The organism is Burkholderia sp. BCC1972 (genome assembly GCF_905339605.1).
Lineage (GTDB): Bacteria > Pseudomonadota > Gammaproteobacteria > Burkholderiales > Burkholderiaceae > Burkholderia.
Genome location: NZ_CAJPGH010000025.1, coordinates 1 through 115343 on the forward strand (window position 1 = coordinate 1; position 115343 = coordinate 115343).

Annotated in this window: 99 protein-coding genes, 2 pseudogenes and 4 riboswitches (1 of these 105 running past the window's edge); of the genes and pseudogenes, 45 read left to right on the plus strand and 56 right to left on the minus strand. The window is 65.6% G+C overall.

Annotated features, from left to right (window positions below; translation table 11 throughout):
• Positions 1-187 precede the first annotated feature (187 nt).
• Both U5798_RS28335 and U5798_RS28340 read right to left on the minus strand, forming a co-directional pair.
• Complete coding sequence (locus tag U5798_RS28335) at positions 188-784, minus strand: plasmid pRiA4b ORF-3 family protein (RefSeq protein ID WP_322083868.1); 597 nt, start codon at positions 782-784, stop codon at positions 188-190.
• Between the two features lie 336 nt (positions 785-1120).
• A complete protein-coding gene (locus U5798_RS28340; RefSeq protein WP_124447483.1) occupies positions 1121-2167 on the minus strand; it encodes a GlxA family transcriptional regulator in 1047 nt (348 codons plus the stop codon).
• Positions 2168-2289: 122 nt separating this feature from the next.
• Between U5798_RS28340 and U5798_RS28345 the strand changes: the two genes are divergently transcribed.
• From U5798_RS28345 to U5798_RS28355, 3 genes are read left to right on the plus strand one after another with little or no spacing between them, the layout of a single operon-like run.
• A complete protein-coding gene (locus U5798_RS28345; protein WP_322083869.1) occupies positions 2290-3120 on the plus strand; it encodes an alpha/beta hydrolase in 831 nt (276 codons plus the stop codon).
• 51 nt (positions 3121-3171) lie between these two features.
• Positions 3172-3816 carry an FMN-dependent NADH-azoreductase gene (locus tag U5798_RS28350; protein WP_124447479.1) on the plus strand — a complete coding sequence of 215 codons (645 nt, stop codon included), beginning with the start codon at positions 3172-3174 and terminating at the stop codon, positions 3814-3816.
• 12 nt (positions 3817-3828) lie between these two features.
• Positions 3829-4137, plus strand: coding sequence for a YciI family protein (locus tag U5798_RS28355; protein WP_124447477.1), 309 nt, complete (start codon positions 3829-3831; stop codon positions 4135-4137).
• A 419-nt stretch (positions 4138-4556) separates the two neighbouring features.
• Here U5798_RS28355 and U5798_RS28360 read toward each other — a convergent pair whose 3' ends face one another.
• From U5798_RS28360 to U5798_RS28390, 8 genes and pseudogenes are all read right to left on the minus strand, one after another.
• Positions 4557-5555: a transketolase family protein gene (locus U5798_RS28360; protein ID WP_322083870.1), complete on the minus strand. Its 999-nt coding sequence runs from the start codon at positions 5553-5555 to the stop codon at positions 4557-4559.
• Positions 5552-6397 (minus strand): transketolase, encoded by an 846-nt coding sequence (locus U5798_RS28365; RefSeq protein ID WP_124447473.1) that lies wholly within the window; start codon positions 6395-6397, stop codon positions 5552-5554. Before U5798_RS28365 ends, U5798_RS28360 begins: the two co-directional genes overlap by 4 nt.
• A 46-nt stretch (positions 6398-6443) precedes the next feature.
• Positions 6444-7769 (minus strand): MFS transporter, encoded by a 1326-nt coding sequence (locus U5798_RS28370; protein WP_322083871.1) that lies wholly within the window; start codon positions 7767-7769, stop codon positions 6444-6446.
• Positions 7770-7843: 74 nt separating this feature from the next.
• The gene (locus tag U5798_RS28375; protein ID WP_124447469.1) at positions 7844-8593 is read right to left on the minus strand and encodes an SDR family NAD(P)-dependent oxidoreductase; all 750 of its coding nucleotides are present in this window, start codon (positions 8591-8593) and stop codon (positions 7844-7846) included.
• Positions 8594-8757: 164 nt separating this feature from the next.
• Complete coding sequence (locus U5798_RS28380) at positions 8758-9657, minus strand: LysR substrate-binding domain-containing protein (protein ID WP_124447467.1); 900 nt, start codon at positions 9655-9657, stop codon at positions 8758-8760.
• Positions 9658-9872: 215 nt separating this feature from the next.
• Positions 9873-9968 (minus strand): annotated as a pseudogene (locus U5798_RS37160) (IS6 family transposase); the annotation flags it as partial.
• Positions 9969-9991: 23 nt separating this feature from the next.
• The gene (locus U5798_RS28385; RefSeq protein ID WP_322083872.1) at positions 9992-10861 is read right to left on the minus strand and encodes an LD-carboxypeptidase; all 870 of its coding nucleotides are present in this window, start codon (positions 10859-10861) and stop codon (positions 9992-9994) included.
• Positions 10862-11163: 302 nt separating this feature from the next.
• Complete coding sequence (locus U5798_RS28390; RefSeq protein WP_124447463.1) at positions 11164-12033, minus strand: LysR family transcriptional regulator; 870 nt, start codon at positions 12031-12033, stop codon at positions 11164-11166.
• Between the two features lie 207 nt (positions 12034-12240).
• Between U5798_RS28390 and U5798_RS28395 the strand changes: the two genes are divergently transcribed.
• Positions 12241-13071, plus strand: coding sequence for an oxidoreductase (locus tag U5798_RS28395; protein WP_322083873.1), 831 nt, complete (start codon positions 12241-12243; stop codon positions 13069-13071).
• A 135-nt stretch (positions 13072-13206) separates the two neighbouring features.
• Here U5798_RS28395 and U5798_RS28400 read toward each other — a convergent pair whose 3' ends face one another.
• The 7 genes from U5798_RS28400 to U5798_RS28430 form a co-directional block, all read right to left on the minus strand.
• Positions 13207-13821 (minus strand): hypothetical protein, encoded by a 615-nt coding sequence (locus U5798_RS28400; protein ID WP_322083940.1) that lies wholly within the window; start codon positions 13819-13821, stop codon positions 13207-13209.
• A 62-nt stretch (positions 13822-13883) separates the two neighbouring features.
• Positions 13884-14675 (minus strand): molybdopterin-dependent oxidoreductase, encoded by a 792-nt coding sequence (locus tag U5798_RS28405; protein ID WP_322083874.1) that lies wholly within the window; start codon positions 14673-14675, stop codon positions 13884-13886.
• Between the two features lie 2 nt (positions 14676-14677).
• A complete protein-coding gene (locus U5798_RS28410) occupies positions 14678-15271 on the minus strand; it encodes a cytochrome b/b6 domain-containing protein (RefSeq protein ID WP_322083875.1) in 594 nt (197 codons plus the stop codon).
• A 243-nt stretch (positions 15272-15514) separates the two neighbouring features.
• A complete protein-coding gene (locus tag U5798_RS28415; protein ID WP_322083876.1) occupies positions 15515-16111 on the minus strand; it encodes a helix-turn-helix domain-containing protein in 597 nt (198 codons plus the stop codon).
• Between the two features lie 49 nt (positions 16112-16160).
• Positions 16161-16739: a hypothetical protein gene (locus tag U5798_RS28420; RefSeq protein WP_322083877.1), complete on the minus strand. Its 579-nt coding sequence runs from the start codon at positions 16737-16739 to the stop codon at positions 16161-16163.
• Between the two features lie 15 nt (positions 16740-16754).
• Positions 16755-20840, minus strand: coding sequence for a CheR family methyltransferase (locus U5798_RS28425; protein WP_322083878.1), 4086 nt, complete (start codon positions 20838-20840; stop codon positions 16755-16757).
• Positions 20841-21237: 397 nt separating this feature from the next.
• The gene (locus tag U5798_RS28430) at positions 21238-21900 is read right to left on the minus strand and encodes a chemotaxis protein CheB (protein WP_322083879.1); all 663 of its coding nucleotides are present in this window, start codon (positions 21898-21900) and stop codon (positions 21238-21240) included.
• A 300-nt stretch (positions 21901-22200) separates the two neighbouring features.
• On the opposite strand from U5798_RS28430, the gene U5798_RS28435 reads away from it, so the two are divergent.
• The 3 genes from U5798_RS28435 (at position 22201) to U5798_RS28445 (ending at position 23527) form a co-directional block, all read left to right on the plus strand.
• Complete coding sequence (locus tag U5798_RS28435) at positions 22201-22590, plus strand: hypothetical protein (protein ID WP_322083880.1); 390 nt, start codon at positions 22201-22203, stop codon at positions 22588-22590.
• 100 nt (positions 22591-22690) lie between these two features.
• Positions 22691-22888, plus strand: coding sequence for a hypothetical protein (locus tag U5798_RS28440; RefSeq protein WP_124447448.1), 198 nt, complete (start codon positions 22691-22693; stop codon positions 22886-22888).
• A gap of 84 nt (positions 22889-22972) precedes the next feature.
• Positions 22973-23527, plus strand: coding sequence for a phasin family protein (locus tag U5798_RS28445; RefSeq protein ID WP_322083881.1), 555 nt, complete (start codon positions 22973-22975; stop codon positions 23525-23527).
• Between the two features lie 52 nt (positions 23528-23579).
• On the opposite strand, the gene U5798_RS28450 is transcribed toward U5798_RS28445, so the two are convergent.
• Positions 23580-26057: an AsmA family protein gene (locus tag U5798_RS28450; RefSeq protein ID WP_322083882.1), complete on the minus strand. Its 2478-nt coding sequence runs from the start codon at positions 26055-26057 to the stop codon at positions 23580-23582.
• Positions 26058-26305: 248 nt separating this feature from the next.
• Between U5798_RS28450 and U5798_RS28455 the strand changes: the two genes are divergently transcribed.
• Positions 26306-28108: an alkaline phosphatase D family protein gene (locus U5798_RS28455; protein WP_322083883.1), complete on the plus strand. Its 1803-nt coding sequence runs from the start codon at positions 26306-26308 to the stop codon at positions 28106-28108.
• Between the two features lie 33 nt (positions 28109-28141).
• Here the strand turns inward: U5798_RS28455 and U5798_RS28460 are convergent, their stop codons facing one another.
• The gene (locus U5798_RS28460; RefSeq protein WP_124448121.1) at positions 28142-28288 is read right to left on the minus strand and encodes a DUF3096 domain-containing protein; all 147 of its coding nucleotides are present in this window, start codon (positions 28286-28288) and stop codon (positions 28142-28144) included.
• 194 nt (positions 28289-28482) lie between these two features.
• Here U5798_RS28460 and U5798_RS28465 point away from each other — a divergent pair, with 194 nt between their 5' ends.
• The gene (locus U5798_RS28465; protein WP_322083884.1) at positions 28483-29775 is read left to right on the plus strand and encodes a divalent metal cation transporter; all 1293 of its coding nucleotides are present in this window, start codon (positions 28483-28485) and stop codon (positions 29773-29775) included.
• A 111-nt stretch (positions 29776-29886) separates the two neighbouring features.
• Positions 29887-30468 carry a hypothetical protein gene (locus U5798_RS28470; RefSeq protein ID WP_322083885.1) on the plus strand — a complete coding sequence of 194 codons (582 nt, stop codon included), beginning with the start codon at positions 29887-29889 and terminating at the stop codon, positions 30466-30468.
• A 33-nt stretch (positions 30469-30501) separates the two neighbouring features.
• Here the strand turns inward: U5798_RS28470 and U5798_RS28475 are convergent, their stop codons facing one another.
• The 6 genes from U5798_RS28475 to U5798_RS28500 form a co-directional block, all read right to left on the minus strand.
• Complete coding sequence (locus U5798_RS28475) at positions 30502-31413, minus strand: ABC transporter ATP-binding protein (protein ID WP_124447437.1); 912 nt, start codon at positions 31411-31413, stop codon at positions 30502-30504.
• A 45-nt stretch (positions 31414-31458) separates the two neighbouring features.
• Positions 31459-32433 (minus strand): ABC transporter permease, encoded by a 975-nt coding sequence (locus U5798_RS28480; protein WP_322083886.1) that lies wholly within the window; start codon positions 32431-32433, stop codon positions 31459-31461.
• Between the two features lie 64 nt (positions 32434-32497).
• A complete protein-coding gene (gene atzF, locus U5798_RS28485) occupies positions 32498-34366 on the minus strand; it encodes an allophanate hydrolase (protein ID WP_322083887.1) in 1869 nt (622 codons plus the stop codon).
• Positions 34363-37935, minus strand: a complete 3573-nt coding sequence (uca, locus tag U5798_RS28490; protein WP_322083888.1) for an urea carboxylase — start codon at positions 37933-37935, stop codon at positions 34363-34365. The genes atzF and uca overlap by 4 nt, the downstream gene beginning before the upstream one ends.
• 82 nt (positions 37936-38017) lie before the next feature.
• Positions 38018-38674 (minus strand): urea amidolyase associated protein UAAP2, encoded by a 657-nt coding sequence (locus U5798_RS28495; RefSeq protein ID WP_322083889.1) that lies wholly within the window; start codon positions 38672-38674, stop codon positions 38018-38020.
• 11 nt (positions 38675-38685) lie between these two features.
• Positions 38686-39441 (minus strand): urea amidolyase associated protein UAAP1, encoded by a 756-nt coding sequence (locus tag U5798_RS28500; RefSeq protein ID WP_322083890.1) that lies wholly within the window; start codon positions 39439-39441, stop codon positions 38686-38688.
• A 57-nt stretch (positions 39442-39498) separates the two neighbouring features.
• Positions 39499-39632: riboswitch (guanidine-I (ykkC/yxkD leader) on the minus strand.
• Positions 39633-40066: 434 nt separating this feature from the next.
• Positions 40067-40188, plus strand: a riboswitch (guanidine-I (ykkC/yxkD leader).
• 138 nt (positions 40189-40326) lie between these two features.
• On the opposite strand from U5798_RS28500, the gene U5798_RS28505 reads away from it, so the two are divergent.
• The 3 genes from U5798_RS28505 to pal all read left to right on the plus strand — a co-directional run bounded on the left by U5798_RS28505 (position 40327) and on the right by pal (position 43661).
• Positions 40327-41349 carry an ABC transporter substrate-binding protein gene (locus U5798_RS28505; RefSeq protein ID WP_322083891.1) on the plus strand — a complete coding sequence of 341 codons (1023 nt, stop codon included), beginning with the start codon at positions 40327-40329 and terminating at the stop codon, positions 41347-41349.
• Positions 41350-41601: 252 nt separating this feature from the next.
• Complete coding sequence (locus U5798_RS28510) at positions 41602-42813, plus strand: porin (protein ID WP_322083892.1); 1212 nt, start codon at positions 41602-41604, stop codon at positions 42811-42813.
• Positions 42814-43169: 356 nt separating this feature from the next.
• Positions 43170-43661, plus strand: coding sequence for a peptidoglycan-associated lipoprotein Pal (pal, locus tag U5798_RS28515; RefSeq protein ID WP_322083893.1), 492 nt, complete (start codon positions 43170-43172; stop codon positions 43659-43661).
• Positions 43662-43802: 141 nt separating this feature from the next.
• On the opposite strand, the gene U5798_RS28520 is transcribed toward pal, so the two are convergent.
• Positions 43803-44276: a hypothetical protein gene (locus tag U5798_RS28520; protein WP_322083894.1), complete on the minus strand. Its 474-nt coding sequence runs from the start codon at positions 44274-44276 to the stop codon at positions 43803-43805.
• 202 nt (positions 44277-44478) lie between these two features.
• Between U5798_RS28520 and U5798_RS28525 the strand changes: the two genes are divergently transcribed.
• Complete coding sequence (locus U5798_RS28525) at positions 44479-44646, plus strand: hypothetical protein (protein ID WP_322083895.1); 168 nt, start codon at positions 44479-44481, stop codon at positions 44644-44646.
• Between the two features lie 88 nt (positions 44647-44734).
• Here the strand turns inward: U5798_RS28525 and U5798_RS28530 are convergent, their stop codons facing one another.
• The 3 genes from U5798_RS28530 to U5798_RS28540 are packed head-to-tail and all read right to left on the minus strand — an operon-like array spanning position 44735 to position 49565.
• A complete protein-coding gene (locus U5798_RS28530; RefSeq protein WP_322083896.1) occupies positions 44735-45994 on the minus strand; it encodes a cytochrome c in 1260 nt (419 codons plus the stop codon).
• A complete protein-coding gene (locus U5798_RS28535) occupies positions 45991-46689 on the minus strand; it encodes a (2Fe-2S)-binding protein (protein WP_322083897.1) in 699 nt (232 codons plus the stop codon). Before U5798_RS28535 ends, U5798_RS28530 begins: the two co-directional genes overlap by 4 nt.
• Entirely contained in the window at positions 46686-49565 is a 2880-nt protein-coding gene (locus tag U5798_RS28540; RefSeq protein WP_322083898.1) for a xanthine dehydrogenase family protein molybdopterin-binding subunit, read from the minus strand. The genes U5798_RS28535 and U5798_RS28540 overlap by 4 nt, the downstream gene beginning before the upstream one ends.
• A 500-nt stretch (positions 49566-50065) precedes the next feature.
• Between U5798_RS28540 and U5798_RS28545 the strand changes: the two genes are divergently transcribed.
• Positions 50066-51613 carry a diguanylate cyclase domain-containing protein gene (locus U5798_RS28545; RefSeq protein WP_322083899.1) on the plus strand — a complete coding sequence of 516 codons (1548 nt, stop codon included), beginning with the start codon at positions 50066-50068 and terminating at the stop codon, positions 51611-51613.
• 253 nt (positions 51614-51866) lie between these two features.
• Positions 51867-52142, plus strand: coding sequence for a hypothetical protein (locus U5798_RS28550; RefSeq protein ID WP_322083900.1), 276 nt, complete (start codon positions 51867-51869; stop codon positions 52140-52142).
• A 165-nt stretch (positions 52143-52307) separates the two neighbouring features.
• On the opposite strand, the gene U5798_RS28555 is transcribed toward U5798_RS28550, so the two are convergent.
• Positions 52308-52691: a nuclear transport factor 2 family protein gene (locus U5798_RS28555; protein WP_322083901.1), complete on the minus strand. Its 384-nt coding sequence runs from the start codon at positions 52689-52691 to the stop codon at positions 52308-52310.
• A 406-nt stretch (positions 52692-53097) separates the two neighbouring features.
• On the opposite strand from U5798_RS28555, the gene U5798_RS28560 reads away from it, so the two are divergent.
• From U5798_RS28560 to U5798_RS28570, 3 genes are all read left to right on the plus strand, one after another.
• Complete coding sequence (locus U5798_RS28560; RefSeq protein WP_322083902.1) at positions 53098-54543, plus strand: serine protease; 1446 nt, start codon at positions 53098-53100, stop codon at positions 54541-54543.
• 743 nt (positions 54544-55286) lie between these two features.
• Positions 55287-55925: a hypothetical protein gene (locus U5798_RS28565; RefSeq protein WP_322083903.1), complete on the plus strand. Its 639-nt coding sequence runs from the start codon at positions 55287-55289 to the stop codon at positions 55923-55925.
• 121 nt (positions 55926-56046) lie between these two features.
• A complete protein-coding gene (locus U5798_RS28570) occupies positions 56047-56793 on the plus strand; it encodes a hypothetical protein (RefSeq protein WP_322083904.1) in 747 nt (248 codons plus the stop codon).
• On the opposite strand, the gene U5798_RS28575 is transcribed toward U5798_RS28570, so the two are convergent.
• From U5798_RS28575 to U5798_RS28585, 3 genes are all read right to left on the minus strand, one after another.
• Positions 56790-57221 carry a hypothetical protein gene (locus U5798_RS28575; RefSeq protein ID WP_322083905.1) on the minus strand — a complete coding sequence of 144 codons (432 nt, stop codon included), beginning with the start codon at positions 57219-57221 and terminating at the stop codon, positions 56790-56792. The two genes, U5798_RS28570 and U5798_RS28575, sit on opposite strands and share 4 nt — an antisense overlap.
• Positions 57222-57469: 248 nt before the next feature.
• A complete protein-coding gene (locus U5798_RS28580; protein ID WP_322083906.1) occupies positions 57470-58525 on the minus strand; it encodes an aldo/keto reductase in 1056 nt (351 codons plus the stop codon).
• Between the two features lie 83 nt (positions 58526-58608).
• Positions 58609-59190: a flavodoxin family protein gene (locus U5798_RS28585; protein WP_322083907.1), complete on the minus strand. Its 582-nt coding sequence runs from the start codon at positions 59188-59190 to the stop codon at positions 58609-58611.
• A 118-nt stretch (positions 59191-59308) separates the two neighbouring features.
• Here U5798_RS28585 and U5798_RS28590 point away from each other — a divergent pair, with 118 nt between their 5' ends.
• Entirely contained in the window at positions 59309-60214 is a 906-nt protein-coding gene (locus U5798_RS28590) for a LysR family transcriptional regulator (protein ID WP_322083908.1), read from the plus strand.
• Between the two features lie 96 nt (positions 60215-60310).
• The gene (locus U5798_RS28595) at positions 60311-61345 is read left to right on the plus strand and encodes a succinylglutamate desuccinylase/aspartoacylase family protein (protein ID WP_322083909.1); all 1035 of its coding nucleotides are present in this window, start codon (positions 60311-60313) and stop codon (positions 61343-61345) included.
• On the opposite strand, the pseudogene U5798_RS28600 reads toward U5798_RS28595, so the two are convergent.
• The 7 genes and pseudogenes from U5798_RS28600 to U5798_RS28630 all read right to left on the minus strand — a co-directional run.
• Positions 61343-61478, minus strand: a pseudogene (locus U5798_RS28600) (IS5/IS1182 family transposase); the annotation flags it as partial. The gene U5798_RS28595 and the pseudogene U5798_RS28600 sit on opposite strands and share 3 nt — an antisense overlap.
• A gap of 125 nt (positions 61479-61603) precedes the next feature.
• Entirely contained in the window at positions 61604-63628 is a 2025-nt protein-coding gene (locus U5798_RS28605) for an SMI1/KNR4 family protein (RefSeq protein WP_322083910.1), read from the minus strand.
• A gap of 78 nt (positions 63629-63706) precedes the next feature.
• Positions 63707-64810 (minus strand): NucA/NucB deoxyribonuclease domain-containing protein, encoded by a 1104-nt coding sequence (locus U5798_RS28610; protein ID WP_322083911.1) that lies wholly within the window; start codon positions 64808-64810, stop codon positions 63707-63709.
• A gap of 669 nt (positions 64811-65479) precedes the next feature.
• On the minus strand, positions 65480-66556 hold the full coding sequence (locus tag U5798_RS28615; protein ID WP_415859517.1) for a hypothetical protein: 1077 nt from the start codon (positions 66554-66556) through the stop codon (positions 65480-65482).
• A gap of 130 nt (positions 66557-66686) precedes the next feature.
• A complete protein-coding gene (locus tag U5798_RS28620; RefSeq protein ID WP_322083913.1) occupies positions 66687-67652 on the minus strand; it encodes an alpha/beta hydrolase in 966 nt (321 codons plus the stop codon).
• A gap of 63 nt (positions 67653-67715) precedes the next feature.
• A complete protein-coding gene (locus U5798_RS28625) occupies positions 67716-68153 on the minus strand; it encodes a hypothetical protein (protein WP_124447391.1) in 438 nt (145 codons plus the stop codon).
• 13 nt (positions 68154-68166) lie between these two features.
• The gene (locus U5798_RS28630; RefSeq protein ID WP_322083914.1) at positions 68167-68703 is read right to left on the minus strand and encodes a Tautomerase enzyme; all 537 of its coding nucleotides are present in this window, start codon (positions 68701-68703) and stop codon (positions 68167-68169) included.
• Between the two features lie 106 nt (positions 68704-68809).
• On the opposite strand from U5798_RS28630, the gene U5798_RS28635 reads away from it, so the two are divergent.
• From U5798_RS28635 to U5798_RS28670, 8 genes are all read left to right on the plus strand, one after another.
• Positions 68810-69847, plus strand: coding sequence for a GlxA family transcriptional regulator (locus U5798_RS28635; protein ID WP_322083915.1), 1038 nt, complete (start codon positions 68810-68812; stop codon positions 69845-69847).
• A gap of 215 nt (positions 69848-70062) precedes the next feature.
• On the plus strand, positions 70063-70986 hold the full coding sequence (locus U5798_RS28640) for a recombination-associated protein RdgC (RefSeq protein ID WP_124448119.1): 924 nt from the start codon (positions 70063-70065) through the stop codon (positions 70984-70986).
• Between the two features lie 420 nt (positions 70987-71406).
• Complete coding sequence (locus tag U5798_RS28645) at positions 71407-71967, plus strand: GNAT family N-acetyltransferase (RefSeq protein ID WP_124447385.1); 561 nt, start codon at positions 71407-71409, stop codon at positions 71965-71967.
• Positions 71968-72025: 58 nt separating this feature from the next.
• Complete coding sequence (locus U5798_RS28650; RefSeq protein WP_322083916.1) at positions 72026-72973, plus strand: ABC transporter substrate-binding protein; 948 nt, start codon at positions 72026-72028, stop codon at positions 72971-72973.
• Between the two features lie 52 nt (positions 72974-73025).
• A complete protein-coding gene (locus tag U5798_RS28655) occupies positions 73026-74075 on the plus strand; it encodes an LLM class flavin-dependent oxidoreductase (protein ID WP_322083917.1) in 1050 nt (349 codons plus the stop codon).
• 10 nt (positions 74076-74085) lie between these two features.
• Entirely contained in the window at positions 74086-75438 is a 1353-nt protein-coding gene (locus U5798_RS28660; RefSeq protein ID WP_322083918.1) for an LLM class flavin-dependent oxidoreductase, read from the plus strand.
• Between the two features lie 60 nt (positions 75439-75498).
• Complete coding sequence (locus U5798_RS28665) at positions 75499-77295, plus strand: amino acid ABC transporter permease/ATP-binding protein (protein ID WP_322083919.1); 1797 nt, start codon at positions 75499-75501, stop codon at positions 77293-77295.
• A 34-nt stretch (positions 77296-77329) separates the two neighbouring features.
• The gene (locus U5798_RS28670; RefSeq protein ID WP_124447375.1) at positions 77330-78262 is read left to right on the plus strand and encodes an ABC transporter substrate-binding protein; all 933 of its coding nucleotides are present in this window, start codon (positions 77330-77332) and stop codon (positions 78260-78262) included.
• Positions 78263-78332: 70 nt separating this feature from the next.
• Here the strand turns inward: U5798_RS28670 and U5798_RS28675 are convergent, their stop codons facing one another.
• The gene (locus U5798_RS28675; RefSeq protein ID WP_322083920.1) at positions 78333-79427 is read right to left on the minus strand and encodes an LLM class flavin-dependent oxidoreductase; all 1095 of its coding nucleotides are present in this window, start codon (positions 79425-79427) and stop codon (positions 78333-78335) included.
• Between the two features lie 61 nt (positions 79428-79488).
• Complete coding sequence (locus U5798_RS28680) at positions 79489-80457, minus strand: ABC transporter substrate-binding protein (RefSeq protein ID WP_124447371.1); 969 nt, start codon at positions 80455-80457, stop codon at positions 79489-79491.
• Positions 80458-80754: 297 nt separating this feature from the next.
• On the opposite strand from U5798_RS28680, the gene U5798_RS28685 reads away from it, so the two are divergent.
• The 3 genes from U5798_RS28685 (at position 80755) to U5798_RS28695 (ending at position 84000) form a co-directional block, all read left to right on the plus strand.
• Positions 80755-81672, plus strand: coding sequence for a serine aminopeptidase domain-containing protein (locus U5798_RS28685; protein ID WP_322083921.1), 918 nt, complete (start codon positions 80755-80757; stop codon positions 81670-81672).
• Positions 81669-82100 (plus strand): MarR family winged helix-turn-helix transcriptional regulator, encoded by a 432-nt coding sequence (locus U5798_RS28690; RefSeq protein WP_322083922.1) that lies wholly within the window; start codon positions 81669-81671, stop codon positions 82098-82100. The genes U5798_RS28685 and U5798_RS28690 overlap by 4 nt, the downstream gene beginning before the upstream one ends.
• Positions 82101-82554: 454 nt before the next feature.
• Complete coding sequence (locus U5798_RS28695; protein ID WP_322083923.1) at positions 82555-84000, plus strand: sialidase family protein; 1446 nt, start codon at positions 82555-82557, stop codon at positions 83998-84000.
• A 68-nt stretch (positions 84001-84068) separates the two neighbouring features.
• Here U5798_RS28695 and U5798_RS28700 read toward each other — a convergent pair whose 3' ends face one another.
• On the minus strand, positions 84069-84575 hold the full coding sequence (locus U5798_RS28700; RefSeq protein WP_124447361.1) for a 6,7-dimethyl-8-ribityllumazine synthase: 507 nt from the start codon (positions 84573-84575) through the stop codon (positions 84069-84071).
• Between the two features lie 66 nt (positions 84576-84641).
• Positions 84642-84798, minus strand: a riboswitch (FMN riboswitch).
• Positions 84799-85162: 364 nt separating this feature from the next.
• Here U5798_RS28700 and U5798_RS28705 point away from each other — a divergent pair.
• The 3 genes from U5798_RS28705 (at position 85163) to otsA (ending at position 91218) form a co-directional block, all read left to right on the plus strand.
• The gene (locus U5798_RS28705; RefSeq protein WP_322083924.1) at positions 85163-87244 is read left to right on the plus strand and encodes a TonB-dependent receptor; all 2082 of its coding nucleotides are present in this window, start codon (positions 85163-85165) and stop codon (positions 87242-87244) included.
• A 466-nt stretch (positions 87245-87710) separates the two neighbouring features.
• A complete protein-coding gene (locus U5798_RS28710) occupies positions 87711-89324 on the plus strand; it encodes a methyl-accepting chemotaxis protein (protein WP_322083925.1) in 1614 nt (537 codons plus the stop codon).
• A 487-nt stretch (positions 89325-89811) separates the two neighbouring features.
• Entirely contained in the window at positions 89812-91218 is a 1407-nt protein-coding gene (gene otsA / locus U5798_RS28715) for an alpha,alpha-trehalose-phosphate synthase (UDP-forming) (RefSeq protein ID WP_124447357.1), read from the plus strand.
• Positions 91219-91257: 39 nt separating this feature from the next.
• On the opposite strand, the gene ftsH is transcribed toward otsA, so the two are convergent.
• Entirely contained in the window at positions 91258-93234 is a 1977-nt protein-coding gene (gene ftsH / locus U5798_RS28720; protein WP_322083926.1) for an ATP-dependent zinc metalloprotease FtsH, read from the minus strand.
• Between the two features lie 472 nt (positions 93235-93706).
• Between ftsH and U5798_RS28725 the strand changes: the two genes are divergently transcribed.
• Positions 93707-95371: an acid phosphatase gene (locus U5798_RS28725; protein WP_322083927.1), complete on the plus strand. Its 1665-nt coding sequence runs from the start codon at positions 93707-93709 to the stop codon at positions 95369-95371.
• A gap of 27 nt (positions 95372-95398) precedes the next feature.
• Here U5798_RS28725 and U5798_RS28730 read toward each other — a convergent pair whose 3' ends face one another.
• Positions 95399-96895, minus strand: coding sequence for an FAD-dependent oxidoreductase (locus tag U5798_RS28730; RefSeq protein ID WP_322083928.1), 1497 nt, complete (start codon positions 96893-96895; stop codon positions 95399-95401).
• Between the two features lie 228 nt (positions 96896-97123).
• Positions 97124-97333: a hypothetical protein gene (locus U5798_RS28735; RefSeq protein WP_322083929.1), complete on the minus strand. Its 210-nt coding sequence runs from the start codon at positions 97331-97333 to the stop codon at positions 97124-97126.
• 353 nt (positions 97334-97686) lie between these two features.
• On the opposite strand from U5798_RS28735, the gene U5798_RS28740 reads away from it, so the two are divergent.
• Positions 97687-97893: a hypothetical protein gene (locus tag U5798_RS28740; protein WP_322083930.1), complete on the plus strand. Its 207-nt coding sequence runs from the start codon at positions 97687-97689 to the stop codon at positions 97891-97893.
• Positions 97894-97975: 82 nt separating this feature from the next.
• On the opposite strand, the gene U5798_RS28745 is transcribed toward U5798_RS28740, so the two are convergent.
• From U5798_RS28745 to U5798_RS28765, 5 genes are all read right to left on the minus strand, one after another.
• The gene (locus U5798_RS28745) at positions 97976-99841 is read right to left on the minus strand and encodes a phosphoenolpyruvate carboxykinase (GTP) (protein WP_322083931.1); all 1866 of its coding nucleotides are present in this window, start codon (positions 99839-99841) and stop codon (positions 97976-97978) included.
• Positions 99842-100366: 525 nt separating this feature from the next.
• Positions 100367-101143, minus strand: coding sequence for a glucose 1-dehydrogenase (locus tag U5798_RS28750; RefSeq protein ID WP_322083932.1), 777 nt, complete (start codon positions 101141-101143; stop codon positions 100367-100369).
• Between the two features lie 94 nt (positions 101144-101237).
• Complete coding sequence (locus U5798_RS28755; protein ID WP_322083933.1) at positions 101238-101993, minus strand: SDR family oxidoreductase; 756 nt, start codon at positions 101991-101993, stop codon at positions 101238-101240.
• A gap of 9 nt (positions 101994-102002) precedes the next feature.
• A complete protein-coding gene (locus U5798_RS28760; protein WP_124447340.1) occupies positions 102003-102869 on the minus strand; it encodes an SDR family NAD(P)-dependent oxidoreductase in 867 nt (288 codons plus the stop codon).
• Between the two features lie 50 nt (positions 102870-102919).
• Positions 102920-103420: a nuclear transport factor 2 family protein gene (locus U5798_RS28765; RefSeq protein WP_124447338.1), complete on the minus strand. Its 501-nt coding sequence runs from the start codon at positions 103418-103420 to the stop codon at positions 102920-102922.
• A gap of 189 nt (positions 103421-103609) precedes the next feature.
• Between U5798_RS28765 and U5798_RS28770 the strand changes: the two genes are divergently transcribed.
• Together U5798_RS28770 and U5798_RS28775 are read left to right on the plus strand one after the other, a co-directional pair.
• Positions 103610-104122 carry a nuclear transport factor 2 family protein gene (locus U5798_RS28770; protein ID WP_124447336.1) on the plus strand — a complete coding sequence of 171 codons (513 nt, stop codon included), beginning with the start codon at positions 103610-103612 and terminating at the stop codon, positions 104120-104122.
• A 50-nt stretch (positions 104123-104172) separates the two neighbouring features.
• Positions 104173-104889 carry an EthD domain-containing protein gene (locus U5798_RS28775; protein ID WP_124447334.1) on the plus strand — a complete coding sequence of 239 codons (717 nt, stop codon included), beginning with the start codon at positions 104173-104175 and terminating at the stop codon, positions 104887-104889.
• Positions 104890-104961: 72 nt separating this feature from the next.
• On the opposite strand, the gene U5798_RS28780 is transcribed toward U5798_RS28775, so the two are convergent.
• A complete protein-coding gene (locus U5798_RS28780) occupies positions 104962-106545 on the minus strand; it encodes an isocitrate lyase (RefSeq protein WP_124447331.1) in 1584 nt (527 codons plus the stop codon).
• 403 nt (positions 106546-106948) lie between these two features.
• On the opposite strand from U5798_RS28780, the gene U5798_RS28785 reads away from it, so the two are divergent.
• From U5798_RS28785 to U5798_RS28800, 4 genes are all read left to right on the plus strand, one after another.
• A complete protein-coding gene (locus tag U5798_RS28785; RefSeq protein WP_124447329.1) occupies positions 106949-107470 on the plus strand; it encodes a YbaK/prolyl-tRNA synthetase associated domain-containing protein in 522 nt (173 codons plus the stop codon).
• On the plus strand, positions 107467-108105 hold the full coding sequence (locus U5798_RS28790) for a transcriptional regulator (RefSeq protein WP_124447327.1): 639 nt from the start codon (positions 107467-107469) through the stop codon (positions 108103-108105). The genes U5798_RS28785 and U5798_RS28790 overlap by 4 nt, the downstream gene beginning before the upstream one ends.
• Before the next feature lie 58 nt (positions 108106-108163).
• The gene (locus U5798_RS28795) at positions 108164-109138 is read left to right on the plus strand and encodes a threo-3-hydroxy-L-aspartate ammonia-lyase (RefSeq protein ID WP_124447325.1); all 975 of its coding nucleotides are present in this window, start codon (positions 108164-108166) and stop codon (positions 109136-109138) included.
• A 117-nt stretch (positions 109139-109255) separates the two neighbouring features.
• Complete coding sequence (locus U5798_RS28800) at positions 109256-109504, plus strand: hypothetical protein (protein ID WP_124447323.1); 249 nt, start codon at positions 109256-109258, stop codon at positions 109502-109504.
• 44 nt (positions 109505-109548) lie between these two features.
• On the opposite strand, the gene U5798_RS28805 is transcribed toward U5798_RS28800, so the two are convergent.
• Both U5798_RS28805 and U5798_RS28810 read right to left on the minus strand, forming a co-directional pair.
• A complete protein-coding gene (locus tag U5798_RS28805) occupies positions 109549-110373 on the minus strand; it encodes an SDR family NAD(P)-dependent oxidoreductase (protein WP_124447321.1) in 825 nt (274 codons plus the stop codon).
• Positions 110374-110378: 5 nt separating this feature from the next.
• Positions 110379-110591 carry a hypothetical protein gene (locus tag U5798_RS28810; RefSeq protein ID WP_409364408.1) on the minus strand — a complete coding sequence of 71 codons (213 nt, stop codon included), beginning with the start codon at positions 110589-110591 and terminating at the stop codon, positions 110379-110381.
• A 310-nt stretch (positions 110592-110901) separates the two neighbouring features.
• A riboswitch (cobalamin riboswitch) is annotated at positions 110902-111095 on the plus strand.
• A gap of 215 nt (positions 111096-111310) precedes the next feature.
• Between U5798_RS28810 and U5798_RS28815 the strand changes: the two genes are divergently transcribed.
• Positions 111311-113239 (plus strand): TonB-dependent receptor domain-containing protein, encoded by a 1929-nt coding sequence (locus U5798_RS28815; protein ID WP_322083934.1) that lies wholly within the window; start codon positions 111311-111313, stop codon positions 113237-113239.
• A 32-nt stretch (positions 113240-113271) separates the two neighbouring features.
• On the opposite strand, the gene U5798_RS28820 is transcribed toward U5798_RS28815, so the two are convergent.
• Positions 113272-113904 carry a LysE family translocator gene (locus U5798_RS28820; protein WP_322083941.1) on the minus strand — a complete coding sequence of 211 codons (633 nt, stop codon included), beginning with the start codon at positions 113902-113904 and terminating at the stop codon, positions 113272-113274.
• Positions 113905-114020: 116 nt separating this feature from the next.
• On the opposite strand from U5798_RS28820, the gene U5798_RS28825 reads away from it, so the two are divergent.
• On the plus strand, positions 114021-114482 hold the full coding sequence (locus U5798_RS28825) for an Lrp/AsnC family transcriptional regulator (RefSeq protein ID WP_124447317.1): 462 nt from the start codon (positions 114021-114023) through the stop codon (positions 114480-114482).
• Positions 114483-114600: 118 nt separating this feature from the next.
• On the opposite strand, the gene U5798_RS28830 is transcribed toward U5798_RS28825, so the two are convergent.
• A protein-coding gene (locus U5798_RS28830; RefSeq protein ID WP_322083935.1) for a collagen-like triple helix repeat-containing protein crosses the window boundary here: on the minus strand, positions 114601-115343 show its 3' portion. It continues 445 nt past the right edge of the window; the window shows 743 of its 1188 coding nt (coding positions 446-1188); its start codon lies off the right edge, out of view; it ends in the stop codon at positions 114601-114603.

A 115343-nucleotide genomic window follows, 5' to 3' on the forward strand; every position in this document is an offset into this window, starting at 1 on the left:
ACAACTGGTACATTTTGAGGTGTTGCGTTCCGCGCCGCAGATCAGCCGCTTCAGCGCAACACTGAGCTCAGTAGATGGTACTTATCGGCGTTGCGCTAAGGTTCTATAGACATACGGCAGTCTCATTAGAGTCATGAAGTCCAGCCGCACCATCTTCATTCCGCCCAGAGTCTTGACGCAGTCTGAGTTACCGATTGCCCCAACGGTTGGAAGCCATGCGCAACAGCGCTGCATTGGCAGCACGCAAATCGAATAATTCCGCGTCGAAGCCGGACCCGATCCAGTTTCGATAACGCTCTGCCTTTTCACTGTCCGGATCGTTGGAAAGCGTATTCAGGAACCTCTCATAGCCCGATGGACCACCAACGTCCTCCGGCGGACAAGCACGGGCGCCGCCAATGACTTGGGCTTCTCCCCACGGTTGGCCCTCGATCGTTTCCGTCTTCTCGACGACGACGGTGTGATTCCAGCCGTCCCCGAAGTCGTATCGGTAGACGAAGCGCGAACCTGGCTTCAGGACCGCCTGCAGACGAATCTTCCGGTCATCTGCAGTCGTGCCCGGGTCAGCGAAGTCCGCCACGTCATCGATCTCGAACATGGCGTAGGTCATGCCATCGATCAGGAAGTCGTGGAGATGGGCGTCTTCCCACCCGAAAGCTGCTTGCAGAATGTGATGCAGCTTGCGCAGCGATTCAGTTCCTTCGACTTCGATCCGACGCCAGATGGGTGGATCGATGTGCTGAAGCGTCACTTTGAGGGTGAAGCGCTGGAACGATTTCGGCATTTGATCTCCGGAGAGCGGGAATCCGCACTATTATCGCCCTAGGATGATTCGCCAGGATCTACTTGGGAGCGAGAATCCGACATCGTTCGCCGATGCAGTGAGTGAAGCCTTGCAGACCTCCGCCAGTTTTTCAATCGCGCCCAAGCCATCGGAGTACTTACCGGCCTCCTTCACGAAAAGCGACGATGGCATTAGCAGACCAGCGGCAAAGTGATCCGCCTGAAGTTCTATCGGATCGCCAGAGGCGAAGTCAGTCGACCGTCGAAGTGCTTCAAATCGATGTGTAACGTCCCTAGCTGCAGCGAAATGCCGCGACCAGGCCCCTCGGCGGTAGCGTCATTCCCGGCCCAGGTCGCTATCGTGGGATGGGCGCAAACGTCTTGGGTTTCGCCCACTCGCCCAGCGCCTGTAATCGGCCGGCGTCATACTGGTGAGTTGACCGAAGGCCCGTCGGAATGATGTTTCGTCGCTGTAGCCGCATTGCGATGCGACTTGCTTAATGCTCGCTCCCGGCCGCTCGAGCAACACACAGGCCATTTCGATCCGCACGCGGGTAATGAACCCTTTGGGTGACTCGTTGGTCAAGCCCTTCAGCCGCCGATGCAGTGTCCGTTCGCTGAGACTTAGCGCGCTCGCCAGCGCTTCAGCGGACAATCCGGGGCTAGCATGGCGAACGATCTGCTCTGCTTGCAGAAGCAGCGGGTCGGTGGCATTGACGAACCCGCGGGGCGCATAAACCAGTTGCGGCAGCGGCAAGCTGTCGGCCACGGAGATATCTGCCGCGAGACGGGCCACATCGGGCCCTGCCTCGCGTCTGATCACGTGCAAGGCCAGATCCACCCAGGACAGCGGACCGCCTGTCGTCACGATCCGATCCTGCTCTTCCACTGCAGTGCCCCAAACCGCGCATGCCTTGGGAAACCGCTGCCTGAACGCATGGTGGAGCCACCACGTGGTCGTACAACGCCTTCCGTCCAGCAACCCGGCCTCTCCCAGTACGAAGGTACCTGCACACGCAGCGCCCACCAGTGCACCGGCCTGATGAAGCTCTCGCAGCCATGTTGCCGCGTGGCTGATCGATGCGGATACAGGGGGAAGCCGGTCCGGCCCCAGCGCCATGCCTGTGACAAGCGCCACGTCGCAATGCGTCAATTCCCGAAACGAAGCGTCGACCGGAATCAACCGGCCCTGCGGGTCGCACCGGGCCTTCCCATCCGCGCTTGCGACGATGGTCTCGAAGGTTGGGTGGACTTGGCCAGAAAGGTCATATGACGCATCGGCGGGTGGTGCACGTAACGCCTGCTCCGTCATCCAGAACAGGTCAACAAGGCCGCTAATGGCAGAGAGCAGGCTGCCCTCGACTGCAACGATTCCTATGCGCACGGCGCGCTCCGTGTCTCGGGGAGTGTTGGCGAATTTTGCATGAATGTTGGCGAGTTTGCCACCTTCAACGGTTCGTTAAAGCCAGATAAATTTGGCACGTCTTCTCAACGATTCGCTTTCACATGAAACCCCCATTGCTTCACGACTGCCCGGACTCGCTCCTTCAGAGAAGAGCGCGCCGTCGATCCGTATGGTTCAGCCGACTGGTTGCTGCCGTGGCCTTCACGGCGACGCTGACGACGGCTCATGCGGCAGCGACTACAGCGCCGGCTGTGCGCAACATCGTCCTCGTGCATGGCGCCTTTGCGGATGGATCGAGCTGGAGCCCGGTGATCGTCAGGCTGCAGCGCATGGGTTACCGCGTCACTGCCGTGCCAAACCCGCTCACTTCGCTGGCAGACGACGTTGCCGCCACCGAGAGCGTCCTGCATCGGCAAACCGGCGACGTCCTGCTGGTGGGCCATTCCTGGGCCGGCGCGGTCATCACGCAAGCAGGCAATGCTGCCAATGTGAAAGGCCTGGTCTATCTGTCCGCGCTGGTACCGGACAACGGTGAGTCCGTCGCCGACCTTCTGCAACGCCTCAACGCGCCGATGACCGGTCTCACACCGGACGCCCAGGGGCTGATCTGGCTCGACGATGCACGAGCGTTTCAGCACGTCATGGCAGCAGACATTCCGCTTGAACAGGCTCGAGTCCTGGCATCGGTCCAGCAGCCTGTCGCGGCGGCCTGCTTCACCGCGAAGATCCAGCACGCGGCATGGCACGACAAGCCTGTCTGGTATCTGCGAACCACCAACGACAATGCGCTGAAGCCCGCCGTCCAGCAAGCCATTGCGCAGCACATCGGCGCAACCGTCACATCGATTCGCTCCAGCCACATGTCGATGCTGTCTCACCCGGACGAAGTCGCGAGGCTGATCGATCTAGCCGCCCGGAAGGCATCGCAATGAATTCCAGCACGTTTCGACGCGCTTCCCTCCTCCCCTGTCAGCGAGGCTTCAATGAACATCCTTCATCTCGATTCGAGCATACTCGGCAGCAGCTCCATCACGCGAGAACTGTCCGCGGTCGTGGTAGCTGGTCTCCGGGCGCAGCATCCATCGGCGCAGGTGACGTACCGTGATCTCGTCGGCGACGAAATCCGGCATCTCACCGGTCCGATCGCAGCCGGATTTCGCCAGATCGACGTCGGTGCTTTCGACGACACCACCGCACACGAACATCAGCTATCCGAAGTACTCGTCACAGAGTTTCTGGCGAGCGACGTCATTGTCATCGGTGCGCCGATGTACAACTTTTCGGTACCTAGCCAGTTGAAAGCATGGCTCGATCGCGTGGCCCAGGCCGGGCGTACGTTCCGGTATACCGAAAACGGCCCGGTCGGCCTGGCGGGCGGCAAGCAGGTTATCGTGGCCTCTGCGCGCGGCGGGTTTTACGCGGAAGCACCGCTCGCGCACATGGACTTCCAGGAAAGCTACCTGAAAGCGTTCCTCGGTTTCCTGGGCATCACCGACGTCCGGTTCGTACGGGCGGAGGGGGTATCGAAAGGTCAAGCCGCTCGGGACCAGGGCATCGCACTCGCCAGGGCGTCCCTGACCGAGGTACTCGTCAATGTACGCACGTCCGGTGCGCAAACCATCCAGTAACAGAGGTCGCTTATGCTGTTCGCCATCAAGCTCGGCTACGTCCGTCCGATTGAAGAGATCCAGGCGCATCTCGATGCTCACAAGGCATGGCTCGTCAGATACGCCCAGGCGGGAAATATCCTTGCCGCGGGTCCGCTGCATGAAGAGAACGGCGGCTTCGTGCTCGCGTATGCGGGCCAACCACGGGATATCGAGAAAATGATTGCCGAAGACCCATTCCATATTCACGGGTTGGCCACGTTCGACGCTCATTGCTGCGAACCTGCCCTATGTGCGGCAGGTTTTCCTGCACGCTGGGCAGCAGGCGCAAGGTCGATATGATGGGCTTCATTTGCGGGACGTGCTCACGCTTACACGCGGCGGAATTCCGTGACCAATCGTACCGTGAGCCGACATCCGGGCGATAGCCGAAGTGCCGCAACTCTTTCGCGGCCCACATCAGCCTCTCGCCCAGACTTCGATCCTTCCACGGGCGCGACGGACACGCCGTTCCAGCGTGGTCCGGCACGCGCGGCAATGCATCCCGCCAGCCATCGATCGGGCGCTTCTTCACGTCTGACGGAGTCGCCACGCTGACCGGCTCTTTGCTGAGACATCCATGCCGTCGATGTCCATTCGCATCGACGCTCCCGAGCGAACCGCCGGCTTGCTTGAGCGCATACGGCAGGATCCGGAAGACAGCCACAACCACGTCGCCGCGCGAGATGCCATTCACCCGGCATGCCCGCGCTTCCGATTCGTCATCCGAGCCAGGTCCTGATATTCACCCGCATCGCGCCGGCCGAGATCCCGTAGCGGTCGTGCAACGTCGGCAACGCACCCGCGGCGAGATACGCATCCGGCAGCGCGATCTGGCGGAACGGTACGACGACACCGGCCCCGAGCAACGCCGTTGCGACCGCTTCGCCAAGCCCGCCGATCACCGTATGGTTCTCCGCGACGACGACCATGCGCCCTTTTCGCGCGGCCTCGCGGACGATGGTCGCCGTGTCGAGCGGCTTGATCGTCGGCACGTGCAGCACGGCGACATCGACGCGATCGGCTTCGAGCGCCTTCGCCACCTCGAGCGCACGCATCGTCATGATCCCGGACGAGATCAGCAGCACGTCGTTGCCGTCGCGCAGCAGCTTGGCCTTGCCGAGTTCGAAACGGTAATCGTATTCGTCGAGCACGGCCGGCACGTTGCCGCGCAGCAGGCGCGCGTACACCGGCCCCTTGTGCGCCGCAATCGCCGGCACCATCTGCTCGATGTCCAGCGCGTCGCACGGGTCGATCACGGTCATGTTCGGCATCGCGCGCATCAGCGCCAGATCCTCGGCGGCCTGATGGCTCGGCCCGTAGCCGGTCGTGAGCCCCGGCAACGCGCACACCAGCTTCACATCGAGATTGTCCTCGGCAATCGCTTGGTGAATGAAGTCGTACGCCCGGCGCGTTGCAAACACCGCGTAGGTCGTGACGAACGGCTGCGCACCTTCGTGCGCGAATCCGGCAGCGGCCCCCATCAGCAGCTGCTCGGCCATCCCCATCTGGTAGTAACGCTCGGGAAATTCCTTCGCGAAGATGTGCAGATCGGTGTACTTGCCAAGATCGGCGGTCATGCCGATCACGTTGCCGTTCGTGCGCGCGAGTTTCGCGAGCGCATGGCCGAACGGCGCGGCGCGGGTCGCTTGCCCGTCGGCTGCGATGGACGCGATCATCGCGGAAGTCTTCAGGCGCGGCTTGTTGTCGACGGTGCTCATGCGTGTCTCCCTGCTTCGAGTGCGTCGAGCGCGAGCTTCCACTCGTGCGCATCGACGCGAATGAAATGGCTCTTCTCGCGTGCTTCGAGGAACGGCACGCCGCACCCCATCTTCGTGTCGCAAACGATGATGCGAGGCTTCGGCGCGTCATGCAGGCGTGCGTTGTCGAACGCGCGTTTCACCGCATCGATGTCGTTGCCGTCCACGCGTTGCACATACCAGCCGAACGCTTCGAGCTTGTCGACCAGCGGCTCGAACGCCATGACCTGCGTCGACGGACCGTCGGCCTGCTGGTTGTTCACGTCGACAATCGCGATCAGGTTGTCGAGCTTCCAGTGAGCGGCCGACATCAACCCTTCCCAGATCGCGCCTTCGTCGAGTTCGCCGTCCGAGAACAGCGTATAGACGAATGCATCCGAGCCCTTGCGCTTCAGGCCGAGACACCGGCCGACCGCGATCGTCAGGCCCTGCCCGAGCGAGCCGCCGGACATCTCCATGCCGGGCGTATAACTCGCCATCCCGGACATGGGCAAACGACTGTCGTCGCTGCCGTAGGTTTCGAGTTCGTCCGCCGGCAGGATGCCGGCTTCGAACAGTGCCGCGTACAGCGCGATCGCGTAGTGGCCGTTCGACAGCAGGAAGCGGTCGCGCCCTTCCCACTCGGGATCGTCGGGGCGATAGCGCATCGCGCCGAAGTACGCGACGGCCAGCACGTCGGCGATGTCGAGTGCCTGGCCGACATAGCCCTGTCCCTGCACTTCACCCATCAGCACGGCGTTTCTGCGGATGCGGTACGCGCGCTCGGCGAGCGTGACCGCTTCATGGATGGTTTCGGTATCCATCGATTACTCCAGTATCGGGTCGGAAGGAATGGGAAGGAAAAACGAATCAGCGATTGACGGATCGGGGCACGAAGAACACCAGCAGTGCGCCGACCGTGATCGCGACGGAGATGAAGAGCAGCCCCGCGGTGGACTTGCCGGTCAGATCGTTCAGCCAGCCGACGATCGCCGGAGAGAAGAAGCCCGCCAGGTTCGCGAAGCAGTTGACGGCGGCGATTCCCGCTGCCGCCGACATTCCACCCAGCAGCGCCGTCGGCAGCGACCAGAACTGCGACGACGACGCGAGGATGCCGGCCGACGCAATGCTCAGGCACACGATCGACGCGCCGACGCTGCCGAGCAGCGGCAATGTCGCGAAGCCGGCCGCCGCGACCAGCATCGGCATCGCGAGATGGAAGCGGCGCTCGCGACGGCGATCGGCGCTCATGCCGATCACCGGCAGCGCGACGATCGCGCACGCATACGGAATCGCAGTGAACAGCCCCACCCACAGCGGATCGGCGACACCGGCCTTGCGAATGATGGTGGGCAGCCAGAACGTGAGGCCGTACTGCCCGAGCACGACGCAGAAGTAGATCGCTGCCATCAGCCACAGACGACGGTCCGCGGCGAACGCGCGAATCGACAGGTGCGCGGTCGTGTGCGCGGCGTCGGCCGCGACGTTGCGCGTCAGCAAGGACTTTTCTGCGTCGGTCAGCCACTTCGCGCAATCGATGCCGTCGTCGAGATACAGCAGGATCGCGACACCCAGCACGAGCGAAGGCAGCGCTTCGAGCAGGAACAGCCATTTCCAGCCGGCCAGCGACATCGTGCCGTGCAGCGAGTGCATGATCGCGCCGGACAGCGGACCGCCGATGATCCCGGCGAGCGGAATCGCCATGAAGAACAGGGACAATGCCTTCGCGCGACGCGCCGCCGGGAACCAGTACGTGAGGTACAGGATTACGCCCGGCGCAAAACCCGCTTCGGCGACACCGAGCAGAAACCGCAGCACGTAGAACACGGTGGGCGACTTCACGAACACGAAGCTCGCGGAAATCACGGCCCACGTCAGCATGATGCGCGCGAGCCAGCGGCGCGCACCGACGCGATGCAGGATCAGGTTGCTCGGCACTTCGAACAGAAAGTAACCGAGAAAGAAGATGCCCGCGCCCATCCCGTACACCGTCTCGCTGAAACGCAGGTCGCTCAGCATCTGCAGCTTCGCGAACCCGACGTTGACGCGGTCGAGATAGGCGCCGAGATAGCACAACATCAGGAACGGGATCAGCCGGCGCGCGACCTTCGCATAGGTCGCCGCTTCGAACGTCTGCGCATCGTCCCGGTGCAGCATCTCGGGCTGAACCGGAGATGCAGGATACTTTGCTCTCATGTTTGTCTCCTGCCACGGCCCCGGGTTGTCCCGGGTGCATGATGGGCGGCGCCGCACGCGTGGCGGCGCCGTTTTCAGTGGATCAGCATCCCGCCATTGACGTCGAGCGTGATGCCGGTCAGATAGCTCGACAGATCGCTCAGCAGGAACAGGCACGCATTGGCAACGTCATCGGCCTCGCCGAGGCGGCCGAGCGGAATGCCCTTGATGATGTCCTCGCGCATCGCGGGCGTCAGCTTGTCGCCCGTGATGTCGGTCTGGATCAGGCCCGGCGTGATCGAATTGATGCGGATATGGTCAGCGCCGAATTCGCGCGCCATCGCCTTCGCGAGGCCGAGCACGCCGGCCTTCGCGGCGCTGTAGTGCGGGCCGCCGAAGATGCCGCCGCCGCGTTGCGCTGAGACCGACGACATGCAGACGATGCTGCCGCCGCGCTGCTCCTTCATCGCCGGCAGCACCGCCTGTGACATGTACAGCGTGCCGCGCAGGTTCACGTCGACGATCGCATCGAAGTCGCGCGCGGCAATGTCCAGCGTCCGCACGGGTTGTGTGATGCCGGCATTGTTCACAAGGCCGTCGATGCGGCCGAAGCGCTCCAGCGTTGCCCGGGCTGCCGACACGCACGCGTCGCGGTCGGTTACGTCGCAGGCCAGGCCGAGATGGCCCGGGCCGAGATCGGCGGCGGCGGCCTCCGCGTCTTCTCGGCGCAGGTCGAGGATCGCAATGCGTGCGCCGTGGGCCGCCAGTGCGCGAGCCGTGGCCTTGCCGATTCCACGTGGCGACGCGGCGCCGGTCACGATGATGGTCTTATGGTCGAGCAACATCGTTCGTCTCCTGTATTGATGTGTGTGTACAGAGTGTCGGCTCGCCCGACACTCGCATCAACGCGGAAACGCTCAGCCATAGTTGAGAAAATTTCAGATGTCGCCGCGCGGCCCACCGCGGCGTGCTGCGACGCAATATCGTGCGCGGGCCCGATGCGCGACGTTCAGCTTGCCCCGCCCTGCGTGGCGACCTCGCGCTCGATCCACGCGAGGAAGCGCTTCACGCGCGGCAGTTCCGCGTTCTGCCGCGGGTAAACGAGGTGATGCGCGCTGACTTCCACCGCATGGGCGGCGTCGAACACCGGCATCAGCAGCCCTTCGCGGATCTTCACCGATGCAAGCATCAGGCTTTCGAGCGCGATGCCGAGGCCCAGCGCGGCGGTTTCGAGCGACATGTACGAGCGGTCGAACGAAAAGTCGAAGGTCTTCTGGGCGGCAAGCGGTACGCCGGTCCGGCCAAACCATTGCTTCCACTGGACCAGCGGCGTTTCGGAATAGATCAGCCGATGTGCGAGCAGGTCTTCCGGCGTGTTCACCGGATGCCGTTCGAGATAGCGCGGCGACGCGAGCGGCGCGATGAACTCGCCGCGCACGGTTCGGACCTCGAGGTTGTCCCAGTTGCCGTAGCCGTGCCGGACATCGATATCGTAGAACCCATTCGAGAACGACACGTTTTCGTAAGAGCACGCAAGGTTCAGCTGAATATCGCCGTTCGCCTCCTGAAACGACGACAGCCGCGGCAGCAGCCACATCAGCCCGAAGCTCGGGCTCGAATGCACGCGCAGGATATCGACTTCGGTGCGGCTCGACGCGCGCTCGGTCGCGCGGCTGAGATCGGCGAGCGAGCCCGTGACGTCGGCCAGGTAGCGTTCGCCGGTCGGCGTGAGCACGAGGCCGCGCCCCGAGCGCTGAAACAGCGGCTGACCTATCTGCGATTCGAGGTTGCTGAGCTGATGGCTGACGGCGGACGCGGTCAGGCCGAGTTCTTCCGCCGCGCGATTGACGCTTTTGGTCCGGGCAACGCTTTCGAACGCGATGATGGCCTTGAGCGGCGGGATACGCATGTTGGAGTCTTGGGAAATTTGCAGAACGTCGGCAAAGCGATATCGCGTTCGAGCGATCATCCAAGCAAAGCCAGTCCAATATATCAAGTGTCAATTCTAGGGCGCGGGAGGACCTCCGTGCGCCATAGACCAAAACAAAGTTGTCACGGTTTGCGAAGTAAAGAAGTCACTTCGCCGGTTCGCAGTCGCCCGGAAGCCCGGAACCCTTGTGAATAATAGAATTGCTCCGCAGTTGTCTGATTCTTGCGAGTCGACTTCATTTGCCCTTTTCGGATCATATGCATTACTTCGATGCCGCCGAGCACTACACGCTCCTGTCCTTCCAGATTCGACGCTACGCGACGAACCGGATCGCGCTGTTCTCGATGGCAGCCTGGTTGCCGTATTGCCAAGTGATGTTGCGGTGTTCATGTCCGATCGGCAGACCCGAGTAGATCGGCAGGCCGAAGCCGCCCAGCACGTCGACAAGCATCTGCTCGAGCGTGAAATCCGCGCCGTCCGGGATCGGGCAGCGCGTGAATTGCCCGAGCACGAACGCGCGGGCCCCGTCCAACGCACCGCTCAGACGCAGTTGCGTCAGGCTGCGGTCGAGCCGGTAGCCGAATTCCGTCACGTCCTCCAGCAGTACGATCGCGTCGCGTGAGCGAAGCGACCAGCGTGTACCCGCGACGCTCGCGAGCACCGTCACGTTGCCGCCGCACAGACGTCCCCGCACCGCATCAGGCGCGCCGGACAAATGCCGCAGGCTCAGCGGCGCGCGTTTGCCACCGGTCAGCACGGCGCGCATGTCGGCACGCGTCGCGTCGTCGACCTTGGTCGCCAGGCTGTGGAACGTCGGACCATGCAACAAGCGCACGCCGGGCCGGTCTGCAAGCGCGCAGAATAGCGACGTCGCGTCGGAAAAACCGATGATCGTCTTCGGCGTCGCGATCTCGTCCGGCAGGTGCTCGAGCAGATGCGCGCAACCGAATCCCCCTCGCGCGAGCCAGACGATATCGATTGACGGATCCATCAAGGCGCGCCGCAGATCGCCCGCGCGCTCCTCGGCGGTACCGGCGAAATAGCGGTACCGGCTGCCGAGATGTGCGCTCGTCGTGACCTTGAAGCCCCAGCTTTCGACGAGCGCGACGCCGCGCTCGATTCCTTGCGGATCGGGCACACCCGCGGGCGCGACGATGCGCACTGTCTTGCGTCTCGATTCCATTGAACGGATACCGTGAGGATATGAACCCGCTGAATATACCTGACACCTCTCGCGAGCCGCTCATACCTGCGAGGCGACCTTGAACGCGGGGAGAGGCCATTCTCCGTCGTCCGCGAATCCGATTCGCTTCCACCGCTTGAGAATCACGGTCGATGCAAAATCGCCGGCCGATCGATGCGGATCCCACACCGGGAACAGGCCCGGGCACCGAACTCGCGCGCCGCCCTCCCCGACCACGTGGACGTGGCCTTTGCCGATCCGCATTGCCGTACCGGATACGTGCCCGAACCTCGACGTTCGATTCAGCGAGCGGCAATCGGTGATTCGCTCAGCATCGTATCTGCGATATCGAGCATCGCGCGCAAGCGATCCATATGCCGAAGGTCATGGTGGTAACCCACCCATATGTCTCTGGATGGAGGCGGTTCCGGCGTCTCGATGCGCTGCACTGCCGGTACCGCGTCGCCCAGCGGTCGCGGCAGCACCGCGATGCCCATGCCCGCCGCGCACATCCGGGCCTGAACGGCTCGGCTCGTGCTGGTGAACACGCGCCGCGACTGCGGGAACCTGTCGAGCAGCCAGGCGACGTCGGGGAAATGAGACTGCGCCGTGTTCATCACGATCAACCCCACCGAAGCAGGATCGCGCCGCAACGCACGTATGGTTTCGGCCGTGCCGTAAAGACCGTACGGAACGGTCATCAGGCGGCGCTGGACAATGTCCGGTTCGGTGAAAGGAACGATCCGGAAGGCCAGGTCGGCCTCGCGACGCGACAGGCTCAGCAATCGGTAGCTCGCGATCACTTCCGGCACCACGGCCGGATGACGGCGCACCAGTTCCGCCAGCACAGGCGTCAGCACGTAGCCGGCGAACCACTCTGCGCACGAGATGCGCAAGATGCCTTCGAGGCGATCGTGATTACCGGCCAGACGCCGCTCCATGGCCAGCGCGGCGTTTTCCATCGCTTCGGCCATGCCGAGCACGGTATCTCCGGCGTCCGTGAGCACCAGCCCATCCGCGGTCCTGCGGAACAACGCCTGCCCGGCTTCATCCTCCAGCGCCTTGATCCGGCGGCCGATCGTCGGATGGCTCACGCCCAGGCCTCGGGCTGCCGCACCGAAAGATCCGCCCCGCTTGACGGCCAGAAAGACCCTGACATCACTCCATTCCATGCGAGGAACCTTCGTTCAAAAATGTACGCTCAATATACAAGAACGACCATTCACAAACAATTGTGTACGCCTCACCATGGTGGTGTTCATCAATCGAACCGGCCCGCTCGGGGCCGGCGTCTGCGGAGTGTGAAGACATGGGCAAACGCATGTCGGCGTGCCCCGTCGAGCGTATCGAAACGCGGAATCGAGCAAAAGGAGAAACACATGAACAAAACCTGGTTGATCACCGGCTGCTCCGGCGGCTTCGGCCTGCATCTCGCACGCGCGGCAGCCGCGCGCGGCGACCACGTGGTGGCAACGGCGCGTACGCCGGAAACGCTACGCGATCTGGCACGGCGTTATCCGGACACGCTGCGTGTCGCAGCACTGGACGTGACGAAGCCGGAAACGATACAAGCGGCCATTGCCTTGACGACCGAAACGTTCGGCAGGCTGGACGTGCTCGTCAATAACGCCGGCCATGGCTTCATGGGCGCAATCGAAGAAGGCACGCCGGAGGAATACCGGCCGTTATTCGATGTGAACGTGTTCGGGCTCATCGAGACGACGCGTGCGGCGTTGCCGCTGATGCGGCGCACCGGAGGCGGCAGGATCGTGAACCTGTCGTCCGGTGCGGGCATCGCCGGCTCGGGGGGCCGCGGCTATTACAACGCGACGAAGTTCGCAGTCGAAGGCCTGTCGGAGGCCCTTGCGCAGGAAGTCGAACCGATGGGCATTCGCGTGGTCATCGTGGAGCCCGGCCCGTTTCGAACCGAATTCCTGGGGCGCTCGATCGCGGTCGCCAAGCAGCAAATCAGCGCCTATTCGGCAACCGCGGGCTCCGCGCGCAGCTATCGCGACAGCAACGACGGACATCAGGCAGGCGATCCGGCCAAAGCCGCCGCGGTGATCATCCAGGCGATCGACTCGGACGATCCACCCTTGCACCTGCCGATCGGACCGAGTGCCCATGCAATTGCGGAGCGCAAGCTGAAGGCGTTCCGCCGGGACATCGACGCGTGGCGCGCGCGCTCCATCGCGACCGACTTTGATTGACGGTCCCGGGCCGACGCAACGGTCGGCCCGAAACAAAACGAAGCGCGGACACGCGGCCGGTCCTCGAGCATCGGTTCGGCAACCGCCGTCCGGTTGCACGCCGGCGAACGACAAGTCGCTCGCCGGGCGGCCGGCTTACATCGGAGGCGCTACCCCATCCTTCTCGACCACGATCTGGCGTCCGTCGTATGCCCCGTTCTTGCCCGGCGTAGCCACGACGAAGATCTTCTTGCCCGTCGACAAATCGGCGCGCGTCGCCGGGACCAGCGTCACGACCGGTGCGTCGGGCGGCACGTTGATCGTGTTGCTGCCGCCCTTGTATGAAAGCTTGAGATCGCGCCCGCTCGTGCCTTGAACGACGGTATCCACATTCGCGTTCGTCATCGAGCTGTTCGCGCCGAGATCCCATGCGTAGTGGCCTTCACCCATGCCGCGCGCGGCTTCGGGGAATACGAGCACTTCCTTCGCGATCAACTTGCCGTTCTCGCCCGGCATGGCTGCCGCGCCGACGTAGGAACCGGGCTTGATATCGGAAAGCTGAATCGCTTTCACCGCGTTCACGTTGGCCGACGCTGCGATATTGATGAGCACGGTATCGCCGCTGCGACGGTGTACCTTCAGACTGTCTCCGGAAAACGAGACGATGTCGCCGCGAATGCGCTCGGGCTTGACCGCGGCGGATTGCGCGAACGCAGTGCCGGCCAGCGTAGCCGCGACGACGGAGACAACGAGTTTGAGTCGAATGGACATGAATGCTCCTGTGAAGAGGTTGCGATCGGGGACGTCACCGGCGCGGGATCCTGGCCAGAAGCTCAGGATCCGCCAAACCAGTTGTATCCCTGGTTTTCCCAATAACCGCCCGGGAATGCGTTGGTCACCGTGATGGCGACGATGTGTTTGGGATTCTTGTAGCCGAGCTTGGTCGGCATGCGCAGCTTCATCGGGAAGCCGTACTTCGCCGGCAAGACGCTGCCGTCATAGGTGAGCGTCAGCAGTGTTTGCGGATGGAGCGCGGTCGGCATGTCGATGCTCGTCCAGTAGTTGTCGGCGCAATGCAGCGCGACGTACTTCGCGGTGGTGTCGGCGCCGGCGCGCAACAGGAAGTCGGAAAATCGCACGCCGCCCCACTTTCCGATCGCGCTCCACCCTTCGATGCAGATATGCCGCGTAACCTGGCTTTCCTGCGGCAGCGCATGGAGCTCGTCGAGCGTCCACGCACGCTTGCCCTTGACCAGCCCGCCGAGCTGGAGCCGATATCTCGCCGCATCCACGTCCGGCACCTGGTCGATGTCGTAGTACGCATTGAACGGAAAGGGCCGCGTGATCATCGACTCCGGATACGTCGGCGCAAGCTTGCGCGGATCGAAGAGCGAAGCCTGCACGTCGTCGTTGAACGACGACACGCGGCGCAGCATCGTGTTGACCGATTGGTCGTCGGTCAAGTCGCAGCCGGACAGCAGCATCAGGCCGCCGAGCGTAAGGATCCGCTTGCCGAACAGGCGGCGTTGCGTCGACTGGAGTGCGTTGCGCGCATCCTTGACGATCGCATGCGAATCGAGCTGCGCGACGCGGTCGGCACGCGGCGAACGTTTGGGTTCATTCATGATCAGCGCCCTCGAATCATCGTGAGCAGTGAGCGCGGAACGAGCGCGACCATCACGACGTGAACGGCAAAGAAACCGACGAGCACGCTCATCGCGACGAAATGAACGATGCGCGCGTTGTCGAATCCGCCCATCAATGTCCTCAGGACCGCAAACTGCACCGGTTTCCAGATGGCGAGCCCCGAGAGAACGAGCAGCACGATATCGGCGAGCGCGCCGAGATACGCGAACTTCTGCACGGCGTTGTACCGGGCGGGATCATCGTGGACCAGCTTTCCGCGCAGCGCGGCGGCGAGGTCGGAAAGGAGCGCGCGCATGCCGAGCGGCAACAGCTTCCTGCGCAACCGCCCTGTTGCAATGCCGAGCACGAGATAGGCGAACAGGTTGCCGACCAGGATCCACATCGCCGCGAAGTGCCAGAGGAGCGCACCGCCCAGCCAGCCTCCCAGCGTGATGGAAGGCGGAAACGTGACCGCCCTGAAAATCGGCGACGCGTTGTAGACCTGCCAGCCGCTCAGGCACATGGCGATGACTGCGGCGGCATTGAGCCAGTGGAAAAGACGAACCCACAGCGGATGAATCGTCGAGCGTCTCAAAGCGAACTTCCTCGTAACCTTGCGGATGGTGCACGCGCCATGCCGTGGTGACATGCGCGTGACGAGAAGGATCGCAATTGCGTCGACGTACCGGTATCGGTCGAACGACCGACCCCGGTCGGGCAGCCGTCGAGCCGACGTATCGGCAGTCGGCCGGAACAACGGCGGTAGTGCGCCGGACGACGCGTCAGCGCGGACCGGCCAGCCGCGGGTACGTTGGGGATACGCGGAACTCCTGGACTATCAGTGCTCCTCAGCCGTAAGCGAAAACGATGCCCGGATCCGCATGATGGTCTGACGCGACGTCCCGAACCTGCGTGCGACCTCGCTGACCGACAGTCCTTTGTCGAGGGAGCGCATCACGCGCTCGCGATCTTGCCGGCCAAGCGACGATGGCCGACCGACGCGCTGCCCGTTGTCTTGTGCGGATTTCACACCCGTTTTGCCACGCTGGCTCCTGACCGCGGTCTCCAGTCGGATCACCGCACGGAGCATCTTGATCGCCGGCGGTTCGGGGCGGCTCGCAAGATCGACGTTGCCGACCTCGACGCACTGGACCACGATCCTCCGGTTGCGGCATTGCATCAGGGTCGAAAGGGCGTCGCGTGCGCTGCAGCCGAGCGCAGCAATTTCCAGTACCACCAGCGAGTCACCAGGTACGGCGCGCCTCAGGGTACCAGCCAGTTCCGGTCGCTCGGCTGCGTTGACATACGGTGGGACGCGGTCGATGGCGACGCGATTGAGTACGACGGTGTGGCCTGCCTTGTCGAACGCAATCAGCTCCTGCTCGGGGAACAGACTCCCGATCGGGCTGTTGATGTAAAGAAAGGTACGGCTCATCCGCCCTCCGATGCGTGCAAGGTTGCCGGCGGATGCACCGCCTCCGTCACTACGCCCCGCTATCGCCCATGATCGCGTGCGCGATCGCGTCGATCGAAACCGGTTTCACGAGAATGGCATCGAACCCGCGCCACGCGTAGCTTCCCAGTGTCGGCGGAACCATGGCGACGATACGCGTGCGCGGGTGCAAGCTGACCGTGTCGACAGCGAACTTGCAAGCGTTGTCGGGATCACGCTCCACGTCGACGACAACCGCCGAGGCCGGGCCATGCGAAATCGCTTCTTCGGCGCGGTGCGCGGGCACCACGGTCGTGCTGAACCCGCGCAGCCGCAACAACAGGGCAACCGATTCCCCGACATGCGCGTTTCCTCGAAGAATCACGATGCGGCGGCCGGCGAGCCGCAGCGGCTTGTCGGTGACCGATGAACTGCGCAATACGGCGTCCGCACTCAACCAGAGCAGACGTGCTTCCCGATAGGCTTCCAGCGCAGATTGCTTGAGGGCCTCGTCCGCGAGCGGATTGGCGAAAAGCGCCCGGACGCGCGCCTCGGCCACCCCGAGCCGCCGGTCTGCTTCGTCGAAGCGTGCCTTTGCCTTCCCGTTGTAGCTATCGATCCCTTCCTCCATGTCTTGTTTCGCGTGTTAACTGCGAAGCCGCGTGAAGATGGCCATCAGGTCGTCAAGCGACACTGGTTTCTTCAGGTGAGCATCGAAGCCAGCCTTCTCCGCCTGCCTCACGTCTTCGTCCTGAGCGTAGCCGCTCAGCGCAATACAGAGCACCGATTTCAGTGCCGGCGCTTCGCGCAGCTTTTCAACGAAGACCAGCCCATCCATGCCGGGCATGCCGATGTCGGACAGCACGACGTCCGGCACATGACCGTCGAGCGTCGACAATGCCTCCTCACCGCTCATTGCCGTCCGGACGATGGCACCCTCGCCTTCCAGCAGGAGCTTGAACGTCTCAACCGTGTCCGCGTCATCGTCCACCATCAGCACATGCAAGCCCTGCAAGGACTCGACCGGTCCTCTTCTGGTCGAATGCGCGTCGGTGAGCACGCGGTGCGTCGGCAGCGTTACCGTGAACGCCGCACCGAGACCCGCACCCTTCGATTCCGCCTGCACGATGCCGCCATGCAGGTTCACCAGGTCCTTGACCAGTGCAAGGCCAATTCCGAGACCCGGGCGGCGCGCATTCGAATCCCGGCTTTGCCGGAACATGTCGAAGACGTGAGGCAACAACGCAGCCTCGATGCCGTTCCCGGTATCAGCCACACGCAGTACGGCCTCCTCATGCTCGTCAACCTGCAGCGACACGTCCACAGACCCGCGACTGGTGAACTTCAGCGCATTGCTGATCAGGTTCCAGACGATCTGTTCGATGCGCGTAAGGTCGGCATGAATGATGACGGGCGCGGCGGGTATCGCGACGTTGAGTGCGAGGCCGCGCTGGCTCGCTTCGTCCTGGACGGCATGTGTGACACGCTTCACGATTTCGCGCATGTCGACGGGCGTACGCACGACGGACAGCTTCCCGGTTCGCACGCGCGAAATGTCGAGCAGATCGTCGATGATCTGCGCCTGGCCGATGACGGTGCGCCGGATCGTATCGGCGGCACGCGAAATGTTCAGGTTTTGCCGGGATTCCGGCGCGCGCGCGATCAGTTCCGCGCTCGCCGAAATGAGGTTGAGTGGATTCTTGAGTTCATGCGACACCACGGCAAGGAACTCGTCGCGGCGCCGCACCTCATTCCGTTCACCCGTTTCGCCAAGCGGCTCGGCCGGCGCATGGCGGCCAGCCATGGCCGCCGGCGCGAATTCCCCGAGATCACGCGCGATCTTCGCAAACCCGCTGATGCCCGGTTCGTCGAGGCGCGACAGCACCCCGCTCGCAAAGAAGCGGGTGCCGTCCTTGCGCAGATGCCAGCGTTCCTCTTCGGTGCGTCCGTTCAGCCGGGCCTCCGCGAATTCGCGCTGTGCAACCTGATTGGTACGATCCTCTTCGGTCGACAGGAGATCGGCAGACTGCCCGATCATTTCGGCCTCGGTATACCCGAAGATCCGCTCCGCGCCGGCATTCCAGCTGGTGACGATGCCGTTGTCATCGAACGTGATGATCGCGTAGTCCTTGGTGCCTTCGGCCACGATGCGCATCAGCCGCTCACCTTCGCGCAGACGGTCTTCCGCCCTTCGGCGGTCAGTGACATCGATGAAGGAAAGCACCGCGCCGTCGATTCGGTCCTCCGTTGTCCGGTAGGGCACGAAGCGCGCGAGATACCAGCGTCCGTCGTTGCTCCGCAGTTCACGCTCGATCAGGCGGAGCGAATCGAAAGCCTCGGCCGCGTCGTCGGAGAGCTTGTCGTACTCGAGCCGATGCGTAATGTCCAGCAGCGATCGGCCAATATCCGACGGAATGATGCTGAAAACGTCCGTCGCCCGCGGCGTGTAGCGCTTGATGCAGATATTCCGGTCGACGAAGATCGTGCCGATATCGTTGGCTGCGATCAGATTCTGCAGGTCGTCGTTGATCTTGCCGGTTTCCTCGACCTTCGACTTGAGCTCCGCATTGACGGTGGTCAGCTCTTCGTTGATCGACTGCAGCTCTTCTTTGCTGGTCTCGAGCTCTTCCGTCGCCGAACGCAGCTCCTCGTTGATCGCCTGCAACTCCTCGTTGGATGCTTTCAACTCTTCCGTGGACGTTTCCGATTGCTCGATGGTCGACTGAAGCTGCTCCTTCGTGCGCTGCAGCTCGCGTTCGAGCTGGCTGATGATCGGGTCTTTCTGCACGTCGACCGTCGCGGTTTCGGAACCGCTCATGCTGTCTTCGACTTCGTCGAACAGCACCAGCACGAAGTCCGCATTGGCCTCCGGATCATGCACGGGGCGCGCGGTCATATTGACGAAATACGAGCGCGCGTCGCGCTCGACCCTCACGCGCCGCGCCTCGACGCTGCGATTGGTGTGCAGTGCCTGATAGATCGCCGTGCGCAGCTCGAGACGCAATTCGGGGCGCACCACCGCAATGATGTTGTGAGAGGGTTCGCCGCCGGAATATCGCAGGAAGCGTCCAGCCCGATCGGACAGGTGAACGATTTCGGAATCGCGGCTGACGAGCACGCTCGGCGGCGCATGCTGCTCGACGAGGCGTTGGTGCAAGTCGCCGAACGAGAAGCGGCGACGGCCCGGCGGCTGAATGGTCGTCACGACGGGCCGTGCGCTCATCGTTCCGGAAATGGCGACCGGCACCGGGGTATCGCCACGCACTGCCATGTTCGCGCGGTAGATTCGGTTGCGCTTGTCGACGACCGAGAACATGGAACTCACGCTGTCGGCCGATTCAGAGCTGCCGAGAAACAGCACGCCACCGGGACGCAGCGCGAAGTGGAACATCTTCAGAATTTCGATCTGCGCTTCCCGGTCCAGATAAATCAGCAGATTGCGGCAGCAGATCAGGTCGAGCCGCGAGAATGGCGGGTCGCTCAGCACGTTGTGATGCGCGAACAGCATGTGCTCGCGCAGCTCTTTCTTGACGCGGTAGTGCGCGGCGTCTTTCGCGAAGAACTGGCGCACGCGGTTCGGCGCCACGTCGGCGAGAATCGAATCGGGGTACAAGCCGGTGCGTGCAAACGAGATGGCCCGCTCGTCGATGTCGGTCGCGAAGACCTGGAACGAAACGCCTTCGGCTGATTTCAGCGACCGCTCCTGCAGCAACATCGCGAGCGAATAGGCCTCTTCCCCGGTCGCGCAGCCAACCGACCACACGCGAATGCGATCCTGCTCACCGCGCCCTTCGAAGAAATGGGGCAGGACGTCGCGGTCCAGTGCATCGAACGCTTCCTTGTCGCGGAAGAAGTTCGTGACACTGATCAGCATGTCCTGCAGAAGCGCCTGGGTTTCCTCCGGATGCAGATGGAGAAAGTCGCGGTACGCCTGGAGATCGGTGATGCCGTTGACCTGCAGGCGGCGTTCGATCCGCCGCAGTACTGTCGCCCGCTTGTAATGCCGGAAATCATGCGCGGTGCGCGTACGCAGGATGATCATGATCTCGCGCAATGCACGCTCGGCTGCCTCGTTGACCAGTTCTTCCTGGCGCTCCTCGCTTTCGGTGACGGGCAGGTGGATTTCCTTCGCGGTCACCCACAGGTCCATCAGCCGCTGCGGCATTTCCGCGGCGGTGGTCACGAAGTCGACCATGCCTGTCGCGATGGCACTGCGCGGCATGCTGTCGTATTCCGCTTCCGCCGGCTCCTGGGCGAAGGTGATACCGCCCATTTCCTTGATCCTCGACAGCCCGACGGAGCCGTCCGAGCCTGCGCCGGACAGCACGACGCCGATTGCGCGTGCGCGATGGGCTTCAGCGAGCGTCCGGAAAAAGAGATCGACGGCAGCCCGTCGGCCGCCCTCTTCCGGTCGATGGGGAGCGACGCGCAGAAAATCGTCGACCATGGTCAGTTCGAGGGAGGGCGCGATCAGGTAGACGTGGTCGGGCTCGATCGGCGTGGCACTCGTGACTTCCAGCACGGGCATTCCGGTGGCCTTCTGCAACAGGCTGGCCAGATTGCTTTCATGATCCGGTGCCAAATGCATGACCACGACGAATGCCATCGACGTGCGCGCCGGCAAGGCTTCGAAGAACTCGAGGAGCGCACCCAAACCGCCAGCCGACGCGCCGATTCCGACGACAGGATGATTTGCCTGGCCCGGGAGAGTCTGCCCGCGTCTTTTCGACATCGCTGCGTGTCCTGTTGAAAGAATAATCGTGTTCGCGGCCAAGGTCGGGCAGGCGCATGGCCCGCTTGCGCCAAGATACGCGTGGATCGCTATTATCGCTCCAACAGCATTGACTGCAAGAATTTTGCCGCGTCGCCAGCGGGGTGTGCGGCTTCCTCTTGACGCCTCCGCGAAGCCTCGAGGCTGGATCCGCCGGGATGCGCATCGAGCATGCGACGATTCATCTCCCTTTCGCTTGGCGCACGCTCGACATCTTCGCGCTTGCATCGGGACAGGGAAACGGCGAGTGTGGCGTGCCCTGTCTGTCGCCATTAGCGGAACCGGCCTGAATTCGTCAGTCGCGAAAGCGTATCGCCGCCTCCCGTTCAGGCCGGCGTAGTGGACTCCGCAAGGCGGTTCAGTGGGTCGAGCGCCGGCGGTCGGCGATCCATGAGCGCTGCTTTTTGGCGATGTGCTCGACGGCGCGTTGTCTGGCGATCTCGTTGTCAGCCGATCCGCTCAGCGGGCTCGCCGTCAGTTCGATCAGCCGCCGTGCCAGCCCGTCGAGCGGCAAGACGAAATCCGCATAAGGCTCGGCATGCAGCGGCATGTCGGACGCAAACGCTTCCGCGGGATCCTGGACGATCGTGGCGCCCCCGCACAACCGGATCGCATCGAGGCCAGCGGCACCGTCGTCCAGCAGGCCGGTCAGGATCACCCCGATGGCGCGCCGCCCCATTTCGGCCGCGACGCTGCGAAACAGCGGATCGATCGCCGGTCTTGCAAAATTCTCCTTGGCGCCGCCCGTGAGGCGCAGCACCTCGCCTTCGACGATCAGATGCCGATCCGGCGGAGCCACGTAAATTCTGCCCGGCAGGTAGGTATCGCCATCTTTTGCGTGCACTGCATGAAGCGGGCCGGCCGAACTCAGGAGGGATGGCAGGAAACTGTCGTGCGCTCCGATATGCAGAACGATCGCGACCGCGGCCGGCAAGTTGCGCGGAAGTCGAGAAACCAGCGCGCAGAGCGTATCGACACCACCCGACGACGTACCGATTGCGATGAAGTCCCGATGAGCCAATTTGCCTCCCCTATTCCCGCTGCTTCAAGTGTAGACCTGGATCGCCGGTGCATTCGTCACTTCATTGAAAACGTATTCACCACGCGTCCATACAACTCAGAAGAATAGCTGTCGCAATTCCTGTTCCGCACCTCCGGCGCGTCCGATTTCGGGTCGCATTCTGCTCTCGTTCATCATCCGATACGATGTCCGTAAAGCACCATATACGGACATTTGTTTGCGATGTACTTTCCCATCGCGGCTGACATAAGCTTGGAACGGTCGTTTCCGTGCCGGTTTCGTTACTTCACAGGTGAAGGAATGGTCGTCCAGAGACTTTCATTTCGCGCTGCTGCAGGCAAGCTGCAAGTCATCACGGTGTGGCGATGCCTGTGGCGAAGCGGCATACGCGTATGCCGCTGGGGCATGCATGTCGACCAGCGGTCGGGCATCGAATCGATGACGGTCGATATCGTCGGATCGGATTTGCTGCTTGCCGACGACATCAAGACGATGCTCGATGATTCATCCTTGCAATTGACTGTCACGCTGTTTCATATGGCCGTGGTGACGAATTCTTCGGTCACACGGGAGCCCAACGAGGATCGTATGCGCGAGGCAGCGAATTCGATCGCCATCGTTCGTTCACATCCGAGGCTGACACTGGTCAGGGATATCACCCGCCACGTCGCACATTCCAAACGAGACTGATTGCATGTGACGCGCAAGCCGCTTCTGCCAGGTCATACCGTCCCGGCCCATTCGGGGCGAAGCGGTAAAGATTGCGTATCCAGCCATCCAGGAGACAAGCATGCTGAGCCCTCATGAAATCGCCGCGCTCATGCTGGTCAAGGCTTCACCCGACCAGATCGACACGAGCAGCGAAGAATTCGACACGCTGCGCGAGCAACAACTCGTGGAACTCGAGACACTTGCTTCCGGCGCGCATCGCCTGCGCATGACGCATAACGGCGAAACACTGCTTCGCATCGTTACGCAAACGTATTGATCGGCACCCGGCCAGTGCAGCGACGCATGGGCCGACGAAGCGATCAAACAGCGGCACCCAATTCCATTCAGGAGATCGTCGATCATGAAAACCCGGGAGCTGGTTTCGAGCGCGCAACACGCCAATCTCGACTTCGTATTCGGTCTGGCTGGCGCGTTACTCGATGAAGTCGGGAAACTGGCCGAACTCAATGCGCGATTTGCACGATCGTCGCTGAAGGACGCGTGGGCGGTCGCCGAAAGCGCGATTGAAACACCGCAGGACTGGACGCCCATCCAGCGCGCGCTCACCGAGCCGCTGGCCGAGAAGCTTCAGTCCTACAACAGCGAGTGGCTCGGTATCGTGTCGTCGTGCCATGCCGACGTGATCAAAGTCGCCCAAGCCGGCAGCGATCAATACGTGCATCGGATACAAGCGTTCGTCGATGATGCGGCAAAATTCGCGCCGTCCGGCTCCGAGGCAACCGTAGCGGCCTGGAACTCCGCGATCGTCGCTGCGAATTCGCTGTACCGGACCCTCGGCAGCACGGGCCAGCAAGCTGCCGAAGCCGCGCGCGGCAATTTCGACGTCGCCGTCGTGGCAGCGTCGAAGCACGCCAAACGTGCGGTTGACGAGGAACAGCACGCGGCAAAGCGATAGCAGTCGATGCAAGCGCCTCGACAGGTTGTCGCAGGCGATCTTGCCAGCCGTGTTACCGGTTATGAGAGGAAGCCCCGCTCGCGCGCTCCGCATGCCCGGGTTCGGCACCAGTCGGCGCGGAGGCTGCCGACGCAGCCGACAGCGCGTTCATGTACGCCGGTGGAGGCTTCTTCTCCTTTCGGATTCCCGGCGGCGGCGCCGTCGGGCGCCGCTCCATGTCGGCCAGCATCTGCCGGCACGGCAACGGGCTGCTGCGGCCCGGTTGCACCAACGCGAGCAGACTTGCGAGCGGATTCAACAAGCCCAGCCCGATCGCCGCACCGCCACGCGCGATCAGTGCTCCTGCCTTCACGCCGACGTGCGGCTGCTTGAAGGATCCGGTGACATACAGCGGCGAGCGCAGCGATATCACCCTGAACCCCTTGGTGTGGGGATGCAGCGTCAGATTCATGGTCTCGTCCCGCAGGTTCACGTTGCCCTCCATTCCGATCACCGCATCGTCGGTGTCGAGTGCGAACACGCGCGAGTCGAGCACGCCGTTGGTGGCCACCAGGTCGGCCACGCCGCAGTTGATCTTTACGTCGCGAGTGCCGAACAATTTCTCGTAAACCACGTTGGCGACGTTCAGGCCTGCAGCTTCCATCAGCAGGAGGCTCACCGTGCCGTCGGTGATCAATGTCTTCACTTCCCCGTTGGAAGTCGCCGCGAGTGCCGCCGGCGAATTGCCGGTGGCTGACAACTCGGCATCGCCGTTGACCTCGCCGAGCGCCGTTTGCATCACCGAGAATGTCGGGAACAGCTGCTTGAGTTTCAGGTGTCTCGCCTGCAGCGAGAATCGCCCCTTGAGCGGCACGCCGCTGCCATCCAGATGAATGTTGGAAGCCAGCGTCCCGCCCGCGACGCCAAAGTTCAGCGGGTTGAGCATCAGAACCCCGTCACGCATGACGATGTGGGTCGACAGGTCGGTGATCGGCAAGCTGGAGGTCTTGACGATGCGTCGCCCGGTAAATCGAACGTCGGCGTCGATCTTCTTCCAGCGGTCGGTTCGGAATGTCTCGACAGGCAACGACTTGTTCGCGGGCTGCGCGACTGCGGCACCGCGCCGCGCCTTCCTGGCATTCGTGTCGGCGCCGACAAGCGGTGCGAGGTCGGAGAACTGCAACAGCCTGGACTCCAGCGTGCCGGACAAGAGCGGCCTCGGTTCGCGCGAAACGTACACCAGCGTGCCGTTGAGATCGCTGCCGCCGACGCGTCCCGTGAAGTCCTCGTACTTGAAGACGTCGCCAGACGCCCGGAATTGGCCGATCAATCGGCCGTCGGTCGCATAAGGCGAGGTTTCGGGTAACGTGATGCCCGTGACTTCATACAGATGGGCCATCGTGGTGCCTGCGAGCCAAAGCCGGAGATCGACCGCGGCCAGGTGAGCCGGATCGGTCAGCGTGCCGACGAACGCCAGATGCGTATCGCCAAAGCGCATGTCGGCCTGCACCGGAAATGGCCGCGACGTACCCTGCACCTCCAGCAAATTGCCGATCTTGCCGGTGCCGGCGACATTGCTCTTCTTGTAGGTTCCCTTGACGGTCCAGCCGATCATGTAAGTGCCGGCGCCAGCAGATGCCGCCGGCGCCGGGCCCGCCGATGCACTCGTCGTCGCAGCGGACGTTGCGCCCGGTGCGGCAGCAGCGGAAGCGTTCGATGCAACCGGTGCGCCCGATGCTGCCGGGGCCATTGTGGTGCCGGATTTCATCCCTGCGGAACGCGACGCCGCGGCCAGCGCTTGCGAAGCCGCTGCCGATGCGCGAGACGCCGCATCGGCACCCGACGCCGGAACCACCGGTTGCACCTGGCCGGCGTGCGCCTGGGCCGCGAGTTTCTTTTGACCCGCCGGCCCGACGGCCTTTGCCGATTCGTGGCGCGCCAACGCCTCTTGCTGTTTCATCGCGACACCGAACGGGATCGGCTGGCCAAGCGTGTCGATCGTCGCGCTCAGATCGAATTGCTTTTGCTGGTCGTAGTAGCCGAGACTGCCTTGGGCGAACGCGACCTGATGCAGATCGAGCGTCCATCGGCCCGGCTGCGCGAGCTTCTTGAACTTGAACGTCCAGTTGGCTCGCCCGTCGCCGAGACGTTCGAGGTCGACGGAAGGATTGACCAGATCGATCGCCGGAATCACGATGCGGCGTGCCATCAGCGGCAGCGCCTCGACCTCGAAGCTGATCGCGTCCAGCGCGACGAAATACCTTGACCGCGCCCAGTCCGGGTTGGAAATCGTGACGTTGCGAGCGGTGAATCGTGGCCATGGCACCCATGCGCGCCAGCCTCGCTCGGCCACGGGCTTATGCCACCCGACACTCAGATCGCCGTTGATCGCGAATTGCCGCCCGATCGCGTCCGACACCTTGTCATCGATCCAAGGGCGGGCCCGATTCCAGTCGAACGTCACAATGACGACAACCAGCGCTGCAAGCGCCAGCGCGACGATCGCGGCAAGCCACGCGGCCGCCTTGCCGACGGTGTGGCCGATGTGCATGTCTCACTCCCCGAATTTGCTGTACGGTCTCGCGCAATTCGTGTTCCTGAATGCGCTTCGGATGGAGATGTCTGACGATATCGACGTGCACGTCGAAATGGGGTTCTCACGACTGTTCGCACGTCGATCGTCGCAGTAATGTGACGAATCGACTTCTCCGCCTGCTCGTGGTGTGCGGCAGTGCCAAGCATGTCGAGCGAGAGAAACGGACGCCTGCTGCGGCCATGACATGTCGATCGGGAGGATCAATGGATCGTCGCCGTTTCCTCGAGTCGTCGGTCTTTTTTACCATTGCGGCTGCCACCGCTCCGCACAGCGTCTCACCGGCGGTCATACCTGTCGGTGCCGCGCGCAAGAACCTTGATCGATTCCCGCAAGGTGTCGCCAGCGGCGATCCGCACGATCGCTCGATCGTATTCTGGACGCGATGCGTGCCGGTACCCGGGAGCGGCACGCCACGCGCAAAAGGTGTCGCGCGGGCGGTGCCGCTGCGACTGGAAGTGTCGACCCTGCCGGATTTCTCGACGCTCGTCGCAAGCGTACCGCTGACGGCGCTGGCCACCTACGACTTCACCGTGCGCGCAAAGGTGACGGCGCTCTCGCCGAAGACTACCTACCACTACCGGTTCGTCGCCGGCAACGACGTCAGCATGACGGGTATCGCGCGTACGGCGCCGGAAGTCACCGAGGCAAACGAACAGGTTCGCTTCGCGTGGCTCACGTGCCAGGACTGGAGCGTCAACCATTGGCAAGCGATGACGCTGCTGGCCGCCGAGCGCGATCTCGATTTCTTCGTGCATGTGGGCGACTACATCTATGAAACGGTCGGGACATCTCCTCCCGGCCGTGCCGAGCCGACGCACCCTCCGCTGCGCTTGCCCGACGGAAAGCTGCTCGCGGACGGCCGCGCGTATGCCGATACGCTCGAAGACTACCGGACGCTCTATCGCACCTATCGCACCGATCCGCGCCTGCAGATGCTGCACCAGCGCCTTCCGATGATAGCGATCTGGGACGACCACGAATTTTCTGACGACTGCTGGCAGGATCATCAGGTCTATACCAACGAGGAGCGGCAGGAAACCCGGCGCCGCCGCAGCGCCAGTCGCGCGTGGGCAGAGTACATGCCGGTGGATTGGGGCGATGTGCGATTCGATCCGGACAATCCGTCGTACACGAACATTCGCATCTACCGCGATTTTCGCTTCGGCATGCTGATGCACCTCGTGATGACGGACGAGCGGCTGTATCGCGACGATCATGTCGTCAGCGAGGCAGCTATCGCGCGCCTGCATGGGCACGACCCGGTGCATGGAGACGACGCAGCCGGCTCGCGCTATTTCGTGCAGCAGGATGTGCTGCAACGATACGAGGCTAGCGATACCAGGCGGCTTGGTCGCCCGCCGTCGATGCTGGGCCCGGAACAGACACTATGGTGGAAAGCCATGATGAAGGACTCGCCCGCAACCTGGAAGGTATGGGGCAACGAAGTGATGCTGAACCGTCTGTGGTTCCAGATGCCGGGCGCGCCCAAGACACCAGCAGCGCGCCTCGTGGCCGATTGCGACGCCTGGGACGGTTATCCCGCACACAAGCACGAACTGCTCGCTTACTTGAGGGAACACCAGATCCGTAACGTGGTCGCGATCACCGGCGATCTGCATGCATTTCAATGCGGCGTCGTGCGGGACGACCCCGATCCCGCGACGGGGGTGCCGGTCATCGTCGATTTCGTTTGCGCCGGCATCAGCAGTTCGTCCTTCTATTCCAACCTGAAAGCAGTATGGACCGGCACACCGCTGGCGACGATGGTGGCCACCCCAGGCAGACTCGACAGCTTCCTGATGGCGAACAACCCCGATCTGTGCCATGCCGACCACGATGCGCAGGGTTATGCATCGGCCACCGTCACGCCGGAGCATTTCTCCGTCACGTTCAACAAGGTGAAGCCGTTAAACCCGGACGGCACGGCGCCCGCGGATGCACTGCTTGGTCGCACGCGATTGACCGTTCCCAAAGACTCGGCCGAAGTACGCGTCGAGCACATCTAGATGGCATAGCACAGGGCCGCCCCAGGCGGCTCGTCAGTGGTAATGTCCGCCAAAAAGCCCGAGCAATCCAATGACGATCAGGTAGATTGCGACGATGTAGTTCAGCAGGCGCGGTACCACCAGAATAAGAATTCCGGCGATCAGCGAGACCAATGGGCTCAGGTTGGTGAATACGTGCATGGCGTTGCCTCCTGACAAGCAGCTTTTGTTTGCGCTTCGGAGCGATTTGCGTGCCCGGCGCAACGCATGGTGCATCGCTTCTTCAAAATTGGCGGCTGACAGCGATGCGACCACTGTCGTTTTTCGACTGATACAAGTCTTCGCTTCGACGGGAATGACAATTGCGGGGCCCCGTCAAATAGGGGGCAACTGCGATGAACGATCAACGTCTGGGCGAGCACGAATCCGCGACCGCGGATGAAAACGATCCGAGCTGGCTTCGCCGCCTCGGTCCGGGCTTGACGACCGGAGCAGCGGATGATGATCCGTCCGGCATCGGGACCTATTCGCAGGCCGGTGCTCAGTTCGGCTTCGAACTGCTCTGGACCCTGCTGCTCACCTATCCGCTCATGGCGGCTATCCAGTTGGTGAGCGCGCGTATCGGGCGGGTGACCGGCAAAGGTCTCGCGTCGAACATCCGAACCCACTATCCGATGTGGCTCCTCGATGGCGCAGTCGCACTGCTGACGATCGCCAACGTGATCAATATCGCGGCCGATCTGTCGGCAATGGGTGCGGCAGCCAATTTGCTTCTTGCCGGGCCTCAACACCTTTATGTCGTCTCGCTGGGCCTCGTGTCGGTCGTGCTGCAGATTCTGATTCCGTACGAGCGATACGCGCGATTGCTCAAATGGACCGCGCTGGTGCTGTTCGCCTATGTCGCTGTCGCACTGGTCGTCCCGATTCCATGGACCGAGGTGGGCCGGGCGATCATACTGCCGCACATCCAGATAAGCTCGGGCTACCTGACCACCGTGGTCGCAGTCCTCGGCACGACCATCAGCCCGTATCTGTTCTTCTGGCAGGCCTCCCAGGAGGTCGAGGAGCTGTTGGCCGTGCCGCGCGACCAGCCGCTACGCCGAGTCCCCCATCAGGCGCCCGCACAACTGCGCCGTATCAACTTCGACACCTGGTTCGGAATGGGCGTCTCGAACATCATCGCTTTCTTCATCGTGTTGACGGCGGCGGCCACACTGCATGCGCACCATATCGTCGTGAACACGTCGGCGGACGCCGCGCGGGCGCTCGCACCGATTGCCGGCCAGTTTGCGTACGTGCTGTTTGCGCTCGGCATCATCGGTACAGGCCTGCTGGCGCTACCGGTGCTGGCCGGTTCAACGGCATACGCGATGGCGGGCACGTTCCGCTGGCACAACAGCCTCGCACTGCGGGCACCGGTCGCGGTGCCGTTCTATGCCGTGATTGCGTTGGCGGTCGCCGGAGGCCTGGCGATGACTTTCATGCATTTCGATCCGATCCGGGCACTCTATTGGAGTGCCGTCATCAACGGCGTCACTGCGTCGCCCATCATGGTCGTCATGATGCTGATGGCGCAGAGCAAACGAGTCATGGGCGAATTCGCGATCAAGGGACCGCTTGCCTGGGGTGGGTGGTCTGCCACATTCGTCATGGCGCTCGCAGCCGTTGGTATGCTGGTGCCCTCGTGACACCGGCTGTGCGTCCGACCGACGCGCAGCCGCAACGCAGCCACCGTCACCGGCGTGACCCTCGCACGCAATCTGCTAACGTTGCTTCGGGCCACCACGAAGACATTCGCCATGCACTACCACCCCGACGACATCGTCCGGCTGTTCCGGTCCGTGTCGACGCTGCACCTGAACCGCCCGGCGCCGGCCGAATCGTTCCTGGCTGGCGCTGTCGAGGCCGGCATCGCATTCGGGCACGTGCTGCGCGACTACCCGCTGGTCCGCTGCCAGCCGCTCGACTTCCACTACCTGTGCCAGCAGAGCCTGTCCGTGCTCGACGACACGCTGCTGGCCGACCTGACATGCGACCTGCCGCCGCTCGGATGGCGCGGCGCGCACTGGGCCGCCCTGCTGATCGCGTTGTCGGGCAACGCGCGCTATCTGCCGCATCTCGACAAGGCCAGGCACCATCGCGGTGTCGAGTGGACGGCCGGCCTGGCCGAAGCCGCCGTGCACCGGGAGGCGTCGTCGTCGCGGTACCCCTGTGCCCGGCTGATCGTCGACCTTCGACAACAGCTCGCGTCGCTGCCGCGCGTGGCCGTGCGCCTGCGCAGGCTGCCGCCACCCGACGCCGTGGCGGCCACGGCCGCGGCCGTCCGTGCCGCGTATCGCCGGGGCGATGTCGCGGCGGCACTGGCGATCGCCCGCGGCTAGTTCGCAGCGCGCGCCGGCCGTGCCCGTCGCGGCCTACTCGACGTTGTCCGACACATCCGTCATCCGGATCATGTGCGGCCGTACGCCGTCGTCGTCGGCAGACACGGCCTCCTTCGGATGAATCAGCGCTTCGAGCCGCGCCTTCGTCGCGATGAACGCCGGCGAATTGACCTGCGAATAGTCGCGCGGCCTCGGCACCGGCACCTCGATCAGTTCCTGCACGCCCCCCGGATTCGCCTTCAGCACGAGAATCCGGTCCGCCAGGAAAATCGCCTCGTCGAGATCGTGCGTGATGAACAGGATCGTCACGTCGATGTTGCGCCAGATGTCGAGCAAGTGAGTCTGCATCCGTGCACGCGTCTGCGCATCGAGCGCGCCGAACGGCTCGTCCATCAGCAGGATGCGCGGGCGGTTCGCGAGCGCGCGGGCGATCGCCACGCGCTGCTTCATCCCGCCCGACAACTGGTGCGGATACACGTCGGCGAAACGCGTCAGCCCCACGAGATCGAGCCATTGCAGCGCTTCACGCTCGGCTTCGCCGCTGCTGCTTCCATTCATCCGGAGTCCGAACATCACGTTCTTCTTCACGGTGAGCCACGGAAACAGCGTGTAGCCCTGGAACACCATCCCGCGATCGGCGCCCGGCCCCTGCACGGGCTGGCCGTCCAGCAGCACCTCGCCGCTCGTCTGCGCGTCGAGCCCCGCCAGGATGCGGATCAACGTCGACTTGCCGCATCCGGACGGGCCGATCACGCACACGAATTCGCGCCGGTGCGTACGGAAGCTGATGTCGTCGAGCGCGACGCACTCGCCTTGCGGCGTCGTGAAACGCTTGCCGACATGGCGCACGTCGAGTATCACGTCGCGGGTTTTCAGCCGCGCGAAGCGCTCGCGCACCGCGTCGGACTGGATCAGGTAATCGGGAACGGCTTGCGGATTCTGCATGATGCCCTCTGCGGAAATCGGTCGATGGATGCGAATCAACGGGCGTCACGCTTTCAGCGTGCGATCCCACGGAAACAGCTTGCGGCCGAGCAACCCGAGCACGATGTCGGTGCCGAGGCCGATGATCCCGATCATCAGGATCGCCGCATACACGTTGTCGAAATGCTGGTAGCGCGCCTGCTGGCTGATGTACCACGTGATGCCCGAGCTCGTGCCGACGAGTTCGGCAACGATCAGGTAGGTCCACGCCCAGCCGAGCAGGATCCGCTGGTCGCGATACAGGTCCGGCAGCACGCCGGGAATCACGACGTGCGTGAGCAGCTTGAGCTTCTTCGTGCCGAGCGTCATCGCGGCCTCGAACAGCCCGTATTCGAGCTTGCGCGTCGTGTTCGCGACGATCAGCACCTGCTGGAACAGCGTCCCGATCACGATGATCGCGATCTTCGGCGCGTCGTAGATCCCGAGGATCGCGACCATCAGCGCGCCGAACGCCGGTGCGGGCAGGTAGCGGAAGAATTCCAGGAACGGCTCCTGCAGCCGCGCGAGCGCGCTGAAGGTGCCGCAGACGATGCCGAGCGGCACGCCGATCGCGGACGAGATCACGAAGCCCCAGAAGATGATCCGGATGCTGTGCCACAGGCTCTCGTGCAGCCATACGCCGTCTCGCGAGGCAGGCGGCGTCGTGAATGCCGTGTAGAACGCGCGCAGCACCTCGTGCGGCGCGGGCAGGTAGACCGGATTCGCGCGCACGCCTTCCGGCACGGCCGCGTGCGTTGCCCGCGCATGCGCGAGCTCGTCGTCGAACACGTCGCGGTCGATCTGCATGCCGGTCTGGAAATAGTCGACGCTGCCGGGATCCGTGATGCGCATCTGCGGATGCCAGACGAACGGCACATAACTGATCAGGCACCAGACGGCGAACGGCAGCAGGAAGGACGCGAGGCCGAGCGTCCATTTGCCGCGCGTCGTCAGCTCTCGGCGCACGGCCAGCCATCCGGTCGTGTTGCGGGTCATTGACATGGGAATCTCCGTATCGTTTCGGGTGCCGGCCGCGCGACGCCCACGGCATCGCGCGACCGGGCGTTCATTGCAGCGCGCTGCTCGCGGCGTGTGCGCGGTAAGCCCGCCAGCCGCCGAACCGCGTGATGTCCGTCGCATCGTCGAGCGCCGCGCTTTCGCACAGGAAGCCCTGCACGCGCGCGCCGTCCGCGAGCGTCAGCGTGCCGATGCCGAGCGGCGCCGCGATGCCCGCGACGAAGCTGCCGTACGCCGCGACCGGCATCTCCCAGATCTCGACGGCAATCGGCGCGCCGCCGTCCGGCACGCGCACGAGCCCCGGCTTGGCGACCCCGCCGCCGGATGCCGCGTCGGACAGTGCGTACAGCCGATAGGCAGCCGCCGTCGTCGTCGCGGCAACGAAGCGCGCGCCGCGCTGCGTGAGCTGCCCGTTCAACGGCTCGCCGCGCAGATGCGCACCGACGACGGCCACGCGCACCACGCCGGCGGGTGCGGCAGGCGCAACGATCGCCGGGGCCCGTGCGTCGCCGGCAGCCGGATCGCCGTCGCCCCACGCCTGGGCGAGATCGAGCAACCGCGCATCGTCGTGCGCGCGGCCGACGAACGTGATCCCGAACGGCAACCCCGCGTGCGGCCCGGTCGCGCAGAAACCGGCAGGCACCGCGATCGCCGACAGGTCGAGCAGGTTGACGAAGTTCGTGTAGTAGCCGAAGCGCGAATTGATGGCGATCGGATCGGCTTCGAGCGCATCGACGGTCGCGGTCGTGGCCGAGGTCGGCATCACGATCGCGTCGAGTCCGTTCCATGCGCGGGCAGCCTCGACGCGCAGCGTCGCGAGCCGGTCGAACGCGGCGAACGCGTCGGCCGCGCTGAAGCGCGACGCGCCGCCGACGATCGTGCGAATCACCGGATGCAGCGCCTCGGGTTCCCGCGCAGCGAACGCGCCGAGCGCGGCGAGCCGCTCGGCCACCCACGGCCCCTCGTAGAGCAGCCGTGCTGCGGCCAGGAACGGGCTGAAGTCGATCTCGACGATCCGCGCGCCGGTCGCCCGCAGGCGTTCGAGCGCCGCGTCCCATGCCGCGCGGTACGATGCGTCGCCGAAGAATTCGAGCTGGTCGGCACGCGGCACGCCGAAAGCCGACTGCGCGAGCGGCCGTGCCGCGTCCGCACGCAGCCCGTCGGCCGCCAGCAGCGGCTGCCACGCGCGCCCGTACGGATCGCCTTCGGTCGTGCCATGCGCGGCGGCGAACACCGACCGTACGTCGGCCGCCGAATGTGCGAACACCGACACGCAATCGAGCGACCGGCAGGCCGGCACCACACCGAGCGTACTCAGTACGCCGCGGGTCGGCTTGAGCCCGACGAGCCCGTGAAACGCGGCCGGCACGCGCCCGGAACCGGCCGTGTCGGTGCCCAGCGAGAACGTCGCGACGCCGAGCGCGACCGCCACCGCCGACCCGGAACTCGACCCGCCCGATGCGTAGCGCGGATCGAGCGCATTGCGGCACGCGCCGTACGGCGAGCGCTGCCCCGACAGCCCGGTCGCGAACTGGTCGAGATTGGTCTTGCCGACCGGAATCGCGCCGGCCGCGATCAGCCGCTCGACCACGGGCGCGCTGCGTGCCGGCGTGTACGCATACGCCGGACAGGCCGCTGTCGTCGGGATGCCGGCGAGGTCGATGTTGTCCTTGATCGCGAACGGCACGCCGTAAAGCGGCAACGACGCGATGTCGCGCCCGGCCAGCGCGTCCGCGTAGGCCGTCATCTCGGCCCGGGTCAGCGGCCGGATCCACGCGTGATGCGGATCGCCGGCGTCGAAATGCGCGGCGATCGCGTCGACGAGCGCATGCGGTGTCAGGTGGCCGGCCTCGTAGCGCGCCCGCAGCGCGGCCATCGAGCGAAGCCCGGGCAGGAGCGAGCGTGGCGTCGTGCTCATGCGACCTCCTCGGCGGCACCCGCCTTCAGCACCATCAGCCGCTGGCCGGCCACCACCGCCACGCCCGGTGCGCAATCGACCGTCTCGATCATGCCGTCTTCCGTTGCCGTCACCGCCACCTCCATCTTCATCGATTCGACGATCGCGACGACCTGCCCCTCGGTCACGCGCTCGCCGGGTTCCACCAGCACCTTCCACACGCTGCCCGACACGTCCGCGGCAATCGCGCGCTGCGTGTCGTCGAGCGCAGCCGCGTCGCGTGCCGCCTGCGCGTCACCCTGCTCCGCCTCGCCGACGTATTCCGCGTGCCCGGCCGCCCGCCACCGGTCGCGCTCGGCTTCGAAAGCGGTTTGCTGCGCGGCCTTGAACGTCGCGATCGATTCCGCCTCGTCGCGCAGGAAGCGGTTGTACGCGCCCAGGTCGAACACGGATTCCTCGATCCTCAGCGCCGCGCGGCCCGCGATGAAATCCGCGCGCAGTGCGATCAGCTCGGCCTCGCTGACTTCGTAGAAACGGATCTCGTCGAAGAAGCGCAGCAGCCACGGCTTGCCGGTTTCGAATTCATGCGTCGTGCGGTGACGGTTCCACATCTGGACGGTACGGCCGACGAACTGGTAGCCGCCGGGCCCTTCCATGCCGTACACGCACAGATACGCGCCGCCGATGCCGACCGCGTTCTCGGGCGTCCAGGTGCGCGCGGGGTTGTACTTCGTCGTCACGAGCCGGTGCCTCGGATCGATCGGCGTCGCGACCGGCGCGCCGAGGTAGACGTCGCCGAGCCCCATCACCAGATAGCGCGCATCGAACACGATGCGCTTCACGTCGTCGATGCTGGCCAGCCCGTTGATCCGCCGGATGAATTCGATATTGCTCGGGCACCACGGCGCGTCGGGCCGCACCGACTGCATGTAGCGCTCGATCGCGACGCGCGTCGACGGGTCGTCCCACGACAGCGGCAGGTGCACGATGCGATTCGGCACGCGCATGTCGGCCACGTCGGGCAGTTCGCGCTCGGCGGCCTGCAGATGCGCGAGCAGCGCGGCGAGCGGCAGCGTCCGCGCGTCGAACTGGATCTGCAGCGAACGGATCCCCGGCGTCAGGTCCAGCATGCCGGGCAGCCGGTGCGCGTCGAGCCAGCACATCAGCGCGTGCACGCGAAAGCGCAGGTTCAGGTCGAGCATCAGCGGCCCGTATTCGACCAGCACGTTGCGGTCGCCCGAGCGGCGGTAGACGACGCCGATGCCGCCGCCGGCCGACGGGTCGCGATGCAGCACGCAATCGTCCGGCGTGCCGGCCGTCGCCGCGGCATGGCCGGCCGGCACGCGGGCGCGCACGAACTGCACGGTATCGCCCGGGCGCAACTGCCCGAGCTTCCACAGCTCGTCGCGCACGACCGTCACCGGACACACGAAGCCGCCGAGGCTCGGACCGTCCGGGCCGAGGATCACGGGCATGTCGCCGGTGAAATCGACCGCGCCGATCGCATACGCGTTGTCGTGGATGTTCGACGGATGCAGGCCGGCCTCGCCGCCGTCCGCGCGCGCCCATTGCGGTTTCGGCCCGAGCAGCCGGACGCCGGTCCGGCTCGAGTTGTAGTGGACCGTCCACTGCGTGCCGTACAGCATCGCGATGTCGTCCGGCGTGAAGAAGTCCGGCGCGCCGTGCGGGCCGTCCAGCACGCCGAGCGTCCACGCGTGCGTCAAGGCGGGGATGTCGGCGTCGGCCAGCGTCGCGCCGGCATCGCCGCGCCCCGCGTCCGCATGCAGGTGCAGCACGTCGCCCTTGCGCAGCGCGCGCCCCGCGTGGCCGCCGAACTGGCCGAGCGTGAAGGTCGCCTTGCTGCCGAGATAGTCGGGCACCTGCAGCCCGCCTTTCACGGCCAGGCAGGCGCGCACGCCCGCGCCCGTCACGCCGCCGAGCTTCAGTACCGAACCGGGCCGCGCACGCAGCACCTGCCAGAACGGCGCGGGCTCGCCATCGAGCGCGGCCGCGAGCGGCGCGCCGCCGAGCACGAACAGCGTCGCGGTGTTGAAGCGCAGCGTCGCGCCGACCATCGTGAATTCCAGCCCGGCCGCGTCGCTTCCATTACCGAGCAGCGCGTTCGCCAGATCGAACGCGCGGTCGTCCATCGGACCGGACGGCGGCACGCCGACGCTCCAGTAGCCGACGCGCCCGGGCGCCTGCTGCACGGTGGTCTGCACGCCGCCGTCGAGCACGTCGATCGTATGCGGCGCGAACGCGAAGCGCGACAGGAACGCCGTCGTCGGCGCGCCGCGCGCGAACGTGTCCGAGCCGGCGATCGCGCGCAGGTAGTCGAGGTTGGTTTCGATCCCGTACAGCTCGGTGCGCGCCAGCGCGGCCTGCAGTGCGGCCAGCGCGTCGCGGCGCGTATCGCCGCGCACGATCAGCTTCGCGAGCAGCGGATCGTAATGCGCGCTGACCTCGGTCCCCGCTTCGATCCAGCCGTCGACGCGCACGTCGTCCGGAAAGGCGACGTGCGTGAGCAGGCCCGCGCTCGGCAGGAACTGCTTGTGCGGATCCTCCGCATAGAGCCGCACCTGGATGCTCGCGCCGCGCGGCTCCACGGCGAGCGTGTCGAGCGGGGGCAGGTCGCCTTCGGCCTGCAGGATCATCCATTCCACGAGATCGATGCCCGTGACCGCCTCGGTCACGCAATGCTCGACCTGCAGCCGCGTATTCACTTCGAGGAAATAGAACCGCCGCGTGCTCGCGTCGAACACGAATTCGACCGTGCCGGCCGATGCGTAGCTGACCGCGCGGGCGAGTCGCACCGCGCTCGCGTGCAGTGCGTCGCGCTCCGCATCGGTCAGGTCCGGCGCGGGCGTTTCCTCGATCACTTTCTGGTTGCGGCGCTGCACCGAGCAGTCGCGTTCGCCGAGCGCGATCGCCTCGCCGCGCCCGTCGCCGAAGATCTGCACTTCGATATGCCGCGCGTGTTCGACGAACTTCTCGAGATACACGCCCGCATGCGCGAAGTTCGCGTTGCCGAGCCGAACGACGGATTCGAAGGCGGCCTCGAGCTGCGCGGCGTCGCGGCACAGCGACATGCCGATCCCGCCGCCGCCGGCCGTGCTTTTCAGCATCACCGGATAGCCGATCTCGCCGGCTTCGGCGAGCGCGGTCGCCACGTCGTCGAGCAGGCCCGTGCCCGGCAGCAGCGCGACGCCCTGCGAGGCCGCGAGCTCGCGCGCGGTGTGCTTGAGGCCGAACGCGCGCATCTGGTCGCCGCGCGGCCCGATGAAGCGCAGGCCCGCCGCTTCGCAGGCATCGGCGAAGCCCGCATGCTCGGACAGGAAGCCGTAGCCGGGATGCACGGCCTGTGCACCGGTCTCGCGCGCGGCGGCGAGGATCGCCGCGACGTTCAGGTAGCTCTCCGCCGCCGGCGCGGGGCCGACCCGCACGGCTTCGTCGGCGAGCGTCACGTGGCGCGCATCGCGGTCGGCATCCGAGTAGATCGCGACCGACGCAATGCCGAGCCGTTTCAGCGTACGGATCACGCGGCACGCGATTTCGCCGCGGTTCGCGACGAGGACTTTGGCGAATCTCATGTTGCCTCCCGCTGAGCGGCGCCGGAGCAGCGCGTCAGCGCGCCCTCCGGTCCCATGCAAGGCAGGTGAGCGTGGCGGTCGTTCATGCCGCCTCCCAGATCGTGAGGCGCACGGGCGTCGGGTTGTAGCCGTTGCACGGGTTGTTGAGCTGCGGGCAGTTCGAGATCAGCACCGTGACGTCCATCTCCGCACGCATCTCGACGTACTTGCCGGGCGCGGAAATGCCGTCCTCGAACGTCAGCCGGCCGAGCGGCGTGACAGGCACGTTCATGAAGAAGTTGACGTTGCCGACGAGATCGCGCTTCGTGAGCCGCGCGCCCGCGCCGCACGTGCAGTGCGCGATCGCATTGAGGAAGCTGTCGCGGCAGTTGTGCATGTGACGCTTGTCGAGCGCATAGCGCACCGTGTTGCTCTCGGCCGCGCACGCGCCGCCGAGCGTGTCGTGGCGGCCGCAGGTGTCGGCAACGATCGTCGCCATCGGGTTGCCCCGGCTCGACAGCAGCACGCTGCCGGCGCTCAGGTACAGGTTGCGCTGCGCACGGATCGTGTCCTGTGCGCTGTAGCGCTCCTCCGGGTCGTCGGACCGGTAGAACAGCGTGTCGACGGCCTGGTTGCCTTCCAGGTCGAGGATGCGGAAGACCTGCCCGCGTTTCAGGTCGTGCAGCCACGGTTCGCCCGCGTTCAGCGTGACGTCGTGGATCGCGTCGCGCGTGTCGAGTTGGCTTTCGATGATCGGCATGGCCCGGCTCCTTACGCGAACAGGCGGTCGGTGTTGATGAAGCCGCGCGTGTTCTCGGCGCACGCGCGCCGGCACGGATCGTCTTCGGGCGCGGCGCCGTCCGCTGGATACGCGCGGTACGCGATCAGCTTCACCGGCTTCGGCGCATAGTCCGCGCGTGGATCGAGCGGATGCGGCGCGGTCGAGAATGCCGCGAGCGTATTCATCTCGAAGCGCAGGTCGACGGCACTGCCGGCCGTCGAATGCCCGGGGACGAAGTCGAGCGCGCCGTCGTCGCGCGTCTCGAGCTTGCTGAAGAAATTGACGTTCGCGACGAGGTCGCGCGCCGACAGCCCGTATTTCGCGAGTTCGAGCACGAGGCTGTCGCGGCCGTTGCGGATCATCGCGTTGCGATCGGCCTGATACGTCGTCGTCCCGTACTTGTGCGCGAACAGGCGCGCGTCGCCGACGCCGCCGAGCGGGTCGTGCCAGCCGAGCGTGTCGGCCGTGATCGACGCGATCACGCGCCCCATGTCCGTGTACAGCGCATGGCCGCGCGTGAGATGCGCGGTGTGCTGCGCCTTCAGCGTATCGGCCATGTTGTAGCGTTCGAGCGGATCTTCCTGGCGATGGAACACGGCGGACAGGTTCGCGCCGCCTTCGACATCGACGATGCGCAGCGCGAGGCCGCGGCGCAGGATGCCGGACCAGTGGGTTCCGGCGGGAATCAGCGTTTCCCACGCGACGTGCGGCGGTGGGGCGAGGACGGCTTGGGGGCTCGGCGACATGGCGGCTCCGTGGTCGGTTGGATAAAAGGCGTGAGAGGGCGACCGAACGACATCGCGACCTCCCGGGCTTTTATCCCTCCGTGGAGCCTCGCCGTTTCCTCGAATCGAGGCGAAGGCAAGACCGGATTGCTCTCGGACCAGGCATCGCACGGCGCGAACGCCGCACGACCGGAACCCTAGCGATCCTGAAGATGATGCAAATTGCTTCGCACCTCTCGGGCAACGATTAAGCGAGTTGCGTGCCAGCGTGGACGGAATGGCCGCACAACAAGGTGCGGCGGTGCGCGGACGCGCTGCGTGCACGACATTGCGGCGGCCGCTTGCCCGCGCCGCGGGCGTGCGGCGCACCAAGCGAACGCGATCCCGCACCGCTGCAGTGCGTGCCGCACGCGCAGGCACGGCACGATCCGCAGTGGCACGGGCATTGCGTCGACGGAGGCACCCTCACTCGATACGCCATCGTTCATGAACAAGCTCGACCTGCTCCGGCGCGTGCTGACCGCCCTCTTCTCCGCCCGCTTCATCGAGCTGCAGCGCGCCGCGCGTCGCCGCTGAACCGCTCTCTCCGCACGTCGTTGGCACGGTTCTCGCTCGGCATGACGCCGAGAGGTGCGGCGGCGTCGCATCTTAGGGGTGCTAGGGTTCCGGTTCATCGAACGTCTGGTCCGAGAGCAGCCCGGCACGTGTTTGCCCGATCGCGAGAGCGGGCGCGCACGCGCTACACGGCGGGACAAAAGCCCGGGAGATTGGCGATGGCAACGGCCGTCGCGCCTCTCCGTGGCCGTTTCGTTCGTTCCGCATCCGCAGGAACCGGCCACGCGGCCGGACCGTGCACAGGCATGGTCCGTTTCGACGATCCCGATCCCGGTCTCCTGGAGAAACACGATGACCCGTCCCGCCCCGGCGCTTCGCCGCCTGCTGTCCTTCCGTTCCCTCCGTCATGCACTCAGCGCCACCGCCACGGCCGCGACGCTGCTCGCGGCACCCGTCGCGCACGCGGCCGCGCCGCTGAAGATCGGCTATAGCGACTGGCCCGGCTGGGTCGCGTTCCAGGTCGCGCTCGACAAGGGCTGGTTCAAGGAGGCCGGCGTCGACGTCGATTTCGAATGGTTCGATTACTCGGCGTCGCTCGACGCGTTTTCCGCAGGCAAGCTCGACGCGGTCGCGGCCACCAACGGCGATGCGCTCGTGACGGGCGCGTCCGGTGCGAAGAACGTGATGATCCTGCTGACCGACTATTCCGCGGGCAACGACATGATCGTCGCGAAGCCGCCGCTGCGCAGCGTCGAGGCGCTGAAGGGCAAGAAGGTCGGCGTCGAGCTCGGCCTCGTCGATCACCTGCTGCTCGAAACCGCGCTGCAGAAGCACGGCCTGAAGGACGGCGACGTGACGCTGGTCAATGCGAAGACCAACGAGCTGCCGCAGGTGCTCGGCTCGTCGGCCGACATCGCCGCGGTCGCCGCCTGGCAGCCGAACGCGGGCGAGGCGCTGAAGCGCGCACCGGGCGCACGCGCGATCTTCACGTCGGCCGATGCACCGGGGCTGATCTACGACGCGATCACGGTCGCGCCCGCGAGCCTCGCCGCGCGCCGGGCCGACTGGGCCAAGGTGATCAAGGTCTGGTATCGCTGCGTCGCGTACATCAACGATCCGAAGACGCAGGCCGACGCGGTCAGAATCATGTCGGCCCGCGTCGGGCTCGCGCCCGAGCAATACCTGCCGCTGCTGAAGGGCACGCACCTGCTCGACGAGGCAGCCGCGAAGCGCGCGTTCCGCAAGGGCGACGGGCTCGATTCGATCTACGGCTCGACGCACAACGCGAATGCGTTCAACGTGCGCAACGGCGTGTACAAGCAGTCGCAGGACATCGACGCGTACATCGATCCGCGCCTGGTGGCGCCGCACTGACCGCCGCCCCATCCGGTGTCGCGGACAGCAGGCAAGAGGCGCTTGCCGCGACATCGCCCACCGCATGCACCGGCCGGCCGAACGACGGCCGGTTTCCCCTCTCCGCGATTCTGCCCGATTCCGCACAGGACCTTTCCAGTGCAACGCCTTAATCGACGGCCGCACGATCTCCAATAATGGCCGCTCGATCCGTCGGCCAGTCCGTCGACGCGACCCGCCCGCCATCGTGCCGGGCCAACGATAAAAAATCCTATGCATTCCTACCAGATGAACCAGCATGCCGGCGCACGCGTCGCGGGGACCGTCATTGCCGCATGCCTGACCGGCATCGCACCGGGCATCGCGCACGCACAGAGCAGCGTGACGCTGTACGGCCTGATCGATACCTCGATCACCTATGCGACCAACCAGCGCACGCACGGCGCGGGCTCGCCAGGCAGCGGCACCGTCGCGCTGACGAGCGGCGCGCTGAACGCGTCGCGCTGGGGGCTGCGCGGCCGCGAAGATCTCGGCGGCGGAATGGCCGCGGTCTTCGCGCTCGAGAACGGCTTCTCGGGCACGAACGGCAAGCTGTCGCAGAAAGGCGTCGACATGTTCGGCCGTCAGGCGTGGGTCGGCGTGAGCTCGAAGACCGCCGGCACGCTCACCTTCGGCCGCCAGTACGACCTGATCCTCGATTTCGTGACGCCGCTCGGGGCGTCCGGCCCCGGCTGGGGCGGCAATCTCGCGGTCCATCCATACGACAACGACGATTCGAACCGCAACATCCGCATCAACCATGCGGTGAAGTACACGAGCCCGACGGTTCGCGGGCTGACGTTCGGCGCGATGGTCGGCTTCTCGAACACGGCCGGCCAGTTCGCGAACAACGCGGCGTTGAGCGCGGGCGTGTCGTATGCGAACGGGCCGCTGAAGCTCGGCGCCGGCTACCTGAAGATCAGCCGCGACCGCAACTCGCCGAACCCGGACGGTGCGCTGAGCACGGTCGACGGCTCGGCGACGATCACGGGCGGCAACCAGCAGATCTGGGCCATGGCCGGCCGTTATGCGTTCGGCCCGCATTCGGTCGGCGCCGCATGGTCGCACTCGACCACCGACGGCGTGACGGGCGTGCTCCAGGGCGGCAACATCGCGCCGCTGAAGGGCGAATCGCTGGTCTTCGACAACTTCACGGTCGACGGGCGCTACTTCGTCACACGTGCATTGAGCGTCGCCGCCGCGTACACGTACACGATGGGCCGCTTCGACGCACGCACGGGCCAGACGCGCCCGAAATGGAACCAGGTCGTCGCGCAGGCCGACTACGCACTGTCGAAACGCACCGACGCGTATCTCGAAGGCGTTTACCAGAGCGTGAGCGGCGGCAACGGCATTCCGGCGTTCAATGCGACCGTCTGGACGCTGACGCCTTCGGCGAACAGCAACCAGGTGGTCGTCGCGCTGGGTCTGCGGCACAAGTTCTGACGACGCGCCGCGCGATCGTCGCGACTCGCCCCCATCAGGCCGCGCCCGTGCGCGGCCTTTTTGTCGTGGCAGCCCGGACCGCATGCCGCCGTCGGGAGCAAGAATGCCTGCCCGACTGTCGCGTCCGCGCAAAAAATGCGAAGAAACTGGTCGCGATGTGACATTTTTCCTAATCTGTTTGCAGCGACGCCGTATTTCGGCGCTCCGGACGCAACACTCTTTCATATGGCGCACCGCCGGCTTACGAACACGTATCACGTCGACGGAGCCGGACCTTTCGCGCCATTGCGGCCGGATACGCGCGTGCCGACGGCATGCGCCACGCTTTCAACGCAATCAACCGCTGGAGAAGAACGATGAGCAAAATGAACCGGTTTGCGGTCCTGGCAACCTTCGTACTACTGGCCGGTTGCCACAACGCGGCGAAAACGCCCGAGAACGCCGGCACGCCGCCGACGCCGTCGAGCGACGCCGTCGCAACGGTGACGGCCGACGATCTCGACAATCCGAACAGCCCGCTCGCGAAGCGCAGCATCTACTTCGACTTCGACCAGTACAGCGTGAAGCCCGAGTTCCAGTCGCTGCTGCAGGCGCACGCCGATTACCTGCGCAGCCATCCGGCACGGCATGTGCTGATCCAGGGCAACACCGACGAGCGCGGCACGTCCGAATACAACCTCGCGCTTGGCCAGCGCCGCTCGCAGGCGGTATTCAGCGCGCTCCAGACGCTCGGCGTGCCGGCGACGCAGCTCGAGGCCGTCAGTCTCGGCAAGGAAAAGCCGGTCGCGCTCGGTCATGACGAGGATGCGTGGGCGCAGAACCGTCGCGCCGATCTCGTCTATCGTTGATCTGCTGCCGCCGCGACGGCGGCGTCCGCATGAGGGAAAGCCACGCAGGCCGTTGACCGTCGTCACGGCCGCGCAGTGCCGTCCGGTCTGCCGGATCGTGTTCGCTCGCCGGTCAAGCGCCCGATGCGCGGCGCACCGCACTCAGCGCCGGCGTTCGAGCCGCCGATGCAGCCAGTGCGACAGTACCGCGGACGCCACGATTGCATCGAGCGTTGCGATCGCGTTGATGTCGCCCACCTTGTCCGCCTTGATCATCCAGGCGACGAGCAGCACGTAGCCGATCATCGTGCCGGCGCCCACGACCATGCCCAGCAACACGAACCAGCGCCGCCGGATGCGCGTGCCGATCGCGCCCAGGATGCCGCCGGTCACCATCGCGGGCAGGAAATAGCCGAACAGAAACGACGCAAAGAAGATCAGCGGCACCATGCCTGCGCTGACTTTCAGCACGTCCCATGACGGGCCGTCGATCAACGTCCATGCGATCAGCATCACCGCCGGCCAGACGAGCGACGCGACCAGCGGGCCGCCGATGGCGAACGTCAGGCAGCCGAACACGGCACGACGGGACAGGCGCGAAGAATGGCGCTCCGGGCGAGCGACGGTAGTACTCATTTTTCTGTAGTCGGAATCGGAATGGCGGCGTGCCGGAGTGTACCAAGTCGCCGCGCCATGCCTCGATTGCGGCCCCTTCGCGCACGGCGATACGCAAAAAGCATGGAATAAACGTCCGGCCCGCTGCGTTTCGTCATCGCGCAGTCGCACGGTTCATACGAACCGCCTTTTCCTGTGACCTGCGCGTTGCGAGGAGATTGCAATGAAATCGGCAACGTTGGCCGCGGCGCTGATCGCGGCACTGGTGCTCGCGCTGACGGCGGGATGTTCGTCGTCCGGCAGCGGCGTGTCGCAAGGGCCGGGCATGAGCCGGTACGGCGGCGGCGCGGGAGGCAGCGGCGGCAGTGGCGGAGGGGGCGGCGGCTACTGAAGCGCCACCGAAAGAGCGGCGCGGTGCATCGCGCGCAAGCGCCGGAAACCGGCTGCCTCGCGCACGACGCCCCGCCCCGCGGCACGACTTAACGCATCGCCTTCACGTCGGCCGGCGTGACGTTCGCGGGCTGGCCGCCCCACGTCGCGCGCAGGTAGTTCGAGAGTTGCGCAAGCTCGTCGTCGCTCAGCGTGTGCGCGAAGCCCGGCATCGGCTGCAGGTTCTCGAAACCGGCGAACTTCTGCTCGCCGATGCCGTCGAGCATCGCGACCAGCAGGTTGCGCGGATCGCCCTGACGGACCGTCGAGTTGCCGTTCATCGGCACGGCCACGTGCGGCTTGCCTTCGCCGTTGAAGCCGTGACAGCCCGCGCAGACCGCGAGATACACCGACCGGCCGGCCGCGAGCTGCGCGGCATCGGCCGGCACCGGCTTCACCGGTTGCGGCGCGGGCGGCGTGTCGCCGAGCAGGTATACCGACAGCGCGCGCAGGTCGTCCTTCGCCAGGTATTGCGTGCTCAGGTGCACGACCGGATACATCTCGCCGAACGCCGAGCCTTGCGGCGCGATGCCGACGCCGAAGAACGCCTGCAGGTCGGTGCCCGTCCAGCCGCGCGCGGCGAGACCTGCCGGCGTGATGTCGGGCGCCGCCACGCGGCCGAGCGCGGCACCGGCGAACGGCTTCGCCCCGTCGAGCTGGCCCGTGAATGCGCGCGGCGTGTGGCATTCCGCGCAGTGGCCGAGCGCGCCCGCGAGATAGCGGCCGCGCTGCCAGTCGGCGGATTGCCCGGCCGACGCATCCGGCAGGCTGTCTTTCAGGAACACCATGTCCCAGAACACCATGCCGAAGCGCAGGTTGTACGGGAACTTCAGGTCGTGCGCGCGGTTTTCCTGTGCGACGGGCTTGACCGTCATCAGGTACGCGTACATCGCGTCGGCGTCGGCACGCGTGAGCTGCCGGTACGACGTGTACGGCATCGACGGATACAGGCGCTTGCCCGGCGCCTTGCCGTCGTGCAGCGCGGCGTAGAAATCGTCCGCGCTCCAGCTGCCAATCCCGTGATCCTTGTCGGGCGTGATGTTCGAACCGTAGAACGTGCCGAACGGCGATTCGAGCGCCGCGCCGCCGGCGAACGGCGCGCCGTCCTTCGCGGTGTGGCACGCCGCGCAGTCGGCGGCCTTGACGAGATAGCGGCCGCGCGCGACCTGGTCGGCGCCGGGCGCGCCGGAAGCCGCGTTCGAGGCCGGCGCGTCGTGGCCGCCGCACGCGGCGAGCAGCAGCGCGCAGGCCGCGGCGAGCGCGGGCAGGCCCGCAGCCCGCGCGACACGATGAGCGAGTGTGCGCTTCATGCGGACTCCTTCACGAGTCCCGGCGTCGTCAAGATCACGTCCTTCACGGCTGCGTAGTAACGGACATAGCCCGTGCAGCGGCAGAGGTGCGCGTCGAGCGCCTCGGTGATCGTGCGTTCGACGTCGGCCTTCGCGACCGGCTCGCGCTTCAGGCGTTCGATCAGCACGGTCGCCGCGTTGACGAAGCCCGGCGTGCAGTAGCCGCACTGGAAGCTGAAGTGCTCGAGGAACTTCTGCTGGATCGGCGACAGCTCGACCACTTCGCCGGCTTCGTTGCGCTTCGCGTGGCCTTCGATCGTGCGGATCGAACGGCCGTGGAAGAAGTGCGCGCCGGTGATGCAGGTGCGCATTTCCTCGCTCGTGCCGTCCGGCTTGTCGACGATCACGACGCACGCGTGGCAGACGCCCTGCCCGCAGCCGAGCCGCGAACCGGTGAGGCCTGCGTACTCGTGCAGGAACTCGATCATCATCAGCCCTTCCGGCACCTGCATCGGGCCGACGGACTTGCCGTTGATGTTCACCGACAGCGGCTTCTGCTGGAACCGGACGAGCGGACGTTCGACGGCGGCCGGCGCCGGTGCGGCCGGCGCGGAAGGAACGGATGCCGGTGCGGCCGAAGCTGCCGCCGGCGCGGAAGCGCCGGTCGCAGCCGCGTTGGCGCTCGCGGCCGAAGCCGCGGTTTGGGCGGTCGTCATGCGAGCACCTCCTGGATCTTTTGCGGGGTCACCGGCAAATCGGTGAAACGATGGCCGATCGCATGCGCGATGCCGTTCACGATCGCGCCGACGACGGGGATCATCACCACTTCGGCGACGCCCTTCGGCGGATCGGTCTCGGACAGCGGCGGCAGCACGTCGCCCGTCTGCGTCCACACGGCGACGTCGGACGCGCGCGGCAGCTGGTAGCGGTTGAAGTTCCACGTGCCGTTGCCGGGGCCGTCCTCGTAGAGCGGCAGGTACTCGTGCAGCGCATGGCCGATGCCCATCGCGAGGCCGCCCTGCAACTGGCCCGACACGAGCTGCGGCGAAATCTGGTTGCCGCACTCCATGATCGAGTGGTGCGTCAGCAGTTCGACCTTGCCGGTCGCTTCGTGCACGGCCAGCTCGACGAGCGTGCCGACCGCCGTGTAGTACGTGACGGCCGCGTTGTTGCGGCTCGTCGGCGGGATGAACACACGCTTGCGGTCCAGCACGCGGTAGCCGTTCGCGGTCGGCGCCAGCGTGCCGTGCATCGCGGTCGCGCCGGCCGGCGCGGCGGTGCCCGGCACCGGGCCGTCGTCGGCGCCCGTCTTCGGCGCGCCGATGCGCAGCGACAGCCCGTCGATCGGCAGACGTTCGACCGTGCCGCCCACGTCGAACTCGGCGTCGGTCCACTGCCAGCGATTGAACACGTGCACGACGGCGCCGGTCGGCAGGCCGAGCGCATGCGCCTGCTTCGCGAGCTGTTCGAACGTCAGCGGCTCGAGGCCGTCGGCCGTCAGCTTGCCGTCGACCCAGCGCGCATCCTCGATGCGGATCGCGTACGGCGCGGCCTGGCCGCCGCCGAGGCCGCGCGTCCAGATCGACATCGCGGCCGGCCACAGGCCGTAGTGGAATACCGCCCGTGCGGCTTCGCGCGTGCTGTGCGTGAAGTAGTACGCGGAGTTCGTCGCGCTCGACGGCGACGCATAGCCCGGCGACCAGCGCGGGTTCGCACTCAGGCGATCCTGGTCGGCCTGCGACATCAGGTACGGGTCGCCGCTCGTCTCGACCGGCAGGTCGGGCCATTCGGTCACGGCCACGCGCACTTCCGTTGCCGGACGGCCCAGCCATTTCGCGACCGCGACGGCCTGCGACGTCGACATCCCGGTGCCGATCTCGGCAGCCGTGTGCTGCAGCGACACCTTGCCGTTCTCGTCGAACTCGACCTTCGCGAACGACGCTTCCGCGCCCGTGCCGAAATCCTTCTGCACGCAAGCGAAGCCGACGCCGTAGCGCTTGCCCGGGTTCGCGGCCTCGAATTCGGCCTTGCGCGCGACACGATGCGTCCACAGCGGATGCTGCTTCGCGCGCTCCAGCACCTCGTCGACGCGCAGCGCGCCGGCGGGAATCGCACCCTGCGTGTTCTTCATCCCCGAACGCAGCGCGTTGCGCAGACGGAAATCGATCGGATCGATGTTCAGCTGCGCGGCGATCTCGTCGATCGCCATCTCGGTCGCAGCCATGCTCTGCAGCGTGCCGTAGCCGCGTGCCGAACCGGCGTCGATCGCGCGCGACGCGATCGCGACCGCGGCCAGGTCGCTCTTCGGGAAGTAGTAGATCGATTGCGCGGCCGTGGCGCCGACCATCGCGACCGACGGCGAGAAGTTCGAGCGGCCGCCGCCGTTCGCCTCGAAGTCGCCCTTGAACGACTGCAGCAGGCCCGTGTTGCGGTCGACCGCGATCCGGTAGTGCATCTTGAACGCGTGGCGCTTCAGCGACGTCTGGAACTGCTCGTAGCGGTCGTTCGCGAAACGTACCGGACGGCCGTCCGCGTACAGCGCGCAGACGAGGCCGTAGAACGGCACGTTGAAGTGATCCTTCGAGCCGTAGCCGACCGTGTAGCACGGATGCACGAACAGCTTCTTCACCGGGAAGCGGCATTTCGCGACCATCGCGGCCGCGTTCTCCGACACTTCGAGCGGCGACTGCGTCGGCACCACGAGGTGCAGCGACTGCGTCGCGGCGTCGTACCAGCAGTTCGCGTTGTCGGGTTCGAGTGCGGCCGTATCGACCGACTGCGTGTTGTATTCGCGATCGAACACGAGCCAGTCGGCCGACGGATGGTCGAGCTCGCTGGCGATCTGCCCGGCCAGGAACATGCCCTGCTCGTCGAGCTTGCCGTGCTCCTTGCCGTCCGGCCAGACCGGCAGGTGCTTGCGCATCATGCTCGGGAAGATCGGCGCGTCCTTCAGGCTCGAATAGACGTCGTCGTCATAGGCCGTCTTGCCGCCCACGCGCACGTAGCGGAAGGTGCCCCACGGGTCGCGCTCGAGCGGGCCCGTGACCGCGCCGTAGCGGATCACGTCGTCGCGGAACTTGAGCGCGTTCTTCGCGAAGCGGAAGCGCGCGAAGTCGTGATAGATCAGGATCGCAACCGCATGGCCGAGATACGCGGGCGTCTTGCCGGCCGGCAACAGCATGTCGTCGCCGTAGAACGTCGGGAACGCGACGCCGTCGCGCGCGAGATCGTCGGCCGTGACCACGCGGTCCGGCTTCAGGTCGTCGCCGAGTAGCGACAGGTCGAAGCCTTCGTACGTGCGATCGGCCTGCGTGACGCGCAGGATCAGCGCATGCGACTGCTGCTGCGGCCAGTGCGGCATGTCGGCGGCACGCACGTCGCGGGCGAACACTTTCGAGCCCGTGACCTTCGCTATGCCGTCGATGCGGGATTGGGGGATGCCGGTGACGCTATCCCATTTGACAGGGGTGAGGAGTTTTTCTTCGAAGAGCGCCGCGAATGCGCGGCTGCCCAGGGGCGCGACATACACCGCGACGCCCGCCAGCACGCTGGCTTTCAGAAAACCCCGCCGTGACAGGCCGTGGTTTTTCATTGGGGGGGAACCTCCTGATGCGGCTCGGACGGCGATCGGGTGTCGCGACGTTCGGAGCGGCGCGCATTCTGGCATTGTTTTAGATATATCGCCTATAGTATTTCTCGCATGAAATACTTATTGAATTCCTTATAACGGGATTCAGCCGGCCTGCGGCGGGCGGTCGCAGGATGAACATCGTCTGGTTTACCCCGGTTCGCTCCGGCCCGGGACGTATCGACGGCATGCGGCAAGCATGTGCGCCATGCATCGCGGCCGGTCTCCGGTCGGCCACCGTGCATCGTCCCGTTCGCAACGATGCTGCCCTCGCGCCGATGGATGCGCAAGCCTTTCGCCGGCGTGGTTGACGACCAGCGGCCGGCTCGGCATCGGGTCCTCCCGCCCTGCCGCGCCGTCCATCTTTCATGGTAATGTCGTGCGCATCCGGCCGGGCCGGTGCTTCCGCCACGTGCCGTGCGGGCGCCGCCGGCCATCGCGACATCGTGTCGAGGTCAAAAACCATGGCAGTCAGGACCTTTCTCCTGAACTCCGTTCTCGCCACTCCCGCCTCCGGCAACCACCGCGTGACGGCCGCGCTGCGCCCGTCGCTGCTCGTGACGCTGTTCGAGGACGTGCGCCCGATGGCGCTGTCCGGGCTCGCGAGCAGCTTCGTCGCGGCCGTTGCACTGATCCGGCTGCAACAGCTCTGGTGCCTCGCCTGGCTCATCGTCGACTTCGGCCTGCTCATCGCGAGGCTCGCGATCGCGCGCGCGTACACCGTGCAGCGCAACGCCAGCGACGACCGCGCCGAATACTGGGCGTTGCGCTATGCGCCTGTCTCGCTCGTCGCGTGCTTCGTGCTCGGCCTCGGCGTGATGGGCTGCGTGCAGGCTGTCGACGTCGAGCTCGGCACGCTGTCGGTGATGGTCGCCGGCGGCGTGTTCGGCGGGATCGCGTCGCGCAATTCGGCGCTGCCTCGGCTCGCGATGACGCAGGTCACGCTCGGCGTGCTGCCGATCGGTGTCGGCGCGCTGCTCGCCCACCGCTCGGGCGCGTGGCTGCTGCTGCCGCCGCTCGCGATCTATCTCGCCGCGATGCGCACGGTCGTCCAGCGCCACTATCGCGTGCTCGTCGCGCTGCTCGCCGCACGCCAGCGCAACGCCGAGCTCGTCGCGCACTTCGACGCCGCGCTCACTTACATGCCGCACGGCCTGTGCATGATCGACGGCGACAGCCGCGTGATCGTCGCGAACCGGCGCACCGCGCAGCTGTTCGGCTCGCCGCGCGAGATCATGCTCGATACGCCGCTGCCCGACGTCGTTGCCGCGCTCGGCGCGAACGCAGTGACCGGTCCCGGCGACGGGCTTGCCGCCCAATGCGACGCGTGGCTGCGCCGCGTCGAACCGATGCCGTTCGACATTGCGCTCGCCGACGGCCGCCAGCTCGAACTGACGCGCCATCGCGTGCCGGACGGCAATGCGGTGATCATCGTCGAGGATGTCACGACGCGCCGCCGGACCGAACAGCACATCCGGCACCTCGCGCGGCACGACGCGCTGACGGGTTTGCCGAACCGCCACGAACTGCATGCGGAGCTCAAGCGGAGGCTCGCGCGCCGGCCGCGCCTGCCGAGCCCCGCGTTCGCCGTCATGTATCTCGACCTCGACGGCTTCAAGGCGATCAACGACCGCTTCGGTCACCAGGCCGGCGACGAGGTGCTCACGCAGGTCGCCGAGCGGCTCGGCAAGACGCTGCCGCCCGGCGAGCTCGCGGCGCGCATCGGCGGCGACGAGTTCGTCGTCGCGATCGACGACACGACGATGCAGGCATGCTCGATCCTCGCCGCGCGGATCATCCGGCAGATCTCGGCGCCGTACGCGCTGTCGATCGGCGAGACCGTCTCCATTGGCATCAGCATCGGCATCGCGCTCGACGACGGGCACGGCTCGCCCGACGACCTGATCCGCCAGGCCGACAGCGCGCTGTACGACGCGAAGTCCGCCGGCAAGGGCATCTACTGCTTCTACTCGAGCGGCAGCCGCCGCGTGGCGCCGGTCGCCGCGAGCTGACCCGGCGACGCACGCACCGCTCCGTCTTTTTCCTGCCTGCCGCTTCCTCCCGACGATTCAATTCCGAAACACCTTGCGCGTTCGCACGTGGCGTCGCGCATGCGCGTGTCACGTGACGTGTTCCGTAACATCGCTGCTCGCCGCGCGTCACGTTGGCCGCAGAAGCCGGCACGATCGACGCAGCGCAAGGCTTTTCGTGGTTGGCACTCTTATTGCTCCCTGTCAGGGAAACAGGTTGTCAGGGAGACCCAACATGAATACCGTCGAAGTCCTCAGCCGCAGCGAAACCGTCGACGAACTGGATGTGATCGACGGCGCATCGCTGATCCGCCGGCTCGTGTCCGAACGCCGCGTGCCGGCCGCACGCGAAGTCGCCTGCATCGACAATCCGCCGCTGACGCTGTACGGCGCGTTTCGCCAGGGCGTCGCCGATCACGGCACGCGACGTGCGAATCCGTATCGTGCCGGCAGCCGTTTCTGGGCGCTGTGGGAAGAAGGACGTCTCGAAGCTGAAACATCGGGACGGTAAGCCGATTGCACGCGCCGGCCCTGTTGCGGCAAGGGATCGGCGCGAATTCCAACACACGAATGCAGCCGGCCCGCGCGCCGGCATGTGTTCATCGCTGAAACATCCGCGTGGGCTCGCGTGTCGTTCTCGGCGGTATGGGTAGGTTTGTCCGGCCGCAGCGCCTTGTCACGCGATCTGCTGAACCCATTGCCTCCGCCAATCCGGCGCATCGAAGGGATCGGAGAAATACTGCGTCTCGTGAACGACCTTGCCGTTGCGAAACGCCATGATGCTGACCGTGCAAGTCGGCCGGCCGCTATAGGTAATCGAATATTCCGTGACCCATAGATTGCCCTCCCCTTGAATTCGCCTGACGTCGAAACCTGCCGGCTTGCCGGGATGATGACCGCGCAGTGCCTGCAAATTTGTGCGCCCGAGAATGCGTTCCCCTGACTGCGGATAGTCACAGACGACATCGTCATCATAAATATCGTGTTCCGCGTCGAGATCGCAGGCCGCCGACGCCTGCCAGTGCGCATTCAGCGCTTCGCGTATGCCCTCTTCCTGCATGGAATGCCTCCGGATACCGTTTCATGCGTGTCGTGGAGCAAGCTCGCGGTCACCCGGCTCGATGACTTCGGGACGCCGCCAAGGATGTGCTCGTGAGTGTCCTTGCCTCGGAACGCAGAGGCCGCCAGTTCTTCATGATAGGTGGTGGCCGGCGCAATTGGGCTACGAGGTCGACCGATCGCTTCTGGCCTGTTGCCGGCTTCTGTGGGCTGAGACTTTCGACCCAAAGCCGCCATTCAACAACCAAGATTCATGGCCTGAGAGCGGACATTGAAGGCTTGCTTTAGGTAGGATAGCCGGAATGCAGCGATTACTGGCGTTCAAGTCCTACTCGACCGGTTCTGAAGCGCCCAGGGTATAACCGGGGCGGTTCACTTTCGCCGCTCAGGATGAGAAACTCCGTTGTATGACCCAAGAGCACCAAGCCCTTATTACCAATGCCAACGACGACCTTTGGAAACTCGAACGGTCGTGGCAGACGGCGAGGTTCAGCGCCGACGATGGCATCGGCCCCATGGATTCCTTGCATCAGGCTGGGGACTCCCTCGTCGCTGTGGCTCGGTCCACGGACGAAGGGTTTGAACCTATCGGGAGCGGCGTGATGATCGGGCCAGGTCTGCTACTTACCGCCACCCACGTTCTGGAAGAAATTGCAGCCACGAGCTCTCCGCCTCTCTTCATGACCTTCCTTCCTGGCAGAGCAAGAGTTTGGTTAGGACATTCGAGCGTCACCAGTTCCGGGGTGAGCGAGTTCGACGCCCGTCGAAAAACGAGCTCCGACATCACGCTGGTAAGTTGCACACTTAATTCTGACGCTCACTTGGATCGCCAGCTCACTCTGGCGCCGCTCCAGGTCGCCCTGCCCCTCGTTGGAGATCGGCTATGGGCCTTTGGTTATCGGCATCAAGACTTCGAGGCAGAAACATCTCGCCTTACTCCTTTGGTTTCGTCAGGACTGGTCACCGCCGTGTTCCCGAACGGACGAGGAGAGCGCATGCCCGCAGCCTGCGTTGAGGTTGCCATGGATACTTTCGGCGGGATGAGCGGCGGCCCCGTCGCCAACGATGATGGATATGTGATTGGTGTAGTTTCTTCCTCGTTCGACGGAGGGCCAAGTTACGTTACATTGATCTGGGATGTCATGAGGCACTCGATCAATCTCACTGCACCGTGGCTACAGAGAGGAAGGGTCACGCTGCTGTCAACGCGGGATATAGGGCTTGTCAAGCTGAAGGGGAACGTAAAGAGATCTCGTCGCGGCGACGTGGTTATGACCATGAGTGATGAGGAAATGAAGCAGCTAGTCGACGCCGTTGGACCCGAGTGCATTCGCCCCACAAACATCGCGCTTGACGACGAGCAGCTCGAAACGTTCATGGACGACCACTCGCACGACATAGATGAAGCTCTAATTCATGCAGCGATCGACTACTTGTCTAGCGTGCCAGTAAAAACCGCCTGCTCGTTCCTTCGGAGCAGTGGAATTCCTGATGCATGCCTTGAACCGATCAGCAGTTTCAAGGTAGAGGACTTTGAAGGGATCGAAGACCTCAGTGTGATCTCAAACGCACGCATCGAAGAGGCCGGCATCCTGTTCACCTGTGAGTTTGAACTGAGGACTGTCATCTGGACTGTCTCTGTGCCCACATCCGTGTACGTGGCCAACACCACATCTTTCGACGCGCATTTCATGAATGCGGACGCGATGGCCGACGGCCAAACGACCCTGGAAGTGATTCAGCGCATCTGCTTCGAAGCCAAGTTGACCTTTAATAGGGACGCTGATGACTTTGAGGGGGGGCGCATAACCATGATAGGCGTCATTCCTCCACGGCGCTCTCGCTCAACGTAACCGAACGAAGCGGGATAACCAATAGAACCGAGAAATCAATTAACCACATCGCGGTCATAGGCGAATAGATCCATTTGGCCGACTGGAGCCAGAAGTGACTGGCGGCGTGCCGACCCATTGCGGAAATTCAGACTCTTGAACAAACTAGCTGAAAGCTTTCCTTCACATCTACGCGTTGCCGGGAAGGGAGTCTAGCTTTTTCGTGCGTCGTCCATGCTGCGCCCGGGCTCGGCCCAGGTCGTTGCTGTGTTTCACCGACGATATCTAGGAAAGTGCAGCCGTGGAAACATTCAATGAAGGACATTAGGAAGCGCCCGCACCGAGCGGCACCGGGGTTAGTGCCAGAGGAACTGCTCGGGATGAAAGGGGCTTGCCCCATCTGTAAAACAGAAACGGAGATACCTTGGCTTGCGAAAATGGAGTTCCCAAAACAACCTGTCAAGTCAGATCACGGGCAGGGGTACTGGGTACCGGTCGATATTCCCCTGACATGCTCATCCGATGCCTGCAGGCACAACTTCTCCATTAAGGTACCTATTCTGCCAGACAAGAATAGGTGGGCACTTTACGGCGACGAGGCTGCTCGGTATATAAGTCACCCACCTGCAGAGCACTCTTCAGAACCGCTAAACTTCTATTGCGTAACACTTGTCGCGTTGCATAAACGGAGGCATGACCGAGTCCGCAGGCAAATTTTCAATCTTAAAAAGTCAATTCGACCAACCGAAGACCCAGATTCTTGGGTGCACCACTTCACCGAGATATGGGAAAGCAGGCCCGAATCGGGTACCTTTCTGCTTAAAAATAAAATTGCCAAGATTGAGCACGCCAGGAAGCTCGCAAAGATTATTCGAGATGCAAGGCCGGAGCTAACCACATTCAATATTTCAGGTTGCATAATCGTTCCATGCGATCCAAAGGAGCGCAAGAAACTTTTAAAATATCAAAAGGATAATGCATTTTCCGAGTCTATCTTGACGACGCTCAGGGAATTTAGAAATCGAGAAAAAAGCGTCAATTGGATATTTGACAACATCCAGGACACAACTTCGGGAAATAAGACGGAGGGATGGGCCTCCGAGTGCTTCTTAGGACTTCAATACACGCGCCTGTTTTGTTGGATATCAGCCGGCGCTACGGTGATTGAACCATCGTTCGTACGTCCCGGATCACACTTCCTGCTAGAAGTGGCCGACTTTATTAGCTATTGCGTTGCACGAGATTTTGAGCGGGCGATCATCGGTCAACCTCCCGAGTTTCCTTCTAGCCTTTTAGGGCAAGGTTTCTACCAAGGAACTCTTGGCAATGGTGACGTGGAGCACATGTGGAATGTTGGGCTTCCTTTGAAAAAGTTCTATGGCTTAGAAGTCGCCAGGAGTTGAGTTTGATAGCCGGAAAGCCGACGCTCGCGACCGGCTCCTTGTGGCCGATTTTCGCCGATGCGATCAGGCTGAGTCGCTACAATTGCCCAACTGCCCCCTTCGACGGCATCGAATTCGAGACATGCTGACTTCCTATTTCTGGAGCGGCGACGCCATTCGCAGTCGACGCGTAAGTGACATCGTTCTATCAGGCACGGTCGACGTGCCTGTTCCTTCCGCACGCCTGCTTGCAGATTGGGAAAGGGAGACATCGTCGCGGCTCGTCCTGGAACCCGGTGACGTCGAGGCAATGCCTTTGGCGCGAACGCAAGCGCGCTGGCCGGACTACAAGCGCTGCGTGCAGGCAATGTCCGACTGGACGTGCGCGCTAGGGCTACCCGACGTGCTTGCTTCCAGTGACGTGGCCCTCATGGCCTGTCGTGGCGCGAGGTATCACCATGACGGTACGCAATATGGCGGCGCGGCCTTCTGCAATCTCTTCCTCAGCGAGGACCGAGGGCTGGACCTGCATTTTCCGTCTACCGGCCATCGCATCCCGCTGACCCGGGGAACAGCTGTGATATTCGATACTGGCCAGCCTCATGGCGTCATTCAGCGCGGCAGTAGCGAATTTAATGTGGTCGACTTCCCGCCAGACCGAGATTGCATCCAGATATTCCTGACCTGGGAGCTTCCCATCGAAGACGTCCATGTCGCGCAAGCGCTTAACGTCGTCTTTGACACGGCCGCTTCGACCTCGCTGCACCTGGATGAGGAGCAAGTCTGGTCGAACGGCGCACCCGCCGCCGTGTGCCCGGAATCCGGTCGCTGGTATCGGCCCGGAGGCCGGTTGCACATGCGGCTTACCAACGTCTCGTCGATGCCTTAGGGCGGCAAATTCATACTTGCCCCAATAAGCGCAAGCGTGACGGCGCGCAATTCAGGCGCAAGGAATCTGCCTGGTGGAGTTCCATCGACTGTCCCAATAGCCTGTTTGTCATCGGGAGCCGTAAAAGTCACGGCGTGGATCACCGCGTTGCGAAGACGGCTGGCAGGTCGTCCAAAGTCGCGAACCCAATCCACTTGATCTGCGCGACCATTACTTTTCGCGAGTTTTTCGAGGCCGGCAATGGCTCGCCCGAGCGTCAGCTCAAAAGGAGCCATCGAGGTTGAGCCACTGTGCTTGTTGATGGAGTCGCGAACGCCTGCATGCAGACGTGCTGCTGCCCACGCTACTCGTCCAAGGTCCACAAGTAGATCAGGATCAGAGGGCATCGAGTCTGCATAGCTGTCAGGTATTGAGGTCATATAGCGCACGGTGCAGGATTCGCGATCAGCCGTCGCCGACCGCGTTCATCTAAGGTCTTTCGTACATTCACACGTTCCGTGTTGGTTGCTAATGGGATTTAGTGGGGTACCAAAAAGTTCGCAGCCACACAGCTATGGATGTCTGCTTCTGGTCGCCATCAACCGCTCGTGCGCGCCGCCTCCCAACGGGATTGCTTCCCCAACATTCGACACCATGCGGTTTCGCCCCCTCCCATCTCAAACATGACGCCACCGTCCTATTGTGACGCCCCGCCCATGAAAGGCCGCGGCACCCTGCCCGCGTCCTGACGCTCGATCATCCAGCCGGGGTACGCAGCCGGCAACGCACTCACGGTATCCAGACACGCAAGCTCGTCCTCGCTCAGCACGACATCGACCGCGCCGAGATTGTCTTCGAGCTGCTCGACCCGTTTGGCGCCGACGATGACGCTCGTGACATGCGGCTTCGCCAGCAACCACGCGAGCGCAATCCGCGCAACCGATACCCCATGCGAGTCGGCGATGGAACGCATCGCGGCAACGCACGGCCACGCGCGTTCGAGGTCGACCGGCGGAAAGTCGAAATGGCTGCGTCGCGCGCCTTCCTCGGTGGGCGCACCGGGACCGAACTTCCCCGACAGCAGCCCGCCGGCAAGCGGCGACCAGACCAGCAACCCCATCTGCTCGTCGATCGCGAGCGGCACCAACTCACGTTCCACGTCGCGTCCGGCGATCGAATAGTAGGCCTGCAGCGTCTCGAAGCGCGTCGCATGGAGCGCCTGGCTGAGACCGAGCGCCTTGCCGATTTTTCCGGAGCGCCAGTTCGACACGCCGACATAACGAACCAGCCCCTGGCGCGTCAGGTCATCGAGCGCCCGCAACGTCTCTTCGATCGGCGTGACGGAATCGTTGGCGTGTATCTGGTAAAGGTCGATATGGTCGACCTGGAGGCGTTCCAGGCTGCGCTGCACGGAATCCATGATGTGGCCGCGCGACGCGCCCTGGTCGTTGGGCTTCGGCCCCATCGCACCGGCCGTCTTGGTCGCCAGCACGATCTCGTTGCGCGGGACGCCGAGGTCCCGGAGCGCCTGTCCGACGAGGCGTTCGGACTGGCCGAACGAGTAGACGTCGGCGGTATCGATGAAGTTGATGCCCGCGTCCAGCGCACGGGAAATCAGCCGGGTCGCGTCGCGCTGATCCAGCGTGCCGATCGCCGCCCACATGCCGGCATCCGCATTGCCGCCCAGCGTCATCGTGCCGAGGCACAGCTCGGAGACATACAGGCCGGTGCGGCCCAGTCGCTTGTATTTCATGGTCGTGTTCCTTCAGGCTCGGCTCGAAAAAAATGCGGCGGCGGCCGGTCCGGCGCGCCGCACATGCCAGGACTTCATTTGATTCAGGATTGCCCGGCCCGAAACTGTCCGGCGATCGCCGCGACGCGGGCGCCATAGCGGCGTGCGGTCTCGAGATCCCCCGGCGACATCTCGTCAGGCGACGCATCGGCCGGCGTCTGCGCCATCGGCGCGATATAGGAGCCCATGCGATTCAGGTCGTCGCGCGCCGACGCCTTCAGGTTCGCCGGCTTGATGTCCATGCTCACCCAGATACCCCCGTGCTGCCCGGCCAGCAAGACGAAGTACTCGAGCGTATTGAGCTTGTCGCCGTTCAGGCTCGCGCTGTTGGTAAAGCCGCCGAAGATCTTGTTGCGCCATGCACCGTCGAACCACGCCTTCGACGACGCATCGGCGAACTTCTTGAACTGCCAGCTGGGCCCGCCCATGTAGGTCGGCGATCCGAACAGGATCGCATCGGCGCCAGCCAGCGTGTCCCATGCGTCGTCGGCCAGGTTGCCGTCGGCGTCGATGGCGACGAGTACGGCGCCGGCCCCCTCGGCGACCGCCGCGGCCAACCGCTGGGTATGTCCATAGCCGGAGTGGTAGACCACGGCCGTTCTGACCGGAGAAGTGTGTTGCGTCATGCGTGTGCCCTTCCGTTGAGGTCGTCGTCGGGTGACGACGTCGGAAAGCACTCTACTGGGTCGAAACTGAGTTATAAATGACGATCGATTGAACGTTCTGTTACTCCGTGAGTGAACAATGCAAAACCTCGATGCGCTTCTGATCTTTGCGCGTGTCGCCGAAATGGCGAGCTTCACGCGGGCGGCCGAAAGCCTGGGCATCCAGAAAGGACGTGTCTCGATGGTGATCCGGCAACTCGAACGCGACGTAGGGGTTGCGCTGCTGCATCGAACGACGCGGAGCGTGCAACTGACCGACGACGGCCGCGCGTTCTATTCGCGCGCACGGGACCTGCTGGCCGACGTCCAGGCGCTGCAATCGATGTTCTCCGGCGACGGCACGCGCATCCGGGGAAGGTTGCGCGTCGACATGCCGACCGAGCTGGCACGCAGCGTCGTCGTGCCCGCGCTCCCGCAACTGATGGCCGCGCATCCGGAGCTGGAACTGGAGCTGTCGAGCACCGACCGGCGCGTCGATCTCGTGCAGGAAGGATTCGATTGCGTGATCCGCCTCGGTCCGATCGTGGACGAGACGCTGATTGCCAGGCCGCTGGGCCGGCTGCGCATGATCAATGCGGCAAGTCCCGACTATCTCGCGCGGCATGGCGTGCCGCATACGCTCGACGATCTGCTCGGCCAGGGGCACCGGATGGTCCACTACTCGCTGACACTCGGTGCCAGGCACGCCGGCTGGGAATATCCGAGCGGTGACGGCTATGCGACGCTTGCGCTGCCGAGCGCGATGCAGGTCAACAACGTGCAGACCTATCACGCGGCCGGGCTGGCCGGCATCGGGTTGATCCAGGCCGGCTATTCAGGGGTCGCGAATCACGTCGCAAGCGGCGCGCTGGTGGAGGTGCTGCCCAACCTGCGTCCGGAACCGCTCGCCGCGTCGCTCGTCGTGGCCCATCGGCGCAATCTGTCGCCGCGCGTCCGGGCGTTCATGGACTGGATCGAACCGGTACTGGAGCCGTATTTCGCTTGAGGGCGTGCGGACGTTCGGCGTGGCACGCGCCCGGCGCAGCGCGCTGCGGTCGTTTCCCGATAAGATGGCGGATTCCGTTCATCGAACGACGCTGCCATGACCGCCTCTTCTTCACACCGCAACCCCATTCACTGCGAAATCGATCTCGACGCGCAAGGCAAGCACGCAGGCTACCTGCGGCTGCCGCACTCCGTGCACCGGTCGGCGTACGGCTGGCTGCCGATCCCGATCGTGTCGATCCGCAACGGCGACGGCCCTGTCGCGCTCGTGATGGCCGGCAACCACGGCGACGAGTACGAAGGCCAGATCATCGTGTCGCAACTGATGCGCGAGATCGAGCCCGAGATGGTCAGCGGGCAACTGATCCTGCTGCCGATGGCGAATTTTCCGGCAGCGGATGCGGGCCTGCGCGTGTCGCCGCTCGACGGCGGCAACCTGAACCGCAGCTTCCCCGGCGACCCGACCGGCACGCCGACGCAGATGATCGCCCATTTCATCGAGCACGCGCTGCTGTCGCGCGCGCAGTATCTGGTCGACCTGCACTCGGGCGGCAGCTCGCTGCTATATCAAGGCGGCAACATGCTCGCGATCGATCCGCTCGACGCCGACGAAGCCGCGAAGCTCAACGGGCTGCTGGTGGCGTTCGGGTTGCAGAATGCGCTGCTGCACGCGCCGAATCCCGTGCATTCGGCGTCGGCCGCGCGCCGGCAAGGCGCGATCTCGATCGTGACCGAACTCGGCGGCGCCGGGATGGCCGATCCGTCGCTGATCCGGCTCGGCCGCCACGGGCTGCTGCATTACCTCGGGTATATCGGCCTGCTGCACGGCGCGCTCGTGCCCGACGCGCCGCCCACCGTCACACGCTTCATGCGCGTCGACGGCGATCGCCATTTCGTCTATGCGTACGAGCGCGGGCTGTATGAGCCGCTCGTCGAACTCGGCGACCAGGTGAAGGCCGGGCAGCCGGCCGCGTGGGTGCATTTCCCCGATACGCCGCTGCGCGAACCGGTGCTGCACCGGTTCAAGGGCGACGGCGAGGTGGTGTGCAAGCGCGTGCCCGCGCAGGTGCAGCGTGGGGATTGCATGTTTCAGCTGGCGGAGTTGTCGACGCCGCCGCGTGTCGTCGCTTGACGGATCTGGCTGGCCGGATTCACGCAGCTTGTCGAGCAGCGGCCCGTGCCCCGGCCTGCTGCCAGTCGTGCAACCGATGCCAGCAAGTCGCTCCAGAGCCGAAGCCCAACCGGGTCGGCTCCAGATTGAATTGCGCCTCGCCACCCTAACGTGGACTGCGACGAAACGCCCAGATTCTGCGGCAGCACATGATTCGCATGTGTGCGCCAGGCATCTTGAAGGTACTGGATCCTTAAACGTGGGTACGTGATCGGTCCGTCAGGACGGCAAGCTTGTCGCAACGCGCGCAAGCCACTCCGAAAAACTCCCCGCTATGCGCTCGCGCCGCGCGTCATCATGCCAGACCCGAATCACTTGGCCAGCGACACCGCCTTCCGCGGGATCGAGGTCGACACACAGATGATTGCCGCTGCCGTCATGCGTGAACGGAATCCACTTCAGGTTGTACCAGTCGTCCCCGATGCCAGGATCCGGTTCGGATTCCATCCCGTCGAAATCGCCGCCGTCGACGAGACCTTTCCAGATACGCCATTGCGCGATGATCTCGTGCGAGCTCAGCAACGCATCGCCTCCGGAAAAGTCGTCCGACGGATCGGCCTGGCCATCGTGAATGCGCAGGCTGTCGACGAATGCGTCAGGCAGCGTTGTACCCAGCGCGACCTGCAAGGCTGCGATCTCGTCGTCGGACGCCGGCCCGTTGAGTCCACCCGGCAGGCGTGACGCATCGGCGACAAATGCTGCGTCGAGCTGTTGCCACAGTTCGCGAAGATCGATGCTGCGTGCGTCGTCGATATCGCGGGTTGTCGAGCGGGTGTCGACCACCGGCAACGCTTGTGACGCAACCTCGGTGGATGTTGCCGCCACGTGCCTCGGCGGCTCGCTGCAGAGGTCGCGGTCGAGACGCAGGAACAGCACGGACGATCCTGCCGCCATCGGATATTCCGCAGCGGGGATCGCGACGAGCACATCGGCACGAACGACGCTGCCGACCAGCCCGTCGTCTTCGGCCGGCAGCAGGCAAACGACCAGGTTTCCGTTGGCGCCGCGACGCAGATTGCCCCATCGCATCGCGTTCAGTTGAGCATCGCGTTCGACGCTGTGGTCGACGATGCCGGACTCCCAATGGGGCCCCGGTGTTGCAACGTGCTCGAGCGAATCGAGCACGCGCGGCATGACCGCGTGCATCAGCATCGCCACTGCGCTCGTGTGGCCCGGCAGGTTGATCAGCGTGGCCTGATCGTAGCTGGTCACGATCGTCATCCCGCCTTGCGTACCATTCGGGCGCGTCAACGTCAGTGTGGTTTTCTTCGGCGGCGAGCGATTGTCGCTGCGTCCGAAGTTGAAGCGATTGGCCGGCGTTTGCTTGATGTCGACAGTCGTTGCGTCGTTCGAGTACATCAGTTGCGGCGGATTCAGCCCTAGATCCCGAAATGGTGGCACGGCAGGCAGCCCGGCTCCGACGATCAGGTCGTAACGCTGCGCGAGCTCGGCCAGTTTCTTCCTGAACACGTATTCGTTCTGTTGCACCTCGAGCGGCGGCCGTGTCATGTCTGGTGGCTCGATGTACTCGACCGAACGCACCTCGTATCCCCAGCGCTGCAGTACCGCGCGGATATACGGTCCACTCGTGTCGGGCCGCTGCCAGCGCTCGCGATCGGTGCGGTGCGCGCACTGCTCATACCCGACGATCACCACGCCGATGCGCGGCCGTTTCGTCACCTCGATATCGCGTACGCCTGCGGCCGCCAGCGCGATCTGCCGTTCGGCGGTTATCCGGCTGCCCTTGGGCAAAAGCAGGCTACCTTGCCGAAATTCACTGCCCGGTGCAATTACATGTTGACCGGCCGGTACCGGCGCGTGCAGCAGCAGAAAAGAACGAGCGCCACGGTACGAAATCTCGAGGTCACTTTGTGGGACGACGGTGTCGGCATTTTCCGGCAGCGGGAAATGCGATGGAACATCGACCGCACATTGCGCGCCGATTGCGCGAGCCGCCGGACTGCCAGCTAGCGAAGCCAGCGCGCGCCGGCTGAACTGGAAATCGAGTTCGACCGGCACATCACGCGTCACTTGCGCGGTATCGGATGCGCGCAATGCATAGCCTTCGACCGCCGCGAGCGGAACGGGCGGAACATCCTCGGGGGCGAACACGTCTGCCGCCGTCACACGCGTCAGCGCATCCTCGACTGGAGCCGTCTCGGATTGCATCGCACCGGGCACGGCCCGTCGGCAGAATTCGTAGGGCTGCTTGAGCCAGAAGGGGAAATTCTCGTGATCGCTCATAGTGCTTGCTGTTGTCATGCCGCGGTTCGCAGGATCCCTGCGAACCGCGGCACATGTACCGTTTTCGTCGCCTGTGGTTCAACGTTTTGCCGCGGACTGCTGAGAACCAACATCGACGTAGAACTTCTCCTGGTCGAGCACCCGCTGGTTCAAATAGAAATTGCCGAGGAACGCGCCTGCACGTCGATTATCGCTCGCATCGATACGCTTGACCGATACTTCCGAGTCCCGTGATGCGCCTTGCTCTGTCGATGCGAACGGATACTCGTCGCAATCGCAATCGGTCGGCGTTTCGTCCGGATCGCCGGTGAACGTACACTGGCCAGTGACCGCGCCGTATTTCACAACGCATTGAGCTTTGGAATCTTTCCGATTGGCCTGCCGCATTGTTGCGTCGCGTGTCCGTGTCAGCGACCTTGACTCGAAGGCCGGAAAGATCGTGCCATCGCCCATCGGTATGAACTTGCCGGGACGCCCGGCAGCTTGCGCCTCGCGTATATGGATCGCGGATTCGTCGACGTCAGGATTCGTGGCGACGATGGTACGCAGGACTGCTGGTGCGTCCGGGTAGATGCATCCTTGCGAGTTGCTCTTGACGAGCCCGACATCGCAACGAATGTTGGGAATATAACCGGCGCCGGCGTACGGATTCATACTGGCCCCGTTCTCAAACGAGTCTCCCGATTTAGCGACCCGGTACTCTAGCGTCGGACTGAACTCGAGCGGGTTACTGGATCCCATGTTTGGCGTGATCATGACAGACAGTTCGTTGGACAGCCCGCCAAGGGCGAGCGGCACGCCGGCATTGGGTGCAACCGTACAATTCGATCCGCATTCGACGAAGGGCTTGATCATCAAACCGCCCGGATTGCCTGACAGGACGCGCGTGCGGAAGCGGAACGTCACCGGCCATGCGAGCTGGTTCGACGGATTGTCGGAATACGCATAGGCGTCGATCGCTACCCGCCCGATTTCATTGTTTTGGTCGTCTATCGCGACATAGACGAGCGGATCGGTTTTCTGGCAGTAACTGGTCCTGCTCAACAGCGAATCCTTGCTCGCTTCGGTCCGGACTGTTGTGCAAATGGGCGAAACGTCCGTGGCGCTTTCCGCGTAGACAGGCATCGCCGTTGCAAGCACGAGCGCACCTGCAAACAGCCGACCAAACAGCATTCGATGCATCACATCCCCTCCTGACAATTCGTTAATCGAAACGACTTATTTTTCAGCCGCCTAATTTCAACCTCGATTCGAATGAAACGTAACTGTCATTTTTGTCAGCAGAGTGTAAATATAATGACCAGCATCACCTCATGATTATTTCTCTTTTATCGACAATACGATTAACCGTCTATAGTTTTACGCCAGCCGGTTTTATTAACAATCATTTAAATTACAAACAAAACGACAAACAAAGTGTGTTTATGGGGTGCCGGACGTACACAAGCAATGTTTGTGTTCGCTGGGAAATACCCTTCGACATTGCGACCTTCCGCCATCTGGGCGCGGACGACCGACAGAACCGATCTTCGATCGGTCCGCTTAACTGGCTGGATACCGCATATGGGCTGATTTCTGCGGCAGTTTAGTGAGGTCCGGACGGCGGGAACTGCGCTGCAATCTTCTTATTTCAGTCTGAACGACTAATGAGGTGGCTTAAAGGCCAGTTCAAAAAGAGCCTGGAAAGGCTCCTGAAGGATTGGAAAGAACCTTCCCGGAATGACGGTCGACTCTTTCGCTCCCATTTTTTCTGCACCTGGCGATAGATACAACGGCACGGCTGTCGGGCATGCTAGCGGTCAACAAACCGTCATGCGCCGGAGCCGGTGCGTATTGCAAACACGTCGACCGTCAGTCTGGCGAGTTAGATGATACGGGCGACTCGTTCCCCTGCGCAGCACCGCATTGATGGCAATGCGGGAAGAAGAAGAAATTCCGGCCGCCGCATTCGCATGCATTGAACAGCCTCAATCCGCAATGCACGCAGAACGTGGAGTCGTCGCCGCCGAGATTCCATTGTTTGTCGCATGACGGGCAGCGCTTTTTCTCGAGTGACCGTACGGCTTTCTCGTAACCGATCGTGCGCGCGCGTTCGCCCTGATCCTGCTGCAATTCGAGTCGTTTGCGTTCGGCATAGCGCTGAAATGCCCTCATCATGTAAAGGCCGGCGAATACCGTGAGCACGATGCCGACCAGGACCCGCACATAGCCGCCGAAATTCGGCAAGTACGGGACCAGTTCGATGAAGAACGCGCTCAATGCAAACAGGCCGAAACCGTACACGAACGGCCAGTAGCGCGCCTTGCGGTAGCGGATGAACAGCCAGGTCGCCACCAGCAGTATCGGCAACGTCAGCGCAAGCCGCAGCCCGAACACTTGCATCTCGTAGTGCCGGGTTGCCGCGTCGAAGCGCCGTTCGGCGGCTGCGTCCGCTTCGGCGATTTGCGCGTCGACTTGCGTCTGCTGCGACGCCAGTGCCCGTTGCTGGTCGGCGATCGCATCGATCTGATGCTGCCAGCCGACCACCACGGCCTGCAGCTTGTCCAGCTTGCGCGTTCTCGCCACAATGTCCGGGTCGCTCGCACCGTCCCCTGTCACCGCGCGAGTGGCCAGCCAGTTGCGGAAACTCTCCTTCTCGTCCGCATAATCCTTCGCGGCGCGGCTGCGCGCCACTTCCATCGTGTCGACTTTCTCGGTCAGCGCGTCGCGCTGTGCCTGCAACTGGCGCCGCGCCGCGTCCAGCCGCGCTTTTACCGGAGCGTCGGCGAATTGCTCCACGACCGGCGGACCACCGCTCGGCGCAAACGCCATGTCGCGGATCACGAGACTGCCGAGCATGTTCAGAAAGACAGCGAAGATGATCGCAATCACCCATGACGCGACTCGCAGGAGCCGCGCCGGGCTGGTCAGGCCGTCGCCGGAAATCATCATTGTTTTTGCCCTCTTGTTGGAATGGTTTCCATTGTCATCAATCTTGATGCAATCGTCGACTGCCTCTTTCTCGCAGCGGATTCCGGAGGCGGATCGGTCGCCTCGACAGTGCCCTCCCTCTAGTCGCTCATTCGATTGCGAGCGCGTCGAACGCGGCCCGAACCTCGCTCACCGTCTGCCCAGGCGCCTGCAGATGCGGAAAATGGCCGAGTGCCGGGAGAATCGAGAGCGTCACGCCGCTACGGTTCGCATACTCGACACCCATTTCCTTCTTGATATAGATGTCCTGTTCGCCCCATACCACCCTGACGGGGATGTTCAGCTTTGCGATATTGGCTTCCAAGTAGTCCTGGTCGCGAGTGAAGCAGGAGTAGTAGTGATAGAAGGCATCTGCCGCCGTGATATCGCCGTCCCAGCCTTTCGCCATATCCTCCCTGAAATCCCCGGGCAGTGCGTAGCGCTCTTCCGCCGCCATGCCGCGAAAGAATGTGTTGGCGAGAATTTCGTCACGGTTCTTGTTCATCGCCGCATGCACGACGTCAGACGAAGGTTTGGACTTCAGAGCCTGCAGGCTCTCGTACATGTATTGCGGGCGGTTGAACGGGGCAAAGTCGCCAACGACGATTCCCCTGGCAATATCCGGTTGCGCCAATGCGGCCAGCAGCGCGGGCAAAGCCCCGATATCGGTCGCATAGATCAGCAGCTTCGAGCGGTCGATGCCGGACATGCGGATATAGTCTTCCAGCACACGGGCGTAATCCATCGGCGCATAGGAGAAACGGTCCGCGGACGGACGCGACGATTGTCCATAGCCCGGCCAGTCGAACGCATGCACTTCATGGTCGCTGGACAGCGATTCGGCGATCGGCTTCCACGCATACATCGTCTCCGGAAAGCCGTGCAGGAACAGCACGGTACCCTTTGAATACGCGGGCCGATACACCATATGACGCAGCTTGATGTCGGCATTGACCTGCACCTCGCCGACTTCAACCTTCGGCACCGGTGAGGATGACGCCGGCACAATCGTGCAAGGGGAAATGTCCACCGCGACTGCGGAGGAAAGTGGCGCCTTCGTTGAAACTTTGAACATGATTGGCTCTCGTTTGGAAAGACTTACTCAGCAGAATCGACGCGTACAGAAGCTGTCGTCCGATCAGGAAGAAGCCGCTTCATCGTGCGGCCGTGCTTCCGGTCCCGTCAGATAGCACCCTCGGAAACGCTCGTCGACGCGTTCCGCCATCAGCCTGGAAAACCGCATCGCCGCTTCGAGCGGGCGATGGTTGATGACCACGGAATCCGTCTCGCCCTTGTCGTTCAGATGCGCAATGACCACCGTCTCGATCGGCATGCCCTGGATCCGGGAACGATAGGACTCCAGATACAAACCGTCGCCGATCGTGCCCTTGTAGGTGTGATGCTGGAATTCGTAGAGCGAGACCGCGTGCTGGATCACGGAGAGAATGTCTGCTCGTCCTTCGATCGGTCGTTTCAGGACCGTGGCTTCGAGCGTGGCGTTTTCAGCGAGGCTCGTCAGCCAGAGCGGCGGAACGCCGGCGGCCGGCATCACGGGGGCTGTGTCGTTGAATTTCATGCAGATGCTCCTGTCACGGTTTGCGGTTGATGCCGGCGGTAGCGGCATCACGAGCCGCTTCGAGCGTGATGCACGCTTTTTCGCGGCGGCGTCGTGCGAGACGTTCGACGCCCGCGGCGCGTTCGGACTCGCCCGCCAGCAGCGCGTGAATGGCGGGCAGCGTCCAGATCGCGCCGCGCGTGCCCCACGTGCCATCCGGGATCTCGGTCGGGAAGACCCAGACGCGCGGCGCGACGTCGTCGAACGACCGGTTCTCCGCGCGTGCCACCGCCTCCGTGGCCCGCCTGACGAGCCAGCGACGCGATTCGTCGGTGTATTGCCCTTCGGGTACGGACGGAATGATCCGGTAACGTATCGTGTCCGTGCGTTCACCGCCGATGTAAATCGCGGCAGGTCGATGAAGGTGGAATACGGTGACGCGCTGTGCGACAGGACTGGCGGGATCGTAGCCTTCCGCCTCGATGAGGATGTCGGTCAGTTCCTTGACGAGGCGTACCTCGGCCTCGGGCGTCAACGCGTTTTCGGGCCACAGTGCATCGATCATCGGCATGGTGCTGCTCCTGCTTTCGGTTCGTTGGATGTGGCCATGATCGCGGTTTACTCGCGCGACCATAAGTGGCAGGATCGCCATTATTGAGGGAATTTCAGACACGCAAATGGCCATCATCCGCATCTGGGTCTATGACGGCATCCTCGCGTCCGGCGTCGCGGGTCCGGTCGATGTCTTCAGCGCAGCCAATCAATTCCATATGCGCAAGGCCACGCCGGCCGGCACCGCCGCCGCCCCCCTGCTCGCGTGGCGTGTGGAATCGCTCGACGGTCAACCCGTCACTGCCGCGTCGGGCCAGACCATTCCGGTCGACGGAAAGATCGACCCGCGCAAGCGGGCGGACGCCGTCCTGCTGACCGCACCCTTCTTCTCGAACATCGACGAATTCATCGGGCGCCGTGAGCGGTTGAACGCGTTGACTTCCGCGCTGAGGCGCCAACGCAAGGCCGGCGCCGTGCTGGCAGCCTATTGCACCGCCAATTACCTGCTCGCCGAGGCCGGCCTGCTGGATGGCCGCGCCGCCACCACGCACTGGGCGCGGGCCTCGGATTTCGCGCGCCGCTATCCGCGAGTCGAAGTTCGCGCGCAGGAACTGATGATCGAGCAAGACGGCATCATCTCGGGCGGTTCCGTGACGTCGTATCTGAATCTCGCCGTGCAGCTCGTTGCAACACTCGCCGGCGAGGCGCTCGCGACGATGACCGCGAAGGCCCTGTTGATCGACATGAACCGGACTTCGCAGGCTTCCTTTGCAACGCTGGTCGAGGAACACGGACATACCGATACGCTCGTCGCCCGTGCCCAGCGGCAGATGGAGGCGACATTGCAGCAGGGATTCCGGCTGAGCGAGCTGGCAGCATCGCTTGCCGTGAGCGAACGCACGCTCAATCGCCGCTTCAAGGAAGCCGTCGGGCTCGCGCCGCTCACGTATCTGCAGAATCTGCGTATCGAAGTCGCGAAACGCGTGCTGGAAACCCGGCCAATCGGGCTGGAGACGCTGAGTCAACGCGTCGGTTATGGCGATGTCAGCACGTTCCGGCAATTGTTCAAGCGCAAGACCGGCTTGTCCCCAAGCGAATATCAAATGCGATTTTCGCGCGCGGCGGCGAAGAACAGGGAAGACGAGCAAGGCAACAACAGCTGAGGCCTTGCGACGTCACGCCATCGCCCTGCTGGCGAAAACGCCCACCCGATTGAGCGCGGGATTGTTCGGGGATGCGGCGCGCGTTTTCAGCATGCGCGCGGCGGATTGCAGGCGCAGCTGGCGCCCGAACGTCCGGATGACCGTCCCGGTGAGTGACGCTTCATGGCCGGGAGCCGCCCCCGTCATATAGAATGACGCGCTTTGCCCGTACGCCTATGTGGTTCAAGAACCTTCAGCTTCATCGTCTTCCCGCACCTTGGGCCGTGACCCCCGACCAGATGGAAAAATGGCTGGCGCCCCACGCGTTCCAGCCGGGCAGCAGCGTCGAGATGCAACGCCACGGCTGGGCATCGCCGCGTGACAACGGCGCGCTCGTGTATTCGAACAACCGGCAGATGCTGCTGCTGTTTCGCGCCGAAAAGAAGCTGCTCCCGGCGTCGGTGGTCAATCAGGTGACCAAGGCACGTGCGCTCGAAGTCGAGGAGCAGCAGGGCTTCAAGGTCGGCCGAAAACAGCTGCGCGAACTCAAGGAGCAGGTGACCGACGAACTGTTGCCGCGCGCCTTCAGCATTCGCCGCGATACCCGCGTGTGGATCGATACGGCGAACGGCTGGCTCGTCATCGATGCGGCGGCCCAGGCGCTTGCCGACGACGTTCGCAGCCTGCTCGTCAAATCGATCGATCAGTTGCCGCTCGCCGGCGTTCAAGTGGCGCGTTCGCCGGTCGCCGCGATGACGGACTGGCTGCTGTCCGGCGAGGCGCCGGGCGGATTCACCGTGGACCAGGACGCCGAGCTGCGCTCGAGCGGCGAAGGCGGCGCGACCGTACGCTACGTCGGCCACGCGCTGGAAGCGAACGACATGCGCCGGCACATCGAAGCCGGCAAGCAATGCATGCGCCTCGCGATGACCTGGAATGACCGTATCTCGTTCGTGCTGACCCCGTCGCTGACGATCAAGCGTGTCACGCCGCTCGATGTGATCAAGGAGGCGGCGGATCCCACCGCGCAGAACGACGATGAACGCTTCGATTCGGACTTCACGCTGATGACGGGCGAATTGGCGCAGATGCTGACCGGGCTCGTCGATATCCTGGGCGGCGAACAGCAGGACGCGATTCAGCAGGCGGCAGCAGCCTGAACGCCGGCGGCGTCGCGGATCGCCGCCCCGGGACGGCGGGGCTTCGCGCCGATGCGGCAACTCGATGGGGACCGTCGCCGCCCGGCGCTCGCCCCCCTGCCGATCCGCGGCGTTCGTATCCGTCGCCCACGCTCCAGACGGACACGGCACCCCGCCGCGGCCGCTTGCCGCTCCGGTACCCCGCTCCCCCTGCAAGCCTTCTTCCACCTTCCGCGAAATCCTTATCGAAATTGCTTCGTTCGCCTTTGCCGGTCGCACCGCTAACGTGTTCGAAACGGCGGCGGCGCGCCACCGGCATCGCAGGATGCGCAGCGACCGCCGCCATCACGACAACTGCGTCGCGATAACGGAACAGACCGGACGGGCCGCGTGCCCGCACCCCGCCAGGAACGTCCGCATCGCGCGCCCTTCGCGATGCCCATGGCCACGAACGACCGCATCATCGACACGACGCCGCTCGACGTCCGCGCGCAACCGCTGATCGACGCGCTGATCGACGAATATTCGACCCGTTACGACGCATACCGCCCCGACAGCCGCGCGTCCGCCCGCGACGAACTCGCGCGCTACCCGGCCGAACTGTTCGCGCCGCCCGAAGGCGCATTCGTGCTGCTGCTGCGCGACGGCGAAACGATCGGCGGCGGCGCGTTCAAGCGCTACGACGCACAGACCGCCGAACTCAAGCGCATCTGGACACGCACCGACCTGCGCCGCCAGGGCCTCGCGCGGCAGATCGTCGAAGCACTCGAACTGCGCGCCGCGCAACAGGGCTACCGCCGCCTCTACCTGACCACCGGCTTTCGCCAGCCCGAAGCGTGGGCGCTCTACGACCGCACCGGCTATACGCGGCTGTTCGATTCGTCGGTCGACCCCGAAGCGTATTTCCACCTGCGCTTCGGCAAGGATCTCGTCGATCCGTCGCGCACGTCGACGCTGGCCGACCTGTGGGCACCCTTGCCCGAACCGGTGCTGCCGCGCTGACGGCGCGGCGCCCGACACCTCGCGTCTCACCTTCCGCTTTCCCCGACAGGACGTTTTCATGCAACGAGCCGTACCGCCTTCCTCCCGTACCGTGCGCACGCTGGCTGCCGCGCTGATCGGCCTGACCGCCTTCGCCGCCGCGGCAGCGGCCGTGACGTTCGACCTGAGCCCCGAGCAGCGCGGCCGTCCGCGCGGCACGGCCGACGCGGCGGTCGAGCGTGCGGTGCCCGCGTCGTTCAAGTTCGCCGAGCCCGGCACGCTGACGATCGGCATCGCGCCGAGCCTGCCACCGATCAGCTCGTATGCGACCGACGCGCGCACGGTGATCGGCTTCGACGCCGACATCGGCCAGCTCGTGTCCGACAGCCTCGGCCGCAAGCTGAAGATCGTCGCGCTTGCGTGGGCCGACTGGCCGCTCGCACTCGAATCGGGGAAAGTCGACGCGGTGATCTCGAACGTCACCGTCACCGAGGAACGCAAGCAGAAGCTCGATTTCTCGACCTACCGCAAGGACCAGGTCGGCTTCTACGTGCGCAACGACAGCAAGATCCAGGCGATCCGCGAACCCAAGGACGTCGCGGGGCTGCGCATCGTGACCGACGCCGGCACCAACCAGGAAAAGATCCTGCTCGCATGGGACCGCGAGAACGTCGCGCACGGGCTGAAACCCGTGCAGTTCCAGTACTACGACGACCAGGCGATGCGCATCGTCGCCGTGCAGTCGGGCCGCGCCGATGCGGTGTTCAGCGTGAACTCGGTGCTGGCATACCAGAGCGCGCAGCAAGGCAAGACGCGGCTCGTCGGTGCGATCAGCGGCGGCTGGCCGCGCACGGCCGACATCGCGATCGCGACGCGTCGCGGCAGCGGCCTCGCCGAGCCGCTGACCGTCGCGCTGAACGGGCTGATCAAGACCGGCCGCTACCAGCAGGTGCTCGACCGCTGGAACCTCGCGTCCGAAGCGATCGACCAGTCGCGCACGAATCCGCCGGGACTGCCGAAGAGCTGAGCGCCGCGCGCGCCCGTCGTCCATCCACGCTTACGCAGGAACGCCGCCCAACATGTCTTATTCGCTTTCGCTGCTGGACAAGAGCCCGATCGCCGACGGCGCCACCGCCGCCGACGCGCTGCGCTTCACGACGACGCTCGCGCAGCGCGCCGAACAGCTCGGCTACGAACGCTTCTGGGTCGCCGAGCATCACGGCACGCCGGGCTTCGCGAGCTCGGCGCCGGAAGTCGTCGTCGCGCACCTGCTCGCGCATACGTCGCGCATCCGCATCGGCTCGGGCGGCGTGATGCTGCAGCACTACAGCCCGTTCAAGGTCGCCGAGACGTTCAAGCTGCTGTCGGCGCTCGCGCCGGGCCGCGTCGATCTCGGCATCGGCAAGGCGCCCGGCGGGCTGCCGCTGACCACGCGCGCGCTGCAGTGGTTTCACGACAAGGCGCGCAAGCCCGACTTCGCGGGCCAGCTCGCGGAACTCGACGCGTTTCTCGGCTGGGGCGTCGCCGAAGATCATCCGCTGGCCGGCGCGGTCGCGATGCCGGTGCCGCCGCAGTTGCCCGAACGCATCCTGCTCGGCGGCTCGCCGGACAGCGGCGCGCTCGCCGCACGCAACGGCTGGCGCTTCTGCTACGCGGGCCATTTCAACGGCGACGATGCGAATCTCGAACGCTCGCTCGATGCGTACCGCAGCGCCGGCGGCGCGAAGCCGCTCGTCGCGCTGTATGCGGTCGCCGCGCCGACGCGCGACGAAGCCGAGCAACGGATCGGGCCGCTGAAGATCTTCAAGCTGCAGTTCGCGGGCGGCCAGAGCTTCAATCTCGCCAGCGCGCAGGCAGCCGCCGAATTCGCGCGGCAAAGCGGTGCATCCGACTACCGGATCGACGAGTTGCGCCCGACGGTACTCGCCGATACACCCGAGCGCATCCACCGCGCGCTCGACGCATTGAGCCGGCGGCTCGACGTCGACGCGTTCGTGATCGATTCGCCGGTGACCGACTACGCGGCGCGGCTCGCGTCGGCCGAATGGCTCGGCGGCGCGCTGTCGGCCACCCCGTTGCAGGCGGCCCTCGCGGCCGACCGCTCCCTCTCCCCTGACCAGAACGCGTGACATTCCCATCATGACGACCCGACGATCGATCCCTTTCGGCCTGATGCTGCAAGGCGCAGGCAGCCACATGAACGCATGGCGGCATCCGAGCAACCCGCCCGACGCGAGCATCAACCTCGACTTCATGATCGGCGTCGCGCGCAAGGCGGAAGCCGCCGGCATCGCGTTCGCGTTCGTCGCGGACGGCCTCTACATCAACGAGAAGTCGATCCCTCACTTCCTGAACCGCTTCGAGCCGCTGACCGTGCTGTCGGCGCTCGCGGTCGCGACGAAGAAGATCGGGCTCGCCGGTACGATCTCGACGTCGTACAGCGAGCCGTTCACGGTCGCGCGCCAGCTCGCGTCGCTCGACGCGATCAGCGGCGGCCGCGCGGGCTGGAACGTCGTGACGACACCGCTCGAAGGCACCGCGAAGAATTTCGGCAAGGCGCACCCCGATCACGAACTGCGCTACGAGATCGCCGACGAATACCTCGAGGTCGTGCAGGGCCTGTGGGACAGCTGGGACGACGACGCCTTCGTGCGCGACCGCGCGACCGGCCGCTTCTTCGATCGCGACAAGCTTCACACGCTCGATCACCGCGGCCGTTTCTTCCAGGTCGCGGGGCCGCTGAACATCCAGCGCTCGCCGCAGGGCCAGCCGGTGATCTTCCAGGCCGGCTCGTCCGACACCGGGATCGGGCTCGCGGGCAAGTATGCGGATGCCGTGTTCACGCATTCGCCGTCGATCGAGGAAACGGCCGCATTCACGCAGCGCGTGAAGCAGAGCGCGATCGAGCACGGCCGGCAAGCCGGCGACGTGAAGATCTTCCCCGGCGTCGGGCCGATCGTCGGCCGCACGGCCGCCGAGGCGGAAGACAAATACCAGGCGATCCGCGACCTGCTGACGATCGACGAGGCGCTCGCGTACCTCGGCCGCTATTTCGATCATCACGATTTCACCCAGTACGCGCTCGACGCGCCGTTCCCGGAACTCGGCGAGCTCGGCCGCAACAGCTTCCGCTCGACCACCGACCGGATCAAGGCCGACGCGAAACGCAAAGGCCTGTCGCTGCGCGAAACGGCGCTCGCGGTCGCCACGCCGCGCCCTAACTTCATCGGCACGGCCGAGCACGTCGCCGACGAGCTGATCCGCTGGCACGACGCGGGCGCCGGCGACGGCTTCATCCTCGGCTTCCCGGTGCAGGCGCAAGGCGTCGACGATTTCGTCGAACTCGTGATTCCGGTGCTCGAGGCGCGCGGCCGCTACAGCCGCGACCTGCCCGGCGCGACGCTGCGCGACCACCTCGGCCTGCCGCGCAAGGCGAGCCGCCACGCGGCGCCCGGCGCCGCGCACGAAACGGCGGCCGAAGCACACGCCTGACGTCACCGCGCCGCCCTTGCGCGGCGCGCCCGCCCGACCGATTCGAGGATTTCCAACGCCATGAGCGACACGACCCATCTCGGCGGCGCGCTGCCGCCGCTCTCTTCCCCCGTCGCGCGCGACGCCGGCACGCGCTTGCGGATCGTGCCCGCTCGCCACCGGTCGCGCACGGCCGGCACCGTGCTCGCGCTCGTGCTGATCGCGATCACGCTGCATTCGATCCTCGGCAACCCGCAATGGGGCTGGCCGGTATTCGCCGAATGGTTCCTGTCGCCGCCGGTGCTGTCGGGGCTCGCGCGCACGCTGGTGCTGACGCTGCTCGGCGCGGTGTTCGGCTTCGCGCTCGGCGCGTTCGTCGCGCTGGCCCGGCTGTCGCGCTCGCGCCTGCTGTCCGCGAGCGCATGGACCTTCGTGTGGCTGTTCCGCTCGATTCCGCTGATCGTGCTGCTGCTGATCCTGAACAACCTCGGCTACCTGTACGAACACGTGCGGCTCGACGTGCCGTTCACCGACATCGTGTGGTTCGAGGCGCCGACCACCGACCTGATCAGCCCGTTCCTCGCGGCCGTGCTCGGCCTCACGCTGAACCACGCGGCGTTTTCCGCGGAAGTGATCCGCGGCGGCATTCTCGCGGTCGACCAGGGGCAGCTCGAAGCCGCCGCCGCGCTCGGGCTGCCGCGCGGCCGCCAGACCACGCGGATCGTGCTGCCGCAGGCGATGCGCGCGATCCTGCCGACCGCGTTCAACGACCTGATCACGCTCGCGAAAGGCACGTCGATGGTGTACGTGCTCGCGATGCCCGAGCTGTTCTACACGGTGCAGGTGATCTATCGGCGCAACCTCGAAGTGATTCCGCTGCTGATGGTCGCGACGGTCTGGTACCTGATCATCCTGACCGTGCTGTCGGCGATCCAGGTCCAGGTCGAGCGGCACTATGCACGCGGCGCGCTGCGCAACCCGCCGCCGTCCGTGCTCACGTTCGCGCTCGTGCGCATCGGCGCGCTGTGGCGGCGTGCCGCGTCGCGCCGCGCGGCAGCGATCGCGCGCGTCGACAGCGATGCCGTCGCCGATGCCGCTACCTCCGCCGCGCCGCGCACCGGCGGCGAAGTGGCCGTGCACGGCGTGTCGAAGCAGTTCGGCATGCAGCGCGTGCTCGACAACGTGTCGTTCGTCGCGCCGCGCGGCAGCGTGACCGTGATCGTCGGGCCGTCCGGCTCCGGCAAGTCGACGCTGCTGCGCACGATCAACCATCTCGAACGCGTCGACGACGGCTACATCGACATCGACGGCGAACTGATCGGCTATCGCCGCGACGGCGACGTGCTCCACGAGTTGAAGGAGCGTGACGTGCTGAAGCGGCGCACGGCCGTCGGCATGGTGTTCCAGAACTTCAACCTGTTCCCGCACCTGACGGTGCTCGAGAACCTGATCGAAGCGCCGGTCGCCGTCGGCGGCGTGACGCGCGACGCGGCCGAACGCACCGCGCGCTCGCTGCTCGCGCGTGTCGGCCTCGCGGACAAGGCCGATGCGTACCCGCGCCAGCTGTCGGGCGGCCAGCAGCAGCGCGTCGCGATCGCACGGGCGCTCGCGCTGCGGCCGAAGGTGCTGCTGTTCGACGAACCGACGTCCGCGCTCGACCCCGAACTCGTGAACGAAGTGCTCGACGTGATCAAGGAACTCGCGCGCTCGGGCACGACGCTCGTGATCGTCACGCACGAGATCGGCTTCGCGCGCGAAGTCGCGGACACCGTGCTGTTCATGGAGCAAGGACGCATCGTCGAGGCCGGGCCGCCGGCCGTCGTGCTCGACGCGCCGTCGCATCCGCGCACGCGCGCCTTCCTGTCGCGGGTGCTGTGATGCGCGCGGCTTCCGACCTGCGAGGGACCGCACGATGACCGACCGTCGCCAGTTCATCTCGGCCGCGCTGGCTGCGGCAGCCGTCCTGCCGTGGCAGGCCGCGCACGCCGCGGCGGCAACCGCCGATCTCGACCCGCGCCAGGCCGGCCGCCTGCGCGCGGCACGCGACGACGCGGCGATCCGTGCCGCAGCCGCTTACCGCTGGGTGCGCGACGGCGCGTTCACGGTCGCGATTTCGCCGCATGCGCCGCCCGTGTCGACCTACGCGACCGACGCGCGCACGGTGGTCGGCGCCGATCCCGACTATGCGCAGCTCGTCGCCGACGCGCTCGGCCGCACGCTCGTGCTGGTGCCGATCGCGTGGGCCGACTGGCCGCTCGGGCTGACGTCCGGCAAGTACGACGCGGTGATTTCGAACGTCGGCGTCACCGAAAAGCGCAAGGAGAAGTACGACTTCACGACCTACCGACTCGGGCTGCATGGCTTCTATGTGCGCACCGCCAGCCCGATCGCGAGCATCGCCGAGCCGAAGGACATCGCCGGCCTGCGGATCATCACGGGCGCCGGCACGAGCCAGGAGCGCATCCTGCTCGAATGGAGCAAGCGCAACGTCGCGCAGGGGCTGAAGCCGGCCGAGCTGCTCTATTTCGACGACGACGCGACGGCGCGCGTCGCGCTGCTGTCGGGCCGCGCCGATGCGGAGCTGAACCCGAACGCGTCGCTCGCATACGAGGCCGCGCGCACCGGCAAGATCCGACGCGTCGGCGTCGTCAATGCGGGCTGGCCGGCCAATGCCGACGTCGCGATCGCGACGCGTCGCGGCAGCGGGCTGGCACCGGCGCTGACGCTCGCGACGAATGCGCTGATCGGCAGCGGCCGCTACGGGCAGGCGCTGGCGCGCTGGGGTTTGCAGAGCGAAGCGATTGCACGCGCGGAGACCAATCCGCCGGGGCTGCCGTCGTTCTGACGAATGAAGGCAAGCGCCCCGGCATGCCGCGAGGGACATGCCGGGGCGATTCGGCGTGCGGCTCGTTCGTCTACGCCGGCACGGCGGCCTGATGCCGGTCGAGTGCCGCAACCTGCGCATGAATCGCCGGAATCAGGTCGCGCCCGTAGGCCAGCGCATCGTCGAGCGGATCGAAGCCGCGAATCAGGAACGTCGACACGCCGAGCCGGTAATACGCGCCCAGCGCCCGTGCGACCTGTTCCGGCGTGCCGACCAGCGCGGTCGAATTCCAGCGCGCGCCGGTCAGGTTCGCGACACCCATCCACAACCGCTCGTCGAGCACGTCGCCCTGCGCGGCGGCCGCCATCAGCCGTTGCGAGCCCGCATTCTGCGGCGCGTGCCCGGCGATCGGCTGCCCGTTCGCGACGCGCGCCGCGCGCACGCGCTCGCGGATCGCCTCGGCCTTTTCCCATGCGGCGGCTTCCGTATCGGCGACGATCGGCCGGAACGACACGCTGATCCGCGGCACGCGGCCGAACGGCGCGGCGGCGGCCCGCACGCGTGCAATCTGCTCGCGCACCGCGTCGAGCGGCTCACCCCATGTCATGTAGACGTCCGCATGCTCGCCCGCGACGGCCAGCGCGGCCGGCGACGATCCGCCGAAATAGATCGGCACGTGCGGCTGCTGCGCGCTTTTCACGAGCGCCGACGCCCCGCGCAGCCGGTAGAAGGCGCCGTCGTGATCGACCGGCGCATCGGCCAGCCAGATCCGCTTCAGCACGTCGAGATATTCGCCGGTGCGGCGGTAGCGCGCATCGTGCGGCACGAAATCGCCGTCGCGCTGCAGGTCCGCGTCGTCGCCGCCCGACACGACGTTCAGCGCGAGCCGGCCGCCGCTGAACACGTCGAGCGTCGCGATCTGCCGTGCGGCGGCCGACGGCACGATCACGCCCGGCCGGTGCGCGAGCAGGATGCGGATGCGCTCGGTCGCGGCAGCCGCGAACGACGCGACGATGAAGCCGTCCGCCGCGTTGCTGAAATGGCCGACCAGGACCTGGTCGAAGCCGGCGGCCTCGTGCGCCTGCGCGAAGCGGCGCACGTAGTCGGGCTGGACGGCCGCGCCGCCCGGTACGTCGACCTCCGCGCCGGGCGTCGCGGTGATCATGCCGATGATGTCGACTGGCATGTCGGAATGTCCTCGGGTACGTCGATCGGAAATCGGGGAAATCGTCGGAATGGCCGCGCGGTCACTGCGCCGCTGCCGTCTTCTGCGCCGGCACGGCGAACGCGCCCGCATACGAGCGGTCGAGCAGCTTCGCCGTGTCGTACGCGTTTGGAATCACGCCGGCCTTGTGCAGGAAGTCGGCGGTGTTCTGCGCGTCCTTCGCGGCCGTATCGTCGACCGGGCCGACGCGCTGCTTCGCGTTGTTGAGCCAGCGATACGCGACGTCGGGCTCGAGCTTCGCGCGTTTCGCCCACAGGTCCGCATACTCGCGCGGGTGATTGTCGACCCACTGGCGCGCGGCCACCACGCGCCGCAGGAAGTCGGTGATCTCGGCGCGCTTGTCCGACGCGGCCTGCTCGTTCGCGGCAACGAAACTCAGCGCGGGCATCAGCCCCTGCGCGGTCGTCACGGGCCGTGCGCCCTGCCGCAGCGCAAGCGTGCTGACGAACGGCTCCCACAACGACACGGCGTCGACCGAGCCGTTCGCGAACGCGTTGGTCGCATCGATCGGCATCAGGTACGCGTACTTGACCGAATCGGCGCGCAGGCCTGCGTGTTCGAGCGCGCGCAGCACGAGTTGCTGGCTCCACGCGCCGCGCCATACGGCGATGGTCTTGCCCTGCAAGTCGGCCACGGTGCGCACCGGCGAATTCTTCGGCACGAGGATCGCGACGCCGTCGAGGCTTTGCCGCGATACCGCGACGACCTTCACCGGCGCGCCGCGCGCAGCCAGCGTCAGCAATGCGGAATCGCCGAGGAAACCGACGTCGATCGCGTTGCCGTTCAGGCTTTCGGCAACCGGTGCGGCCGCCTGGAAGTGCTTCCACTCGATCGTGTAAGGCAGGTCCTTCAATACGCCGGACGCCTCCATCGAGGCCTGGATGTTGAAGTAGTTCTGCTCACCGACGCGCAGCGTGACGGTGTCCTTGGCAATGCCCGGCTGCGCGGCAAGCGCCAGCAAGAGCGCCGTGACGATTCGGCTCGACAACATGATCTCCCGGAAGGTTGGCGGGCGGCAGCGCGATGGCGCCGCCGCGTGGTCCGCCATGCGCGACGGCCGGCGGAACGGATTGAACCGGTGAAGATACGTCGATCGGCTTCATGAGACAAACGCAATATTCTGCTTTGTAAAGATGCAAATATTTTATGAAGTGAACTCGGACGCGCTGTGCGCGGACCAGTCTCGGCCGCCTGCCGTTCGAAGGAATCCTCGACAGATATTTCGCGCACGAAATAAATCCCGGACTATATTTCGCATGCGAAACAACTACCCGGAACGAGGATGGCCATGACCGCCGAACCCATCGAGTTTTCCGCCGCCGACGGTTACACGCTGCACGGCACGCTGTGGTTGCCGGACGCCGCGCCGCGTGCGCTGGTGCTGATCCATCCCGCGACGGCCGTGCCCGAACGGCTGTATGCGGGCTTCGCGCGCTTCCTGACCGAACGCGGCTTCGCGGCGCTGACCTACAACTACCGCGGCATCGGCGCATCGCGGCCCGCCCGCCTGGGGGCGTTGAAGGCCCGCATGCGCGACTGGATGGAGCTCGACGTGGGCGCCGCGACCGCATGGGCGCGCCAGGCGCATGAAGGGTTGCCGCTGCTGGCGGTCGGCCACAGTGTCGGCGGGCATGCAATCGGGCTGTCGGGCGCCACCACGCACCTGCGCGCGGCCGTGCTCGTCGCCGCACATGCAGGCAGCACGCGGCTGATCGCGCAGGCGGTCGAACGCCTGAAGGTGCGGCTGATCCTGCGCGTGCTCGGCCCGCTGATGTCAGCGCTGCTGGGTTATGTCCCCGGCAAGCGGCTCGGGCTCGGCGAGGATCTGCCGGCCGGCGTGTTCCGCGAATGGAGCCGCTGGACGACGCTGCCGCACTATTTCTTCGACGATCCGACGCTCGGTGCAGCCGAGCGCTTCTCGAAGCAACGGCTGCCGATCCTCGTACTCGGCTTCGACGACGATCCGTGGGCGAACCCGGCTGCGATCGGCCTGCTGGTAAGCTATCTGACCCGCGCGAAGGTCGAACGCCGCCAGATCGATCCGCGCGCGGCGGGCAGCGGCCCGGTCGGGCACATGGGCTTCTTTCGCAGCCGGCCCGGCACCGTGCTGTGGCCCGATGTCGCCGACTGGCTCGTGCAGGCACTCGACACGCCACGCACCGCGGGCCGCCCCTCCCTTTCCATTGCAGCCGGGAACCCAGCTTGAGCGAAGACCGACGACTGTTTTTCATGTTGAACATCGGCCAGCGGCGCGTGCAGCGCTGGATCGACCGCAAGGCCGAAACCGAGACGCGCGCGAGCGCCGCGCAGGCCGGCGCGCTGTTCTGTCTCGCGAAGCAGGATGGCGCGCTGATCGGCGAAGTCGGCGCCGCGCTGCAGCTCGCGCCGTCCGCGATGACGGGCCTCGCCGACCGGATGGCGAAAGCCGGCCTCATCACGCGTCATGCCGATTCCGACGACGGCCGTGCAACGCGGCTGTACCTCACCGACGAAGGCCACGCGGCGCTCAAGCGCGCACGCGTGCTGCTGCGCGAACTGAACGGCAAGCTGTGCGACGGGTTTTCCGACGACGAACTCGATGTCGTTTCGCGCTGGCTGCGCGCGTTGCAGGACCGGTTCCCGGCGGAGCGCTGAACGGCACGTTGGCCGCCGCAACCGACTCGCGCCGGCATCAATCGAAAGCGATTGCGATTCGTGTTTTCGATTCGATTTTCATGTCGTCGCGACGGCAAAATTTGCGTTGCCGACACACGCCGCCGGCAACGCTTTCCGGCTACCGACTGTTACAAAAAACTGCCTGTCGCGCGGCATTCGAATCACCTACATTGCAATCCACTTCGACACATTCGTCGCATGCCCGGACTGGCCTTCCCGTCGGGTCGACATCGCAGACACACCCGACAAGCAATGAGAATGAAGAGGAGTCTTAACCGATGTGCTGGCGGGTTCCAGCGCACGCGGATTGCGATCGCTGAAACGGCATCCTGAACGACACGCAGCAACGCGCGCGGCACGATTCGTCGCGCCCCGGCTCGCGTGGCCGCCTCGTGCCGTGCCTTCGCAGCCGCACGTCAACGAGGAGCAGTCCATGCGACGCACGATCGTGTCCCCTTCGCTTGTCACCCGTTTGTCCGCCGCGATGGCGATGGCCGCCGCTGCCGCGGCGCACGCCGAGCCTGTCGTCGTGTCCGGCCCGAGCCCGTTCGCCGCGTGCACCATCGGCGGCCCCGGCACCAACTACGTGAATGCCGAAGTGGAACCGTGGCTCGCGGTCAACCCGGCGAACCCGACGAACATGATCGGCGTGTGGCAGCAGGACCGCTGGTCGAACGGCGGCGCGCACGGGCTCGTCGCCGGCTACACGTTCGACGGCGGCGCGACCTGGGCGCGCACGCCGCAGCCGTTCAGCGCATGCGCGCCGGGCGGGCTGAAATACGAGCGCGCGTCCGATCCGTGGGTGTCGTTCGGGCCGGACGGCACCGCGTATTCGGTGTCGATCTCGTTCAACCAGTCGAACAACGGCAACGCGGTGGCCGCGTCGGTCTCGACCGACGGCGGACAGACGTGGAGCAGCCCGGCCGTGCTGATCGCGAACGACGAACCGACGACGCAGTTCTTCAACGACAAGGAATCGGTGACGGCGAACCCCGTGAAGGCCGGTACTGCCTATGCGGTATGGGATCGTCTCGAACTGCCGAACGGCAACCCGTACGCGAACCTGCACACGAAGGCGTACCGCGGGCCGACGCTGTTCTCGAAGACGACCGACGGCGGCAAGACGTGGACCGCTGCGAAGGTTATCGTCGACGTGCCGTCGCGCCAGCAGACGATCGGCAACCAGATCGTCGTCGATCCGAAGAGCGGCACGCTATACGATTTCTTCGACCTGATCCAGCCGCCGTTCAGCAAGGCGGCCGGCAAGGTCGCGTTCATCAAGTCGACCGACGACGGCGCGACGTGGACGAAACCGCAGGTGATCGCGGGGCTGCAGACGGTCGGCGTCACCGATCCGAACACCGGCGAACCGGTACGCACCGGCGACATCATTCCGGAACCCGCGATCGATCCCGCATCGGGGCAGCTCTACGTGGTGTGGCAGGACAGCCGCTTCAACGGCGGCAAGTACGACGAGATTGCGGTATCGACGTCGAAGGACGGCGGCGCGACATGGAGCACGCCGCAGCAATTGAACACGCCGACCGGGCGCCCCGCGTTCAATCCGTCGGTGCGCGTCGACAACACGGGCGCCGTGATGGTCACCTACTACGACTTCCGTGACCTGCTGGCCGGCAACACGACGACGCTGCCGACCGGCTTCTGGCGCAAGATCTCGCTCGACGGCGGCACGACGTTCGCCGACGAGCGGCGCGTCGGCGGCCCGTTCGACATGAAGCTCGCGCCCAACGCCGAAGGGTTCTTCATCGGCGACTACCAGGGGCTCGACGTGCTCCCGTCATCGTCGTTCCACCCGTTCTTCGTGCAGACCAGCGCGGGCAACCTGACGAACCGCACGGACGTGTTCTTCGCACCGTGACGCGACGCCCGTAGCCATGCCGCCGCGCGACACCCTGCGTCGCGCGGCGGCATTCGCACCGCAATGCGTCAGGCAGCCTGCGGAATCGCGGCGGCCACGGATTCCGCCTTCAGCGCGGCGACCTTGCCGATCGTATCGACGCATGCATGCGCGAGTTCCGCGCCCTTCACGAGGAAGTGCTCGTGGAAGTAGGCGACATGCTCGGCGCCGTGGAAATGATGCGGCGTCAGCACCGCCGACAGCACCACCACGCCGGTTTCGAGCTGCACCTGCATGAGACCGGAAATCACCGCCTGCGCGACGAAGTCATGGCGATAGATGCCGCCGTCGACCACCAGGCCGGCGCACGCGATGGCCGCGTACTTGCCGGTGTTCGCGAGCAGCTTGGCATGCAGCGGGATCTCGAAGGCACCTGCCACTTCGAAGAAATCGCAATCCGCCCGGCTCAGGTTCGCGTTGGCGAGCCCGTCGACGAACGCGTTTCGGCACTGGTCGACGATCTCCTTGTGCCAGCACGACTGGACAAAGGCGATACGCGGCGCGGCAGTTTGGGAGGGGGAAGCAAGTTGGGTCATCGATAGGTCCTGTGTGAGTTGAATGGGCGCACAGGGACAAGCCGCGTACCTTGCGTACGCAACGAACCCCGCTCTCTCTCATCCGGACTTTGACCGTCGGCCCCGGAATCGAACCGGGTCTGCTGACCTTGCCATGCACATGCGTGCCGGCAAGCGCTCGCGGGCTACGCGCAATCGCGCGATTACCGCCGGTGGGGAATTTCACCCCGCCCTGAGAACGTTCGCGGCACATCGGCCGCGCCGGAAATCTATCACAGTCTCGTCGTGTCGGCTCTTCGACGTCGCCGCTCGCGTCATGCGCCCGACGCGCCCCCGGTCATTTCCCGCAATCCCCCTCCGCTCCAGCCGCCCTTTTCACCGATCTGACAGAAACCCCACGGGAACCTGCCTGCCGGCTTGGAATTTGAAATGATATAACATATCATTTCGCGAGCTCGTTCGCCTGACGCCGTTCCACCGTGGTGGCCGAGTCTCGCCGAGCGATGTTCCAGCGGGTCACTGCGCGTCAGCGACGCAACAATATATCGTATCCAGCCGTGATCCGCATCGCTCGTTATCCGATCCCGATTCCAACCGATTCACCGACCATGCGCGACCTCCCTCGTTTACCGCTTCGCCCGCTCTCGCCCCTTTCGCTGATGCTGCTCGCCGCCGTCGCCCATGCGCAGACCGAACCACCCGCGTCGTCGAACCCGGCGCCGGCCGCCACCTCGCTCGCACCGATCTTCGTGACCGCGAACCCGCTCGGCGACACCGAACTGATCGCGCCGACCGTGCAGCTCTCCGGCGATGCGCTGACGCGCCGCCAGGCCGATTCGCTCGGCGAAACGCTCAACGGGCTGCCCGGCGTGTCGACCACGACCTACGGGCCGATGGTCGGCCGCCCGATCATCCGCGGGATGGATGGCGACCGGATCCGGCTGCTTCAGAACGGCGTCGCGGCCTACGACGCGTCGTCGCTGTCGTATGACCATGCGGTGCCGCAGGATCCGCTGTCGATCGAGCGCGTCGAGATCGTGCGCGGCCCGGCCGCGCTGCTGTACGGCGGCAACGCAGTGGGCGGCGTGGTCAACACGATCGACAACCGGATTCCGCGCGAAGCGATCGAAGGCGTGACGGGCGCGCTCGACGCGCGCTACGGCGGCGCGAATTCCGTGCGCGCCAGTGCCGCGCAGGTCGAAGGCGGCAACGGCCGCTTCGCGTTCCACGTCGACGCGTTCGACCGCGAAACGAGCAAGCTGCGGATTCCCGGCTACGCGCGCAGCAGCCAGCAACGTGCGGTCGACGGCCCCGACACGCCGCAGCCGGAAGGCAACGTGCCGAACAGCGACGGCCGCGTGCACGGCGGCGCGGTCGGCGCGTCGTACACGTGGGCCGACGGCTTCGCGGGCCTGTCGTACAGCGGCTATGAATCGAACTACGGCTCGGTCGCGGAAAGCGACGTGCGGCTGCGGATGCGGCAGGAACGCCTTGCGTTCGCGTCCGAGGTGCGCAACCTGAGCGGGCCGTTCACGAAGCTGAAATTCGATTTCGCGTACACCGACTATCGCCACAAGGAAGTCAACAACGGCGAGACGGCGACCACCTTCCGCAATCGCGGCTACGAAGCGCGCATCGAGGCGCGGCATCGCAAGATCGGCCCGTTCGAAGGCGCGATCGGCGTGCAGTTCGCCCAGAACACGTTCTCCGCGCTCGGCGACGAATTGCTCGTGCCGTCCACGCGCACGAACAGCGTCGCGCTGTTCGGCCTCGAGGAATGGCAGGTCGTCCCCGCGCTGAAGCTGAGCCTCGGCGGCCGCTTCGAGCACGTGAAGGTCGACCCCGATCCGGCCGGCGTCGAGAAATTCGCGGGCGCGCAGCCGCGCGACTTCAACGCGGGCAGCCTGTCGGCCGGCGCGCTGTTTTCGCTGACACCGGTATGGTCGGTCGCGGCGAACGTCGCATACACCGAACGCGCGCCGACCTTCTACGAGCTGTATTCGAACGGCCCGCACGATGCGACCGGCCAGTTCCTGATCGGCAACCCGAACGCATCGAAGGAGAAAGCCGTGTCGACCGACCTGTCGCTGCGCTATGCGAGCGGCCCGAATCGCGGCAGCGTCGGCGTGTTCTACAACCGCTTCTCGAACTACCTGACCGAGTACAACACGGGCCGCGTCGTGGACGGCGACGGCGAACCCGTCGCGCCCGGCACCGACGGCTCGCTGAACGAGGCGATCTATCGCGGCGTGCGCGCCGAGTTCTACGGCGTCGAGCTGGACGGCAAATGGCGCGCGTTCTCGCGCCGGGGCCACACGGTCGACCTCGAACTGACGGCCGACTACACGCATGCGCGCAACGTCGACACGGGCCAGCCGCTGCCGCGCATTGCGCCGCTGCGCGCGACGCTCGCGGCCGACTATGGCTACGGCCCGTTCGGCGCACGCGCACAGGTCACGCACGCGTGGTCGCAGCATCGCGTGCCCGACAACGACTTCTCGACCGACGGCTACACGTCGCTCGGCGTGGTGCTGACCTACAAGTTCCGTGTCGGCCCGACGCACTGGCTCGCCTACCTGCGCGGCGACGACCTGACGAACCAGGAGATCCGCTATTCGACGTCGGTCGTGCGCGGCTTCGCGCCCGAAGGCGGCCGCAGCGTGATGGCCGGGTTGCGCACTACGTTCTGACCCTTGTACGGCCCGCGGCGCCCGCCGCGGGCCGTCCGGGCGCGCCGACATGGCGTGCCCGTTTCCGTTTATCTGCCCATCGCGCCAGTCAGGCGGCGTACGCCGGACATTCGTATCGGCACCTTCCGTGATTCACCGAAAACGAAATTCCAGTATTCATCCATAAATCGAAACGAAATCATCAGACAATTATTATAAAAAAGATGGTTTTTGTTTTTATCAATAAAACCGGTTTCAAATTCCACATATAAACCCTTGAATCACGGGCGACAGGCGATTTTTTGATCTTTATCAAGAACGCCCGCCGGATAACGCTCTCAACGCTAGAAAAACTAATATCAGGGTTTTCGAAGGGTAAAGAAACATCTCGCATACCCGTTAATGCGGGCACGAGCCCGTATCTGGTCGAACAATAAAATCCATTTGCCAACCACACGCACAGAGGCACATCGTGAAAATCGCCAGAATGAGCATCAAGACAAAACTCCTTGGCGGCTTCGGCCTGCTCGCCGCGGTCGTCGTGATCGTGTCGGGCGTGGCCCTCAAGGCACTGTCCGATACGAATGCCGAGTTTTCACGCTACATGAACGGCATCAACGCGCGGGCGAACCTGTCCGCGCAAATCCGCACCGCCGTCGACCGACGCGCGATCGCCGCGCGCAACCTCGTACTCGCGACCAAGCCGGCCGACGTCGAGGCCGAACTCGTCGACGTGAACCAGGCGCACAAGGACGTGCAGGAGCATCTCGCGAAGCTGAAGGACATGATGGCGAACGCGACCGATACGTCCGATCGCGCACGCGAGCTGGTGGGCGACATCGTGCGCATCGAAGGCAGCTACGGGCCCGTCGCGCTGCGCATCGTCGGGCTCGCACAGGCCGGCAAGAAGGACGAAGCGATCGCCGACATCGACGACAATTGCCGCCCGCTGCTCGCCCAGCTGGTGCGTGCGACCGACGCGTATGCCGCCTATACGCATGAACGCGAACTCGCGATCGCGCAGCAATTCGCAGACCGCTACGCGATGGAGCGCAACCTGCTGGCCGGCATCTGCCTGATCGCGGTCGTTGTCGCCGCCGCCGGCGGCCTGTGGCTGACGCGCAAGATCACGGTGCCGATCGGCTCGGCCGTGGACGTCGCACGCACGGTGGCGGACGGCGATCTCGGCAGCCGCATCGACGTGAGCGGCAACGACGAAACGCGCGACCTGCTCGACGCACTGCGGACGATGAACGAGCGGCTGATCGGCATCGTCGGGCGCGTGCGCGATTCGTCGAACAGCATCGCGCACGCGGTGAGCGAGATCGCGTCGGGCAACCTCGACCTGAGCCAGCGCACCGAGGAACAGGCCGCGTCGCTGCAGGAAACCGCCGCGACGATGGAGGAATTCACGTCGACGGTGCGGCTGAACGCGGAGAACGCGCAGCAGGCGAGCACGCTCGCCGCGAACGCGTCGGACGTCGCGCAGCGCGGCAGCTCGGTGGTCGGCCGCGTGGTCGACACGATGACGGAAATCGGCCAGAGCTCGTCGAAGATCGCCGACATCACGGGCATCATCGAAGGCATCGCATTCCAGACCAACATCCTTGCGCTGAACGCGGCCGTCGAGGCCGCTCGCGCGGGCGAACAGGGCCGCGGCTTCGCGGTCGTCGCGAGCGAGGTGCGCAGTCTCGCGCAGCGCTCGTCGACGGCAGCGAAGGAAATCAAGGAGCTGATCTCCGCGTCGGTGCAGACGATCCAGGACGGCTCGGCGCTCGCGGGCGAAGCCGGCAAGACGATGGCCGACGTCACGCAGGCCGTCGCGCGCGTGACGGACATCATGGGCGAGATCGCGGCTGCATCGGCGGAACAGAGCCGCGGGATCGACCAGGTGAACCTGACGATCACGCAGATGGACGAGACGACGCAGCAGAACGCCGCGCTCGTCGAGCAGGCCGCGGCCGCATCGAAGTCGCTCGAGGCGCAAGGCCGCGAGCTGTCCGAAACGGTTGCTGCATTCCGGATGCCGTCCGGCACGCACGCGACGTCGCCGGGTGCGCATGAGGCCGGCACGCATCACTGGCAGCCGGCCGTCGTGTAACCGATACCGATACGGCCGCAAGACGGGGAAGCGCACGCTGTTCCGCCTGCCCGTCTGCGTGCCGCATGCGCACACCGTGCGATGCAGCAGCGCATCGTCGTCCGGTGCGGCCGTATTCATGCACGGCGTCGCGCATTGCCGATCCACGACACGCGACCGTGCAGGTCCTCCGCACGCCGTTGCGCACACTGCGTTTGCCGCATCGCGCAAATTTCGATCCCGCCCGGGTATCGTGTGTTGCCATACCGCCGTCATGGAAATCGCGCTGCATTCGCGCCCGCCCCGCTCGCCGATACAGACTTTTAAAACGAGCGAATGACGAGTATGCTTGAAAAAGCACTCCCCGTTCGGACGGCGAATCGCGTGCCCTGACTCCCGTCCGTTCGCATTGCGGCCCCATCGCATCGCGCACTGCGCGCCGATGGCGGCGTCTGCTTCTCGCGCCTTGGCCGCACAAATCTTCCCCCAACAATCGTCAGGAGAGCTGGTGAGCCGACTCGTCGTCGTATCCAATCGCATCGCAGATCCCCGTAAAGCCGCGGCCGGCGGCCTCGCGGTCGCCGTGAAGGACAGCCTGCAGGAAACCGGCGGCGTATGGTTCGGCTGGAGCGGCAGGCTACGCGGCGGCGACGATCAGCCCGCGCATGGCGACGATGTGCAGGTCCAGAACGTCGGCGGCATCCAGCTCGCGACGATCGATCTCGATCCGCAGGATTACGACGCGTACTACCTCGGCTATTCGAACAACGTGCTGTGGCCGGTGTTTCACTACCGGCTCGATCTCGCGCAGTTCGACCGGCGCTTCGCCGACGGCTACCGGCGCGTGAACCAGTTGTTCGCGCGCAAGCTGCGCACGCTGCTACGTCCCGACGACACCATCTGGGTTCACGACTACCAGCTGATTCCGCTCGCGGCCGAATTGCGCGCGATGGGCTGCACGAATCCGATCGGCTTCTTCCTGCACATCCCGATGCCGCCGCCGCCGATCATGGCCGCGATCCCGGAGCACGAATGGCTGATGCGCTCGCTGTTCGCGTACGACCTCGTCGGCTTCCAGACCGAATCGGACCTGCTTCACTTCGAGCATTACGTCGAAGCGGAAGCCGGCGCCGCGCGGCTGCCGGACGGCCGCCTGCAAGCGTTCGGCCGCACGCTGTCGGCCGGTGCATTCCCGATCGGCATCAACGTCGACGAATTCGAGTCGCTCGCACGCGATCGCGACGGCCTCGACATGTTCGAACGGATGCGCGATGAATATTCGCGCCGTCAGCTGCTCGTCGGCGTCGACCGGCTCGATTACACGAAAGGCCTGCCGCAGCGCGTGCATGCGTTCCGCCAGCTGCTCGAACAGTATCCGGAGAACCGCAACCGCGCGACGCTGATCCAGATCGCGGCGCCGAGCCGCGAGGATCTCGGCGCATACGACGACCTGCGGCGCGAGATGGACAGCCTGTGCGGCGCGATCAACGGCGACTACGGCGAACTCGAATGGATGCCGATGCGCTACATTCACCGCACCGTTGCACGCAAGCGCCTGCCGGGCCTCTATCGCGCGAGCCGCGTCGCGCTCGTCACGCCGTTGCGCGACGGGATGAATCTTGTCGCGAAGGAATTCCTCGCCGCGCAGGACGCGGCCGATCCCGGCGTACTCGTGCTGTCGCGTTTCGCGGGCGCGGCCGAGCAACTGAAGTCGGCGCTGCTCGTCAATCCGTACGACACGCAAGGCACCGCGCAGGCGATCCAGCGCGCGCTCACGATGCCGCTCGAAGAGCGCCGCCAGCGTCACTCGGCGCTGATGGCGATCGTGCGCAAGACCGACGTGCACTGGTGGCGCACGCGCTTTCTCGACGCACTCGCCGAAGCGGCCGAAGTCGCGGCCGCGGCCGAATCGTGACGCGCTGACGCACGCTGCCGGCAGGCCGGCGCGACGCGTTCAGCGATCGGGCTCGTGCGGCCGCCCGTATGAGACGAAGTCGCGTTCGACCGCGGAGGCCTGTTCCGTCTCGATCGCCCCGCCCCGCGCGCCGGCTTCGTCGCCGGGCGCCGCCGACGTGGCGGACGGCGGCTCGATGCCCCCGTCGATCAACGCCTGCAGCGCGTCGCGTTCGAGCACCTCGCATTGCAGCAGCCGTCGCGCGATGCGTTCGAGCGCTTCGCGGCGCTCGCCGAGCGTCGCCGCGACTCGCGCATGCGCATCGGCCAGCAGCGTGTGCACTTCGTCGTCGATCATCCGCGCCGTGTGCTCGCTGCAGCGGCCGTCGCCCGGATGCCACGCGCCGGGCATGCCCTGGCGCGCATCGCCGTCGTCGAACGTCGCGAGCCCGATCTTCTCGCTCATCCCGTACTGCATGACCATGTGGCGCGCCATCGCGGTCGCGCGTTCGAGATCGTTCTGCGCACCGGTCGAGACGTCGCCGAACACGAGCTCTTCCGCGACGCGCCCGCCGAGCAGCGCATCGATCCGGTCGAGCAGTTCGCTCCGGCGCAGCACGTAGCGATCCTCGGTCGGCACCTGCTGCGTATAGCCGAGCGCGGCGACACCGCGCGGAATGATCGACACCTTCTTCACCGGGTCGCAATGCGAGCGGCTTTCCGCGACGAGCGCATGGCCGGCCTCGTGATACGCGATGGTCAGCTTCTCCTGCGCGTTCATCACGCGGCTCTTGCGTTCGAGGCCCGTCAGCGCGCGGTCGATCGCCTCGTCGAAGTCGGCCATGCCGATCGCGGGCTTGCCGAGCTCGGCCGCATGCAGCGCGGCCTCGTTGACGACGTTCGCGAGATCGGCGCCGACGAAGCCCGGCGTGCGCGATGCGAGCTCGCCGAGGTCGACGTCGGCCGCGAGCTTCACGCGCTTCACGTGCACGCCGAGAATCTGCCGGCGGCCGTTCACGTCGGGCCGGTCGATCGCGATGTGGCGATCGAAGCGGCCCGGGCGCAGCAGCGCGGGATCGAGGATCTCGGGACGGTTCGTCGCGGCCATGATGATCACGCCCGAGCCGGCCTGGAAACCGTCCATCTCGACGAGCAGCTGGTTGAGCGTCTGTTCGCGTTCGTCGTTGCCCGACATCGGGCCGACGCCGCGCACCTTGCCGAGCGCATCGAGCTCGTCGACGAACACGATGCACGGCGCCTTCTGCTGTGCCTGCTCGAACAGGTCGCGCACGCGCGCCGCGCCCACGCCGACGAACATCTCGACGAACGCCGAGCCGCTGATCGAGAAGAACGGCACGGCCGCCTCGCCGGCCACCGCGCGCGCGAGCAGCGTCTTGCCCGTGCCCGGCGCGCCCACCACGAGCACGCCCTTCGGGATCTTGCCGCCGAGCCGCTGGTAGCGGTCGGGATTGCGCAGGAATGCGACCAGTTGCTGCAGCTCGGCCTTTGCTTCGTCGATGCCCGCGATGTCGTCGAACGTGATGCCGGTTTCCTGCTGCACGTACACGCGTGCACGGCTCTTGCCCATCCCGGTGAAGTCCTGCAGCCCGCCGCGCTTGCGCAGCATCATGTTCCACACGAACACGAACAGCACGAGCGGCAGCAGCCACGACGCGAGCCCGGCGATCCAGCCCGTGTCGGGCGTGCCGTGATAGCGGATGCCGGCGGCGGTCAGCGTGTCGGTCAGGTGCTCGTCGGTCACGCGGTTGGTCGTGAAGCGCCACGGTGCGCCGACCTGCTGCACGGCAGCCGCTTCGGATGCCGGCAGCATCGTGCCGGCCTGCGGCATCTTCAGCGTGCCCGAGATCGACGCGGGGCCGACCTCGAGATCGTCGACGAGCCGTGCGGCGACGAGCCTGTGGAAATCGCTGTACGCGATCGATGCCGACGTCGGATGCAGCATCAGCAACTGCGCGGCGAACAGCACGAAGAAGCCCGCCGCGATCAGCAATCCCGGGTAGTCGAATTTCCTGTCCATGACATCGGGCCGGCCTCGTGTGCTGCGCGGCGTGCGCTCACACGGGCACGCGCGCGCAACCGGCACGCGGCATCGGCGGCCCTGCGAAAACGGCATCCATCCGCGCCATCGTCGCCTCGCTGTGTCGCCTCGTTTCGTCGCATCGACGACGCCGCGGCGACGCCATCGGCCGGCGCCGCCGGGCGATCCTCGCCCGGGCGGCACGCCGCGACGCGCCGCCCCTGCATCCAGTCTAGTTCGCGCGCGCACGTCCCGCATCGCCCGCCGCATGCGTCGATACATCCGACGAACGGCTTTCGTTCCCGGCACGCGGCGCGTTATAGTCGCGATCGTGACATTTTTATGACAATACGGCTGCCCGCGCTTGCCGCGCCGCGCCCGGCATTGCATGCCGTCACGCATCGCGGCAGCCTGAGCGGCGCCGCCGCGCATCGAACGACACTGCCCACCCGACATTCGAGGAGCCCACGACGTGACCGATACCCCCGATCGCCCCGACGACCTTCCCGCCGATCCCGACCGCCGCCGCGTACTCGGCGGCCTCGCCGCACTCGGTGCCGGTGTCGCGCTCAGCGGCTGTGAAACCACCGCCGGCAGCGCACCACGCTCGGCCGCCGACCTGCGCATCGACGAAGCATTGCGCCAGCACGTGCGCCACATCGTCGTGATCTACGCGGAAAACCGCAGCTTCGCGAACCTGTACGGCGATTTCCCCGGCGTGCAGCATCCGCTCGGCGACGTGCGGCCCGAACACGCGCAGCAGCTCGACCGCGACGGCAAGACCCCGCTGCCCGTGCTGCCGAAGATCTGGGGCGGGCTCGTGCCGCAGGCGCAGGAAGTGGGCGGCAAGCGCTACGCGATCGCCGAGCGCGATATCGACAAGCTGCCGAATGCGCCGTTCCGGATCGCCGATGCGCAAGGCAACCCGCTGCCGAACGGCGTGATCACGCGCGACCTCTGGCACCGCTTCTACCAGAACCAGATGCAGATCGCCGCCGGCCGCAACAACCAGTTCGCCGCGTGGGCCGATTCGGGCGGCCTCGTGATGGGCCATTACCGCAACTCGGCCGATTCGCTGCGGCTGTGGAACCTCGCACGGCAATACACGCTGTGCGACAACTTCTTCATGGCGGCTTTCGGCGGTTCGTGGATGAACCACATGTTCCTGATCTCCGCGCAGCCGCCGCTGTACCCGGACGCGCACAAGCATCCGCATGCGGCGAAACTGCTGTCGAAGGTCGAAGGCGACGATCCGGCCGGCACGCGCCTGAAGCTCGCCGACGATTCGCCCGCGTCCGCGCTCGACGGCCCGCCGAAGTTCGCGGTCGACGGCCCGCTGACGCCGGACGGCTATGGCGTGAATACGATGGCGCCGCCGTACCAGCCGAGCTACGTGCCGCCGCCCGATCCGGGCAACGCCGCGTATGCGGATCCGGCCGACCATCGCGTGATGCCGCCGCAGGGCTATGCGACGATCGGCGATCGCCTGTCGGAAAAGAACGTCGACTGGGCGTGGTACAGCGGCGCGTGGCAGTACGCGCTCGAGCACCGCGACACGGGCACCGTGCCGGATTTCCAGTACCACCACCAGCCGTTCAACTACTTCGTGAACTACGCGCCGGGCACGGAAGCCCGCCGCCGGCACCTGCGCGACGCGGGGCTCGGCGACGAGCCGTCGACCAACCGCTTCATCGCCGACATCGACGCCGGCCGCCTGCCAGCCGTCACGTTCTACAAGCCGCAGGGCAACCTGAACATGCATGCGGGCTATGCGGACATCGAATCGGGCGACCGTCACATCGCGACCGTGATCGACCATATCCGGCGCGGCCCGCAATGGGAAAACACCGTGATCGTGATGACGCACGACGAGAACGGCGGCTGGTGGGATCACGTCGCGCCGCCGGTCGGCGACCGCTGGGGCCCCGGCTCGCGGATTCCGGCGCTCGTGATCTCGCCGTTCGCGAAGCAGGGCTTCGTCGATCACACGATGTACGACACGAACTCGATCCTGCGCTTCATCAGCCGCGTGCACGGGCTCGCGCCGCTCGACGGCGTGGTCGCGCGCGACAAGGCGTTCGCCGCACGCGGCGCGACGCCGCCGGGCGACCTGACGAACGCGCTCGATCTCGGCTGACCGCCAGTCAGCCGCCTGACCGGCGCGCTACGCGGCGCTGCGCAACGCGTCGCGCCGCGCCTGCGCCGCATGACGGCCGGCCTGCCGGCCGAAGAACGTCGAGTCGGCCAGCGACAGCCCCGAGCTGTATCCGGCGCCCCAGCGCGGCAGCCCGCAGGTCGTGCGGCCGGCCGCGTAGAGGCCCGGCACCGGCGCGCGCGCCGCGTCGAGCACCTGCCCGGTCGGCAGCGTGTCGAGCCCGCCGAGCGTGAAGTGCGGGTAGAACGCGTAGTCGATCCGGCAATCGAGCGCGACGAACGGCGGCTCGACCAGCGGCTGCAGCCACTTCTTCGCCTTGTGGAACAGCGGATCGGCGCCTTCGGCCGCATGGCGGTTGTACACGTCGACGGTCGCCGTCAGCGTGCCGGCCGGCATCTGCAGGTCGCGCTCGATTTCTTCCCACGTCTCGCCGGCCGCCGCGATCCCGATCCGCGCGATCGCGGGCGGCTCCTGGTAGGTCGCCTGGTCGACCAGCAGGTAGATGCGATCGCCGGCCTGGTGAAACGCATGATGGCCCGTGCGGCCGTGATAGCCGTCCTCGTTGATGAAACGCTGGCCGCGCGCATTCACGAAGATCCCCTTGATCAGCGATTCGGGCGCGTAGAACGGCAGGCTGACGAAACCCTGGTCCATATGGATCGCCGCGCCGCCCACGCTCTGGCCGAGCAGGATGCCCGAGCCGTCGTCGCCGGGGCTGCCGATCGGCTCGTCCGAGCGCAGGAATTGCGGGGCATGCCGGCGCACCATGTCGCGGTTCATCGCGAAGCCGCCCGCGCACAGGATCACCGCGCCGCGCGCCCGCACGAACACCGTCTCGCCGTACGCACGCAGCACGGCGCCGCACACCGTGCCGCCGTCGTCTACGATCAGCGCGAGCGCGCGCGTGTCGTAGCGCGTCGCGACGCCGAGCGCCGCCACGCGTTCGGCCAGCACGCGCATCAGCATCTGCCCGCCGCCCCAGCCCGGCCATTGCGGCGTATGGCCGCGCGGACACGGCTTCGCGGCCTCGCTGAACGGCCAGGCCTCCTCGCTGCCGGACCAGATCAGGCAGTCGTCGGTTTCCGGCTCGACGATCCGCTCGGCGATGAACGTGTTCTTGTAGGTCAACCCCAGCGCGACGAGCCAGTCGTGGTGCGCGAGGCTCTCGTTCGCGTAGAGGCGCACCTTCGCCTCGTCGGCGTCGCAGCCGCCCGCGAGCATCAGGTAGCGGTACAGATCCTCGGTGTCGTCGGTGAAGCCGGCCTGCCGCTGCGCAGGCGTGCCGCCGCCGCCGCCGAGGTAGATCTCGCCGCCCGACAGCGCGCTCGTGCCGCCGTAGCTCGATGCGCGCTCGACGATCAGCGTGTCGGCGCCGGCGCTCGCGGCTTCTATCGCGGCGCACGCGCCGGCCGCGCCGAAGCCGACGATCACGACATCGTGTTCGGCGTCCCAGCGATGTACGTCGCGAAGGTTCAGGGGGCGAGTCAGGGAATGGTCGGATGACATGAGGATGGGTCAGCGTGAAGGGAATCTGCGGAAAGCGGTGGTCGTGGCAGCGGCTTGCCGGGCACGCGGCAGTGCGAACGCCTGGCGTGTACGGTGTGCTGCCCGAGGGAAATCAAACGATGTGAAGCCGAACCGGCGACTCGATCGGGCGCCGCACGCAACGTGCGACACCCGGAACTCGGCGACTGCGGCCCATGCGCGTCGCAGCGCGGCGCACCGCCGCTGGCGTCACATGCCGCGCAACGCGGCGAAACCGAAGTGCGACGGATCGATCGGCACGCACGCGGTCGGCAAGCCGTTCGGATCGACCGAGCGGCATTGCAGGATGCCGGCCGCGTACGGCGGCGACGGGACCGCGTCGGCACCGTATCGCGCCATCGCCATCGCAGCGAACATGCCCATCGCCAGTACGCACAGCTTGCGAGTCGTCAGTCTCATGATCGTCGTCCCCTCCGGTTGGCCGCTGGTGCGGTTCGTGTCCGGCGCGCATCGCTTGCGGCACCGGATGACTGCACGGTAGCCAGCGCCCGGCCGGCGGCCATCGTCCGTTTCGACTAGGGACAAACGCTGAAAGGAAGTCGCGCGCGATGCGGCGTCGCAGCATCGTCGGCGGTGAATCCGCGTGCGACCAGCAAACGCGCCGCATCGAGCGCCTTTACCGGCCTGCCGTGCGAATCGTCAGACGCATGCCGCGCATCGGACGCTGCGTCGCAGCAGCGCCGCCACGTCGCGTTGCGCTCGCCTGCCGGACCCGGTGTTTTCCCCGACCTTCGCCCTGCTCCGTATGGACGATGAGTATCGATCGGTCCGATGCGAACCTGCGCATCGACGTCGCACGCACTCGCGACGCGACCCGGCATCACGTGCACGACCAGTCCGTCACGCTCGTCGGTGGCGAAGCCGATGCCGAGACCCAGGGCGTCGCGTGCCACGTGTACATGCGCGGCGACGTGCAGCGCGCGGTCGACGAAGTCGTCGCGCATTGCCGCGCGCAATAGGCGACGCGGATGCGAAAACGTCCCGCCGCCGGCAAGCGCTGCCGGCGACGGGACGTCAAGGGCGATGCGTCGATACGGATCGTCAGGCGCCGATGCGCTGCGCGATCTTCGTCATGGTTTCGGTCAGCTCGGCAGGCAGCCGCAGCTTCAGCGTATCGAACAGTTCCGCATGCAGCTTCAGCTCCTCGCGCCATTCGTCGGCGTTCATCGACGTCACCGCATCGAACTGGTCGCGCGTGAAATCGAGGCCGTCCCAGTGCAGGTCTTCGTATGCCGGCGACACGCCGAACGCATGCTCGCCGCCGCTGCCGGTGCCTTCGAGACGATCGAGCATCCATTTCAGCACGCGCATGTTCTCGCCGAAGCCCGGCCACACGAACTTGCCGTTCGCGTCCTTGCGGAACCAGTTCACGCAGTAGATCTTCGGCAACGTCGCGCCCGTGGCTTCGAGCTGCTTGCCGAGTTTGAGCCAGTGCGCGAAATAATCGCTGACGTTGTAGCCGCAGAACGGCAGCATCGCGAACGGATCGCGGCGCACGATGCCCTGCTGGCCGACTGCGGCGGCCGTCGTTTCCGAGCCCATCGTCGCGGCCATGTACACGCCTTCGACCCAGTCGCGCGCCTCGGTCACGAGCGGCACCGTCGTCGAGCGGCGGCCACCGAAGATGAACGCGTCGATCGGCACGCCGGCCGGGTTCTCCCAGTCGTCATCGATCGACGGGCACTGCGCGGCCGGTGCCGTGAAGCGCGAATTCGGATGCGCGGCCTTGCGGCCGGTTTCCTTGGCCGTTTCCGGCGTCCACGGGTTGCCCTGCCAGTCCGTCAGCTTCGCGGGCGGCGTGTCGGTCAGCCCTTCCCACCACACGTCGCCGTCTTCCGTCAGCGCGACGTTCGTGAAGATCACGTTTTCCTTCAGCGTGGCGATCGCGTTCGGGTTCGTCTTCACACCGGTGCCCGGCGCGACGCCGAAGAAGCCGGCTTCCGGGTTGATCGCATACAGGCGGCCGTCGCGGCCCGGCTTCAGCCATGCGATGTCGTCGCCGATCGTCGTGACCTTCCAGCCTTTGAAGCCCTGCGGCGGGATCAGCATCGCGAAGTTGGTCTTGCCGCACGCGGACGGGAAGGCGGCCGCGACGTGATACTTCTTGCCGGCCGGCGACGTCACGCCGAGGATCAGCATGTGTTCGGCGAGCCAGCCCTGGTCGCGGCCCATCGTCGACGCGATGCGCAGTGCGAAGCACTTCTTGCCGAGCAGCGCGTTGCCGCCATAGCCCGAGCCGAAGCTCCAGATCTCGCGCGTCTCGGGAAAATGCACGATGTACTTGACCGGGTTGCACGGCCACGGCACATCCTGCTGGCCCGCTTCGAGCGGATGGCCGACGCTGTGCACGCACGGCACGAATTCGCCGTCCTCGCCGAGTACGTCGTACACGTCGCGGCCCATGCGCGTCATGATCCGCATGTTCACCGCGACGTACGGGCTGTCGGACAGTTCGACGCCCACGTGTGCGATCGGCGAGCCGAGCGGGCCCATCGAGAACGGCACGACGTACAGCGTGCGGCCGCGCATCGAGCCGCGGAACAGCCCGTTGAGCGTCTCGCGCATTTCGGCCGGCTCGATCCAGTTGTTGGTCGGGCCGACGTCGTCGCGCGAAGCCGCGCAGATGAACGTGCGATCCTCGACGCGCGCGACGTCCGACGGATCGGATTGCGCGAGATACGAGTTCGGGCGCTTCGCCGAGTTCAGGCGCTTGAGCGTGCCCTGGTCGACCATCGCCTGGCACAGCGCATCGTTTTCTTCCTGCGAACCGTCACACCATACGACGTGCTCGGGCTCCGTGAGTGCCGCGATGCGCGACACCCAGTCGATCAGCTTGCGATGTTTGACGAAAGCCGGCGGAGCGATCAGCGGGCCGTGTGTTGCTTCGGCCATGGTGTTTTGCGACATGGGGATGTCTCCAGATTATTGGACGGGGATGGGGATGCGGGGCGAGCCCGCGAGATGGGGATTGCGATTGGAGCGCAGGAGGAGGCAGCGCGCAGGACGAGACGCGCGAGCGGAACGCGCGTCGATGCCGCGATGCGTGCGAGAGAAGGTGAAGTCTCGTTAGAGGGTGCGAACGCGAGTTTCGCCATGCAAGCAATCTGCCATACAACTCCATTCCGGCCAGCATACCATCGCCGTTATTGGACAAGCATTGCGTTGCAACAAGAAACAACTGTGACGGCGAACCGGCACGCGCGTTGCAGGCAGGTCTTTTTTGCAGCCGTCGTCGCGTTCGCTTTGGGGACGAAACGGCCGGGACGTCCGTCCGCTTTGGGTTTCGCGGGAGCGGCAATTTCAGTGTGCCGCGCCCGCGCGAAGCTAACGCGAATGCGCACCGGGCGAATTCGCGTTTTCGCTATTCAGGCAAACCCCGAATTAGGTTGCGCACACAAACATCGTGATCGAATGCCCGGTACGCGCCCCTGCTCAAAACGGCGCGCCGGGCAATCCGGGGTAATACGCGCCCGCCGCCATCCCGCCGTCGACGGCCAGTTCGGCACCGTTGCAATACGACGCTTCGTCGCTCGCGAGGAACAGCGTCGCGCGCGCGATTTCTTCGGGCAAGCCGACGCGCTGCTGCGGCACGTTCGCATAGTGCCGGTTGATTTCCTCGAGCGGCGCGCCGGTCGGGTTCGACATCGCGGTATTCACGCCGCCTGGATGGATCGAATTCACGCGCACGCCCTGGTGGCCGAGTTCGAGCGCCGCGACCTTGGTCAGCCCGCGCACGCCCCACTTGCTCGACACGTATGCGGCCAGCGCGTTCACGCCACGCAGCCCGTCCACCGACGAGATGTTGACGATCGACCCGCTCTTCTGCGCGATCATGCGCGGCGCGATCGTACGGATGCCGACGAACGTGCCGACCAGGTTGATCGACACCGCGCGTTCGAAATCGCGCTTCGACAGCTCGGTGATGCCGCCGAACGTCAGCACGGCCGCGTTGTTGACGAGCACGTCGATGCGGCCGAACTGCTCGACGGTCGCTTCCGTCACACGTACCCAGCTGGCTTCGTCGGCCACGTCGAGCCGCATGAAGCGCGCCGCATCGCCCAGTTCGCGCGCGAGCGCTGCGCCTTCCGCATCGAGCACGTCGCCGATCACGACGCGCGCGCCCTCCTCGACGAACAGCCTGCACGTCGCCGCGCCCATGCCGCGCGCGCCGCCCGTGACGATCGCTACCTTTCCTGCCAGTCGACCCATGTCGTCCTCGCTTCGATTCCGGTTTGCCGGCAACCGCGCGCATGCAGGCGCGCAATTGCCGAATTCATGATTGATTGCCACCGGCCGTATGCCGTCAGCCCCAGTACGCCTGCCCGCCGTCGAGCGGCAGCGTCGCGCCCGTCAGGTACGCAGCGTCGCGGCTCGCGAGAAACACGATCGCGCGCCCGATGTCCTGCTCGCAGTCGCCAACGCGGCCGAGCTGAATCGTGCGAAAGAACGCAGCGGCTTCCTGCGGATTCGCGTCGACCCAGCCCTTCAGGCCCGGCGACAACGCGTGCGGCGCGACCGCGTTCACGCGGATGCCGTCCACGCCCCATTCGCATGCGGCCGCACGCGTCAGCGCGCGAATCGCTTCCTTCGTCGCCGCATACGCGCCGTACCCGGACGCATCCCAGCGCACCGCGGCCGACGACGCGAAGTTGACGATCACGCCGTCACCCTTCAGATGCGGATGACATGCGCGCATCATCCGCAGCGTCGCGATCGGCCCCGATTCGAGCCCCGCCATAAAATCCGCGTCGGTCACGTCGAGCAGGCGGCCGAGCGGCACGACCTGCGCGTTGTTGATCAGGATCTGCACGCCGCCGAACCGCTCGACGACGGCATCGACGCACTGCGCAATCTGCGCGGCGTCCATCACGTCGCACACGAACGGCTCGGCCACGCCGCCGCGCGCGCGAATGGCGTCGCACGTGACAAGCAGCTTGTCGCGTGTACGGCCGACCACCGCGACGTGCGCGCCTTCGGCCGCCAGCGCATGTGCGACGCCCTGGCCGACGCCCTGCCCCGCGCCCGTCACGAGCGCGACCTTGCCCTTCAGGAGGTCCATGCGCGCTCCCTAAGCGACGATCGCCGGATGGGCCTGCACTGGCCCGCCGAGCAGCTCGCGATACGACGGCGGCTGCTTGCCGTCGAGATCGGCAATCCCGTACTGCAGCGCGGCTTCCGCACCGACGAGCACCTGCCCCGACAGCGCCATGCGTTGCGGATCGCCGTGGATCGCGTGAATCACGCGGCCCGTGAATTCCGGGCTTTCGGCGACGAGCGAGAATTCCTTGTAGAGATCCGGATGTGCTTCCCACACGCGCGTCGTGCGCTCGGTGCGCAGCGGGCCCATCCAGATCGACACGGCCGCGACGTCGAACGGCTTCAGGTCGACGGCCATGTCCTTCGCGAACTTGTCGACGCCGGATTTCTGCGCGCCGTACGCCGCGCCATGCATGTAGCAGCTCGCGCCGAACGACGACGTGAACGCGATCAGCCCGCTGCGGCGCTTCGCCATCAGCGGCGCCGCATGCCAGCTCGCGACATACGCCGAGCGCAGCCCGACGTCGAGGATGTTCACGAGGTCGAGCGACTTCTCCCAGAACGGGCCCGGCAGGATCAACTGGTCGTGCAGGCAGGTCGCGTTGTTGACGAGGATGTCGAGCCGCCCGCCGTCGCGCTCGACGCGCTCGAACAGCGCCTTCACCTGCGCATCGTCCGCGTGGTCGCAGGCCACCGCGATCCCGCGGCCGCCGAGCGCGTCGATCTCGCGTGCGGTCTCGTGGATCGTGCCGGGCAGCGGTGCATCGCCTTCGCGCTGCGAGCGGCCCGTCACGTAGACGGTCATGCCGGCCGCACCGAGCGCGCGCGCGATGCCCTTGCCCGCGCCGCGCGATGCGCCCGTCACGACGGCGACCGGCGCATCGTGGTTCCGTGTCATGTTCGATGTCTCCTGTGGAATGTTCGCCACGACCGTGGCAATCGCGTGCGTCAGGCGGCCGGCGGCTGCGCGCCGGCGAACAGCACGCCGGGTGCATCGCCTTCGTAGCGGGCCGACAGCGTCGACGTGACGACGCAGCGCGTGGCCGCGATCTTCCATTCGCCGTCGATCTTCCGGTACGCGTCGTCGTAATACGCGCCGAGCTGCGTGAGCGTGCGCGCGTTCGTATCGATCATCTGGTAGTGCAGGCCCCACGTGCCGCGCGCATGCATGTCGTCCAGCACGGCGATGTCGGGATTCACGCCGTGATGCATCTCGACGATGTGCGGATGACAGCCGAGCTGCTCGAACACGTCGACGAGCGCGTCGCGCGTGGAGAATGTGCCGATCCGCCCGTAGTCGATCTGCACGGGGCCGGCGACGAAGCAGTCGCGCATCCCTTGCGGATCCTTGCGATCGCAGCACGTGAAGTAGCGCGCCTTCAGCCGGCGGATCGCATCGACGTCCTCGAGCCGGCGCACGCGAGTTTCCAGCGATTCGATGAGGGTCATTCCGTCTCCTTGTTCGGTGCCGGCGCGGTTCGAAGGCCGCGTCGACGCCACGTTACCGCCGCGCGATGCGTCGGCCATCACCCGTTCGGATTAGCGGCCTGTTCACGCATGAGGGTTTCGTCCGAACAGACGATGTGATGCAGGCGGCTTCGTTCCTACCATCGAACGACACCACCACGAGACACGGCGATGGACGACACGACCCGCACGCTCCACGAGTACGAGCAGATCCGGCAGTTGAAGTATCGGTATTTCCGCGCGGTCGATACGCACGACTGGGCGCTGCTCGCGGCGTGCCTGACCGAGGATTGCGAGGCGCGGCTGTATGGCGGCCGCTATGTGTACGACGGCCGCGACGCGTTCGTGTCGAGCCTGCGCGACCTGATCGGCAAGCCGACCTTCCTGACGATGCATCACGGCCATCACCCGGAACTCACGCTGGTGTCCGCCGATCATGCGTGCGGCGTGTGGTTTCTCGAGGATCACGCGATCAATCTCGAGGACAACTACCTGCTGCACGGTACCGCGTTCTACGACGACCAGTACGTGAAGCGCGACGGCGTGTGGCGCATTCACGCGACGCGTCACGAACGGCTGTTCGAAACCGTCACGTCGCCCATCCCGCCGTCGTGCACGCTGACCGCGAACCGGTTCGCACCCGGCGCGCATCAGGCGGCCGGAGCGGCCGACACCGCTTCCTGAACCGCGGCGGCAGCGCCGCCGATCCCGTCATTCCCTCTGGAGCCGGAGCAATGGAGAAAGTCATTTACGTGTTGTGGCGCGATACGCAGGCTGCGCCCGACCAATGGAACCGCACGGTGCGCGCGCAGCTCGCCGACACGCTGCTGTCGCTCGGTGTGCACGGCGTGCAGGTGAACGTCGTCGATGAAGATGTCGCGCCGGCCGCCGCCCTGAAGCAAACCAGCACGCACCCGGGCATCGACGGCATCGTCGCGGTGTGGATGGACAGCGCGAACGCGATGTTCCGCCAGCCGTTCGACGACGCGGTGCGCGCGGCAGTCCCGCACATGGCCGCGTATCTCGTCACCGAGTCGCAGCCGATTCCGAACACGCGCTTCCCCGCGCGGCCCGGCGAGCGCACGGCCGGCTTCTCGCAGCTCGCGTTCCTGAAGCGGCCGCCGCGTCTCACGCACGAAGCGTGGCTCGACGTGTGGCACGGTCATCACACGCGCGTCGCGATCGATACGCAGGACAATTTCCTGTACGTGCAGAACGTCGTCGTGCGCGCGCTCACGCATGCGGCGCCCGGCTACGACGCGATCGTCGAGGAATGCTTCCCGGCCGCGGCCATGACCGATCCGCACGCGTTCTTCGATGCGGTCGGCGACGAGGAAAAGTTCCAGCGCAACGTGGCCGAAATGATGGACAGCTGCGGACGCTTCATCGATTTCGACAAGATCGACGTGGTGCCGACGAGCCAGTACGTCGTGAAGGCCGTGCGCGGATGACGCGCCAGAATCGGGCGGATAAAAAAACGCCAGCCCCGAGGGGCTGGCGTTGTGCTTCGGGTCGGACGATGATCAGAACTGGTTCATCGTGTTGTCCTTGCCCGCTGCCTTCAGCGCTGCTTCGCCGCTGAAGTATTCCTTGTGGTCGTCGCCGATGTCCGAGCCCGACATGTTCTGGTGCTTCACGCAGGCGATGCCCTGGCGGATTTCCTTGCGCTGCACGCCCGCCACGTAGCCCAGCATGCCCTGGTCGCCGAAGTATTCCTTGGCCAGGTTGTCGGTCGACAGCGCAGCCGTGTGGTACGTCGGCAGCGTGATCAGGTGATGGAAGATGCCGGCTTCACGCGATGCATCGGCCTGGAACGTACGGATCTTCTCGTCGGCGAGCTTGGCCAGTTCGGTCTCGTCGTACTCGACGCTCATCAGCTGCGCACGGTCGTAGGCCGACACGTCCTTGCCTTCCGCCTTCATCGCGTCGTATGCCTGCTGACGGAAGTTCAGCGTCCAGTTGAACGACGGGCTGTTGTTGTACACCAGCTTCGCGTTCGGGATCACCTTGCGGATCTCGCTGACCATGCCGCCGATCTGCGCGATATGCGGTTTTTCGGTTTCGATCCACAGCAGGTCGGCGCCGTTCTGCAGCGACGTGATGCAATCGAGCACGCAACGCGCTTCGCCCGTGCCGGCGCGGAACTGGAACAGGTTGCTCGGCAGGCGCTTCGGACGCAGCAGCTTGCCGTCGCGCTTGATGACGACGTCACCGTTGCCCAACTGGTCGGCCGACAGCTCTTCGCAGTCGAGGAACGCATTGTATTGGTCGCCCAGGTCGCCCGGCGTGGCCGTCACGGCGATCTGCTTGGTCAGGCCGGCGCCCAGCGAGTCGGTACGGGCAACGATGATGCCGTCGTCCACGCCCAGTTCCAGGAACGCGTAGCGGATCGCGCGGATCTTCGCGAGGAAGTCCTCGTGCGGCACCGTGACCTTGCCGTCCTGGTGGCCGCACTGCTTCTCGTCCGACACCTGGTTTTCAATCTGGATGCAGCACGCGCCCGCTTCGATGAACTGCTTGGCCAGCAGGTACGTCGCTTCCGCGTTGCCGAAGCCCGCGTCGATGTCGGCGATGATCGGCACGACGTGCGTCACGTGGTTGTCGATCTTTTCCTGGATCGCTGCCTTGGCCGTCGCGTCCTTCGCCGCGTCCAGCTCGCGGAACAGGCCGCCCAGTTCACGGGCGTCGGCCTGGCGCAGGAACGTGTACAGCTCGCGGATCAGCGCGCTGACCGACGTCTTTTCGTGCATCGACTGGTCCGGCAGCGGGCCGAACTCCGAGCGCAGCGCGGCGACCATCCAGCCCGACAGGTACAGGTAGCGGCGTTCGGTGCTGTTGAAGTGCTTCTTGATGGAGATCATCTTCTGCTGGCCGATGAAACCGTGCCAGCAACCCAGCGACTGCGTGTACTTGGCCGGATCGGCGTCGTACGCGGCCATGTCGGCACGCATGATCTTCGCGGTGTACTTCGCGATGTCAAGGCCGGTCTTGAACTTGTTCTGGGCACGCATGCGAGCGGCGTACTCGGGGCTGATGGCATTCCACGCGGTGCCGTGGTTTTCCTTCAAGCCAGCCACTGCCTTGATGTCGTCTTGGTACTGGGACATGTCGATCTCCTGGGAACGAAGCGCATTTGAGTAAAGGGTTCAGCGTGCCCGCCCCGTGTGACGAAGCGAACTGCATGGACTCAATATTAATCCTGTCGAGCCCGCCGTCGATCAACTCTTATATAAGACATAAGATATAAATTCCTCTTGTTTTTCAATGAGATAGCCAATCGATTTTGCGATGCAAAACAACTTTTCAAGCGGCGGAAAGACGACGCGGCAGGAATTTCCCGCGAGTTTCGCAATGTGAAAAGCCCTTTCGCAGTTGGAGAAAAGCCGGGCGCGACAGCCTCTGCTTTTGCCACATCACATGACAAAACGTCTATACTTGGACAATTCATCGATAGCGAGCAGCACGCCCGCTTCCCGTGCACTGCGTGCGCCCCCTCCTGGCCGGAGCGACATGAACGACTCTCCCGTTTTCGACACGCTTTGCCATCTGCTGAATACGTCCGGTGCGCGATTCCGCGTGCTCGAACATCCGGCGGAAGGCAAATCCGACGTGATCGCCGCGATCCGCGGCACACGCCCCGAACAAGGGGCGAAGGCGATGCTCTGCACGTTCAAGGACGGTGGCGACACCACCGCGCTCGCCGTGATCCCCGGCCACCTGAAGATCGATTTCCGCAAGGTTGCCGATGCCGTGGGCCGCCGCAAGGCGACGCTCGCATCGCCCGACGTCGCGGCCGCCGTCACGCGCTGCGTGATGGGCGCCGTGCCGCCGTTCGTGTTCGACGCGAACGTGACGCTCGTCGTCGATCCCGCACTGGTCGAACGCAACGCCGAGATCGCATTCAACGCGGGCCGCCTCGACCGCTCGGTCGTGCTCGACTCGGCCGACTACGTGCGGATCGCGCAGCCGTTGCTGGCCGACATCACGCGGCCGGAAACGACCGACGCGCCGTCCCCGCAGGAAAGCGCATGACCACGCACCGCACCCCGCCGCCGTCCGAGCAGGCGTCGCTGATCGAACAGGTGCAGCGCATCGCCGAAGGGCTCGGCGAGATGTTCGCGCCGTTCACCGAAGTCGTCGTGCACGACCTGCGCACGCCGGAACACGCGATCCTCGCGATCCACAACAACCTGTCCGGGCGCGCGGTCGGCGATCCGGCGACCGAACTCGGCCTCGCCCGCATCGCCGACGACGATTTCCCGCAGGTGCTCGCGAACTACCCGAACCGCTTCGCCGACGGCCGCACCGCGAAAAGCACGTCGATCGGCATCAAGGATTCGACCGGGCGCTACGTCGCCGCGCTGTGCCTGAACGCCGACGTTACGTTGTTCCGCGGCTTCCAGGGCATGCTGAACCAGTTCTGCCGCACCGACGGCGAGGCCATCGTCGAGACGCTCGACCCGGCCGGCGCCGACGCGATCCGGCAGCGCATCGACGCGTTCGCGACGCGCCTCGCGACGACGCCGCGCGAGTTGAAGACCGACCAGCGCCGCGAGTTGCTGCAAACACTCAAGGCCGACGGCTTCCTCGAGGTGCGCCGCGCGATGGAAATCGTGTCGCAGCATCTCGGCGTCTCGCGCGCGACCGTCTACAACGATGCGAAGTAGAAGCCATACGCGCGCGGCTTCTTCCCAGTTGACTGATCTTTCCGACTCACGACCCACCATGAACGCTCCGACTCTCCCCACGTACGACGACGTCGCCGCCGCCGCGGCCCGGCTCGAAGGCCATGCGCACCGCACGCCGGTGCTGACGTCGAGAACGGTCGACGAGGCACTCGGCGCGCAGGTGTTCTTCAAGTGCGAGAACCTGCAGCGCATGGGCGCATTCAAGTTCCGCGGCGCGTTCAACGCGCTGTCGCGTTTCAACGCCGAACAGCGCCGCCACGGCGTCGTCGCGTTCTCGTCCGGCAACCATGCACAGGCGATCGCGTTGTCGGCACGCATCCTCGGCATTCCGGCGACGATCGTGATGCCGCAGGACGCACCGGCCGCGAAGATGGCCGCGACACGCGGCTACGGCGGCAACGTCGTGACCTACGACCGCTACACCGAGGACCGCGAGCAGATCGGCCGCGATCTCGCGGAGCAGCACGGGCTCACGCTGATCCCGCCCTACGACCACGCGGACGTGATCGCCGGCCAGGGCACGGCGGCCAAGGAACTGTTCGACGAAGTCGGCCCGCTCGACGCGGTGTTCGCGCCGCTCGGCGGCGGCGGCCTGCTGTCGGGCACCGCGCTCGCCACGCGCGCGCTGTCGCCGCACGCGAAGCTGTACGGCGTCGAGCCCGAAGCCGGTAACGACGGCCAGCAATCGTTCCGGTCCGGCGCGATCGTCCGGATCGACACGCCGCGTACGATCGCCGACGGCGCGCAGACGCAGTACCTCGGCAACCTGACGTTCCCGATCATTCGCCGCGATGTCGACGACATCCTGACCGCGACCGACGCGGAACTGGTCGACTGCATGCGCTTCTTCGCCACGCGTATGAAGATTGTCGTCGAGCCGACCGGCTGCCTGTCGTTCGCCGCCGTGCGGCGGATGAAGGACGCGCTGCAGGGCAAGCGCGTCGGCGTCGTGATCAGCGGCGGCAACGTCGATCTCGAGAACTTCTGCGCGCTGGTATCGACGCCGGCCTGACGCGCGCGGCGTACATGAATATCCTGTAATCCGTGCGTCATTGCGCCTTCACGTCGCGTTAAGTTCCGCGCCCTAGACTGATTACGTTGTCCCGCAGTCAGTCGTGAAGGAGCCACCATGAACACGCACGCGATCGTCGCCGCCGCCCTGGCGGCCGCCTCCCTTTCGGCGTTCGCTCAACCGGGCGCGACGTCCTCCGGTTTCCCCGCCGCATCGCCGCACGACGCCGTCGCGCAGGCGATGCGCCGCTCGCCCGGCGCGCTGCCGCACGCCGGCTTCGTGCTCGCGAAGATCGATCAGAACAATTCGCCGCCCGATCGCGGCGGCGACCCGGGCGGCCGCTCGCACGCCGGCACGCACATGTAACGGCGCGCGCCGGGCACTGCTGCCGCGCCCGGTCCCGCCGGCATTCAGAACGACGGCAGCGACGGATCGCGCGCAGCAAGAATGTCGCCGGTACGCCGCTGCAGCGCGCCGTCGATCGTCTCCGGTTGCGGAATCAGCCAGTAGCGCCCTGCGCGGATGCCGTCGAACACCCGTTCGGCAAACGCGTCGGGCGTGAGCCCGTGTGCGTTCAGCATCGCGCGCATCGTGTCGACGAAACCGCGCACCTCGGGCCGGTCGTGCGCGGCGCCGAACGGATCGTTGAAGATGCCCGACTGCACGGGCCCCGGCGCGAGCAGCGATACGCCGACCGGCGCGCCGAGCATCTTCAGTTCTCCATATAGCGACTCGGTCAGTGCGACCACCGCGAACTTCGTCGCAGAATACGGCGACATCAGCGGGCTCGGCAGGAAGCCGCCGACCGATGCGGTGTTCACGACCCGCGCCGGCATATTGCGCTCGAGCATCCGCGGCACGAAGCTGCGGACTCCGTTCAGCACGCCGTGCACGTTGATCGCGAAGCTGCGCTCGAAGCGTTCCGGCGTGATTTCCCAGCTGAAGCCCGTCGCCATCACGCCCGCGTTGTTGAACAGCAGGTCGACGCCGCCGAAACGCCGCCACGCGGCTTCGGCCAGCGCGTCGACGGCTTCCGGCCGGCTGACGTCGGTCGGCACGCACAGCACGTCGGTATCGAGCGTCGCGGCGAACGCATCGAGCTTCGCCGGATCGAGATCGGCCAGCACGACGCGCATGCCGAGCGCGGCCGCATGGCGTGCCAGCCCGCTGCCGATGCCGCTGGCCGCGCCGGTGATCACGGCGGTGCCGCCGTCGAAGCGAATCGAATTCGTCATGTCAGTCAGAGTCCTGTGGGGTCGAGGAGAGAATGCGCGTATGCGGGAATCACCGGCGGCGGCAGCGGCGTGCGGCCGTCGAGCGAGCGCGCCGCGCGTGGCTGCGCGAGCGGGAAATGCAGGCTGTGCGTGACGAGGCCCGTGCGCTCGCGCGCCGGCAGGCTGCACAGCGCGAACGTGCACTTGCCGGCCAGGATCGGGGCTGGGGTGTCGGTCATGATGTCTCCAGTCGTTTCGATGCGTGTTGTTCGGCCCGCGATATCCGCAACATGCGGCACGAGCCTGGTTTTCGCCTCGCCCGTTTGAACGAGATCGAGTGCGCGGGCCGCCTGTTCGAGCGGAAAACTGGCGACGCGCGGCTTCGTCGGCGAGGCGGCGTTCCGGCGCGCGTTCGCGCGCGCCCCATTCATCAGACGATAAACACGGCATCGACGCATGACGGAAAGGATTCGGAAAGCGATGGCCGGGTAATGACGTTTTTTCGCATCCCCGCACGGCGCGGCAATTGACGCGCCCGAGCGCACGCCATTACCCTTGCGCGCTGATGGTTCCCAGGGATGGGATCAAAAGGGAACGCAGGAGGGGCAATGCCTCGAATCTGCGGCTGCCCCCGCAACTGTGAGCGGCGAATCCGTGCCTCTGCATGCCACTGGGAAACCGGGAAGGCCTGCACGGATGACGACCCGCGAGCCAGGAGACCTGCCATCGACCCGAGGTCCAGCAGCCGCACCGGGCGGGGTGTCCCGATGCGCCAGGCGCCGCCGTTGGCGGTCGCCCGTTGCATGGACGTCCCGACCTCAGGATCCGTCAGATGTCCTTCGTTCCCGAATCCGCTTCCGTGCCGGAAGCGTCGCACCGACACGCCGTCGCTGTGCGCAACCTGCCCGCCGTCCGCTCACGATCGCCGTACGCGCAACACGCTTTCTCCCGCTGTCTCATGAACATTCGCTACCTGCTCGCCACGTCCGCCGCCACCGCGCTGCTTGCTCCGATCGCCCATGCCGCCGGCGACACCGCGCTCCCCCAATCCGCCCAGCCAGCGGAAAGCGCCGACCTGCCGACGATCAGCGTGACCGACACGCGTCGCCTGCCCGAATCGTTCGACGGACGCTATGCGTCGACCCAGGTCCTCACGCGAACCGATCTCGACCGGCTGTCGCCGAGCGACCCGAGCATCACGCAGGCACTCGCGACGCTGCCCGGCGTGACCGTGTCGCAAACCGGCGGCCCCGGCTCGTCCGCATCGGTCAGCATCCGGGGCTCGTCGGCGAGCCAGGTCGCCGTGTTCATCGACGGCATCCGGATCGGCTCGCCGACCACCGGCATCGCGCCGTGGGCCGACCTGCCGACGGATGCGTTCGAACGGGTCGAGGTGATTTCGGGGCCGGCCGCCGCGTCGTTCGGCGCCAACGCGATGGGCGGTGTCGTGCAGCTGTTCACGCGCCGCTCGTCGAACCAGCCGAACCAGACCATCGTGTCGTTCGGCGGCGGGTCGAACAAGACCTTCGACACGCAGCTGCGCACGTCGGGTACGGTGCCGTCGACCGGCCCGCTCGCCGCGCTCGGCGGGCTCACCTACTCGCTCGGCCTGCACGCGTACAACACGGCCGGCATCGATTCGACGCGGCCCGTCCTGCCGTATCACGAGGACGGCCGCAATCCGTATCACGCGCAGGATCTCGATGCGCGCCTCGGCTACGCGCGCGACAACTGGTCGATCTCGACGTTCGCGCTCTATCACCGCTCCGACCTGTCCTTCGACAACAGCGGCTATGCGAACCGCGAGCTCGATCACCAGCTGACGACCGGGCTCGCGTTCCATCTCGACATCACGCCCGACACGCAGTTCGACCAGTCGTTCGGTTATGCGAACGATCGCCAGTTCCTCTATGCGAGCGATCCGGCCATCCCGACCGGCCAGATCGATTCGCAGCGCATCAGCACGTCGACGTCGCTGACCCATCAGGCGCGCGGATTCCACCTGTTCGGCCTGCCGCTGTCGGGCGAGAGCAAGCTCGCGTACGATTTCACGCGCGAACAGGCGTTCCTGCCGGTCGATGCACCCGGCGGCATTCCGACGCGCAACGACTCCGCGTTCTCGCTGCACCAGTCGGCCACGCTCGGCAGCGTGACGCTGTTCCTCGCGGGGCGTCGCGAGATCATCGCCGGACAAGGCGTGAACACCGGCAATGCCGCGCTGTCGTGGGCGATCACGCCGGTCTACACGGCTCGCGTGTCGTACGGCAATGCCTTCCGCCTGCCGAGTTTCAACGACCTGTACTACCCCGGCTACGGCAATCCGAACCTCAGCCCGGAACGCAGCACGTCGGTCGAGGCCGCGCTCGACGCGAACACGTCGTACGGCACGTTTTCCGCGGCGATCTACGACACGCGCGTCAGCAACCTGATCGCCTACAACCCGGCGACGTATTCGCCGATGAACATCGGCCGCGCGCATATCCGCGGAATCGACCTGTCGTACAAGGGGACGATCGGCCGCTACACGCCGGTGAGCGTCGCGATCGGCATACTGAATCCGCAGGACGAGACCCATGACAGCTGGCTGAACCGCCGGCCGCGCCAGACGGTCAGCCTGAACGTGGACCACACGTGGGACGAACTGCACCTGCACGCGCTCAGCACGGGGGCGGCGCTGAACTACGGCGGTACGACGTTCGACGATCCGGTCAACGCGACGTACCTGCCGTCGTACCTGACCGTGAACCTGCGCGCGTCGTACCGGATCAATTCGCACCTGACGGTGTCGGCCACGCTGTCGAACCTGTTCGACCGGCAATTCATGACCGCGTACGGCTACAACACGCTCGGGCGGACTGCGTTCGGGAAGGTCAGTTATACGTTCTGACGGGCCAGCGCCTTGGCGCCAGCGTTGGGGTACTAGACAAGGCCGCGCACGCCCGCGGCCAGCTGGATCACGCCGAATGCCGCGATGACGGCGGCCGACACGCGCGACAACCGGTGCATGAACGCGAACGACATCCTCGTGCGCAGCGCGGCCGTCGCGCCGCTCAGGCACAGCCACCAGGTTGCCGAACCGACGAACACGCCGGCGACCATCCATTCGACCGCCGGCTGCATCGCCCCTTCGTGTGAACCCGACAGCGGGCCGAGGGCCGCGAAAATCCCGACGAACGACAGGATCGTCATCGGGTTCGACAACGTCAGGCCGAACGTCGTCAGGAAGTCGCGCAGGATGGTCGTGCGCGGCAGGTCGCGCTGCGGCGCCGACGCGGCCGGCGGCTGGCGCGCGATGGACCACGCAAGCCACACGAGGAACGCGCCGCCGGCGATCTTGAGGGCGACGGTCAGCATCGGGAATGCGGTGACGATGCCCGCGATACCCAGCGCGCCGAGCAGGCCGTAGATCGCATCGGCGCACGCGGCACCGATGCCCGTCGCGAACCCTGCCTGAAAACCGCGGCTCAGGCTGCGCTGAATGCACAGCATGCCGATCGGGCCGACCGGCACCGCGATCGACAGCCCCATCACGACGGACTTGATGAACAGCATCGCCTGCTCCTTGCGACATGCAACGAATTGAACAGGCATCGTAGGGAAAATCCGGTCACCGCTGAATGCAGTTTTTAAGGAAAAATGGAGACTCCACCTTAAAAAATACCGCCGCGATGGATGATCTGGACTGGAAGGTACTGGCGCTGTTGCAGGCCAACGCCCGCATCAGCTATACGGAACTCGCGCGCCAGGTTCACCTGTCGGTGCCGGCGGTGACGGAGCGCGTGAAGCGCCTCGAGGCGTCCGGCGTCATCGAGGGCTATACGGCCCGGATCAATCCGGCCGCGGCCGGCTACCCGGTGAGCGCGCTGATCGGCATCACGGTGCCGCAGCCGGCCAAGGCCAAATTCCTCAAGCTGCTGGAAGCGATTCCCGAAGTCGTCGAGTGCCGACACGTGACGGGCGCGGATTCGTACGTGATGCGGTTCGTCGCGACCAGCATGACCCATCTCGAACAGTTGATCGAGCGTATCAACCTGTACGGCGAAACGCGCACGTCGATCGTGATGTCGACGCCCGTGCCGGTGCGCGGGCTGGCGCGACCGCCGTCGAAGCTCGACGGCAATCGCGGCTGACGCGCTGATCGCCGCTGTCGGCCCGGCCACGCCGCGAAAGTCGTGAGCGGCGGCGACCGGCCGATCTCAAGCCAGCGGCCGGCCATCCCCCTTTTCCAAGATGACCGACGCGCTCCGGCTACTTGCCGGCGACTCCGCCCGTCACACCGCCGAGCAGGCCACCCACCAGCGACGTGACGGGCGCGAGCGGATTGCCCGTGCCGCCCGACGCCGCACCGCCGCCCGTACCGGCCCCGGGGCCGTTTATCACCATTGCCGGCATGCCGCCGGCGACGCTGATCACCAGACCGGGAATCGGCGCGCCGCCGTTCGCGCCTTTCGGACTCACAAGGCCGCCCGCATTGGTCACCGTGTTGCCGACCGCTGACACGACCTGGCCGACGGCGCCGACGATCGGCTGCGACGACGCCGACGCCACCTTGCCGCCCGTCGAGGTGATCGCCGCGCCGACCTGTCCGAGCAGGCCGGCAACCGGCTGTCCGAGGCCCGTTGCCGTGCCGACCTGCTGCGTGAGCTGGCCGGTGGTGGTGACGAGCGGCGTGATCGCGGTGCTGATCGCCTGCGTCGCTTGTTGCACCGGGCCCGACGACAGCGTCGAACCGAGTGTCGCGCCGGCGCCCTGGAGACCGCCGGCCACCGTATCGAGCAGGCCGCCGATGGGCGCCGTGATCGGCGCCAGCGGTGCGAGCGGCCCGGTGCCGAGCGCCGTCGCGGTCTGGCTCAGGCCCGTGACCGGGCTGCTCGCCGAGCCGACGAGCGAGCCGAGGCCGGCAACGGTCGTGCCGACCGGATTCGATGCGATGCCGATCCGGCCGATCCCGTTGCTCACCGCATTGGCGGTATCGCGAATGATCGTGCCGG

Coding starts and splice junctions, on each gene's coding strand:
- U5798_RS28695 (WP_322083923.1), top strand. CDS start 82,555: ATGCGACGCACGATCGTGTCCCCTTCGCTTGTCACCCGTTTGTCCGCC.
- U5798_RS28665 (WP_322083919.1), top strand. CDS start 75,499: ATGAGCGACACGACCCATCTCGGCGGCGCGCTGCCGCCGCTCTCTTCC.
- U5798_RS28395 (WP_322083873.1), top strand. CDS start 12,241: ATGAACAAAACCTGGTTGATCACCGGCTGCTCCGGCGGCTTCGGCCTG.
- U5798_RS28760 (WP_124447340.1), bottom strand. CDS start 102,869: ATGACACGGAACCACGATGCGCCGGTCGCCGTCGTGACGGGCGCATCG.
- U5798_RS28425 (WP_322083878.1), bottom strand. CDS start 20,840: ATGTCGAAAAGACGCGGGCAGACTCTCCCGGGCCAGGCAAATCATCCT.
- U5798_RS28675 (WP_322083920.1), bottom strand. CDS start 79,427: ATGCCAGTCGACATCATCGGCATGATCACCGCGACGCCCGGCGCGGAG.
- U5798_RS28440 (WP_124447448.1), top strand. CDS start 22,691: ATGCTGAGCCCTCATGAAATCGCCGCGCTCATGCTGGTCAAGGCTTCA.
- U5798_RS28405 (WP_322083874.1), bottom strand. CDS start 14,675: ATGAATGAACCCAAACGTTCGCCGCGTGCCGACCGCGTCGCGCAGCTC.
- U5798_RS28525 (WP_322083895.1), top strand. CDS start 44,479: ATGAAATCGGCAACGTTGGCCGCGGCGCTGATCGCGGCACTGGTGCTC.
- U5798_RS28420 (WP_322083877.1), bottom strand. CDS start 16,739: ATGGAGGAAGGGATCGATAGCTACAACGGGAAGGCAAAGGCACGCTTC.
- U5798_RS28475 (WP_124447437.1), bottom strand. CDS start 31,413: ATGCAGAATCCGCAAGCCGTTCCCGATTACCTGATCCAGTCCGACGCG.
- U5798_RS28775 (WP_124447334.1), top strand. CDS start 104,173: ATGGAGAAAGTCATTTACGTGTTGTGGCGCGATACGCAGGCTGCGCCC.
- U5798_RS28770 (WP_124447336.1), top strand. CDS start 103,610: ATGGACGACACGACCCGCACGCTCCACGAGTACGAGCAGATCCGGCAG.
- U5798_RS28615 (WP_415859517.1), bottom strand. CDS start 66,556: ATGATTTCCGGCGACGGCCTGACCAGCCCGGCGCGGCTCCTGCGAGTC.
- U5798_RS28640 (WP_124448119.1), top strand. CDS start 70,063: ATGTGGTTCAAGAACCTTCAGCTTCATCGTCTTCCCGCACCTTGGGCC.
- U5798_RS28755 (WP_322083933.1), bottom strand. CDS start 101,993: ATGGACCTCCTGAAGGGCAAGGTCGCGCTCGTGACGGGCGCGGGGCAG.
- U5798_RS28820 (WP_322083941.1), bottom strand. CDS start 113,904: ATGCTGTTCATCAAGTCCGTCGTGATGGGGCTGTCGATCGCGGTGCCG.
- U5798_RS28545 (WP_322083899.1), top strand. CDS start 50,066: ATGGCAGTCAGGACCTTTCTCCTGAACTCCGTTCTCGCCACTCCCGCC.
- U5798_RS28540 (WP_322083898.1), bottom strand. CDS start 49,565: ATGAAAAACCACGGCCTGTCACGGCGGGGTTTTCTGAAAGCCAGCGTG.
- U5798_RS28480 (WP_322083886.1), bottom strand. CDS start 32,433: ATGTCAATGACCCGCAACACGACCGGATGGCTGGCCGTGCGCCGAGAG.
- U5798_RS28610 (WP_322083911.1), bottom strand. CDS start 64,810: ATGCATCGAATGCTGTTTGGTCGGCTGTTTGCAGGTGCGCTCGTGCTT.
- U5798_RS28550 (WP_322083900.1), top strand. CDS start 51,867: ATGAATACCGTCGAAGTCCTCAGCCGCAGCGAAACCGTCGACGAACTG.
- U5798_RS28580 (WP_322083906.1), bottom strand. CDS start 58,525: ATGAAATACAAGCGACTGGGCCGCACCGGCCTGTATGTCTCCGAGCTG.
- U5798_RS28450 (WP_322083882.1), bottom strand. CDS start 26,057: ATGCACATCGGCCACACCGTCGGCAAGGCGGCCGCGTGGCTTGCCGCG.
- U5798_RS28355 (WP_124447477.1), top strand. CDS start 3,829: ATGCTGTTCGCCATCAAGCTCGGCTACGTCCGTCCGATTGAAGAGATC.
- U5798_RS28520 (WP_322083894.1), bottom strand. CDS start 44,276: ATGAGTACTACCGTCGCTCGCCCGGAGCGCCATTCTTCGCGCCTGTCC.
- U5798_RS28570 (WP_322083904.1), top strand. CDS start 56,047: ATGCTGACTTCCTATTTCTGGAGCGGCGACGCCATTCGCAGTCGACGC.
- U5798_RS28700 (WP_124447361.1), bottom strand. CDS start 84,575: ATGACCCAACTTGCTTCCCCCTCCCAAACTGCCGCGCCGCGTATCGCC.
- U5798_RS28375 (WP_124447469.1), bottom strand. CDS start 8,593: ATGTTGCTCGACCATAAGACCATCATCGTGACCGGCGCCGCGTCGCCA.
- U5798_RS28685 (WP_322083921.1), top strand. CDS start 80,755: ATGACCGCCGAACCCATCGAGTTTTCCGCCGCCGACGGTTACACGCTG.
- U5798_RS28370 (WP_322083871.1), bottom strand. CDS start 7,769: ATGAGAGCAAAGTATCCTGCATCTCCGGTTCAGCCCGAGATGCTGCAC.
- U5798_RS28555 (WP_322083901.1), bottom strand. CDS start 52,691: ATGCAGGAAGAGGGCATACGCGAAGCGCTGAATGCGCACTGGCAGGCG.
- ftsH (WP_322083926.1), bottom strand. CDS start 93,234: ATGGACAGGAAATTCGACTACCCGGGATTGCTGATCGCGGCGGGCTTC.
- atzF (WP_322083887.1), bottom strand. CDS start 34,366: ATGAGCACGACGCCACGCTCGCTCCTGCCCGGGCTTCGCTCGATGGCC.
- U5798_RS28585 (WP_322083907.1), bottom strand. CDS start 59,190: ATGACGCAACACACTTCTCCGGTCAGAACGGCCGTGGTCTACCACTCC.
- U5798_RS28705 (WP_322083924.1), top strand. CDS start 85,163: ATGCGCGACCTCCCTCGTTTACCGCTTCGCCCGCTCTCGCCCCTTTCG.
- U5798_RS28790 (WP_124447327.1), top strand. CDS start 107,467: ATGACCACGCACCGCACCCCGCCGCCGTCCGAGCAGGCGTCGCTGATC.
- U5798_RS28730 (WP_322083928.1), bottom strand. CDS start 96,895: ATGTCATCCGACCATTCCCTGACTCGCCCCCTGAACCTTCGCGACGTA.
- U5798_RS28735 (WP_322083929.1), bottom strand. CDS start 97,333: ATGAGACTGACGACTCGCAAGCTGTGCGTACTGGCGATGGGCATGTTC.
- U5798_RS28455 (WP_322083883.1), top strand. CDS start 26,306: ATGGATCGTCGCCGTTTCCTCGAGTCGTCGGTCTTTTTTACCATTGCG.
- U5798_RS28380 (WP_124447467.1), bottom strand. CDS start 9,657: ATGCGTATCCCGCCGCTCAAGGCCATCATCGCGTTCGAAAGCGTTGCC.
- U5798_RS28740 (WP_322083930.1), top strand. CDS start 97,687: ATGAGTATCGATCGGTCCGATGCGAACCTGCGCATCGACGTCGCACGC.
- U5798_RS28605 (WP_322083910.1), bottom strand. CDS start 63,628: ATGAGCGATCACGAGAATTTCCCCTTCTGGCTCAAGCAGCCCTACGAA.
- U5798_RS28625 (WP_124447391.1), bottom strand. CDS start 68,153: ATGAAATTCAACGACACAGCCCCCGTGATGCCGGCCGCCGGCGTTCCG.
- U5798_RS28560 (WP_322083902.1), top strand. CDS start 53,098: ATGACCCAAGAGCACCAAGCCCTTATTACCAATGCCAACGACGACCTT.
- U5798_RS28365 (WP_124447473.1), bottom strand. CDS start 6,397: ATGGATACCGAAACCATCCATGAAGCGGTCACGCTCGCCGAGCGCGCG.
- U5798_RS28810 (WP_409364408.1), bottom strand. CDS start 110,591: ATGACCGACACCCCAGCCCCGATCCTGGCCGGCAAGTGCACGTTCGCG.
- U5798_RS28670 (WP_124447375.1), top strand. CDS start 77,330: ATGACCGACCGTCGCCAGTTCATCTCGGCCGCGCTGGCTGCGGCAGCC.
- U5798_RS28505 (WP_322083891.1), top strand. CDS start 40,327: ATGACCCGTCCCGCCCCGGCGCTTCGCCGCCTGCTGTCCTTCCGTTCC.
- U5798_RS28745 (WP_322083931.1), bottom strand. CDS start 99,841: ATGTCGCAAAACACCATGGCCGAAGCAACACACGGCCCGCTGATCGCT.
- U5798_RS28825 (WP_124447317.1), top strand. CDS start 114,021: ATGGATGATCTGGACTGGAAGGTACTGGCGCTGTTGCAGGCCAACGCC.
- U5798_RS28635 (WP_322083915.1), top strand. CDS start 68,810: ATGGCCATCATCCGCATCTGGGTCTATGACGGCATCCTCGCGTCCGGC.
- U5798_RS28360 (WP_322083870.1), bottom strand. CDS start 5,555: ATGAGCACCGTCGACAACAAGCCGCGCCTGAAGACTTCCGCGATGATC.
- uca (WP_322083888.1), bottom strand. CDS start 37,935: ATGAGATTCGCCAAAGTCCTCGTCGCGAACCGCGGCGAAATCGCGTGC.
- U5798_RS28655 (WP_322083917.1), top strand. CDS start 73,026: ATGTCTTATTCGCTTTCGCTGCTGGACAAGAGCCCGATCGCCGACGGC.
- U5798_RS28495 (WP_322083889.1), bottom strand. CDS start 38,674: ATGCCGATCATCGAAAGCCAACTCGACACGCGCGACGCGATCCACGAC.
- U5798_RS28535 (WP_322083897.1), bottom strand. CDS start 46,689: ATGACGACCGCCCAAACCGCGGCTTCGGCCGCGAGCGCCAACGCGGCT.
- U5798_RS28470 (WP_322083885.1), top strand. CDS start 29,887: ATGCACTACCACCCCGACGACATCGTCCGGCTGTTCCGGTCCGTGTCG.
- U5798_RS28400 (WP_322083940.1), bottom strand. CDS start 13,821: ATGTCCATTCGACTCAAACTCGTTGTCTCCGTCGTCGCGGCTACGCTG.
- U5798_RS28620 (WP_322083913.1), bottom strand. CDS start 67,652: ATGTTCAAAGTTTCAACGAAGGCGCCACTTTCCTCCGCAGTCGCGGTG.
- U5798_RS28800 (WP_124447323.1), top strand. CDS start 109,256: ATGAACACGCACGCGATCGTCGCCGCCGCCCTGGCGGCCGCCTCCCTT.
- U5798_RS28680 (WP_124447371.1), bottom strand. CDS start 80,457: ATGTTGTCGAGCCGAATCGTCACGGCGCTCTTGCTGGCGCTTGCCGCG.
- U5798_RS28795 (WP_124447325.1), top strand. CDS start 108,164: ATGAACGCTCCGACTCTCCCCACGTACGACGACGTCGCCGCCGCCGCG.
- U5798_RS28710 (WP_322083925.1), top strand. CDS start 87,711: ATGAGCATCAAGACAAAACTCCTTGGCGGCTTCGGCCTGCTCGCCGCG.
- U5798_RS28750 (WP_322083932.1), bottom strand. CDS start 101,143: ATGGGTCGACTGGCAGGAAAGGTAGCGATCGTCACGGGCGGCGCGCGC.
- U5798_RS28595 (WP_322083909.1), top strand. CDS start 60,311: ATGACCGCCTCTTCTTCACACCGCAACCCCATTCACTGCGAAATCGAT.
- U5798_RS28435 (WP_322083880.1), top strand. CDS start 22,201: ATGGTCGTCCAGAGACTTTCATTTCGCGCTGCTGCAGGCAAGCTGCAA.
- U5798_RS28785 (WP_124447329.1), top strand. CDS start 106,949: ATGAACGACTCTCCCGTTTTCGACACGCTTTGCCATCTGCTGAATACG.
- U5798_RS28805 (WP_124447321.1), bottom strand. CDS start 110,373: ATGACGAATTCGATTCGCTTCGACGGCGGCACCGCCGTGATCACCGGC.
- U5798_RS28780 (WP_124447331.1), bottom strand. CDS start 106,545: ATGTCCCAGTACCAAGACGACATCAAGGCAGTGGCTGGCTTGAAGGAA.
- U5798_RS28445 (WP_322083881.1), top strand. CDS start 22,973: ATGAAAACCCGGGAGCTGGTTTCGAGCGCGCAACACGCCAATCTCGAC.
- U5798_RS28460 (WP_124448121.1), bottom strand. CDS start 28,288: ATGCACGTATTCACCAACCTGAGCCCATTGGTCTCGCTGATCGCCGGA.
- U5798_RS28650 (WP_322083916.1), top strand. CDS start 72,026: ATGCAACGAGCCGTACCGCCTTCCTCCCGTACCGTGCGCACGCTGGCT.
- U5798_RS28645 (WP_124447385.1), top strand. CDS start 71,407: ATGGCCACGAACGACCGCATCATCGACACGACGCCGCTCGACGTCCGC.
- U5798_RS28345 (WP_322083869.1), top strand. CDS start 2,290: ATGAAACCCCCATTGCTTCACGACTGCCCGGACTCGCTCCTTCAGAGA.
- U5798_RS28415 (WP_322083876.1), bottom strand. CDS start 16,111: ATGAGCCGTACCTTTCTTTACATCAACAGCCCGATCGGGAGTCTGTTC.
- U5798_RS28815 (WP_322083934.1), top strand. CDS start 111,311: ATGAACATTCGCTACCTGCTCGCCACGTCCGCCGCCACCGCGCTGCTT.
- U5798_RS28630 (WP_322083914.1), bottom strand. CDS start 68,703: ATGCCGATGATCGATGCACTGTGGCCCGAAAACGCGTTGACGCCCGAG.
- U5798_RS28660 (WP_322083918.1), top strand. CDS start 74,086: ATGACGACCCGACGATCGATCCCTTTCGGCCTGATGCTGCAAGGCGCA.
- U5798_RS28510 (WP_322083892.1), top strand. CDS start 41,602: ATGCATTCCTACCAGATGAACCAGCATGCCGGCGCACGCGTCGCGGGG.
- U5798_RS28350 (WP_124447479.1), top strand. CDS start 3,172: ATGAACATCCTTCATCTCGATTCGAGCATACTCGGCAGCAGCTCCATC.
- U5798_RS28385 (WP_322083872.1), bottom strand. CDS start 10,861: ATGGAATCGAGACGCAAGACAGTGCGCATCGTCGCGCCCGCGGGTGTG.
- U5798_RS28335 (WP_322083868.1), bottom strand. CDS start 784: ATGCCGAAATCGTTCCAGCGCTTCACCCTCAAAGTGACGCTTCAGCAC.
- U5798_RS28765 (WP_124447338.1), bottom strand. CDS start 103,420: ATGACCCTCATCGAATCGCTGGAAACTCGCGTGCGCCGGCTCGAGGAC.
- pal (WP_322083893.1), top strand. CDS start 43,170: ATGAGCAAAATGAACCGGTTTGCGGTCCTGGCAACCTTCGTACTACTG.
- U5798_RS28500 (WP_322083890.1), bottom strand. CDS start 39,441: ATGTCGCCGAGCCCCCAAGCCGTCCTCGCCCCACCGCCGCACGTCGCG.
- U5798_RS28390 (WP_124447463.1), bottom strand. CDS start 12,033: ATGGAATGGAGTGATGTCAGGGTCTTTCTGGCCGTCAAGCGGGGCGGA.
- U5798_RS28530 (WP_322083896.1), bottom strand. CDS start 45,994: ATGAAGCGCACACTCGCTCATCGTGTCGCGCGGGCTGCGGGCCTGCCC.
- U5798_RS28465 (WP_322083884.1), top strand. CDS start 28,483: ATGAACGATCAACGTCTGGGCGAGCACGAATCCGCGACCGCGGATGAA.
- U5798_RS28590 (WP_322083908.1), top strand. CDS start 59,309: ATGCAAAACCTCGATGCGCTTCTGATCTTTGCGCGTGTCGCCGAAATG.